Below are 112,643 nucleotides of genomic sequence, written 5' to 3'. Positions count from 1 at the left end.
CCGCCGGCAAGGTGCCGTTCTACGAGCCCGGGCTCCCCGAGCTGCTCACCGAGCAGCTGGCCACCGGTCGCCTGCGGTTCACCACCGACGTGGCCGAGGCCGTGGGCTGGGCCGACGTGCACTTCGTGTGCGTCGGCACCCCGCAGTCCAAGACGAGCCACGCCGCCGACCTGCGCTTCGTCGAGGCGGCGACCACCTCGATCGCGAAGAACCTCACCCACGACGCGCTGATCGTCGGCAAGTCGACCGTGCCCGTCGGGACGGGAGCCCGCCTGCGCAAGCTCATCGCGAAGGCGGCTCCGTCCGGCGTCCGCGCCGAGCTGGTGTGGAACCCGGAGTTCCTGCGCGAGGGCAAGGCGGTGCAGGACACGCTGCACCCCGACCGCATCGTCCTGGGCGGCACCACCGCCGAGTCCGAGGCGCTGCTGCGTCGCGTGTACGCCGGCCCGATCGCCGAGGGCTCGCCGGTCGTCGTGTGCGACCTGCCGACCGCCGAGCTGGTCAAGGTCAGTGCCAACGCGTTCCTCGCCACCAAGATCTCGTTCATCAACGCGATCTCCGGCGTGTGCGAGGCGGCGGGAGCCGACGTCAAGGTCCTGGCCGACGCGCTCGGGCACGACGTCCGGATCGGCCGGCAGTTCCTCGACGCCGGTCTCGGGTTCGGTGGCGGGTGCCTGCCCAAGGACATCCGCGCCCTCATGCACCGGGCCAACGAGCTCGGTGCGTACCCGGCGTCGGCCCTGCTCCAGCAGGTCGACGAGATCAACATGGGCCAGCGGTCGCGCGTGATCGACCTTGCGATCGAGGCCTGCGGCGGGTCCGTGCTCAACCGGCGGATCGGGGTGCTCGGGGCAGCGTTCAAGCCGCACACCGACGACGTCCGGGACTCCCCGGCGCTCAACGTCGCAGCGGCGTTGCACCTGCGGGGGGCACAGGTCACCGTGTACGACCCGCAGGCCGGCGACACCGCGCGGTCGAGCTTCCCGACCCTCGGCTACGCCACCGGCGTGGAGGAGGCCGTCGAGGGCAGCGACGTGGTGCTCGTCCTGACCGAGTGGGACGAGTTCACCGACGCGGAGCCGGCCCGACTGGCCGAGCTCACGCACCAGCCGGCCGTGATCGACGCCCGCGGGAAGCTCGACGCCGCCCGGTGGCGCGAGGCCGGTTGGACGTTCCGGGGGCTCGGCCGCGCTGCCGCCTGATCCCTCTCCCACCTGCACGAACGGACGGTCCCGACGCCTGGCGTCGGGGCCGTCCGGCCGTTCGGGGGCCGCAGCAGGTCCGCCATGCAAGAAAGTCGACCAAACCCTCTGGTCAAGTCGGGATTGTTGTTATACCCGGTCCCAGCGAACCCGCACGGACCGTGCGGCGGGTTCACCGGAGCCGAGATCGAGGGACCAGCCATGACCCATCTGACGTCGTCACAGCACACCGGAGCCCGTGTGGTGGTGCTGTCCGGCAACCCCCGGAGCGGGTCGCGCACCACCGCGGCAGCCGTCCACGTCGGCGAGGAGGTCGCGCGCCTGCTCGGCTCGGTCGAGCCCGTGGAGACCGTCGAGCTGGCCACGTTCGCCGCGGAGATCCTGGCCGAGTCCCACCCGACCGCGGACGCGGCCCTGCGCACCGTCGCGGACGCCACCGTCCTCGTCGTCGCGACGCCGGTCTACAAGGCGTCGTACACCGGCCTCCTCAAGGCGTTCCTCGACCTGTACGGCCCCGGTGCCCTCAGCGGCGTGATCGCGGTGCCGGTCGTCGTCTCGGGCAACCCGGCGCACGCGCTCGTCGGGGAGGTGCACCTGCGGCCGCTGCTGGTCGAGCTCGGCGCCGTGGTGCCCACCCGTGCGCTCACCCTCGTGGAGCACCAGCTCGCCGACCCGCAGCCCGTCGTCGACCGGTGGTGGCAGGACGGCGGCGCGGCCCTGACCGCGCTCGTCGTCGGTGCCTCCGCGACGCTCGAGGCAGCCCGCGCATGACCGCCGAGACGCTGCACGCCCTGGACCGACTGCTGCGCGACCAGGACGAGCCCCAGCTGTCCCCGCAGCAGTACAAGGAGGTGTTCCGGCAGCACCCCGCGGGCGTCGCCGTGGTGGCGCTCCGGGACGGCGACCGGCGCGTGGGCTTCACCGCCACCTCGGTCATCTCGGTGTCCGCCGCTCCCCCGCTGCTCGCGTTCTCGCTCGCGTCGACGTCGTCGTCGTGGGAGGCCCTGTCCCGCGCGCGCACGCTCACGGTGAGCTTCCTGTCGGCTGACCAGGACGACGTGTCCGCGCGGTTCGCGACCAGCGGCATCGACCGGTTCGAGGCGGGCGGTTGGTACGACCTCGGCACCGGCGAGCCGGTCATCGAGGGTGCCGTGTCCTGGGTCCGCGGTCGGGTGCTCCAGCGCACCCCGGTGGGCGACAGCTACCTGGTCTCGCTGCGCGCGCTCGAGCACGGCACCTCCGACGACACCACGCCGCTGGTCTACCACGACCGCAGCTACCACCGGATCGGACCGCACACGGCCCCCCCCGCCGGTCGCGACCGGCGGGGGCTCCTGCGTGCTCAGGCGGCGGCGCGCTCGGCGTCCCGGGCCGCGACCTCCGCGCGGACGAGCGGGATCACGTACCGGCCGAAGTCGATCGCGTCGTCGAGCAGGTCGTACCCCCGGGCGGAGATGACGCTCACTCCCAGGTCGTAGTACGCGAGCAGCGCCTCGGCCACCTGCTCGGGCGTGCCGACCAGCGCGTTCGAGTTGCCCGCCCCGCCGGTCGCCCTGGCGGTGGCCGTCCACAGGACCGAGTCGAACCGGTCGCCCTCGGCGGCGATCTCGAGCAGCCGCTGCGAGCCGGCGTTCTCGGGCTTGCCGGTCGAGTACCGGCCCAGCAGACCTCCGGCCGCGGCCTTGCGGGCCTCGATGGCCCCGAGGATGCGATGGGCCTTCTCCCAGGCCAGCGCCTCGGTGGGCGCGATGATCGGCCGGAACGCGGCGTGGATGCGCGGCGGGGTGGTCCGTCCGGCCGCTGCGGCCTCGCGGCGGATCCGTGCGATCTGCTCGGCGGTGCGGTCCAGCGGCTCGCCCCAGACCGCGTAGATGTCCGCCTCGGCCGCACCCACGCGGTAGGCGGCGTCGGACGAGCCGCCGAAGGAGATCGTCGGCGACCGCCCCTCGAACGCCGTGGCGTCGAGCACGAAGTCGCGGAACTGGTAGAACTCGCCGTCGTGGTCGAACGGCTCCGCGCTGGTCCACGCCTTCTTGACGATCTGGATGTACTCCTGCGTGCGCGCGTACCGCTGGTCCTTGGTGAGCGTGTCGCCCTCGCGCTGCTGCTCGTGGTCGTTGCCGCCGGTGATGAAGTGCACCGAGAGTCGTCCGCCGGAGAGCTGGTCGAGGGTCGCGAACGACTTCGCCGCGAACGTCGGGTACGACACGTTGGGCCGGTGCGCGAGCAGCAGCTCGATCGAGTCGAGGCGCGCTGCGGCGTGGGCGGCGTGCACCGACGGCTCCGGGCCGCTGGAGCCGTACGCGAACAGCACGCGGGTCCAGCCGTTGTCCTCGTGCGCGCGCACGATCCGCTCGAGGTAGCGCAGGTCGAACGGCGCGGTGGTCGGGGCCTGGGTCTCCGAGGCGTTGCTGGTGGTGGCGATGCCGAGGAAGTCGACGGGCACGGTGGGCTCCTTCTCGTGGGGTGGGTGGGTCAGGCGCCTGCGGGCACCAGGTCGGCCGCGTCGCGCGGCGCGGCGGCGGGCAGACCCCACACGTCGGCGAGCAGCTCGAACGAGCGGACGCGGTCGCGGGGGTCGTGGGTCTCGGTGGTCACCAGCAGCTCGTCGGCGCCGGTGACGCGCTGCAGGGTGGCCAACCCGGCCTCGACCTGGTCCGGTGTGCCGACGATCCGGGTGTCGATCCGGTCGCGGAGCACGTCCTGCTCCGCCGCGCTGCGCCGGTCCCACGGCGTCGTCGTGCCCGGCTCCGGGTACGCGATCGCGCCCTGCGCGCCGCGCCGGATGGAGAGCACCCACTCCGCGAACGGGTCGGCCAGGTGGTGCGCGCGCTCGGCGGTCTCGGCCGCGAGCACGTCGGCGGACACCACCACGTACGGCTCGGCCAGGACACCCGGCCGGAACGCCTCGCGGTACGCCTCGACGGTGCCGAGGACGCTGGACGGGCTGACGTGGTAGTTCGCAGCGAGCGGGAGTCCGAGGGCACCGGCGACCCGGGCGCTCTCGCCGCCGCTGGACGCCAGCACCCACAGGTCGAACGCCGCACCGGCCACCGGCGGGCTCACGTACGAGTGCCCGGCGCCGTCGACGTAGGTGTCCGCCAGCAGACCGAGGACGAGCTCGAGCTCGGCGCGGAAGTCCTGGCCGGAGCGGCTGGCGCCGACCACCTCCTTCTGCGCGAGCAGCCGCGCCCGCAGCGCCGAGTCGGTGAAGTCGATCGGCGGGGTGCCGGGCACGTGCAGCCCGTCCACGTCGCGGGCCTCGGTGCGCGGCGGGGCCACGAACCCCTCGGGCGGCGGCGAGAACGCGCGGCCGAGTCCCAGGTCGACGCGTCCGGGGTGCAGCGCCGCGATGGTCCCGAACTGCTCGGCGGCGACGAGCGGGCTCGTCGTCCCCAGCAGGACGGCGCCCGAGCCCACCCGCAGGCGGCGCGTGCGCTCCGCCGCGAGGGCGGCGAGCACCGCCGGGGCCGCCGAGGCGACGCCCGGCGAGAGGTGGTGCTCGGCGAACCACAGGCGGCGGTACCCGAGACGGTCGGCGGCGACGGCCAGGTCCAGCGTCGCGCGCAGGGCGTCGGCGCCGGTCTGGCCGACGCCGACGGTCGCCAGCTCCAGGATGGACAGCGGGACGTGCGTGGTCATGCGAGCTCCTCGGGGGATCAGGGGGTCGGGGCGGCGAGCCGCGCGACGGCGAAGGCCGGGTGGGCGGCGCGCGCGGGCGCGTCCGCGGGTTCGAGCGCGAGGTCGGCGAGCACGCGGCCGATCGCCGGCGCGAACTTGAAGCCATGGCCGGAGAAGCCCGCGGCGACGACCACCCGCCCCCGCCGGTCCAGCACGAAGTCGTGGTCGGGGGTGGTGGTGTAGGTGCACGAGATGGGGACCAGGTGGTCGGGGTCGGCGCCGGGCACCCACCGGGCCACGTACTCGCGCAGGAGTCGCAGCTGCTCCGGCTCCGGGGTGAAGGTCCGGTGGTCGGGATCCGTGCGCGGGCCGACCCCGTGGAAGCCGACCTTGATCCCCTCGCCCGGGGTGGCCAGGCCGTAGACCCCGCTCGGCCAGGGGTGCGGGGTCACCGGGTCGTGCGTGAACGACGGCCACTGGTTCTCGTCGGGGGCGCCCGGTCGCAGGGCGAAGTGCGCCGGCTGCTCCTGGGTGACGACGAGCTTCTCGGCGAGGTCGATCTCGCCCCCGAGCAGCCCGGACGTCCAGGCGCCGACTGCCACCACGACGTTCTCGGCGTGCCAGGTCCCGGTGTCGGTCACCACGCGCACCCCGTCGGTGCGCTGCTCGATCGCGCGCACCGGGGTCTCGTGCAGCACCCGCGCTCCGGCCGCGACCGCCGCCTGCAGGAACGCCTCGACCGCGCGGTCCGCGTGCAGCCGACCCGCGGTGCTCGTCTCGTGCAGGACCTCACCCTCGAACGCCAGCCCGGGCCAGCGCTCGTGCGCCTCGTCGGCGGACAGCCACTCGTGCGGGATCCCGCGCGCCGCGAAGGCCTGCGCGATCTCCCGCGAGGCGAGCGAGCCCTGGCTCACGCCGCCCGCGAGCTGCAGCAGCCCACCGACCGCGGGTGCCTCGTCCTCGAGCGCGCGCCACAAGCCGAACGCCTCCTGCGCCAGGTCCAGGTACTCCGCCCGGGCGTAGGTGTTCCGGTAGATCCGGGACGCTCCGTGCGAGGCGCCCTGGACGTGTCCCCGGCCGAACCGTTCGAGCAGGACGACCTGGGCGCCACGCCTGGCCAGCTGCCACGCGGTCGCCGCGCCCATGACCCCGCCACCGACGACGACGTGGTCCACCTGCTCGCTCATCTGCTCTCCCGTTCGTGTGGGTCGGCCGGCTGGGCGACCCCCGTCCACCCAGCCGGCCGTGTGAGGCGACTCCCCCAGCCGCCTCGTCTGTGGGCTCAGTCTGTCTTCGGCAGACCGGGCGGGTTCGTCTCCGACGTGTCGATCGCCTCGTCCTGGAGACCCCAGCGCTCGAGCACCTCGGCGTAGGTGCCGTCCTCGAAGGCGTGGTTGAGGGCCGCGGTGATGGCCGGCGCGAGGCCGTTGCCCTTGAGGGTGCCGACCGCGATCTGCGCGGTCGCGGGCCACCCGCCGTTCAGGGTGCCGACGACCTTGAAGTCCTCCGGGGAGACGGCGGCCTTGTACGCGGCGGTCGCGTTCGGGCCGAACGACGTGTCGATCCGGCCGGACTGGAGCGCCAGGATCGTGTCCCCGTCGTTCTCGAAGTACTCGACGGTCGCGGGCTCGAGCCCGGCCGCGGTGTTCTCCTCGTCCCAGGCCAGCAGGATCTTCTCCTGGTTGGTGCCCGAGCCCACGGCGACCGTGAGGCCGGCGATGTCCGCAGGCTCGGTGATCTCCGTGATGTCGTCGTTGTCCGCACGCACCAGCCAGCCGAGCTCGTCGTTGCGGTACGACGAGAAGTCGTAGAGCTCCTTGCGCTCCTCGGTGACCGTGACGTTCGAGATCACGGCGTCGACGGCGCCGGACTGCACGGCGAGCGGCCAGTCGGCCCACGCCTTGACCTCGTGCTCGAGCTCCAGCCCGAGCGCGTCGGCGACCAGCTGCGCGATGTCGGTCTCGTTGCCGATCGGGGTCTTCTCGTCGTCGGCCAGGAAGGCGAGCGGGGCGACGTACGCGCTCACGGCGACCGTCAGCGTGCCCTTCTCCTTGATCGCCTCCGGCAGCAGCGCGATCGCCTCGGCCGACTCGGTGGTGCGGATCCGGTCCTGGTCCGCGGTCGTGTTGACGGTCAGGCCCGCCGCCTTGGCAGCCTCCTGCAGGTCACCGCCACCGGGCTCCTCCGCGGCGCTCGAGGAGCAGGCCGCGAGACCCGCGAGCACGGGGGTCAGGACGAGCGCAGCGAGCAGCCGGGTGCGGGACGGGCGGGTGGAACGGCGCGATACAGCGGACATCATCTTCTCTCTTCGGGGTGGGATGGTCAGAGGACCTTGTCGAGGAACGCCTTGGTGCGGGCGTGCCGGGGATGATCGAGCACCTGCGCCGGCGGGCCCTGCTCGACGATCCGGCCGCCGTCCATGAACACGACCGTGTCGGCGAGCTCGCGGGCGAAGCCGATCTCGTGCGTGACGACGACGAGCGTCGTGCCGCTGTGGGCGAGGGTCTTGATGACGTCGAGCACCTCACCGACCAGCTCGGGGTCGAGCGCGGACGTCGGCTCGTCGAACAGGAGGACCTCGGGCTTGGTGGCCAGCGCGCGGGCGATCGCGACGCGCTGCTGCTGCCCGCCGGACAGCTGCCGGGGACGCGCGTCGGCCTTGTCGGACAGACCGACGCGCTCCAGCAGCACGCGCGCCTCGGCCTCGACCTCCCGGCGCGGTCGGCCCTGGGCGTGCACCGGCGCCTCGACCAGGTTCTCCAGCACCGTGAGGTGCGGGAACAGGTTGAAGCTCTGGAACACGAAGCCGATGCGGGTGCGCTGGCGCAGGACGTCCCTCTCGCGCAGCTCGCGCAGGGTGTCGCCGCGACGCTCGTAGCCGACGACCTCCCCGCCGACGGCCACGAACCCGCTGTCGACGCGCTCGAGGTGGTTGATGACGCGCAGCAGGGTCGACTTGCCCGACCCGGAGGGCCCGATGACGACGGTGACCTCGCCCGGCTGCACCACCAGGTCGATCCCGGCGAGCACCTCGAGGGTGCCGTAGCTCTTGTGCACGCCGTGCACCTCGACGAGTCCGGCGGTCATCGGTCGCCCCCCGTTCGGACCAGGTGGCCGGCGCGCGGCGCGTAGGCGGGCGGCACGCTCGCGGGCAGCTCGCGCCCGGTCAGCCGGCTGGTCGTGGCCAGCACCGTCCACCGCAGCCGCTGCACGGGCGTCGGGGGCAGCGTGCGCAGGGCGCCCTTCGCGTAGTTCCGCTCCAGGTAGTACTGCGCCACCGTGAGCACCGTCGTCACGACGAGGTACCAGATCGCCGCGACCATGAGCAGCGGGACGACCTTGAGGTTGCGGCCGTAGATGACGCCGACCGTGTAGAACAGCTCCCCGTAGGCCAGCACGTAGACCACCGACGTGCCCTTGACCAGGCCGATGATCTCGTTGATCGACGTCGGCACGATGGTCCGCATGGCCTGCGGGAGCACGATCCGCAGCTGCTGACGGGCCCGCGGGATGCCGAGCGCGGCGGCCGCCTCGTGCTGGCCCTGGTCCACGCCGAGGATGCCGGCGCGGACGATCTCGGCCGAGTACGCCGCCTGCGAGAGCCCGAGACCGAGCACCGCGGCACCGAACTTGCCGACGATCGACAGGGTGTCCACCTCGGCGAACGCGGGCCCGAACGGGATGCCGAACGAGAGCACCGGGTAGAGGTAGGCGAGGTTGTACCAGAGCAGCAGCTGCAGGATCAGCGGCACGGACCGGAACACCCACGTGTAGCCCCAGGCCACGGAGCGCAGGAGCGGCGACCGCGAGAGGCGCATGAGCGCGAGCACGGTGCCCAGACCGAAGCCGATGACGGCCGCGACGAACGTCAGCCGCAGCGTCCCCCACAGACCGGTGAGCACCGACGGCCAGGTCAGGTACTCCGCGACGACGGACCACTGCCACCGGTCGTTGGTGATCAGCGAGCTGACCACCATGGCCAGCAGCACGGCGACGACCGCGGTGGCCACCCAGCGACCCGGGTGGCGGGCGGGCACGACGCGCAGCCCGGCGAGCGTCGACACCTCGCGCGCGGGCAGGACCGGCGGCGGTGCGAGGAGCCGGGACTCGTCCTGGAACACGCTCACGGGGTCACCTCCAGCCACTTCTCGAACGGGAGCGGTCCGGTCGCCTCGGCGTCAGGGTCGAACAGGGGCGTGTAGCCGGTGCGCAGGTAGAGACCCACGGCCTCCGGCTGGCGCGGTCCCGTGGTCAGGTAGAGCCGCGGGTAGCCGAGGGCGGCCGCGCGCTGCTCGAGCTCCACGACGACCCGGGACGCGAGACCACGCCGGCGGTGTGCGTGGTGGGTCCAGATCCGCTTGAGCTCGGCGGTCGGAACGGTCGGCACACCGGCCTCGTCGCGCCCCTCGGCGCGCGGCCGACGGTCGGGGTCACCGAGCTCGGGCTCGACGCGGCGCCGGAACGCCCCGCCCGCCACGGGGACACCGTCCTCGAGCAGCAGGACCAGCCCCCCGTCGGGCGAGGCGAACTCGTGCGCCGGGTAGTGCTCCAGCTCGGCCCGGATGTCGTCGACGGCCAGGATGCCCTGGTACCGGGTGGCGTACTCGAACGCCAGCTCGTCCAGCAGCGGGCGCACCAGCGGATCCGACAGCTCCGTCCAGCGCACCGTCAGCGTGGGGTTCGGCGCGGTCACGAGACGCCACCGCGGGGGTCGCGCTCGCCGGCCCGGACCGCGAACGGCAGGTGGTTGCCCTGCACGGGCGCGGGGCACGTGCCGAAGTCGCTGAACGCGTACGGGAGGTTGATCGTGCGGTTCAGGTCCAGCCGCAGCGTGTCCGTCCCCGCGTCCGCCTCCACGCTCAGCACGCGCCACGGCGCCAGGTCCTCGGCCTCGTCGCTGAACAGCACGCCGGCCGAGCCCGGTGCATGACCGGCGGTGAGCCGCAGGGTGTGCACGACGCCGTCGCGCTCGACGTCGATCTCCCCCACCAGCCGCACGTGGTGCACGAGCCCGTGCTGCGCGGCACCGACCGTCGCCGCGACCGGCTCGTCGTACCAGCGGACGGGGACGTCGAGCACCCACGACTCGTCGTACGGGAACGCCGGGACGCCGACGAAGCTCGCCCGGGCGGCTGCGCGAGGGTCGCGGACCCGCAGGTGGAGGCGGCCGGTGCGGCGGACGAGCTCGACCACGACGCGGTCCTCGTCGGGCCGGCCCGCGGGCACGAAGGTCGCCACGAGGGTCGACAGGCCCTCGCCCACCGTGCCACGCCAGGTGGCGTCGAGGGGGGCTCGCGTCTCCGGGTCCTGCAGACCGGCGCCCGACCGGACGAACGCGTCGGCGCCGTCGGTCCACCACTCGCCGGGCAGTCCCGGGACGCTCCGGGGCGCTGCCGTCAGCGCGTGCAGGCCGACGAGGCTGAGCCAGCCGTGGGGCTGCTGCAGGGTCGTCTCCCGTGCCGTGCGCCACCGCCGGAGATCGGTGAGCGGGTCCGTGGTCAGGGCGGTCATCGCGTGCTCCTCTCGAGGAGTTCAGGGGTGAGCTCGGCGCGACCACCAGGGATCGCGCCGACCAGCTCGACGGTGTACGGGTCTTGCGGGTGGTCGAAGACGTCGGCGGTGGGACCCACCTCGACCAGGCGGCCGTCGTGCAGCACGCCCACCCGGTCCACCACCTGGCGCACGACGGCCAGGTCGTGCGAGATGAACAGGTAGGTCAGGCCGCGCTCGCGGCGGAGGCGGTCCAGGAGCGCCAGGATCTGCGCCTGCACCGAGACGTCGAGCGCGCTGGTCGGCTCGTCGAGCACGAGCAGGTCCGGCTCGAGCGCGAGGGCCCGGGCGATCGCGACACGCTGCCGCTGCCCGCCGGAGAGCTCGCCCGGGCGCCGGTCTGCGTACGCGGCGCCCAGCGCCACCTGCTCGAGGAGCTCGACCACGCGGTCGCGCCGCTGCGCGCGACTGCCCACGCGGTGTGACCGCAGGGGCTCGTCGACGATCTTCGCCACGGTGAACCGCGGGTCCAGCGACGCGAACGGGTTCTGGTGCACCAGCTGCGACCGGCGCCGCAGGACCGACCGGCCGGCCGGGTCGGACACCGGGGCCCCGTCGAGCAGCACGGTCCCGGAGTCCGGGGCCGTCAGCTGCAGGACCAGCCGCGCGACGGTCGACTTGCCCGACCCGGACTCCCCCACCAGCCCGAACGCTCCCCCGCGCGGGATGGACAGGCTCACGTCGTCGACCGCCTGCACCGTGCGGCCCGCGTGCCCGGGCAGCCGGAACGCCTTGCTCACCGAGAGCACCTCCAGCAGCGGTGCCGGACCGATGTCGGGCACGGGCGCTCGCGGGGTGGTCACCGTGAGCTGCGGCGCCGCGGCGAGCAGCGACCGCGTGTACGCGTGGGTCGGAGAACCGAGCACCTGCGCGGTCGGTCCCTGCTCGACGATCTCGCCGTCCTTCATCACCACCACCCGGTCGGCGCGGTCGGCGGCCACCGCCAGGTCGTGGGTGATGAACAGGACCGCGGAGCCGGCGCGCGTGGTGACGTCGTCGAGGAGGTCGAGCACGCGGCGCTGGACCGTCACGTCGAGGGCGCTCGTGGGCTCGTCGGCGATCACCAGCGCGGGCTCGAGGGCGAGCGCGATGCCGATGAGCACGCGCTGGCGCATGCCCCCGGACAGCTCGTGCGGGTACTGCCGGGCGCGGGCCTCGGGGTCGCTCAGCCCGACCGACCGGAGGATCTCGACCGCCTGCCGAGCCGCGTCCGCGCGCCGCACGCGACCGTGGATCCGGAGCACCTCGGCCACCTGGTCGCCCACGCGGGTCACCGGGTTGAGCGCGATGCCCGGGTCCTGCGGCACCAGCCCGATGCGCGCTCCGCGGACCTGCCGCCACGCCTTCGACGGCAGCCCGACCAGCTCGCCCTCGTGCAGCCGGACGCTCCCGCCGACCACGCGCCCTCCGGCGGGCAGCAGCCCGACCACGGCGTGCGCGGTCGTGGACTTGCCCGAGCCGGACTCGCCCACGAGTGCCACGACCTCGCCCGCGTGGACGTCGAAGCTCACCCCGCGGACCGCAGGGACGCGCACGCTGGTACTGCGATGGACCTCGTACTCGACCACCAGGTCGCGGACCCGCAGGACGGGGGTCGCGTTCATCGGTGCGTCCTTCCCTCGAGCACGCGTCCGAGGCGGTTGGCGGCCAGGACGAGCGCCGCGATCACCAGCCCCGGCAGCGTGGTGAACCACCAGGCGACCGCGAGGTAGTTGCGACCCTCCGCCACGAGCGAGCCCCACTCGGGGGTCGGCGGCACCGCCCCGAACCCAAGAAAGCTCAGCGAGGAGACCGCCAGCACGATCACGCCCAGCTGCACCGTGGCGAGGACGAGGATCGGTCCGGCGGCGTTCGGCAGCACGTGCCGCAGGAGCACCGCCGGGCGGCGCGCCCCAGCCAGCACGGCCGCCTCGACGTAGGTGGTGGTCCGCACGCGGAGCACCTCGGCGCGCATGACCCGGGCGAACGTGGCCACCTCGGCGACGCCGACGGCGATCGCGACCTTGAGCGTGCCGAACCCGAGCGCGGTCACCACTGCGAGCGAGAGCAGCAGGCCGGGGATGGCCAGCAGCACGTCCGTGGTGCGCATGAGCACGGCGTCCACCGCCCCGCCGAGGTAGCCGGCGACCAGCCCGACGAGTGCACCCACGACGAGGCCGAGCCCAAGAGCGAGCAGTGCCGCCTGCAGCGAGAGTCCGGTGCCGTGCACGGTGCGGGCGTACAGGTCGCGGCCCAGGTTGTCGGTGCCGAACCAGTGCGCGGCGCTCGGCGGGCTCAGCTTCTCGGCCGGCACGCCGACCAGCGGGTCCGCGGCCGTGAACAGCCCCGGCACGAGCGCCCAGCCGAGCACCACGAGGACGACCGCGAGCGAGGCGATCGCTCCGGGCCGGAGGAGAGGGTGCAGCGCACCGCGACCGGGAGCCGGCACGGCGGCAGGGGCGAGGACGGGGGCCGTCACGGTGAGCGGCGCGTGCGAGACGAGGGTCATGACGTGTCCTTCCGTGCGTCAGGCCGTGGCGGGGGTGCGGGAGATCCGCGGGTCGAGCGCGGGATAGGCGAGGTCGACCACGAGGTTGACGACCACGAAGACGAGCGCGCCGACCACGACGACCCCCTGCACCACGGGGATGTCCTGGGCGCGGACGGCCTTCTCGACGAGCCCGCCGAACCCCGCGCGGGAGAACACCGTCTCCACGACCACGGCACCGGCCAGCAGGTTGCCGACCGCGATCCCGAGCAGGGTCAGCGCGGGCAGCGCGGCGTTGCGCGTGACGTGCCGCCACTGCACCCGGCCGCGGGACGCACCCTTGGCCAGCGCCGTCTCCACGTAGGGCGCGTCCCAGGCGGTCCGCATCGAGCGGGCGAGCACCTGGGCGACCACCGCGGAGAGCGGGATGGCGAGGGTGACCGCCGGCAGCACGATGCTCGCGACCCCCTGGTTGCCGACCGCCGGGAAGATCGGCAGCCGGAACGAGAAGAGCTGGAGCAGGAGGAGCCCGATCCAGAACGTCGGCATGGACACCCCGAGCGGCGGCAGCGCGAGCAGGGCGCCGCGCAACCGGGTCGAGCGGGTCCACGACGAGGTCGCCGCGATCGTGCCGCCGAGCAGCAGCGCGATCCCCAGGGCCACGCTGGTGAGCGCGAGCGTCTGCGGGAACGCGTCCGCGAGCAGCTGCGAGACCGGGGCCCCGGAGGTCACCGAGACCCCCAGGTCGCCCGTCACGGCCCGCCCGAGCAGCACGACGTACTGCTCGAGCGGCGGCCGGTCGAACCCGTAGCGGGCGCTCAGCTCGGCGACCTGCGCCGGGTCGACGGTGCCGCCCGGGTTGGCCGCGTCCAGCATGATGCTCACCGGGTCGCTCGGCAGCAGGTAGAGCACCGCGAACGAGACCGTGAACGCCGCCCAGAGCACGAGGACCGCGGCACCGAGCCGCCGCAGGACGTAGCCCGTCACTGGTCGGCGCCGATCCAGGTGTCGTGGAAGAGCAGCCGAGACGAGGCGTCGAACGTGAGGTCGTGCACGTCGGACGCGACACCGATGGACTGCGCGAGCTCGAACAGCGGGATCGCGAGGCCCTCGTCGAGGATCGTCTCCTGCGCCGTGCCGAGGTCCGCGGCGCGCGCGGCCGGGTCGGCCTGCGCCAGCTGGGCGTCGAGCAGCGGGTCGAGCACCGTGTCCGCCGGCCGCTTGTTGATGTTGCGGAACTTGGACGAGAACTGCGTGCGCAGGATGTCGCCGTCGGCGCGCGTGACGTTGTAGTAGTACGTGTCGTAGTCACCTGCCGTGAGCGCTGCCTGCTGCTCCGCCGGGGTCTGCTGGCGCACCTGGAGGTCGACGCCGACGGCCTTGAGCTGCTGCTGCGTGAGCTCGAGCACCGCCTGGCTGCCCGTGAACAGCGGCGCGAAGACCACGTCGAACGAGAGCTTCTCGCCGCCCTTCTCGCGGATGCCGTCCGCACCGAGCGTCCAGGCGGCGTCCTCGAGCGCGTCGGCGGCGCCGTCCTGGTCGAACGCGAGCTCGTCGGACAGGTCCACGTAGCCGGGCGTGGTGCTGGCGAGCACGCTGGTCGCGGGCTTGAACGCCTCGCTCAGCACCGTGTCCACCAGCTCCTGGCGGTTGATCGCCACCTGGACCGCGGCGCGCACGGCGGGGTCGGCGAGCGGGCCGGTGCTCACGTTCGGCTGGAGCACGAACGCCACCCCGGGGTTGGTGCGCGTCAGCACCGACCCGCCGGAGCCCTCCACCTGCGGCACGTCCTGCGGCAGCACGTCGCCGACGGCGTCGAACTGGTCGGAGGCCAGCCCGCCCGACCGCACGCCCGACTCGGGGACGATCGTGAAGTCGATCTGGTCGAGGTACGCCTCGCCGGGGTTCTCGGAGTCGTCCGACGGCCACGCGTACCCGTCCCGCCGGACGATCGTCGCGCCCTGGTCCTGGGTGTACGTCTCCAGCGTGAACGGGCCGGAGCCGATGACGTCGCCCTGGAGCCGGGCCGCCGGGTCCACGGCCGCGGTCGCGTCGGACAGGATCGCCAGCGAGACGGTGGACGTGGCCTGCAGGAACTGCGCGTTGGGGCCACCGAAGACGACAGTGACCGTGTGCTCGTCGTCGACCGTCGTCTCCTGGTAGCCCGCGAGGTAGGAGCCGGCGAGCGGTGCGGTTGCGGCGAGCGGGCCGACGAGGGCGTCGAAGTTGGCCTTCACCGTCGTGGCGGTCAGGGGCGTGCCGTCCGAGAACGTGACGTCGTCGCGCAGGTGGAACGTGAAGTGCGTGAGGTCGTCGCTGACGTCCCAGCTCTCGGCCAGCCACGGCACGATCTCGCCGGTCTCCGGGTCCTGGTCGGTCAGCGAGTCGGCGAGCTGACGGGCGATGTAGATGCTCACGTTGGAGCCGACCTGCTGCGGGTCGACGCCGCTGGGTGAGGCGCCGAGGGCGAACCGCAGCGTGCCACCCGGGGTGGCGGCGGCCTCCGCGCCGGCGGCGGTGGACGGGTCCGACGCGGCGGGCGTGCCCGAGCCGCAGGCGGTGAGGAACAGCGCGGGGACGACGAGGGCGGCCAGGGCGGCCGAGCGGGCACGGGTCGAGCGGAGCATGGCGGGGTCCTTCGTTCTGGGTGGAGAGGTGGGGGTCAGCCGACGAGTGCGCGGTCGGCGGTGGAGCGGGTGGCGCGGGGCGCCGGGCGGGTGAGTCCGAGGTGGTCGCGCAGCGTGGTGCCCGCGTAGTCGGTGCGGAACGAGCCGCGCTCCTGGAGCAGCGGCACCACCTGGTCGAGCACGTCGTCCAGGCCGCCGGGGGTCAGGTGCGGGACGAGGATGAAACCGTCCGACGCGTCCTCCTGCACGTGCCGGTCGATCGCGTCGGCCACCTGCGTGGCCGTGCCGACGAACCCGCCGCGCGACGTCACCTCGATGACGAGCTGCCGGATCGACCAGCCGTTCGCGTCGGCCAGCTCCCGCCACGCGGCCGCGATGCTCCGCGGGTCCTTGACGTGCCGGACGCGCCCGCGGGTGATGTCGAGGTTCTCCACATCCGGCTCGATCCGCGGCAGAGCTCCCTCGGGGTCGTGGTCGGTGAGGTCGCGTCCCCACACCTGCTCGAGGAACGCGATGGCCGTCGGCCCCGGCACCTGTTGCAGCCGGATCTCGCGGGACCGCTCGGCGGCGTCCTGCGCGCTGTCGCCCAGCACCACGGTCGTCGCCGGCAGGATCAGCAGCTCCTCCGGGCGCCGACCGTGCGCGGCCAGGCGGCCCTTGACGTCGGTGAAGAACGCCTGGCCCGCCTCGAACGTGGAGTGCGCGGAGAACACGACGTCCGCGGTGGCCGCCGCGAAGTCACGGCCGTCCGAGGAGTCGCCCGCCTGGAACAGCACGGGGTGCCCCTGCGGGCCGCGCGGGGTCGTGAACTCGCCGCGCACCTGGAAGTGCTTGCCCTCGTGGCGCACCTCGTGGACCGAGCCGGGCCGGACGAACTGCCCGGAGCCGGCGTGGGCGATCACCGCGTCGTCGTCCCACGAGTCCCACAGCTTCCGCGCGACCGCGACCAGCTCGGCCGCACGCTCGTACCGCTCGTCGTGCGGGAGGAACCCGCCGCGCCGGAAGTTCTCGCCCGTGAAGGCGTCGCTGCTGGTCACGAGGTTCCACGCGGCACGCCCGCCGCTGAGGATATCCAGCGTCGCGAACTGGCGGGCCAGCTCCCACGGCTCGTTGAAGGTCGTGTTGATCGTCCCGGCGAGCCCGAGGCGGTCGGTCACCGCGGCGAGCGCCGCCAGCACGGGCAGCGTGTCGGGCCGGCCCATCACGTCCAGGTCGTGGATCTGGCCCTTGTGCTCGCGCAGCCGCAGCCCCTCGGCGAGGAAGAAGAAGTCGAGCTTCGCCTCCTCGGCGCGCCGGGCCAGGTGCTCGAACGACGTGAAGTCGATCTGGCTGCCGGACCGCGGGTCGCTCCACACGGTGGTGTTGTTGACGCCCGGGAAGTGGACGCCGAGGTGGATCTGCTTGCGGGCGCCCATCAGGCGATCGCCGCGTAGCGGTTGACCGGTCGGGCAAGGCCCAGCTGGTCGCGCAACGTCGGACCGGTGTAGCGATCCCGGAACGCCCGTGCGTCCCGCAGGAGCGGGACGACACTGTCGACGAGGACGTCGAGGTCCGTGTGCAGCGAGGCCGGCCGCACGACGAACCCGTCGGCCGCCCCGACCGCGGACCAGTCGAGGAAGGTCTCGGCGAGGTCCCGTGCCGTCCCGACGTGCGTGAGGGAGCCGGTGTCCCACTCGACGCCCTCGAGCTCGGTGAGCAGGTCGAGCCGGGCGCGAGCGCTCGCACGGTCCGGGCCGATGACCACGAACGCGTCGACGAGCACCCGCAGGTCGCCCGGCTCGCGACCGGCCGCCGCCGCAGCGGCCCGCAGCCGGAGCCGCAGGTCGAGTGCCTCGTCGCGGTCGGTCGCGCTGATCCGGACCACGTCGGCGTGCCGCGCGGCCAGGCCGAACGACGCCTCCGAGCCGACGCGCACCACGATCGGCGGCTGCCCCTGCGGCGGACGGGGGGTGATCGACGGACCCTTGACCGCGAAGTGCACACCGTCGTGCTCGACGTAGTGCAGCCTGGCCCGGTCGACGAACCGGTGCGTGGCCTGGTCGCGGATCTCCGCGTCGTCCTCCCAGCTGTCCCAGAGCGCGGTGACCACCTCCACGGCCTCCTCGGCCTCCGCGACGGCCCCCGCCTCGGTGAGAGCCGGGCCTCGGCCCACGTGCGTCGCGTCCTGCTCGTCGTCGGTCCAGCTCACCTGCCACGCCGCCCGACCGCCGCTGACGTGGTCGATCGTCGCGATCGCCTTCGACACGTGGAACGGCTCGGTGTGCGTCGTCGCGACCGTCGGCACCAGGCCGATGCCCCGCGACCGCGGCGCCAGGCGCGCGGCGACGAGCGCGGCGTCGAGCCGGCCGCGCAGCGTGGTGGACCGGGACGGCTGCAACGAGAACGAGTCGTCGAGCACGACGAGGTCGAGCGTGCCCCGCTGGGCGACCTCGACGAGGTGCTGGAGCCGCTCGGCGTCGAACAGTCGCTGCGCCTGCGAGCCGTGGGTCCGCCAGGCGGCGGGGTGCGCGCCGGCGTCGCTGAGGTCGACACCGAGGTGCAGCTGGCGGGGGGTCACCGGAAGTGCCATGGGGAAGGTTCCGTTCTGGGTCGTCAGGGCGCGCCCCGGCGCAGGAGGCTGCGGCGCACGGGGGTGCAGGCGTAGGTGTGTCGAGCGGCGCGGGTACCGCGGCTCAGTCGCTCAGGTGCCGGTCGGGGCCGGCCAGGCGGGAGGTGTCGTCAGCGACAACAGGCGCCGGGACAGCACGGGCGCAGGATCCAGAGAGCCGTCGTCGGCCGTCGGTCCGAGCTCATCGTGCGTCCCTTCGTACCCGCCTGGCGGGCGCTGCGTCGTTGTCGGGCACGAGCAGGACGCTCGCGCAGGACCAGGTCGTCACCCGGGGCACCCCACACGCAGGAGGGTTGCCACCCAGCAAGCCGGGGCTTGTCGCTGGAATTCATGACCTAACAGGTCGGGAAAGTAGGCATAGGTCGTCGGCGTGTCAATGGTCCGCGCCGAAAGTCCAGATGGTGGGACGGATCCGTCCGGTGCGAGGATGGGCGTCTCCACCACCGGCAAGGGAGCACGCGCACGCATGGGCACGACCACCGACGTGACGATCGGCACCGACGACCCGACTCGCCCCGACGTACTCGGCCTGCTCGGGGAGCACCTCGCGGACATGTACGCGACCTCGCCGGCCGAGTCGGTGCACGCGCTCGACCCCTCGGCGCTCGCGGCCCCCGGCATCACGTTCTGGACCGCCCGCGCCGCCGACGGCAGCCTGCTCGGCTGCGCCGCCCTCAAGCAGCTCGGCCCGACGGACGGCGAGCTCAAGTCCATGCGGACCAGCGCCGCCGCACGGGGCCGAGGGATCGGGGCGGCGATGCTCGCGCACGTCCTGGGCGCGGCGGCGGAGCGAGGCCTCCGCACCGTGCACCTGGAGACGGGGACGCAGGACTACTTCGCACCCGCCCGCCGCCTCTACGAACGGGCCGGGTTCGTCGCGTGCCCGCCGTTCGCGGACTACGTACCGGACCCGCACAGCGCGTTCTACGCGCTCACGCTCCCGACGCGGCCGTGACTGCCTCACCGCGATGGCAGGTGGCGGTCTCCTGGGCGGTCGTCGGTGAGGGCGGGCACGTGGCCGTCCGGACGAGCCACTGGTGGGAGGTGGCCGCTGCCGCTCGGGAGCATCGGCCTGCGCGGACGCTCTACCACGGCGCCCTGGAGCTCGTGGTGGACGGCCGCCCGCTCGTGGTCGAGATGACACCCACGTGGGGCCGGGCCACTCGCGAGGTCGTCGCCACCGGCCCGGTCGGCTCGCGCTGGCTCGGCTGGTTGCCGTTCTTCCGCTACGAGATCCGGTACACCCGACCGCCCGGCCCCACGGGGCACGGTGCCACCGTGGTGAGTGACCGCCGCGAGGCCGTCGAGGCCGTGCTCGCCGCCGTCCCGCACGTGCCGCGACTGACGTGGGGCCGCGCGGTGGGACCGGCCCGGGACATGTGGAGCTCGAACTCCGTGGTCTCCTGGGTGCTCGCCGAGGCGGGTCTCCTCGACGCCTGCGCCCCGCCCCCCGGCGGACGTGCACCGGGGTGGGACGCGGGGCTCGACGTGCGCGGCTGAAGAGTCTCGTATTCCGACCAGCTGTGTCCACAATAAGAGACGGTCCTGTTGCCCAGGCTCCGGGACGGTCATCCTCGTCCCATGCAGACCCGCCGCGCCGCCTCGACGTGCTGTCACGTCGTCATGGCTTCCGCGCGCCCCTGCTGTCCGCGGAACGTCTGAACGCGGCCCCCGTCCTCGGCCGAGCGTTCGACGCCCGGCCCCCGTCCATCTGCGACGGCCCACGGCGTGACGCGCGTGCCACCACCCCCGTCCCCCGCGGAGGAAACGCCCTCATGGCGTCCACCCAGCTCTCTGTCGCCCGGCCCTCGCGGACCGAGCCGGCGCCGCGATGTCGTCGATGACGACCGCCCGCCCGCCCTTCGCGACCCTCAAGGACCTGACATGACCGCCCGTCCCGCACGCCGCACCGCCTCCGCCCTCCGCGTCCTGCTTGCCGCCGGACTCGCCGCGTCCCTCGCGGCCTGCTCCTCGTCCGCGGCCGACGACACGACCGCCGACGCCGGCACCGACCCGTCTGCCGCCTCGACCGCCGGCGCCGAGGCACCCGAGCTGCGCCTCGGCTACTTCGCCAACCTGACGCACGCCGTGGCCCTCGTGGGGGTCGACGACGGCACCTACCAGGAGGCGCTCGGCGACACGAAGCTCACCACCTCGATCTTCAACGCCGGCCCGGCCGCCGTCGAGGCGCTCTTCGGTGGGGCCATCGACGCCACGTTCATCGGCCCGAACCCCGCCATCAACGCGTTCGCCAAGTCGAACGGCGAGGCGATCCGCATCGTCTCGGGCGCGACGTCGGGAGGTGCGCAGCTGGTCGTCCGCGACGGCATCGACTCCCCCGACGACCTCGTCGGCACCACGCTCGCCACGCCGCAGCTGGGCAACACCCAGGACGTCGCGCTGCGCGCCTGGCTCGCCGAGGAGGGCCTCGAGACCTCACTGACCGGCGGCGCGAGCGACGTGACGATCGCCCCGCAGGAGAACTCGCAGACGCTCGACCTGTTCAAGGCCGGGCAGCTCGACGGCGCGTGGCTGCCCGAGCCGTGGGCGTCCCGGCTCGTCGTCGACGCCGGCGCGCACGTCCTGCTGGACGAGAAGGACCTCTGGCCCGAGGGCGACTTCGTCACCACCCACCTGATCGTCGCCACCGAGTACCTCTCGAAGTACCCCGGCACCGTGAAGAAGCTGCTCGAGGCCGAGTACGCGACGTCCGAGTGGATCGCGGCGAACCCCGACGAGGCCAAGACCCTGTCGAACACGGTGATCGAGAAGCTCAGTGGCAAGCCGCTCTCCGCGGAGGTGCTGGACCGCGCCTGGGCGAACCTGCGGATCACGCTCGACCCGATCGCCTCGAGCCTGCAGACCTCCGCCGACCACGCGGTGGCGGCTGGCACGTCCGACGAGACGGACCTGCAGGGGATCTACGACCTGACCCTGCTCAACGAGGTGCTCGCCGAGAACGACCAGGAGCCTGTCTCCGACGGCGACCTCGGGGCGTCGGGCAAGTGACGAGCACCGTGACGGCGGTCGGCGGCCAGGGCACCACTGCCCCGGCCGCCGTCGCGGCGCGCCTGACGGGGGTCACCCAGCACTTCGGCGAGGCGTCGCGGCCGCCGGTGCTCGACCGCATCGACCTCACCGTCGCGCCCGGCGAGTTCGTCTGCCTGCTCGGGGCGTCCGGCTGCGGCAAGTCGACCCTGCTCTCGCTGGTGGCCGGGCTCGACAAGCCGGTCTCCGGCACCGTCGAGGTGCCCGGTGGCCGGCCCGCGCTGATGTTCCAGGAGCCGGCCCTCTACCCGTGGCTGACCGCGGCCGGGAACGTCGAGCTGGCCCTGCGCCTGCGCGGCATCCCCCGCGCGGAGCGCCGCGACGAGGCGCAGCGCCTGCTCTCGCTCGTCCGGCTCGACGGCGCCGGCCCCAAGCGGGTGCACGAGCTGTCCGGCGGGATGCGGCAGCGCGTCGCCCTGGCCCGCGCGCTCGCCCAGGAGGGCGACCTGCTGCTCATGGACGAGCCGTTCGCCGCGCTCGACGCCATCACGCGGGACGTCCTGCACGAGGAGCTCACGCGCATCTGGACCGAGACCGGGATCGCAGTCATCTTCGTCACGCACAACGTCCGCGAGGCGGTCCGGCTCGGACAGCGGGTCGTCCTGCTCTCGTCGCGTCCCGGACGCGTCGCCCGCGAGTGGTCGGTGGATATCCCCCAGCCGCGACGCATCGAAGACCCCGACGTGTCCCGGCTCAGCGCCGAGATCACCGAGGACCTGCGACAGGAGATCGCCCGCCATGGCCACTGACACATCCGTCCCGGCGGCGACACAGCCGCGGCGCACGACGGACGACGACCTCGCCGCGGGGCTCGACGCCCTCGAGACCCCGATCGAGACGGCCCACACCTCGGCATGGGCTGCCGCGTGGCGCGCGATCTGGCCGGTGCTCGCCGCGCTCGGCGCGATCCTCGTCGTGTGGCAGGTGGCCTACCAGCTCGAGCTCAAGCCTCCGTACGCGCTGCCCAGCCCTGCGGACACGTGGCAGACGCTCCTGGGCACGATCCAGGACGGGTCGGCCTGGCGTGCGGTCACCCTCAGCGTGCAGCGGGCTGCGGTCGGCTTCGCGATGTCGGTCGTCGTCGGCGTGGCGATCGGGGTGTCGCTGGCCGCCTCCCCGCTGCTGCGGCGCGCGTTCGGCCCGATCATCACCGGCCTGCAGTCGCTGCCGTCGGTGGCCTGGGTGCCGGCGGCGATCATCTGGTTCCAGCTCACCGACGCGACCATGTACGCGGTCATCCTGCTCGGCGCCGTCCCGTCCATCGTCAACGGACTGCTCGCCGGGACCGACCAGGTGCCGCCGCTGTACCTGCGCGTGGGCCAGGTGCTCGGCGCCACCGGCTGGACGCGGATCCGCTTCGTGCTCCTGCCCGCCGCGCTGCCCGGCTTCCTCGGCGGGCTGAAGCAGGGCTGGGCGTTCGCGTGGCGCTCGCTCATGGCCGCCGAGCTGATCGTGCAGACCGGCCTCGGCACCGGGCTGGGTCAGATCCTCGACCTCGGCCGCGTGACCAGCGACATGTCCCTGGTCATCGCGTCGATCGGGCTCATCTTCCTGGTGGGCATCGTCATCGAGCTCGTGGTCTTCGCCCCCCTTGAGCGGCACGTGCTGCACTCCCGCGGACTGACCGGGCAGGCCTCCTCGCGCTAGCCGTCCGCGCGGCTCGGGAAGCACATGTCGCACCAGTGGTAGCCGGCAGGTCGGGCACCCACCGGCCACCGGTTGCGCGCAGCGATCTTCGACACCCACGCGCACGGGTGGTCCAGCGAGTGCGTCTCGCGCGTGCGCCGGTTGGCCAGCAGCCGCTCGCTGTCCGACGAGACCGTCACGCCGCACTCCGGCCGGCTGCCCAGCCGGTGGAAGCCGCCGAGGAACCCGCCCGCGAAGAACTCCTGCTCCGGCGTGAGGTCCAGGTCGGGGGGCACCAGGGACGACGGCACCTCGACGGCGAGGTTCGTCGCGAGCTCCGGCGGGAGGTACCGGGCGAAGAACATGGTCAGCAGGTCCGCGGTCGCCGCGGCGATCTCCGAGCACGAGCCGCTCCCCGGACGGCACGGGACGTCGATCTGGCTGCTCAGGTAGTCCCAGTGCTCACCCTCGTCGAACACGACCCGGTGCCGCGGCCGGTGCATCGCCTGCCACTGGGCCTCGGTGAGCTGGCTGAACAGGTCGAAGCCGAGGCCCCACATCAGCAGGGTCGGCATGTCGAGCAACGGCAGTGGGAACGGCTTAGCCCCGAACCAGTCCTGCCACCCGCCGCTCAGTCCGGCATAGGCACTGACCGGACGGCCGACGGCGAAGCGGGCACCGAGCATCGCCCCGAAGCTGTGCCCGACGACGCCGGTGGCCGGCGGCGGCAGGAGGACGTCGGCGTGCTCCCACCCGGAACGCGCCCACGTGAGCACCGCGTCGAGGGTGGCCTCGTCCGGATGACCCGGCACGGACGGGTTGTTGCCGCCCTCGTTGCCGGCCAGCCGGGGCACCACGACCACGTAGCCGCTGCGCGCCAGGAACGCCGGGATGAGGAACCACCGCAGGTAGTGGTCGGCATCCTGCTGGCAGTGCCCGTGCGCGAAGAGGATCAAGGGGTACCGGCCGCACCCCTCGAGGAGCGGTGCCGACTCCACGGCGCCGTCGAGGCTCGGGAAGAAGATGCGCAGGTCCACCGGCGCACCGTCCGCCGGCCCGAGCGAGCGGACCCCCCAGAACACGGGTGCGAGGGCCTGCGGCTGCCACCCGATGGGGCAGCTGGCCGGTGGTGGAACGGGGCTGTCGACCACGACACTCAGTCTGCACCGACGGTCAAGGCCGCCCCGACGCCCTCGTCGCCAGCACCAGCAGGTACTCGAACACGTACCGCCCCCGACCGGCGACCCCGCTGGTGTTCTCCCCCTCCGCGAACCCGAGCAGGTCACGCACCAGCCCCTCGGTCGCCTCGGCATCACCCTCAAGGGCGGCGAAGGTGGCGACGACCGGCGGGAAGTGCTGCCGGTAGAACGCGACAAGCTCCGCGGGCTCTCCGGTGAACCGTGCGGTGATCGAGCGGACCTCGGTCCACAGCCTGATGACCCCCGCGCCGAGGAGCCCCTCGACGACGACCGGATCACCCCAGTCGGTCGGCGACGGTCCGGGCGTCGGCGGGAGGTACCGGCCCAGGATCCGGAAGAACCGGCCCGGTCCCCCGTCGGGAGTCCAGCCGGCCAGCGCCAGCGTCCCGCCCGGTCGGCACACCCGCAGAAGCTCGCGCGCGGTCGCCTCGTGGTCCGGCGCGAACATGGCGCCGATGCAGGAGAGCACCTGGTCAAACTCACCGTCTTCGAACGGCAGGTGCTGCCCGTCTGCCTCCACCCAGGTCACCGCCAGGCCGGCGTCCTCGGCCCGGGTCCGCCCCACCGCGAGGAGCTCGGGCGTCGGGTCGGCGGCCACCACGTCGGCTCCCGTCCGCGCGGCCGGGAGCGTGGCGTTCCCCGTGCCGGCGCCCACATCGAGCACCCGCATCCCCGGACCGGTGCGTGCCGCCGCGACCAGGTCGACACCCAGGTCGGCGACGACCTCGGCGATCTTGTCGTAGTCCCCCAGTGCCCAGAGGGTCCGCGCCGGAACACTCATCTCCGCCTCCCGCTCGTCGTCCGTCCAGCGTGCGGCGCGCGTGCGGCACGAGGAAGTTCGACTTCAGGACTTCCCTGCGGCCCGCTCCGGGCGGACGCTCGAGGGGTGGAGGGGTACGGGCAGTACTGTCCCGTCGCACTGGGTGCGGAGGTGTTCGCCCAGCGGTGGACGCCCATCATCGTGCGCAACCTGATGGTCGGCTGCGTCCACTTCGGCCAGATCCTCGACGGCGCACCCGGCCTGGGGCGCAGTGTTCTTTCCCAGCGGCTGCGGCAGCTGGAACGTGACGGGGTGGTCGAGCGACGACGTTCGGGACGGCGGACCAGCTATCACCTGACCGCGGCGGGTACCGAGCTAGCGGACGTCTGCCTGGCCCTCGGCGCCTGGGCCGCCCGGTGGAGGGACGTCCAGCCCGAGCACCACGACCCGTACCTCGTGCTCTGGATGCTGGCCCGGCTCGTCGACCGGACGCAGCTCGGCCGGGCCCGCGTCGTCGTCCGCTTCGAGCTCACCGACGGCTCCGTGCCCGGCACGTACTGGGTGGTGGCCGGAGCCCACGAGACCGAGGTGTGCGCCACGGACCCGGGGTACGTCGAGGACGGGGTGGTCGTGACCGACGCGCAATGGCTCGTGCTGTGGCACACCGGCCAGGTCGGCCTCGGGCACGCGCAGCGCGCGGGCGGGATGGCGGTGACGGGACCTCCGTGGCTCGTGCGCACGCTCGCCGGCTGGGGTCGGCTGAGCCCGTTCGTCGACGTCAGCCGTGCCGGCTGACCCCGCGGCGGCGCGAGCTCACCGAAGCACGGACCGCGCGCGGTAGGCCGTCCCCTCGATGAGGTGCAGGCCGCGAGAGACCCGCGTGGGACCGTCCTTCTCCAGCCGCTCCGCCAGCCGGCGCGCCAAGGACGCGACCACCGGCAGCAGGATCGCGGCGATGAGGAACAGGCGGACGCGCCTGAACAGGAATGCCCACATGGTGACCTCCGGTCATCGGGGTGAGGTGCGGACCGTGCCTCAGAAGACGGGCTTGCCGCCGGTGACACCGAGGACGGTCCCGGACACGTACGACGCGGTCGAGTCGGCTGCGAGGAACACGAAGGCGGGGGCGACCTCCGCGGGCTGGCCGGCACGCCCGAGCGGGGTGTCGGCGCCGAACTTCTCGACCTTCTCGGGGAACTGGGTGGCGGGCTGCAGCGGGGTCCAGATCGGGCCCGGCGCCACGGCGTTCACCCGGATGCCGCGCGAGCCCACCTCGGCGGCCAGGTTGACCGTGAAGTTGTTGATGGCGGCTTTCGTCGACGCGTAGTCCAGCAGCGTCTCCGAGGGCTGGTACGCCTGGATGGACGAGTTGTTGAGGATCACAGCGCCCTCCCCCAGGTGCTCCAGCGCTGTCTGGGTGACCCAGAACAGCGCGTAGAGGTTCGTCTTGAACGTCCGGTCGAGATCGTCCGACGTGATGTCCGCGATCGACTCGCGACGAGCCATCTGGAACCCGGCGTTGTTCACCAGGATGTCGAGGCCACCGAGCTCGGTGACCGCCGTGGTCACGGCTCCGCGCGCGGACGACTCGTCGGTCAGGTCGGTCGGGATGAGCACGCACGTCCGTCCGGCCTGCTCCACCCACCGCCGGGTCTCGTCGGCGTCCGCCTGCTCCTCCGGCAGGTAGACCACGGCGACGTCGGCTCCCTCGCGGGCGAAGGCGAGCGCGACAGCCCGGCCGATGCCGGAGTCGCCGCCGGTGATGAGGGCCCGGCGATCGGTGAGCAGACCGTGCCCCTCGTAGCTCGACTCCCCGTGGTCGGGAGCGGGGCTCATCGGTGCGGTGAGGCCGGGCGGCTGCTGCTGCTGGGCGGGGAACTGCTGGTCCTGCTCGGTCACGTCTGCTCCTGCGGGGTAAGGCACCGTGCGCCGGCTGCTTCGGCACGGCCCATCGTCATCCCCCGCCCGCATGCGTGCATCCGGGGGATGCAGAGAGCGGCCCGCCGCACCGGCGGGCCGCTCTCCTGCACTGCGTCAGCGACGACGGCCCGAGCCCGCGACGATCGCCACTCCGATCGCGGCGAGGACGACCTGGAAGACCAGCTCGATCCAGTCGATGCCGTCGGTGGTCTGCACACCGACCAGGCCGGCGAGCCAGGTGCCCAGGAGGGCGGCGACGATGCCGACGATGATGGTGACGAGGATCGAGATGTTCTGCTTGCCTCGCACGAGCAGTCGGCCGAGGACGCCGATGATGGCGCCGATGATGATGGCGGAGATGATTCCTGCGGGGGTCATGGGGTGATCTCCTCGGTGTGTGAAAGGCGTCGGATCCGGCGCCGAGTGAATCTAGGGGCATTTCGACGGGTTCGCGCGCTGAAACGAAAGGCACCCACTCCGAGCGGCCGTCCGCGGGGCACCTGACCAGGCACTGCGTCTCCCGCCGCGCGCCGGCGCCGGACCCGTCCTACGCTCGCCTCTCGCAGAAGCCGCGACGAGGAGGTCGAGATGCACAGCGACGACAGGATCGTCCACGACACCGGTGACGACCGCCCGGTGATCCACGAGGTGGAGGTGGAGGTCGAGGAGACCGACGCCGAGAAGATCAAGGCCGACGGCATCGACGAGGAGAACGCCGAGCGCCGCTAGGCCTTCACGAGCGAGGCACCGCGCCCACGAGGGCTCGGTGCCTCGTTCTGTGCCCGGTGGTCGTCCTGCCCTTGCCGCTGGCACGCTGGCTCCATGGGCTCACCGGACGGCATCGTCGGCGTCTTCGACCGCGCTGCGGACACCTACGAGGCGGTCGGCGTCCCCTGGGCCGGGCCGATCGCGGCGCGGCTCGTCGCGGAGCTCGACGCCCGGCCCGGCGAGCGCGTGCTCGACGTCGGCTGCGGCCGCGGAGCAGCCCTCGGTCCGCTGGCCGAGGCGGTGGGAGCAGGCGGGTACGCCCTGGGCATCGACCTGGCGCCGCGGATGGTCGAGCTCGCCGCCCGCGACCTGGCCGGTCTTCCGCAGGCGGAGGTGCGGATCGGGGACGCCGGCGCGCCGGACCTGCCCCCGTCGTCCTTCGACGTCGTCGCGGCGAGCCTGGTCATCTTCTTCCTGCCCGACCCCGCCGCCGCGCTCAGGTCGTGGGCGGAGCTCCTGGTCAGCGGCGGGCGCCTCGGCGTGACGACCCTCGGCGAGAAGGACCCCGGGTGGACGGCCGTCGACCGGCTCTTCGAGCCGCACCTCCCCGCCGAGCTGGTCGCGGCACGCGCCCGCGGCCTGCGCGGTCCGTACTCGTCCGACGCGGGCATGGAGCGGCTGTTCTCCGAGGCGGGCCTGACGACGGTCAGAACCGTTCCGGACCAGGTCACCGCGGTGTTCCACGACCCCGAGCAGTTCCTGGCGTTCTCCTGGTCGCACGGCCAGCGGTCGATGTGGGAAGCGGTGCCGCAGGGCGACCACGCCCGCCTGCGCGAGGACGTGCTCGCCGAGATCGACCGGCAGCGCGACGCGACGGGTTCGGTGACGTTCGTGCAGGAGGTGCGGCACACGCTCGGCGTGCGGCCGTGACGCGTACGCCCGCAGTGAACCGCGGGACTATCGCGGACTTCTCGGTCGCTGTGCAGGACATGGACGAGGAGCCCCTGGACGCGTACTCCCGCACGGTCGTCGCCGTCGCCGAGTCGGTGCTGCCGAGCGTCGCCAGCCTGACCGTGCGGACCCCGCGCGGCACCGGCGCCGGGAGCGCGAGCGTGATCACCACCGACGGCTACCTGCTCACGAGCGCCCACGTCGTGGCAGGCGCCACGGGTGCCGAGGCGGCGTTCACCGACGGGACCACGGTGCGTGCGGATGTCGTCGGACGCGATCCCCTGTCGGACCTCGCCGTGCTGCTGACCCGCGGCGACGTGCCGGCGCCCGTGGTCCTGGGCGACGCGGCCGGGCTGCGGGTCGGGCAGCTGGTGATCGCGCTCGGCAACCCGCTCGGACTGGCTGGGAGCGTCACGGCCGGCATCGTCTCCGCGCTGGGCAGGTCGTTGCCGACGGCGGCCGGACGGGTGGTCGACGAGGTCGTGCAGACCGACGCCGCCCTCAACCCCGGCAACAGCGGCGGTGTCCTCGCCGACAGCGCCGGGCGCATGGTGGGCGTGAACACGGCGCTGGCGGGCATCGGGGTCGGCCTCGCGGTGCCGATCAACGCCACGACGCGGGAGATCATCACGACCCTGATGACGCACGGCCGGGTGCGCCGCGCGTGGCTGGGCATCGCCGGCACGCAGGTGCCCCTGCCGCCGCACCTCGCCGAGCGCCTCGGTTCACCGACCGGGCTGCAGATCTCCGGCGTCTCCCCCGGCAGCCCCGCGTCGCAGGCCGACCTGCACCGCGGGGACATCGTGGTCGAGCTCGACCGCAACCGCGTGGTGACGGCCACGGCCGTGCAGAAGCTCATGGTCGAGGACGCGATCGACCGGCGCATCGAGGTCACGGTCTGGCGCAACGGCGCACTCGTCGACGTGCTGGTCTTCCCCCGCGAGCTCGCGCTGCCCTGACGGAGCTGTTCGGTACCGCACAATCGTCGCGTGAGCGAGAACCGGCGTCCCCGTGACCGACCCCGTGCCACCCGCGCTCTCGCCCTGATCCTCGGACCGCTGCTCCTGGCCGCGGTCGTCGCCATGGTGCTCACGTGGCCACAGGGCTCCGACCCCGTCGGCCAGCGAGCCGGGCTGGTCGACGTGGACGTGGAGCACGTGACCGCGCAGGTCACCGGCACGCGGACCGAGCAGTGCGAGTCCACCATCGAGGACCGGCTGCCCGACGGAACGCAGCCGGACCGGGTGGAGTGCCTGCGCGTGCTCGCCACGGTCACCTCCGGGGCGCAGGCCGGGACGGACATCGAGGTGTGGGCCACCTCGACCATCACCGCCGGCGACGTGCCGGACGGGACACGGATCGTGGTCCAGCACTACCCCGCCGCCGACGGCGCCCCGGAGGCGTGGGCGTGGTCCGACTTCGCGCGCGGCGTGCCCCTGGCCACGCTCGCCCTCGCGTTCGTCCTGATCACCGCGCTGGTGGCGGGGTGGCGCGGGCTGCGCGCGATCGCGGGGCTGGTCATCGCCTTCGTCGTGCTCTGGCAGTACGTCCTGCCCGGGCTCATCGCCGGCGAGGACGCCGTGGTCCTCGCCCTCAGTGCGTCCGCCGTGATCATGGCGATCGTGCTCTACCTCGCCCACGGGTTCTCGCTGCGCACCAGCACCGCGCTGCTGGGCACCCTCACCGGGCTGGTCCTCGTCGGTGCGCTCGGGGCGCTCGGTGCGCACGCGGCGCACCTGTCGGGCGCGACCTCCGAGGAGGACTTCCGGCTGGCGGCCCTGCTCGGTGACAACGGCGCCTCCGCCCTGCGCGGGGTGTTCCTCTGCGGCGTCGTCCTGGCGGGCCTCGGCGTGCTCAACGACGTCACGATCACCCAGGCGTCGGCGGTCTGGGAGCTGCGCACCGCCGACCCCGGGGCGAGCTGGAGAGGTCTGTTCACCGGGGGGATGCGGATCGGGAGGGACCACATCGCCTCGACGATCTACACCATCGCGTTCGCCTACGCGGGGGCGTCGCTGCCCGTGCTGCTCCTGCTGCAGATCTACGGCCTGCCGCTGGCCCAGACGCTCACCGGCGGGGAGTTCGCGCAGGAGATCGTGCGGACCCTGGCCGGCGCCATGGGGCTCATCCTCGCCATCCCGTTCACCACCGCGATCGCCGCGCGTGTGGCGCTCGCCCAGCCCGCCGACAGCCTGCGCCCGGCGGCCGGGCACAGCCACGCGCACTAGCGGCCCCGGACGCAGGTGTCACGTCTCGGCGGGCTGTCCGGTCGAACGTGTGCCCGGCGCGCCGCCGGTCATCGACACCGGGAGGTCACGTCATGAAGATCGTCGTCGTCGGGGGGACCGGGCTGATCGGCTCGAAGCTCGTCGCGCTGCTCACCGCCCAGGGCCATGCGGCCGTCGCCGCCTCCCCCGGAACAGGCGTGAACACGCTCACCGGCGAGGGCCTGGCCGAGGCGCTGGTCGGCGCCGAGGTCGTGGTCGACGTGTCGAACTCGCCGTCGTTCGAGGCGGCGGCCGTCCTGGAGTTCTTCGAGACCTCCACGCGGAACCTGCTCGCGGCCGAGGCCGTCGCCGGGGTGCGGCATCACGTCGCTCTGTCGGTGGTGGGCACCGAGCGGCTGCCCGACAGCGGGTACTTCCGCGCCAAGATCGCGCAGGAGAAGCTCATCGAGAGCTCCTCGGTGCCGTACTCGCTGGTGCACGCCACCCAGTTCTTCGAGTTCGTCGCCGGGATCCTCGACGCCGCGACCGACGGCGCGACCGTCCGTCTGGCGCACGTGCTCATCCAGCCGATGGCCGCCGACGACGTGGCCGCCGCCCTGCTCGACGTCACCCTGGGCGAGCCGAGGAACGGGCGGGTCGAGGTCGCGGGACCCGAACGCTTCCGTCTCGACGAGCTCGGCCGCCGGTTCCTCGTCGAGCGGAGCGACCCGCGCGACGTGGTGACCGACCCCGGCGCGACGTACTTCGGCGCGGTGCTGGAGGAGGACACGCTCGTCCCGCTCGGCGACGCCCTGCTGGGCACCACGCGGCTCGGGGACTGGACGGCCCGGTGACCCCTAGCCTGTGACGGTGGCCAGCGACACTGCCGACAACACCGCCGCACCCGCCGCAGGGTGGAACGCGAACGTCCCGGACACCGACGTGAGCGCGTTCGAGGACGTGCGCCCGCGGCTGTTCGGCATCGCCTACCGGATGCTGGGCAGCGTCGCGGAGGCCGAGGACGTGGTGCAGGACGCCTGGCTGCGCTGGCAGGGCACGGACCGCCGCGGGGTGCGCAACCCCGCGGCGTTCCTCACCACCACGACCACGCGTCTCGCCATCAACGCGACGACCTCGGCGCACGCCCGTCGGGAGACCTACATCGGACCGTGGCTGCCCGAGCCGGTGGACACCAGCGCGGACCCCGCCCTCGGGGCCGAGCGGGCCGAGGCGCTCGAGACGGCCGTCCTGCTCCTCCTCGAGAAGCTCGGCCCGACGGAGCGAGCGGCGTACGTGCTGCGCGAGGCCTTCGGGTACTCCTACCGGGAGATCGCCGACGTCCTCGACGTCTCGGAGGGGAACGCGCGGCAGATCGCCCGCCGGGCGCGCGAGCACCTCGAGTCCGAGCGGTCTGCGCCGGCGTCACCGGCTCAGCAGCGCCGGCTCCTCGAGTCGTTCGTCGCGGCCGCGCGGGTCGGGGACCTGGACGGGCTGGAGCGCCTGCTCGTCGACGACGTCGTGGTCCGTCCCGACGGCGGCGGGGAGGTGCACGCCTCGCGCGTCGAGCTGGTCGGCGCCGCACGCACCGTGACCTTCCTCGACAACATCCTGCGCAAGTACTGGCAGGACTCCACCCTGCGGATCGTCGAGGCCAACGGCGGCACCGCGCTGCTGGTGACGGCGGCCGACGGGAGCCCGCAGGCGATCCTCACGCTCGACGGCTCCGCGCGCGGGATCGAGCGGGTGTTCATCCAGGTCAGCCCGAGCAAGATGCAGCGGTTCGCGCCGGCGGCCTGACATCTGTCACGTTCCGGCACGCTGCGCGGTCGAGAAGGTGTGACACACATGCAGAGGATCGTGATCGTCGGTGGCGGCTACGCGGGCTTCTACGCCGCCTGGAACCTGGAGAAGAAGCTGCGCCCGGACGAGGCGGAGATCACCGTCATCGACCCGCGCCCGTACATGACGTACCAGCCGTTCCTGCCCGAGGTGATGGCGGGGTCGGTCGAGGCCCGGCACGCCGCCGTCTCGCTGCGCAGGCACCTGCGCCGCTCCAAGGTGATCGCCGGCCAGGTGACCCGGGTGGAGCACGCACGTCGCACGCTGCGGTTCCGTCCCGCCGACGGGGACGACGTCGAGCTGGGCTACGACGTCATCGTGATCACCGCCGGCGCGGTCACCCGGAAGTTCCCCGTGCCGGGGATCGCCGAGCAGGCCATCGGCATGAAGCACGTCGAGGAGGCCGTCGCCATCCGCGACAAGCTGCTCACCGCCTTCGACCGCGCCTCGGTCCTGCCCCCCGGCCCGGAGCGGCAGCGCCTGCTGACCGTGACGTTCGTCGGCGGTGGCTTCTCCGGTGTCGAGGGGTTCGGCGAGCTGTTGTCGCTGGCCACCGCCCTGCTGGACTCGTACCCGGAGCTGACGCTCGCGGACCTGAGCTTCCACCTGGTCGAGGCCGCGGGCCGGATCCTGCCCGAGGTCACCGACGGCCCCGGACGCTGGGTGGTGCGCTCGCTCGAGGAGCGCGGCGCCCACGTGCACCTGAACACGCAGCTGGTCTCGGCCGTCGACGGGCACGTGGTGCTCTCCACCGGCCAGGAGTTCGACTCCGAGCTGATCGTGTGGAGCGCGGGCAACGCCGCCAACCCCGTGGTCGCCCAGCACACCGACCTCCCCGTCGACGAGCGCGGCTTCCTGCGGGTGCGGGCGGACCTCCGGATCGGCACCGAGGCCGCGACCGTCCCGGACGCCTGGGCCGCCGGGGACGACGCCGCAGTGCCGGACGTCGCCGCGGGGACGTCCGGCGCGCGCACCGTCCCGAACGCGCAGCACGCGGTGCGCCAGGGCAAGCACCTCGCCGCGAACATCACCGCGGTCCTGCGCGGGCGGGCACCGAAGGACTACGTGCACCAGAGCCTCGGGGTGGTCGCGACGCTCGGGCTCGGTCGCGGGGTGTTCCAGTACCGCCGGATCGTGATCACGGGCTTCCCGGCCTGGCTCCTGCACCGGGGCTATCACGTGCTCGCCGTCCCGACGTGGGAGCGCAAGGTCCGGGTGCTGGCGGTCTGGGTGGCGTCGTTCGTCTTCGGGCGGGACATCGTCTCGCTGGCGAGCGTCCAGCGGCCGCGCGAGGCCTTCGTCACCGGCGGGGTGCCGCGCCCGCGCTAGCCCGACGTCACGCCAGCGTGGCGACGACGACGGCCAGCGCCGGGACGCCCTCGCCGAGCGCGCTGAGCCAGAGCCGGCGCTCGGAGACGTACAGGACCAGGGCGAGGAGCACGTGGCTGGCGCACACGACGAGCACCAACGCCCGGCCCACCGCCGGGTCGCCGACGTGCAGGAGCAGGAGCCCGAGCAGCCCGGCCAGGCCGAAGCACAGGTTGTAGAAGCCGACGTTGACCGCCCACATGCGCACCGCCGGGACGTCCTGCGGCTCGATGAGGAAGATCGGGTACAGGGACGGGCGGTCGTGGAAGAAGGTCTCCAGGACCCACATGACGATGAGCACCAGCGAGACCAGCAGGGCGACGACCTGAGCGAACGCGTTCATGAGCGGACTCCTCAGCGGAGGGCGAGCTGCGGGACCGGGGTCCCGGGGAGCCGCCGGACAGCGGCGGTGCGACCGGTGAGGAGCAGGAGGAGCGCCTGGATGGGCCCCTCCACCGGCTGCCCCTCGCCTGCCGACCAGTCGATGTCGGTGGCGACGAGCCGGTGCCCCGCGAGGCGCCGGCGGGCGTGGAACGGGAACGACCGGCGCCACACGAGGGTCGCGGCCGCCGCAGCCGCCTCCGGTGGCATGGGGTGCACACGACCCAGCGGGACGACGATGTCCTGGGTGTGGACGAGGACGTCGAGCAGCGGGTCGACGTAGGTGGTGCCCACGGGGTGCCTGCGGGACCCGGTGAACCGGCGGTAGTCCTCGACGATCTGCGCCGTCGGGCGGTGGGACCAGCGCCTGGCCTCGGCGTCGATGGCACGGTCGAAGTCGCCCCGCGCTCGGACGAGCGACCGCAGGACGTCCGCCGGGGTCGCCTGCGGCGACGAGATCACGTGCGCGGCGACGTCGCGGACCGTCCACCCCGCGCAGAGTGACGGCGTCGCCCACGCGGCGTCGTCGAGCGTGGCCAGCAGAGACCCCAGCGCGGCGCGCTCGGAACCGACAGTGCGCCACACCTCGTCCCGGTCCATCCCGCGCCTCCGTTAGTACGGTACTCTGACGACATTAGACAGAGAGTCTGACCATCGTCAAGGAGTCTGTGTGACGTCCCCGCCCACCGTCGGTCTGCTGCTCTTCCTCCCCTACCGGGCCATGGAGGCGCGGGTGCTCGCTGCCCTCACCGAGGCCGGCTTCGACGACGTCACGCTCGCGCAGGCCCGGGTGTTCCAGCGGATCGGGCCGAACGGCACGCGCCTGACCGACCTGGCGGAGCAGGCCCAGGTGACCAAGCAGACCGCCGGTTTCCTGGTCGACCAGCTCGAGCGTGCCGGGTACGTCCGACGCGGCCCTGACCCCGCGGACGGGCGGGCGCGCCTGGTCCGGATCACGTCGCGCGGATCGGCCGCGCAGGCGGCCGCGGCGGAGGTCGTCGCCGAGGTCGAGGCCGAGTGGGAGAAGCACCTCGGGTCGCGGCGCATGGGCGCCCTGCGCGAGACCCTCGTCCGGCTCCGGGAGATCACGGACACCTACGCCTGACGTCCGACTTTCGCTCGGACGCCGAGCGCGGTAGGAACAAGGTGTCCCGCCACGACGGCGTGCGGGCATCGACGAGGACGGTCCGATGCGCAACGAGGTGCTGCTGATCGCGTACGCCGACCGCCTGGGCGGTGACCTGGCCGGGCTCACGCGGCTGCTGCGCGGCCCGCTGGCCGGCGCGTTCGGTGGCGTGCACGTGCTGCCGTTCTTCACCCCGTACGACGGTGCCGACGCAGGCTTCGATCCCGTGGACCACACGGCGGTCGACCCGCGTCTGGGCAGCTGGGACGACGTCCGCGAGCTCGGCCGGACGCACGACACCGTGGTCGACCTGATCGTCAACCACGTGTCCGCCGAGTCGGCCGCGTTCGCCGACGTCCGGGCACGCGGGGACTCCTCGCCGCACGCGGGCATGTTCCTCACCATGTCCTCGGTGTTCCCCGCCGGCGCCACCGAGGAGGACCTCACGCGGATCTACCGGCCGCGCCCCGGCCTGCCGTTCGCGCCGATCCGGCTCGGCGACCGGCTGCGCTTCGTGTGGACGACCTTCACGCCGCAGCAGATCGACATCGACGTGCGCTCGACCGCGGGGGCGGCCTACCTCACGTCGATCCTCGACGCCGTCGCCGCCGCCGGGGTCTCGCTCGTGCGCCTCGACGCCGTCGGCTACGCGGTGAAGACGCCCGGCACGACGTGCTTCATGACGCCGGAGACCTTCGCGTTCATCGAGGAGTTCACCGGGCAGGCACGGGCCCGCGGTGTCGACGTGCTGGTCGAGGTCCACTCGTACTTCCGCCGACAGATCGAGATCGGGCGCTCCGTCGACCTCGTCTACGACTTCGCCCTGCCCCCGCTGGTACTGCATGCCCTCTACACGGGAGACGGTTCCGTGCTCGCCCGCTGGATGGCCGAGCGCCCGGCCAACGCCGTGACGGTCCTGGACACCCACGACGGCATCGGCGTCATCGACGTAGGCCCGGACCAGACGGTCCAGCCGGGCGAGGCGCCGCGACCAGGCCTCCTGGACCCTGCGCAGATCGACGCGCTGGTGCACGGCATCCACGACCGCACCGGTGGTGCGTCGGAACGCGCCACCGGAGCAGCAGCCTCGAACCTCGACCTCTACCAGGTGAACTCGACGTTCTACGACGCGCTGGGGGGCGACGACCGCGCCTACCTGGCCGCCCGCGCGCTCCAGCTGTTCACCCCCGGGATCCCGCAGGTGTACTACGTGGGCGCTCTCGCGGGCGGCAACGACGTGGACCTGCTCGCACGCACGGGCGTCGGCCGGGACATCAACCGCCACCAGTACACGTCGGAGGAGGTCGACGCCGCCCTCACGCGGCCCGTCGTCGCCGCGCTGCTGGACCTGTGCCGGTTCCGGAACGCCCTGCCCGCGTTCGACGGCGGCGTCGAGGTCGATCTCGACGGCTCTGTGCTGCGGCTGACCCGCCGCGGGGTCGCCCGACCCGCCGCCACCGCGAGCCTCACTGTGGACCTCGCCGACAGCTCGACGACGATCGAGTGGACGACCGCGACGGGCGCGACCGGCCGCACGTCCGACCTGCTGGGGGCTCCCCCACGTGCCTAGCCGACCGCGGACGTCGCCGTGACCACGCCCGAGCCGATACTCACCGCGCGACGATGGCGCAGCCGACGGTCCGCAGCGGTCGCGGGCATCGTCTTCGGGGTCCTCCTCATCACCGCCCTCGTCATGATGCAGGTCGCGCTCGCGGGCGAGAGCCTCCAGTCCGTGGAGTCCGACCCCGGCCGCCAGGCGCTGATCCGGATCGGCCTGAACCTCGTGCCGTTCGCGGGCATCGCCTTCCTCTGGTTCATCGGTGTCGTCCGTGACCAGCTCGGAGACGTGGAGGACCGGCTCTTCTCCACCGTCTTCCTCGGCAGCGGCCTGCTGTTCCTGGCCATGCTCTTCCAGGGTGCGGTGACTGTGACGAGCCTGGTGCAGATGATCCCGAGCGAGAGCATCGACGAAGCGATCTGGACCTTCGGACGGGGTTCCACCCAGGCGCTCGTGTCGGTGTACGCGATGCGGATGGCCGCGGTGTTCACCCTCTCCGTGAGCACCGTGGCCCTCCGGACCGCTGCCGTCCCGCGGTGGGTCCCGTTCAGCGGGTACGCCGTCGCCCTGGTGCTCCTGCTGGTCGCCGGCACGTTCACGTGGGCACGTCTTCTGTTCCCGGCCTGGGTGCTGGTGCTGAGCGTCGCCATCCTGCTGACCCCGGCACGCGCCCGCGCCCCCGAGCCGGGCTGAGGTATCTCCGCACGCGTCGCGTGCCCCTGCTCTGCATGAGCGCCGCCGTGGAGTACGTCGGGTTGCTGGCATCGGCCGGCTCCCTGACGTTGTGGTGGCCGCAGGCGGTCCGCCTCTGGCGCCAACGGCACTCCCCGGCCGCGCTCGGGGGCATCTCGATCACCACCCAGGTGGTCCTCCTGGCGACGGAGAGCCTGTGGGCGGCGTATGCCGTGCTCACGGCCTCCTACTGGGTCGGGGTCCCGGCGATGGTCAACATCCCGCTGTCGCTCCTCGCGATCCGGCTGCTCCGCCGCGCCCGACGCGTCGTGCCCGCGGCCGAGCCGCTCCGGGCGCCAGCCGCGGGGGTTCCCGGGTGACCGCAGGCCTCGGGCCTCAGGCGATCGACCCGGCCTGCCGTGCCGCGGACTCCAGGCGCTCCCGGTAGGCCGGCCAGTCGATCGACGGGATGTTGGGGTCGTCAGGTCGGCCGCCCACGGCGCCGTCGATGAGCTCACGCACGATGTCGGCGTGCCCAGCGTGCCGGGCGGTCTCCACGCACATGTGCACGAGCATCTGGTGCAGCGTCACGCGGCTCTTGTCGCCCCACCACGGCACGTCACCGACGGCGTCGAGGGGCAGGGCCTCGATCGTCGCGTCGCTGTGCGCGGCCGAGTAGGTGTGCAGCGCGACGATCTCCTCGCGCGTCTCGTCCGGGGTCGCCCACATGTCGGCGTTCACCTCGGCGTCGTCGGCGAACCAGGGCAGCTCGCGGTCCGGCGGGCGGGCGAAGACCTCCCCGAAGTAGCCGAGCTCGACGCTGGCCACGTGCTTGACGAGGCCGAGCAGGTTGGTGCCGGTCGACGTCATGGGCCGTCGGACCTGGTACTCGTCCAGGCCGTCGAGCTTGCTCAGCAGGCTGGCGCGCTGCGTCCGCAGGTAGCGGTGCAGGGTCTCCTTGTCGTCCATCCCGCCACTATGCCGTGCGGCGCGAGGGGGCTGCGAGCGATCTGCGAGCGGCCGTCTGCACCCTGGGGTCATCGCAGACCGCACCCGACCGGGAGGAACCATGAGCACGACCACGCAGACCAGCACCGCCGGCATGACCGACCTGTTCGAGACGCCCGCCTCCGACGCCGACGTGGAGGTGTTCTCGACGCGCGTCGTCGCGGCCACCCTCGGCGCCATGGAGGTCCTCGCGCTCCATCTGGGCCGCACGCTCGGCTGGTACCAGGCGCTGATCGACGAGGGACCGCTCACGTCCGTCGAGCTCGCGCACCGCACCGGCACCCAGGAGCGCTACGCCCGGGAGTGGCTCGAGCAGCAGGCGGTCACCGGCTACCTGCTGGTCGACGACGACACCGCCGCGCCCACGGAGCGCCGGTTCCACGTCGCCCCCGGAGCCGTCGAGGTGCTCACCGACGCGGACAGCCCAGCGCACACCGCCCCGCTGGCCGGGTTCGCGGTGGCGGCCGGCCGGCGGTTCGACGACTTCGTCGAGGCGTACCGGCACGGCGGCGGCGTCAGCTGGGCCCAGCTGGGACCCGACGCCCGGTCCGCGCAGGCCGCGTTCAACCGGCCCCTGTTCCTGCACCAGCTCGCGCAGGAGATCGTGCCCGCGCTGCCCGAGCTCCACTCGCGCCTGCTCGGCTCCGCTCGGGTGGCGGACATCGGCAGCGGGGAGGGCTGGTCGACCATCGGGCTCGCCCGCGGGTTCGTGTCCGCGACGTTCGAGGGGTTCGACGTCGACGAGCCGTCCGTGACGGCTGCGCGTCGGCACGCGAGCGCGCACGGCGTCGACGACCGGGTCACGTTCTCGACCGTCGACGCCGCCGACCTGCGCGAGTCCCGGTCCGGGGAGTTCGACGTGGTGATGGCGTACGAGTGCGTGCACGACATGCCCGACCCCGTCGGCGTCCTCTCGGCGATGCGGGAGATGGTCCGCGACGACGGGTACGTCCTCGTCATGGACGAGCGCGCCGCCGAGACGTTCGCCGCGCCGGGCGACCTGACCGAGCGCCTGCTGTACGGGTTCTCGATCCTGTGCTGCCTGCCCGACGGGCTGTCGACGCCGGGCGGCGTGGGCACGGGGACGGTCATGCGTCCGAGCGTGCTCGCGGACTACGCCAGGGCGGCGGGGTTCTCGGCCGTCGAGATCCTCCCGGTGGAGCACGACTTCTTCCGCTTCTACCGCCTCCGGCTCTAGCGGCCTCAGGTGCGACGGGCCGGTGGTGGTGACGCAGCCTCCACCGGCTCGGAGCCCACCGGGAGCGTGGGGATCAGGCGGGAGAAGTAGAGCGCGAGCGCGGCCACGATCGCCAGCACCGCGAGGCTCGCCCGCAGCGCGTCGATCCGGGCCGCAGCGTTCTCCTCGGTGATCGCCGTGACCTCGTCCGGCGGGAGCCCGGCCTCGTCGAGCGCGGTCTGCAGCTGGGCGTCGGACACGAACGGCACGCCCCCGGCCAGCTGCACCTGCGCCGTGGCCGTGACCTCCGCGCTGACCTGCGGGTTGTCGCCGAGCCCGGTCAGGAGCGTCGACGTCAGCGTGACGATGAGGATGGAGCCCGCCACCGCGGTGCCGAGCGACGCGCCCAGGTTGGTCATCGTGTTCTGCACGCCGCCCACGTCACCGCTGAGTTCGTCCGGCACCGCCGAGACGGTGACCGCGCCCAGCTGCGACGCGAGCGCGCCGACCCCGAACCCGGCGAGCAGGAGCGGGACCGTGACGATCTCCGCACCGGCGCCCACCTCGAGCGCGCCCATGAGCACGACGATGCCGACCAGCAACGACGCGAGGCCCCAGCGCACCACCTCGCGCGGCGAGGCCCGGGGGAAGAACCGCGGGATCCCGACCGCCGCGATCAGGAGCGACACGGACAGCGGCAGGAGTCGCGCACCGGTCTGGAGCGCCGTCAGGCCGAGGGAGATGGACAGGAACAGCGGCACGACGAAGAAGAGACCCGCCTGGATCATGAACTGGAAGAAGAACATCGTCAGCCCGCCGACGAGCCGGGCGTTGCGGAGCAGGTCCAGACGGAGCAGCGGCTCCCGGCCTGCCGCGGCGACGTGCTGCTCCCACGCGACGAACAGGCGGAGCACGACGAGGCCGGCCAGGACCAGCCACACCGTCGGTGACAGCCCCACCCAGGACGGCCCGCCGGGGCGCGTGAGCACCCATCCCCACTCCCCCGAGCGGAGCACGCCGAACACGCCGAGCCCGAGACCGAGGGCCGACAGGGCGGAGCCGACGAGGTCGAGGCGGAACCTCTCCTCCGGCTCGGCGTCGGCGATCCTGCGGGTGAGCGCCAGGATGCCGACGACCAGGACGACCTCCCCGGCGAACACGTAGCGCCAGGTCCAGTACGTGGTGACGAACCCGCCGATCAGCGGCCCCGCGGCCACGGCGATCGCGCCGGCCGAGGCGACCAGTCCGTACGCCCTCGGGCGGTCGGCGGTGCCGAAGTTGGAGGCGACCAGCGCGACGATCGCCGGCATGATCAGCGCCGCGCCCAGCCCCTCGAGCACCGACCAGCCGAGGATCAGCACCGGCAGGCTCTGGGCGATCGAGGTGACGAACGAGCCGCAGGCGTAGATGACGCAGCCGATGGCGAACGCCCTCCGCCGGCCGATCAGGCTCCCGATCTTCCCGCCCGTGATCATCATCGTCGCCATGACGAGCGTGTAGAGCGTGATCGCGGTCTGGATCCCGGTCACGGTCGTCCCGACGTCCGCGGCGACCTGCGCGATGGACACGTTCATCACCGAGCTGTCCAGCGTCATGAGGAACTGCGCGGTGGCGAGCGTGAACAGGACCAGTCCCGCTGCCCCGCGGGTGCGAGAGGCCATCGGCCACCGTGTCCCCTCTCCGGCGTGCTGCCGGGTGTCCAGGAGTACCACCGCGCAGGCTCTGGCCGCTACGGCTCCGCGGGACCGACCGCCATGGCGGCCAGGGCGCGCCGGGCCGCCGTCTCCGGGTCGAGCGTCGCCCCGACGTCGGCGAGGTCGGCGAACCGCTGCGCGCCGAGCCGGATCTCGAGCCGCTCGCGGGCCTGGTCGAGCCGCGCACGCTCGGCACCGAAGCTCACCGAACCGCCGCCGAGGACCACCGCTCCCCACAGCTCGGCAGCGGCGGTGTCGGCGCCCACCCGCTCGAGCAGGTCGACGAGGTTGCGCAGCGTGGTGACCAGGTGCGTGCGGTTCGCGCGGACCAGCCACCAGCGGACCACCTCGTCGAACGCGGCCATCGCCGCGGCCGGGTCCTGGTGCCGGGCCCGGACCGACGAGGCCGAGACACGCGCGATCCCGCCGAGGAAGGTGCACCCGGACTGCTCGGCCAGCGCTGCCGCCCGTTCCAGGTGCGCGAGGGCGACCGCCGGACGGTGCTCGATCTCGATCTCGCCCGCGGCGTACGCGAGGTTGCCCAGAACCGTCGGGCCGAGGTCGTCGAACCTCCCGAGCTCCTCCCGGGTCCGGGCGAGCCACTCCTGCGCCTCGTCGTGCCGCCCCGCGTAGGACGCGCACAGGAGCGGGTAGCTGAGCCCGGTCATCACATAGTGCGGGTCGTCCAGCGACCGGGCGAGCTCGACGATGCGCAGACCCAGCGCCGCCGAGTCCTCCAGCCGGCCGTCGTAGAGCGCCACGTCGCCCAGCACCTCGAGCGCGGTGATCCGCACGCGGTCGTCGGGCGCCACCTCCAGCGCCCGCCGCGCCCGGTGCTCCCCCGCCTGCAGCTCGCCGCCGACCACGAGCCGCGCCGCGACCGAGACCTGCGCGGCGGCGCCCGACGGGTCGTGGTCGTCGAGCACCGGACCGAGCCGGGCGGCCCACCCCAGGATCTCGTCGTTCATGGTGCCCGTGGCGTGCACGTGCAGCGCCCCCGACAGCCGCGCCGCCAGGGCGGGGTCGGCCCCCCGCGCCCACGCGTGCGCCGCGCGCAGGTCCGCCACCTGCACCGAGAGCAGGGCGCAGGCCTCGGGCTCGGCCGACGTGCGCAGCGCAGCGTCGGCCTCGGTGGCCACCCGCAGGAACCAGTCGGCGTGCCGACGCCGCAGCGCCGGCCGCACGGGCGCCGCGTCGAGCACGGCGGAGCGCACGGTGTGCAGCATCCGGTACCGCGTGCGGCCGTCGCGCACGTCCAGGGCCAGCAGCGACCGCCGCACGAGGCGGTCCGGGACGTCCGCGCCGGCCTCGAGCACCGCCGTCGCGTCGGCCGGTCGCACCGGGCCGGCGAAGACGGGCCAGTCGGCCAGGACCGAGCGCTCGGCGTCGTCGAGGAGCGCGGAGGACCAGGCGATCACCGACGCGAGCGTGCGGTGCCGTGCGGCGGTGCCGCGGCCCGGGTGCTCGAGGCGCGCCGCGTCGACCTCCAGCTGGTCCGCGAGGTCGGCGAGCCCGACCGTCGCCGCCCGGGCCGCGGCCATCTCGAGGGCGAGCGGGAGCCCGTCCAGCTCGCGGACCACCCGGTCCAGCTCGGCCGGGTCCGGCTCGGCGCTCCAGGCGCCCGCCGCCCGTGCGCGCTCGACGAAGAGCCGGCGCGCCGACGGGTCGTCGCCGTCGACCGCCAGCGGCGCCACGGCGTACACCCGCTCGCCGGCCACCTCGAGCCGCTCCCGACTCGTCGCGAGCACCCGCAGCGGTCCCCCGGCCGCCAGCAGGTCCTCGACGACCGCCGCCACCGCCTCGATGACGTGCTCGCAGTTGTCCAGCACGACGAGCAGGTCCAGCGTCCCCGCGCGTCGCAGCATGGTCGAGGTGGTGCCGCCCTCCCCCGACAGCTCCAGCGCCGCCACCGTCGCCGCCGGCACCGCCGCGCCGTCGGTCAGCGTGGCGAGCTCCACCAGCCGCACGCCCGCCCGGTGCCGGCCCGCGCGGCGGCGGGCCACCTCGAGGGCCGCCCGCGTCTTGCCGACCCCTCCGGGGCCCAGGAGCGTGGTGAGCGGCTGGGTGCCGACCAGGTCGTCCACCGCAGCGACGTCCGCCTCGCGGCCCACCAGCGTCGACGCGGGCACCGGGAGGGACGGGCGCGCGGTCGCCCGTGCCGGGCCGCCTCGCAACGCCTCCTGCTGCGCGGCCCGCAGGTCGGCCGACGGCCGCAGCCCGAGCTCGTCCAGGCTCGCGCTCGCCCTGGCCACCGCCGCGACCCCGTCGGCCGGCCGGCCTGCCGCCGTGAGCACGCGGACGAGCTGCGTCCACGCGGTCTCCCGGTAGGGCTCGTCCGCGACGAGCTCCTCCAGGACCGCCACCGCCTCGGCCGACCGACCGGCCGCGTGCAGCGCGGCGGCGAGCTGCTCCCGGGCGGCGGACCGGGCCTCGTCGAGCCGCAGCGCCTCGCCCCGCACCGCCACGAGGTCCGCGGCCCGGCCGAACGCCGCCCCACGCCAGAGCGCCAGCGCCTCCTCGAGCAGCCTCGCCGCGTCCGACGCGGGACTCACGGCCGCGTCCGCGACGAGCGCCTCGAACCGCGCGCCGTCGACCCGGTCCGCCTCGAGCTCGAGCAGGTAGCCCCCGTCGACAGCCCGCAGCGGGATCCCCTGGGTGCGCCGGAGCCGGGAGGCGTGGGTGTGCAGCGTGTGCGTGGCGGTCCTGGGCGGGTCCTCGCCCCACAGCGCCTCGATCAGCACCTCGGCCGGCACGACGCGCCCCCGCCGAGCCACGAGCACCGCGAGCAGGGCACGCTGCTGGGCCCCGAGCACCGCGACGGTCCTGCCGTCCTCACGCAGCTCGAGCGGGCCGAGCACCCCGACCTCCATGCGCCGATGCTACGAGGGCGGTTCGTCCGGTGTCCGTCCCTTACTCGGCGCCGAGCGTCACCCACTGCGACCGCCACCCGGGCGGGTCGAACGGCTCCGCCCAGTACGCGGTCTCCCGCGCGATCCTCCCGTCCCGGAGCTCGAAGATGAACGTGCTGTGGAACACCGGCCCGTCGTAGTCGAGCGTCGCCTCCGCCACGACCAGGTCACCCGCCGCGAGCATCCGCCGCGGGGTGATCGTCGGCAGCACGGGGAACGCGCCGTAGACCCCGCGCCGGGCGTCACCGCCGACGATCCTCTCGCCCGACTGCGGCCAGTCCATCACGGCGTCCTCGTGGAACAGGTCGTCCATCACCTCGATCTTGCGGTCGTTCAGGCACTGGATGAGCCGCTCGACCACCGCCCGGTTCTCGTCCTCGCTCATCGGGCTCACCTCTGCCGGGCGTAGTCGCTCGCGCCGTACCAGTCGACGACGACCACGGGCTCGTCACCGAGCACCCAGGCGTCGTGGCCCTTCGGCAGCGAGGTGACGTCGCCGGCGGAGGCGATCATCTCGGTGCCGTCGTCCATGCGGATCCCCATCCGACCGCTCACGTGGTACTGGAAGTGCGGCGCCTCGCAGCTGGGGGTGCCTGCGATCGGCTGCACGTCGACGGACCACCGCCAGCCCGGCTCGAACACGAGGCGCCCGACCTCGCTGTCTCCCACCGTGACGATCTCGGCTCTGCCGTGCGGGAACTCCCGCGTCTCGTCGGGTGCCTGGAACGTCTTGTGCGCGGTCTCCTGCATCGTCCGACCTCCTCGTCGGCGGGGCGCTCTGCCCCGGTATGAACCCTTCCTGCTATCCTGACCTTCTAGTAGGTAGGTGTCAATGACTCTCACCCGACGGAGGATGCAGGCATGACCCCGACCGACACCCGCACGCGGATCCTCGACGTGGCCGAGCGCCTGGTCCAGACGCGCGGCTTCAACGGGTTCAGCTACGCCGACGTCGCCTCCGAGCTGGGCATCGCCAAGCCGAGCCTGCACTACCACTTCGCGACGAAGGCCGACCTCGGCGAGGCACTGATCCGCCGCTACGCCGAGCGGTTCGCCGTGGCGCTCACCTCGATCGCCGAGCGGCCCGACGACGCGCGCCGCAAGCTCGACGCCTACGTGGCCCTCTACACCGACGTCCTGCGCGACCAGCGGATGTGCCTGTGCGGCATGCTTGCCGCCGAGTACCCCACGCTCCCCGCGCCCATGCGCGCCGCGGTCACCACGTTCTTCGACGACAACGAGGCGTGGCTCGAGCGGGTGCTCGACGACGGCCGCGAGCAGGGCGCCCTGCGGCTCACCGGCCCGTCGGACGAGGCGGCCCGGATCATCGTCGGCGGCCTCGAGGGCGCCATGCTCGTCGCCCGCTCCCACGGCGACCCGGCGCGGTTCGAGACGGCCGCGGGCCGCCTGCTCGCCGACCTCACGGGGGCACCGGCCTGAGACGCCGATCGGCCCCGGCGCAGTGCGCGCGGGGCCGACCGGGTAGGGCGAGAGCGGTGCGTCAGGCGATGCGACCGCTCGAGTTCTCCTCGTCGCCGATCTTGTGCACGACGATCGAGTTGGTCGAGCCGACGACGCCCACCGGCGCACCGGCGACGACGACGACGTAGTCGCCGATCTCCGCGAGACCGTTGGCGCGCAGGGTCGAGTCGACCTGGTTGACCATCGCGTCCGTGTCCTCGACGGCGGGCACGCGGTAGGTCTGCAGGCCCCAGCTGAGCGACAGGACGTTGCGCACGTCCTCCGCCGGCGTGAAGGCGAGCAGGGGGATGTTCGAGCGCAGGCGGGACATGCGGCGGGCCGAGTCACCCGACTGCGTGAACGTGACCAGGTACTTGACGTCGAGCACCTCGCCGATCTCCGCCGCGGCCCGGGTGATCACGCCACCGCGGGTGTGCGGGGTGGAGCCGAGGGGCGCCATGCGCTCCCGGCCCATCTCCTCGGTCGCCTCGATGATCCGCGCCATCGTGCGCACGGTCTCGATCGGGTAGTCCCCGACGCTGGTCTCGCCCGAGAGCATGACCGCGTCCGCGCCGTCGAGCACCGCGTTGGCGCAGTCCGACGTCTCGGCGCGGGTCGGGCGCGGGTTGGTGGTCATGGACTCGAGCACCTGCGTGGCCACGATGACGGGCTTCGCGTTGCGGCGGGCCAGCTCGACCGCGCGCTTCTGGACGAGCGGAACCTGCTCGAGCGGCAGCTCGACGCCCAGGTCACCGCGGGCGACCATGATGCCGTCGAACGCGGCGACGATCTCGGCCAGGTTCTCGACGGCCTGCGGCTTCTCGATCTTGGCGATCACCGGGATGACCCGGTTCTCCTCCTCCATGATCCGGCGCACGTCGTCGTAGTCGGCGGCGGAGCGCACGAACGACAGGGCGATGATGTCGGCGCCGACGTTGAGGGCCCAGCGCAGGTCCTCCTCGTCCTTGTCGCTCATCGCGGGGACGGACACGGCCACGCCCGGCAGGTTGAGGCCCTTGTTGTTGGACACCGGGCCGGCGACCTCGACGCGGGTCACCACGCGGGGGCCCTCGACGGCGGTCACGCGGACCAGGACCTTGCCGTCGTCGATGAGGATCGGGTCACCGACGCGGGCGTCGTTGGGCAGACCCTTGTGGGTGGTGGAGACGAGCTCCTTGGTGCCCTGGACGTCCTCGGTGGTGATGGTGAACGTGTCGCCCACCGCGAGGTCGTGCTTCTCCGCGATGAACCGACCGAGGCGGATCTTCGGACCCTGCAGGTCGACGAGGACCGCGACGGACCGACCGGACGCCTGCGCGGCGGCGCGGACGTTGTCGTACACCGCCTTGTGGACCTCCGTGGAGCCGTGGCTGCGGTTCAACCGCGCCACGTCCATGCCGGCGTCGACGAGGGCCTGGATCTGCTCCGCGGACTCTGTGGCGGGGCCGATGGTGCAGACGATCTTTGCTCTACGCATGAAGCGAGCCTATGCCTTTCATTGTTTCTCGGCCGGACCGAAAGTCCCGTCCGACCACCGTGGCCGGCCGGTAGAGGACCGCGGTCAGGTGGGGTTCAGGGGCGCAGCGCCACGGTGCTGGCGGTGACCGGGGAGGGCAGCTCGGTGCTGCCGGAGAGGTAGGTGTCGACGGCCGCGGCAGCCGCACGGCCCTCCGCGATCGCCCACACGATGAGCGACTGGCCGCGGCCGGCGTCCCCCGCCACGAAGACGCCCGGCACGGTCGTCGCGTAGTCGTCGGAGCGCGTGACCAGGCCGCGCGGGGTGAGCTCGATGCCGATCTGCGCGGTGAGCGGGTCGACCTCCGGGCCGGTGAAGCCCATCGCGACGAGCACCAGGTCGGCCGGGATCTCGCGCTCCGTGCCCGGCGTCGGCACGCGGCGTCCGTCGGACAGGTACTGCGTCGTGGCCAGCTGCAGGGCGCGCACGTTGCCGGCCTCGTCGCCGAGGAACTCGACCGTCGAGGCGAGGTAGTCCCGCTCGCCGCCCTCGGCGTGCGACGACGACACCTCGAACAGGATCGGGTCCGTCGGCCACGGCTGGTGTGCGGGGCGGTCCTCCGGCGGACGCTTGCCGATCGCGAGGGTGGTCACCGACGCAGCCCCCTGGCGCAGCGCGGTGCCGAGGCAGTCCGAGCCGGTGTCGCCGCCGCCGATGATGATGACGTGCTTGCCCTCGGCGGTGATCTGGTCCGCGACCGGCTTGCCCGCGGCGACCGCGTTGGCCTGGTGCAGGAACTCCATGGCCACGTGCACGCCGCCGAGCTCCTTGCCGGGCACCTTCAGCTCGCGCGGCACGGTGGCCCCGGTGGCGATGACGATCGCGTCGTAGCGCGCCTGCAGCTGCGGCCAGGTGACGTCGCGACCGACCTCGACGCCCGGGCGGAACCGCGTGCCCTCGGCCTCCATCTGCGCCAGCCGGCGGTCGATGTGGATCTTCTCGAGCTTGAAGTCGGGCACGCCGTAGCGCATCAGACCCCCGATGGCGTCGTCGCGCTCGTACACCGCGACGGTGTGCCCCGCCCGCGTCAGCTGCTGCGCGGCGGCCATCCCGGCCGGGCCGGAGCCGACGACCGCGACCGTGTGCCCGGTGAGGCGCTGCGGCACCTGCGGGGTCACGTACCCGCGCTCGAAGGCCTCGTCGATGATCGAGACCTCGATGTTCTTGATCGTCACCGGCGGCTGGTTGATGCCCAGCACACAGCTCGACTCGCACGGTGCCGGGCAGATGCGGCCCGTGAACTCCGGGAAGTTGTTGGTCGCGTGCAGGCGGTCGATCGCGTCCGACCACTGACCGCGCCAGACCAGGTCGTTCCACTCCGGGATGAGGTTCCCGAGCGGGCAGCCGTTGTGGCAGAACGGGATGCCGCAGTCCATGCAGCGGCCCGCCTGCTCCTTGAGGTACGGCTGACCGTCCTGGAGGTGCTCGTGCACGTCCTTCCAGTCGCGCAGACGCACCTCGACGGGGCGGTTGGGCGGGAGCTCACGGTCCCGCACCTTCAGGAAGCCGCGGGGGTCAGCCACGTGCCACCTCCAGGATCTGGTCCCACACGCCGGGCGCGGCCGGGTCGAGACCGTCGGCCTCGGCCTGGGCGAGCGCACGGCGGACGCGGGCGTACTCGGTGGGCAGCAGGCGCGTGAACCGCGCCCGCGTGGACGGGAGGTCCTCGAGCAGCTGGGCAGCCACGGGCGACCCGGTCTCATCGAGGTGGGCGCGCAGGAGGCGCTCGACGAGGCGGGCGTCCTCGTCGTCCAGCGGGTCGAGCGCGAGCTCCTTGGTGCGCCGGGCGTCGGTGTTCACCAGGTCCGGCTCGAGGTCCAGCACGTAGGCCGTGCCGCCCGACATCCCGGCGCCGAAGTTCCGGCCGGTCCGGCCGAGGACGAGCACCGTGCCGCCGGTCATGTACTCGCAGCCGTGGTCGCCCACCCCCTCGACCACCAGGGTCGCGCCGGAGTTGCGGACGCCGAAGCGCTCGCCGACCAGCCCGCGCAGGAAGATCTGCCCGGTCGTCGCGCCGTAGCCGATGACGTTGCCGGCCACCACGTTGTGCTCGCTGGACAGGGCGGCGTTGCGGTCGGGGCGCACGACGATCCGGCCGCCGGACAGCCCCTTGCCGACGTAGTCGTTGGCGTCGCCGAACAGCCGCAGCGTGATGCCCCGAGGCAGGAACGCGCCGAACGACTGGCCGGCCGAGCCCGTCAGCGTGACGTCGATGGTGTCGTCGGGCAAGCCGGCGCCGCCGAACCGCTTGGTCACCTCGTGGCCGAGCATGGTGCCGACCGTCCGGTTGACGTTGCGCACCGGCAGGTCGATGCGGACCGGCTCGCTGCGCTCGAGGGCGTCCTGCGCCAGCGCGATCAGCCGGTTGTCCAGCGCGCGGTCGAGACCGTGGTCCTGGTCCTTCGTGCGGTGCAGCTCCGAGCCCGCGACGGGCGTCGGGACGGCGAGCACCGGGGCCAGGTCGAGGCCGGAGGCCTTCCAGTGGTCGATCGCGGCGCGCGTGTCGAGCAGCTCGACGTGGCCGACCGCCTCGAGCAGCGTGCGGAAGCCGAGCTGGGCGAGCAGCGCCCGGACCTCCTGCGCGATGAACTCCATGAACGTGACGACGAACTCCGGCTTGCCGGTGAACCGCGCGCGCAGCTCCGGGTTCTGCGTGGCGACGCCCACGGGGCAGGTGTCGAGGTGGCAGACGCGCATCATGATGCAGCCCGACACGACGAGAGGGGCCGTGGCGAAGCCGAACTCCTCGGCACCGAGCAGCGCGCCGATGACCACGTCGCGACCCGTCTTCAGCTGACCGTCCACCTGGACGACCACGCGGTCGCGCAGGTTGTTCAGCACCAGCGTCTGCTGGGTCTCCGCCAGGCCGATCTCCCACGGGGTGCCGGCATGCTTGAGCGACGTGAGCGGGCTGGCCCCGGTGCCGCCGTCGTGACCCGAGATGAGCACCACGTCGGAGTGCGCCTTGGCGACGCCCGCGGCGATGGTCCCGACACCGAACTCGCTGACGAGCTTGGTGTGGATCCGGGCGCGCGGGTTCGCGTTCTTGGCGTCGTGGATCAGCTGCGCCAGGTCCTCGATCGAGTAGATGTCGTGGTGCGGCGGCGGCGAGATGAGGCCGACACCGGGCGTCGAGTGCCGGGTCCGCCCGATCCACGGGTACACCTTGTTGCCGGGCAGCTGACCGCCCTCGCCGGGCTTGGCGCCCTGGGCGAGCTTGATCTGGATGTCGTCGGCGTTGGTCAGGTACTCGCTGGTCACGCCGAACCGACCGGAGGCGATCTGCTTGATCGCGGACCGGCGCGCGGGGTCGTGCAGGCGCTCCGGGTCCTCGCCGCCCTCGCCGGTGTTCGACTTGCCGCCGATGCTGTTCATGGCGATCGCGAGGGTCTCGTGCGCCTCCATCGAGATCGACCCGTACGACATGGCGCCGGTGTTGAACCGCTTGACGATCTCGCTGACCGGCTCGACCTCGTCCAGCGGCACGGGCTCGCGCTCGCCGTCCTTGAAGGCCAGCAGCCCGCGCAGGGTCATCAGGCGCGACGACTGCTCGTCCACCCGGTTGGTGTACTGCTGGAACACGTCGAACTGCCGCGTCCGCGTCGAGTGCTGCAGGCGGAACACCGTCTCGGGGTCGAACAGGTGGTCCTCGCCGTCGCGACGCCACTGGTACTCGCCGCCGACCGCGAGACGCAGGTGCGCCTGCCGGTTGCCGCTCGCCGGGTAGGCGTCGGCGTGCCGCGCGGCGACCTCGGCCGCGATGACGTCCAGGCCGATGCCGCCGAGCCGGCTGGTGGTGCCGGTGAAGTACTTGTCGACCAGGGGCTGCGACAGCCCGATCGCCTCGAACACCTGCGCACCGCGGTAGGACGCGATCGTCGAGATGCCCATCTTGGACATGACCTTGAGCACGCCCTTGCCGAGCGCCTTGATCAGGTTGGCGACCGCCTTCTCCGGCGCGACGCCGGGCAGGTAGCCGTGGCGCGCAAGGTCCTCCACGGTCTCCATCGCCAGGTACGGGTTGACCGCCGCCGCGCCGTAGCCGATGAGCAGGGCCACGTGGTGCACCTCGCGCACGTCACCGGCCTCGACGACGAGCGAGATCTGCGTGCGGGTGTGCCGGCGCAGCGTGTGGTGGTGCACGGCGGAGAGCAGGAGCAGCGACGGGATCGGCGCCAGGTCGGCGTCGGAGTTCCGGTCCGAGAGCACGAGGAAGCTCACCCCGTCGGCGACGGCCGCGTCGACCTCGGCGAAGATCTCCTCGAGACGCTGCTCGAGGGCCTCTCCCCCGCCGCTGACCTTGTACAGGCCGCGGATCAGGGTCGCCCGGAAGCCGAGCGCCGGCTCCTTGGCCACGTGCACGATCTTGGCCAGCTGGTCGTTGTCGATCACGGGGAACGGCAGGATCAGCTTGCGGGCGTGACCCGGGCCGTCCTCGAGCAGGTTCGGCTCGGGGCCGATCGCGCCACCGATGGCGGTCACCAGCTCCTCGCGGATGGCGTCCAGCGGCGGGTTGGTCACCTGCGCGAACATCTGCGTGAAGTAGTCGAAGAGCATCCGCGGCCGCGTCGACAGCACCGCGACGGGCGTGTCGGAGCCCATGGCGCCCAGCGGCTCGGCACCGGCCGCGGCCATGGGGCTGAGCAGGATCTTCAGCTCCTCCTCGGTGTACCCGAACGCGCGCTGGCGGCGGCGGACCGAGGCGGCCGAGTGCGCCACGTGCTCGCGCTCGGGCAGCTGCTGGAGGAACACCGAGTTGTCACGGACCCACTCGGCGTACGGACGCTGCGCGGCCAGGGACGACTTGATCTCCTGGTCGTCGATGATCCGGCCCTTGCCGGTGTCCACCAGGAACATGCGACCGGGCTCGAGCCGACCCTTGGCGACGATCGTCGCGGGGTCGATGTCGAGCACGCCGGCCTCCGACGCGCACACGACGAGCCCGTCCTCGGTCACCCAGTACCGACCGGGCCGCAGGCCGTTGCGGTCCTGCACCGAGCCGATCAGGGTGCCGTCGGTGAACGTGATCGCCGCCGGGCCGTCCCACGGCTCCATCAGCGTCGAGTGGTACTCGTAGAACGCGCGCCGTGAGGGGTCCATCTGGGCGTGGTTCTCCCACGCCTCCGGGATCATCATCATCACCGCGTGCGGCAGCGTCCGGCCCGACAGGTGCAGGAGCTCGAGCACCTCGTCGAAGCTGCCGGAGTCCGAGCCGCCGGGCGTACAGACCGGCAGCAGCGGCGCCAGGTCGCCCAGCTCCTCGCTGGCGAGCGTGCCCTCGCGCGCCGCCATCCAGTTCCGGTTGCCGCGGACGGTGTTGATCTCGCCGTTGTGGGCGATCATCCGGAACGGCTGCGCCAGGGGCCACGACGGGAACGTGTTGGTGGAGAAGCGCGAGTGCACCAGGGCGATCTCGGAGGCGTACCGCGGGTCGGACAGGTCCGCGAAGAACGGCTCCAGCTGACCGGTGGTGAGCATGCCCTTGTAGGCGATGGTGCGGGCGGACAGCGACGCGAAGTACAGGCCGTGCTCACGTTCGGCGCGCTTGCGCAGCCGGTAGGCGCGGCGGTCCAGGGCGATCCCCGACAGCTCGCGCGACGGGTCCGCGACGACCAGCTGGCGGAACACGGGCATGGAGGCGCGCGCGGTCGGACCGACGAGGTCCGCCGTCACGACGACCTCACGCCACGCGAGCACGTCGAGCTTCTCCTCGGCGGCGATCGACTCCAGCGCCGCGACGGCCAGCCGCTGCTCCGTCTCGTCGACGGGGAGGAACGCCATGCCGATCGCGTAGAAGCCCGCCGGGGGGAGCTCCGCGTCCACGACGTCGCGCAGGAACGCGTCCGGGATCTGGGTGAGGATGCCCGCGCCGTCGCCGCTGTCCTCCTCGGCACCCACGGCGCCGCGGTGGTCGAGGTTGAGCAGGGCGGTCAGGCCCGCGTCGACGATGTCTCGTCCGGGCGTCCCGCGCAGGGTGGCGACGAACGCGAATCCGCACGCGTCGTGCTCGGCTGCAGGGTCGTAGAGACCCTGCGGCAGCGGCGCGCGCTGTGCGCCAGGGCTCGCGGGCGACGTCGACATCTGCACCGTCCTCACGGTCCCCGACGGGGTCGGGGAATTGCACGAACAAGGGGAACGCGGGACGTCGTCGGCCCAGGTCTGGTGACCATACAGCGCAGTCCGCGGACCGCCTGCATCGTCGTGCGGAGCGGGGCGACCGGGACCCGCGGGTCAGCGGGCGGGATCGGTCGCGATCTCCTCGTCGTCCTGCACGGTCGGGGGTGCCAGCAGGAGGGTCGTGTCACGTCCTGGGTGCCGGCGCCCGACCACCACGAACGCTACCAGCGCTCCGAGACCGACGATGATCGACGTCCAGACATTGATCCGTAGGCCCAGGACGTGCTCGGCCGGATCGATGCGGAGGAGCTCGATCCAGAGCCGTCCGGTGGTGTAGATGACGACGTAGAGCCAGAACACGCGGCCGTAGCCGAGCCGGAGCTTGCGGTCGAGCCAGATCAGCAGGGCCGCGCCCGCCAGGTTCCAGACCATCTCGTACAGGAACGTCGGGTGGTACAGCGTGCCCGCGGGGTCACCCACCGGCATGTTCGCCGGGTCGATGCGCAGGCCCCACGGCAGGGTGGTCGGACCGCCGAAGAGCTCCTGGTTGAACCAGTTGCCCAGCCGGCCGATCGCCTGCGCCACGAGCAGGCCCGGAGCGAGCGCGTCGGCCCACGGGGCCAGCCGGACACCCTGGCGACGCGCGCCGATCCAGGCGCCGACGCCACCGAAGGCCACGGCACCCCAGATCCCGAGGCCGCCCTCCCAGATGTACAGGGCGCGGATCGGCTCCCCGCCGACGCCGAAGTACGCGTCCGGCGAGGTGATGACGTGGTAGATCCGTCCGCCGACGATGCCGAACGGCACGGCCCAGAACGCGATCTCCAGGGTGGTGTCCGGGTCGCCGCCCCGCTCGATCCAGCGGCGTCGGGTCATCCAGAGCGCGACGACGATGCCGAGCAGGATCGCGAACGCGTAGGCGCGCAGCGGGAAGGGGCCGAGGTGCCACGTGCCCTGCGACGGGCTCGGGATGGCGAGCGGCAACAGCGCGGTCATCGGGCGGACCTCACGCCGTCGGCGAGGGCGGAGGTGACCCGGGCGAGCTCGTCGAGACCCGCGGCCTCGTCGGGCGCGTCCAGCAGAGCGCGCACCAGCGCCGAGCCGACGATGACGCCGTCGGCGTACCCGGCGACCTCCGCCGCCTGCTCCGGACGGGACACGCCGAGGCCGACGCACACGTGCTCGGCGCCGGCGGCACGGGTGTCCGCGACCAGCTGCTCGGCGCGGTTGCCCAGCGTGGTGCGCTCCCCCGTCACGCCCATGGTCGAGGCGGCGTAGACGAACCCGCGGGACGCGGCGGCGGTCGAGGCCAGGCGCTCGGGCGTCGAGCTGGGCGCCACGAGGAACACCCGGTCGAGCCCGTGCGTGTCCGAGGCGGCGATCCAGTCGCTCGCCTCGTCGGGGATGAGGTCGGGAGTGATCAGGCCGGCCCCGCCGGCTGCGGCGAGGTCCCGCGCGAACGCGTCCACCCCGTACCGCAGCACCAGGTTCCAGTACGTCATGACCAGCACGGGGGCGCCGCGGCCGGCCACCTGCTCGACGGCGCGGATGGTGTCGCCGACGCGCGTACCGCCGGCCAGCGCCGCGTCGACCGCGCGCTGGATGACCGGGCCGTCCATCACCGGGTCGCTGTAGGGCACGCCGAGCTCGACGATGTCCACGCCCGCGTCGACCATGGTCCGGACCGCCGCGACGGAGCCGTCGACCGACGGGTAGCCGACGGGCAGGTAGCCGATCAGCGCTGCGCGTCCGAGGGCGTCGAGATGCTCCGCCACCTGCGACCGGACCGCGACCACACCGCTCACAGCTGCTCTCCCTGGTCGGCCAGCACCACGGGCTCGTCCTCGATGAGGTCGAACCACGCCGCGGCGGTGGCCACGTCCTTGTCCCCGCGCCCGGACAGGTTGATCAGCAGCACGGGGTCGTGGCCGTCGTCACCGGTCCAGCCGGACAGCTCCTCGCCCAGCTGGATCGCTCCCGCCAGGGCGTGCGCCGACTCGATGGCCGGGATGATGCCCTCGGTCCGGCACAGGAGCCGGAACGCCTCCATGGCCTCGTCGTCCGTCACCGGCCGGTAGTCCGCGCGACCGATGTCGTGCAGCCACGCGTGCTCGGGCCCGACGCTCGGGTAGTCGAGGCCGGCCGAGACGGAGTGGCTGGGCAGGGTCTGGCCGTCCTCGTCCTGCAGCAGGTACGACTTGGCACCGTGCAGCACCCCGGGCTGTCCGCCCGAGAACCGCGCGGCGTGCCGGCCCGACGAGATGCCCGCACCGCCGGCCTCGAAGCCGAACAGCCGCACCTGCGGGTCGTCGAGGAACGCGTTGAAGATGCCCATCGCGTTCGAGCCACCGCCGACGCACGCGGCGACGGCGTCGGGCAGCCGGCCGATCTCCTCGAGGAGCTGGGCCCTGGCCTCCTCGCCGATGATCTTGTGGAAGTCGCGCACCATCTCGGGGAACGGGTGCGGCCCCGTCACGGTGCCCAGCAGGTAGTGCGTCGTCTCGACGTTGGCCACCCAGTCGCGCAGCGCCTCGTTGATCGCGTCCTTGAGGGTCCGCGTGCCGATGGACACCGGGACGACCTCGGCGCCGAGCAGCTTCATGCGCGCCACGTTCAGCGCCTGCCGGCGGGTGTCCTCCTCGCCCATGTACACGACGCACTCGAGGTCGAGGAGCGCGGCCGCGGTCGCCGTCGCGACGCCGTGCTGGCCGGCGCCGGTCTCCGCGATCACGCGCGTCTTGCCCATGCGCTTGACCAGCAGGGCCTGCCCGAGCACGTTGTTGATCTTGTGCGAGCCGGTGTGGTTGAGGTCCTCGCGCTTGAGGAACACCCGCACCCCGGGCGCCACGTGCTGGGCGAACCGCGGCACCTCGGTGAGCGGGCTCGGCCGACCGGTGTACGTGCGGTGCAGGCGGGCGAGCTCGCGGCCGAACGCCGGGTCCGTCAACGCCTTGTGGTACTCGGTGTCCAGCTCGTCGAGCGCGGCGATGAGCGCCTCCGGCACGAACCGCCCGCCGAACTCCCCGAAGTACGGTCCGGCGTGCGTGGACAGGGGGCCACCGGCCGTGGCCTCGAGCAGCTTGTCCGAGAGCGGGCCGACGGTGGGCCGACCGGTCACTGCCGCACCGCCCGCAGGGACGGGTGCGCACCCGCGGCCACGAGGTCGGCGACCGACTCGCGCGGGGCGTCGTCCGTGACCAGCGCCTCGCCGACCAGCACCGCGTCGGCACCGGCACGGGCGTAGTCCATGACGTCGTGCGGGCCGCGGACACCGGACTCGGCGATCTTCACGATGTGCGACGGGATGGCGGGGGCCACCCGGGCGAACGTGGTGCGGTCCACCTCGAGCGAGCGCAGGTCGCGGGCGTTCACGCCGATCACGCGCGCACCGGCGTCGGCGGCGCGAGAGACCTCCTCGGCGTCGTGCACCTCGACGAGCGCGGTCATGCCCAGCGAGTGGACGCGCTCGACGAGCGACTCCAGCACGGTCTGCTCGAGCGCGGCGACGATGAGCAGCACGAGGTCGGCGCCGTGCGCGCGCGCCTCCCACACCTGGTAGGGCGTGACGATGAAGTCCTTGCGCAGGACAGGGATGTCCACCCGCGCACGGACCGCGTCCAGGTCGGCCAGCGAGCCGTGGAACCGGCGCTCCTCGGTGAGCACCGAGATGACGGCCGCGCCGCCCTTCTCGTACTCGGCGGCGAGGGCCGCGGGGTCCTTGATGGTCGCCAGTGCGCCCTTGCTGGGGCTGGACCGCTTGACCTCGGCGATCACCCGCACCGCGTCCTCCGCGCGCAGGCGACCCACGCACTCGATCGCCGACTCGCGGCGGCGCGCCCGCTCCTTGACCGTCGCGAGCGGCGTGGCCTGCTCCCGGACGGCGAGGTCCTGCCTGACTCCCGCGACGATGTCGTCCAGCACGGTCATCGACAACTCACCTTCTCCCCCGGTCGATTCCGGACCACTCTGCTCGATACCGAACGCGGTTGTGGCCCTGCGCCACATCGTAGGGCGGTCCGGGAGTGACCCCGACCACAGGCCGCGTACTGGACATCCCCGTCCGTCAGGGCGCCAGCCACGGCGCGAGCGCCGGCACGTTGCGCAGCACCCCGAACACGACGATCACCACCAGGAACGACCACGCGGCCCGGGCCGGCGCCGGCCGCACCGGGCGTCCCTGGGCGCGGAGCACCACCAGCCGACCCCAGAGCGCGACCACCACGGGGACGGCGAGCACCCAGAGCGGGTTCATCGACCACGCCCCCGCGAGGTCGCCGTGCGCGAGGTCGTGCGTCGCGCGGAGGCCACCGCACGCCGGGCACCACAGACCGGTGAGCGTGTACAGGGGGCACACGCCGTAGCTGCCGGTGGCGTGCGGGTCCCGCACCGCGAGGACGACGGTCGCCGCGACGGCGACGGCCCCGGCGACGAGCGGACCGCGCACCGACGCACGACGGCCCGCCGCCGCCGGCGCGAGTGCGTCGGTCGGGGGCGGGCCGGTCGGCTGAGGCGGCGGACCGTCGTCGACGGTCGTCACGTCAGTTCGAGTAGGTGTCGTTGTACGTCTCAAACCAGTCCGGGTTGGACGAGATGAGCACGGCGAAAAGGATGATCCCGAGGATCGACAGCACGATCGCGATCCACCCCAGGATGATGCCCGCGGTGGCCATGCCACCGTTGTTGGCCTCGCCGCGGGCGACGGCCTTCTTGGCGTTGTTGCCGACGATCACCGCGGGGATGCCGGTGAACAGACCGCACGACAGCACGAACGACACGATGCCGAGGACCAGCGACCAGACCGCGAGGCTGTTCTTCGGGTAGACGTACCCGCCGCCGTATCCCGGGGCGGGCTGCTGGTAGCCGGGAGCCGAGCCGTACGGCGTGGCAGCGGGGTACTGCGGCGTGCCTCCGGCCGCCGGGTACGGCGCGGACGGGTACTGCGGCTGCGGAGGGGGCGGGGGCGCTGCCGGGTACTGCGGCACCCCGGTCGGGTCCTGCGGCGGCTGCGGCTCTCCGCTGCCGTACGGGTTCTGCGGCTCGTTGGGGGTCGACATCGGTCCTCCTGGGTCGCGGGCGCCATCCGCTTCCCGGGTGGCGGTGGAACGAGGCGGGTCAGTGCCCGCCGGTGCGTGCCTGCCGGGCCTGCGTCTTGGCGCCGCCCTGGCCGTGGCCGGAGGCCTGCAGCACCTTGCCGCCGATCAGCACGAGGGCGACCAGGGCGATGCCGACCCAGAACAGCCACACCAGCGCGAACAGCACGCCGAGGGCGGCGACGACGAACGCGATCACCACGCCGTACGTGGTGAACCACGCGGCGAGCGTCTTGCCGTGGTTGGTCGGTGCGGCCGTCGGCGGCAGGTGCATCGCCTCGGTCGTCGTGGCGTTCTGTGCGCGGTGCGCCAGGGTGTCGTCAGCCATCAGTGGGTGCCCTCCGTGCTCGGTTCTGCGCTCAACCCTATCCGACCAGCGGGACGTCGCCCGGCACGGGACGGACGAGTCGGACCGCACGTCAGGACGGGTCGTCGCCCCTGGTGAGAGCGTCCCAGTCGGACCGCTCGTCGGGTGTGGTCGGCGTCGGCGCGTCGGCGACGTTCTCGTGCCTCCGCGACGGTCCGGACCACGCACGGGACGCGACGACGAGCCACACCCCGGCGAGGACGTCGAGCACCCCCACCGCGACGGCGAGCCAGGGCCAGACGCTCGTCGTCACCGGCCCGGCGAGCTTGCCCACGCCGGTCTCCGCCGCGACGACGGGGATCACCGCCGCCTCCGGGTCCCCGAGCACGCCGAGGGTGGTCCCGACGACGAGCACGCCGCACGCGACGACGACGGCCGCCACCACCCAGCGCCCGGCGCGACCGACCAGCCCCACGGCGGCCACCGCGGCGAGGATCGCGACCGCGGCCGCGAGGATCGCGGGTGCCACCTGGGAGCCCGCGGCCTGCACGGTCACGGTGCCCTGCAGCGCGGTCGTGCCGGTCGTCGTGAACCACGTGGGCACGGCGACCAGGGCGGTCAGGCCGGCGAGCAGGAGCAGCAGCCCGGCGGCGCGGCCACGCCCCGACCGACGCGGCGGGGCGGCGTGCGCCGGAACCGTCACGCGCCCGCCCGCCGCAGCCGGGAGGCGATCTGCACCGCCCGGACGGCCGCGGCGGCCTTGTTGCGCGACTCCTCGTACTCGAGCGCCGGCACCGAGTCCGCGACGATCCCGCCGCCAGCCTGGACGCTCGCGCGCCCCTCCCGGATCAGCGCGGTCCGGATGGCGATCGCCATGTCCATGTCCCCGGCGAAGTCGAAGTACCCCACGGTGCCGCCGTAGATGCCGCGGCGGGCCGGTTCGATCTCGTCGATGAGCGCGATCGCGCGCGGCTTCGGAGCGCCCGAGAGGGTGCCCGCCGGGAACGTGGCGACGAGCGTCTGCAGGGCCGTCGCGCCCTCGCGCAGCCGACCGACGACGGTCGAGCAGATGTGCATGATGTGCGAGTAGCGCTTGACCGCCATGAACTCGACGACCTCGACGCTCGCCGGCTCGCACACCTTGACCAGGTCGTTGCGGGACAGGTCGACCAGCATGATGTGCTCGGCCCGCTCCTTGGGGTCGGCGAGGACCTCGTCCTGCAGGCGGCGGTCCTCGTCGGGGGTGGCGCCGCGGGGGCGCGACCCGGCGATGGGGAACGTGACGACCCGCCCCGACGTGACCTTCACCAGCGTCTCCGGGCTGGAGCCCACGACGGCGAAGTCCCGCCCGTCGGCGTCCTGGAGCTGCAGGTAGTACATGTACGGGCTCGGGTTGATGGTGCGCAGGACCCGGTAGACGTCGAGCGGCTCCGCCGGGCAGTCCAGGTCCAGCCGCTGCGAGATGACCACCTGGAACACGTCGCCCTCGTGGATGGCCTCCTGGCCGGTACGCACCGCGGCCTCGAACTCCGGGCGCGTGGTCCGGAACGAGAGCTCGGGCTCGGCGACGTCCGCCAGCACCGCGACGGCCGACTCGGCGGGCTGCAGCAGCGCCGCCTCCATCGCGTCGATCCGGGCGACCGCGTCCGCGTGCGCGTCGTCCACGCGCTCGTCGGTGTCGTCGAAGTTGATGGCGTTGGCGATCAGCCAGACCGAGCCGTCGTGGTGGTCGACGACCGCGAGGTCGGTGGCCAGCAGGAGCGTGAGCTCCGGGACGCCCAGCTCGTCCGGGGCGTTCGCGGGCAGGGTCGGCTCCCAGTGCCGCACGATGTCCCACCCGAGCGCGCCGACCAGCCCGCTGGTCAGGGGCGGCAGGCCCGCGATCGACGGGGTGCGCAGCGCGTCGAGCGTGCGCTCCAGCACGTCCAGGGCGTCGCCCTCGGTCGGGACCCCGACCGGGACGTCCCCGACCCAGACCGCCGAGCCGTCCCGGACGGTCAGCGTGGCGCGCGACCGCACGCCCACGAACGAGTAGCGGTCCCAGCTCCCGTCGGCCTCGGCCGACTCGAGGATGAACGTCCCCGGCCGCCCGGCGGCGAGCGTGCGGTACAGCCCGACGGGTGTCACGTCGTCCGCGAGCAGGCGCCGCACCACAGGGACGACCCGACGGTCGCGCGCGAGCCCGCGGAAGGCCTCGAGCGACGGCCACGTGGTCCCCCAGGGAACCACGGCGACGGCGACGTCGGTCGGGACGGCGGGGGCGGTCACAGCGGTCCTCCAGTCTCGGTGGGGCGGGTTCCGACGACGACGGGCAGCGGGCCGCCCGCCTCGAAGCACGTGCGGGCGCCGGTGTGGCAGGCGGCGCCCACCTGGTCCACCTCGACCAGCAGCGCGTCCCCGTCGCAGTCGACGCTCACGGACTTCACGAACTGCGCGTGCCCGGACGTGTCGCCCTTGCGCCAGTACTCCTGGCGCGACCGGCTCCAGAACACGACCCGGCCGGTGGTGAGCGTGCGGCGCAGCGCCTCGTCGTCCATCCAGCCCAGCATGAGGACCTCGCGCGAGTCGTGCTGCTGCACGATCGCCGCCACCAGGCCGTGGTCGTCGCGCTTCAGGCGCTCGGCGACGGCGGGATCGAGGAGGGGTTCGGTGGGGCTGGAAGGCACGTCCCGATCCTGCCACGCAGCAGCGACGGGCACGGACCCGTCCACCGCCCGGTCACCGGGTCTGCGACACCCAGGCGGCGTGCATCGCCGCGTAGTGGCCGTCGCGCGCGACGAGGTCGTCGTGGTGCCCGACCTCCACCACACGGCCCGCGTCGACCACGACGACCGTGTCCGCCGCCTCGGCCGTGGACAGCCGGTGCGCGATGGTCAGCGTGCTGCGCCCCCGCGTGAGCGAGTCGAGGGCGCGCGCGATCCGGACCTCGGTCGCAGGGTCGACCGCGGAGGTCGCCTCGTCGAGCAGCAGGAGGTCCGCCTCGGCCAGGTAGGCGCGCGCGAGGGCCACGAGCTGTCGCTCCCCCGCCGACAGCGACTCGCCGCGCTGGCCGACCGGGGTGTCGAGGCCGTCGGCGAGCTCGTCCACCCAGCCGTCCAGACCGAGCGCCTCGACCGCCGCACGGATCCGCACGTCGTCGTCCTGTGCGGCCGTCGTCCCGTCCTCGTGCCGGAGCCCGTACGCCACGTTCTGCGCGAGCGTGCCGTCGAACAGGAACCCCTCCTGCGGCACGAGGACGACCCGGCGTCGCAGGTCCGCGACGGGGATGTCGCGCAGGTCCACCCCGTCGAGCAGCACGGAGCCGCTGGTCGGGTCCATGAACCGCGCCACCAGCTTGGCGATGGTCGTCTTGCCCGAGCCGGTCGCCCCGACGACCGCCACCGACGCCCCCGCGGGGATCGCGACGTCCACGCCCCGCAGCACCGGCGGGCCGTCCGGGTAGGCGAACCCGACGTCGCGCAGCTCGACGTGCGCGGGACCACGAGGGCTGGGCACGCCCGAGGTGCCGGGGTCGACCACCTCGATCGGTGTCTCCAGCACGCCGAGCACCCGGCGCCACCCCGCGACGGCGTTCTGCAGCTCGTTGAGGATCTCGGTCGCCATCTGCACGGGTCCGGTGAACAGCTGGACGAGGAACAGGAACGCGAGCAGCCGTCCGACGGACATCTCGCCGGCGATGCCCAGGTACGTGCCGGCGACGACCACCAGCGCGAGGACCAGGTTCGCCACGAGCACGCCGCTCGAGAACACCGCGGCGACCAGGTTCTGCGCGCGGACCATCGACGCGCGGGTGGCGCCGATCGCCGCGTCGATCCGGCGCTGCGTACGCCCGGCCACGCCGTACGAGCGGATCGTCTCGGCGCCGACGACGGCCTCCGAGATGGAGCCCAGCATCGCGCCGACGCGTTCCCGCACCGCGGTGTAGCGCGCGTTGACCCGCTTCTGCAGCGGCTGCAGCACCAGGAACAGGGGGACGAAGCCCGCCCACACGATCAGGGTCAGCTGCCAGGAGTAGACCGCCATGAGCACGGTCGCCACGGCGATCTGCAGGACCGAGACGAGCAGCATGATGCCGCCCCACTGGACGAACAGCGAGATCGTGTCGACGTCCGACGTCACGCGCGAGACCAGCGACCCGCGTCGCTCGGTGTTCTGCGTGAGCACCGACAGGTCGTGGACGTGCCGGAACGCGCGGGTGCGCAGCGCGAGGAGACCGCTCTCGCTCGAGCGGAAGAGCCGCACGTTGACGTAGGCCGAGCACACCGCGCCGAGCAGCAGTCCCAGCGCAGCCAAGCCGGCGAGCGCCACGACGCGCGGCACGTCCGGTCCACCGTCGGCGAGGATCCCGGTGTCCACCGTCTGCTGCACGGCGATGGGCACGAGCACGCGGCCGATCGACGCGATGACGGCGAGCAGCACCGTGAGCTGCCAGCCCACCAGCAGCTGCGGGGAGACCTGGATCCCGCGACGCAGCGTCGCCAGCACCCCGAGGGTGCTGGCCGGGGCGAGGCGGTGGTCCGTGCTCTGCTGCTCGCTCATGCCCGGTCCTCCACGACCTCGAGGGCCTCCTCGTCCGCGACCTCCGCCGCGCGGCGCGCCGTCTCCTGCTCGTAGGCCGTCGCCAGCTCGCGGTAGCCCGGGTCGCGCTCCAGGAGCTCGTCGTGCGTCCCGCGGTCGATCACGCGGCCACCGTCGACGTGCACCACCTCGTCGGCCAGCAGCACGGACGACATGCGGTAGGCGACCAGGAGCACCGTGGGGCTCGCCGCGTCGCCGTCGCCGCGCAGGCCGCGCAGGATCGCCTGCTCGATGCGCGGGTCGACGGCGGAGGTCGCGTCGTCCAGGACGAGGACGGCCGGGTTCCTGACCAGCGCACGGGCGAGCGCGAGGCGCTGCCGCTGGCCGCCGGAGAGGTTGGCACCGCGCTCCCCGAGCGGGGCGTCCAGCCCACCGGGCAGTGCGCGGACGACGTCGTCGACCCGGGCCAGGTGCAGCGCGGCCCAGACGGCGTCGTCGTCCGGGGACCCGGGCTCGCCGTCGTCGGCCAGCGTCACGTTGGAGCGCACGGTGTCCTCGAACACGAAGGTGGACTGCGAGACGAGGGCCACGTGCCGCGCGAGGTCGGCGGGGCGGACGTCGCGCAGGTCGAGGCCGTCGACGTGCACCGACCCGTGCGACGGGTCGTAGAGCCGGTTCACCAGCGACACGAGCGTCGTCTTGCCGGCGCCGGTCGGTCCGACCACCGCGATGGTGCGGCCCGCGGGCACGTCGAGATCGATCTCGTGCAGCAGCTCCAGGTCCCCGCCGCCGGGCAGCGGGACCGAACGGCCCACGTCCCGCAGCTCGACGCGCGCTCCCCCGGACGGCGCCCACGGTGTGGTCCCCACGCTCAGGGCCCCGTGCGAGTCGATGACGCGGGCGATCCGGTCGTAGCCGACGAGCGCGCGCGGCAGCTCACCGAGCACCCAGCCGAAGGCGCGGACCGGCACCGCGAGCAGGGTGAGCAGGTACGCGGCCGCGACCACGTCCCCGGTGTCCACCCGCCCGGCGCGGATCTGCACCGTGCCCACGACCAGCACGAGCAGGGTGCCGAGGCTGGGGAGCAGGTCGATCACGGGGTCGAACAGCGCGCGCACGACGCCCACGCGCACGTTGGCGTCCCGCAGCTGCGCGGCCCGCTCCGCGAACCGGGCCTCCTCCCGTGCCTCCGTGCCGAGCGACGTGACCAGCACTGCCGCCTCGAAGCTCTCGTGCGCGATGTCCGCCACGTCGGCGCGCAGCTGCTGCGCGCGGATCGCCGCCGGCGACATCCGGTTCTGGAACACCACGTTGGCGATGACCGCCAGCGGCAGCACCACCAGCGCCGCCAGCGCGAGCCAGACGTCGGTGCGCAGCAGCTCGACGGTGGCCACGACGAGCATCACCACGACGCCGATCGCGAAGGGCAGCGGGTTGAAGATCGATGTCGCGGCCTCGACGTCGGCGCTGGCGTTCGACAGGAGCTGGCCGGTCGGGTGCTGCCGGTGCCACGACATGGGCAGGCGCAGGTACTGCCGCGTCACCGCCGCGCGGTGGTCCTCCTGGATCAGGGCGTATCCCTTGCCGGCGAACATACGCCGTCCGGCGACCGTCACCGCGAGCGTCACGGCGACGAGGGCGATCGCGAGGCCCGCCAGCCAGATCCGGTCGCGCGCCTGCGCCGATCCCGCCAGCGCGGGGACGACCACCTGGTCCGTCACCGCGCCGAGCACACGACTCACCACCACCGTGAGCACCCCGAAGATCGCGGACGTGCCGACGGCCAGGGCGTACGTGCCGGGGTGGGCGCGCATCCCCCGGCCGATCAGCTGGAACGCCCGACGAGGGACGGAGCCGGTGAGTGCCACCGACCTCGGTGACGCGTCTCGCGAGGGCACGACAGGACCTTCCGTGGAGCTGTGGGGGTGCCGTCATCCTCTCACGAGGGTGCGAGCGCTTACCCGTCACGCGGCGCCCCCGCTCGCGTGCGATCCTGCGGGGATGACCTGGCACGAGATCGAACGCGAGCAGCTCGCGCAGGCCCTCCGCGACGTCACCCCCGACGCACCGACGCTCTGTGAGGGCTGGCAGGCGCGCCACCTCGCCGCGCACGTGGTGCTGCGGGAGCGCAACCCCGTCGTCGGTGCGGGGATCGCCGTGCCCGCCCTCGCGGCGCTCGCCGAGAGCAGGATCGCGGCGCTCGCCGACCAGGCGACGACCGAGGGTTCGTACCGCGACCTGGTGGCCCGCGTGGCCGACCGCCCGGCGGCGTGGCACCCGGCCGCCTGGGTCGCCGACACCAGGAACGTCATCGAGTTCTTCGTGCACACCGAGGACGTGCGCCGGGGCGCCGGACCGGTGGCGGCGCGTGAGGTCGACCCCGACCTCGTCGAGGCCCTGTGGAACCAGCTCAAGCGCACAGGAGGGCTGCGCCTGCGCAAGGTCCCGGTGGGCGTCGTCCTCGTCCGCGGCGACGGCGTCCGCCACCACCTGCGCTCCCCGAAGGGAGATCACGGCACCGTCGTGGTCCACGGCGAGGTCGGCGAGGTCGCGCTCTACCTGTTCGGGCGCGGGGCCGCCGCCGACATCGCGATCGACGGTGAGCGCACCGACGTCGCGACGATCGAGAAGGTCCTGCCCTCGCGCTAGCCGGCAGCCTGCTCCGGGTGCCCGGTGGCCAGGATGTCGACCACGAAGGCCACCGTCTGACCGGCCAGCTCCTCGCTGTCGGTGACCCCGAGCGCGTAGGTGGGCGGGACGACCAGCATCACCTGGCTGCCCACCGGTTGGTCCACCAGGCCCTCGGCCCAGGCCTGGACGTCCTGGAGCGAGAACGAGACCGGGAGCCCGTGCGACCACGTGGAGTCGAACGCCTCGCCGGTCGTCCACGCGAAGCCGGTGTACTGCACGGTCACGACGTCGCTGGCGCCCACCTGCTCGCCGGAGCCGCGGACCAGCGGCTGAGCGACGAGGGTCGTCGGCGGCTCGGTCCCGGTCGGGGTGATCGACGGGGCCCCCGTGGCGTCGAGCGTCACCACCGGGAGGTTCGGGACCGGTGGGACGGGCTCACCCTCCGCCCGGGTGGGCAGCACGTCGACGACCGTCACGGTCGGGTAGTCCGACGCGCCCGAGCCGCTGCCCGGGCTCACCTGGAGCAGCCGTGCCCCGACCTGCTGCCCGCGGAGCGTCTCGTACAGGTCCGTGCCGAGGTCCTCCTCCGTCAGGAGCATCGCCGTCGGGTTGGACGAGTAGCTCTCCTTGACCAGGGACGCATCGGTGGCGTCCTCGAGCCAGAAGTCGATGAGCACCGGCGCTCCCTCGACGAGCTCGGCGCCCGTGCCCGGCCAGATCTGCTCCGTGCGCGTCTCGTCGACCTGCAACGGCGTCACGTAGGTGATCGTCGGCGCCTCGCCGGGCTCCCCCGACACCGTCACCGCGGCGGGTTCGGTCTCCGGGGTGGTGCACCCCGCGAGGGTCACCAGCGCGATCGCCAGACCGGCGACCAGGGCTCGGCCCTGCAGTCGTCGCACGTCGTTCCTTCCCGCAGCGGGGACCCGGCGCGGGCGCGTCGGGCTGTATCCAGGCCGCCACACTGTACGGCGCCGTGCTGTAGGGCCGGTGCTACATGGACTCGATGAGCCGGTCCACCCGCTCGTCGACGCTCCGGAACGGGTCCTTGCACAGGACGGTGCGCTGGGCCTGGTCGTTGAGCTTGAGGTGCACCCAGTCGACGGTGTAGTCGCGGCGGGCGTCCTGCGCGGCGCGGACGAAGTCACCCCGGAGCTTGGCCCGGGTGGTCTGCGGCGGCACGGCGGTGGCCTCGAAGATCTCCAGGTCGGTGGTCACCCTCTCGACCATGCCCTTGGCGGCCAGCAGGTTGTAGAGGCCCTCCGTGCGGGAGATGTCGTGGTACGCCAGGTCCAGGCGCTGCACCCGGACGTCCGACAGCTCCAGGTCGTGCTTGGCGCGGTACCGCTCGATGAGCTTGTACTTGATCACCCAGTCCAGCTCGCGGTCCACGAGCGTCAGGTCGCCGGTGCGCATCGCGCGCAGCCCGCGCTCCCACAGGTCGAGCACCTGCTTGTTCTCCGGGCTCGGACCGCCCTCGGAGGCCAGGAAGTCCGTCACCCGCGTGAGGTACTCCTCCTGCAGGTCGATCGCGGTGACCGTCCGCCCGTTCGCCATGGTCACCGGGTGCATGCCGGTGAGGTCGTGGCTGATCTCCCGGATCGCGCGGATCGGGTTCTCGAGGGCCATCTCCCGCATCGGCACGCCGGCCTCGATCATCCGCAGCAGCAGGTCGGTGGTGCCGACCTTGAGCATCGTGGTGGTCTCGGACATCGACGAGTCGCCCACGATCACGTGCAGGCGGCGGTAGTGCTCGGCGTCCGCGTGCGGCTCGTCGCGCGTGTTGATGATCGGCCGGGACCGGGTGGTGGCGCTGGAGACCGCCTCCCAGATGTGGTCCGCGCGCTGCGACAGGCAGTAGACGGCCCCGCGCGGCGTGGTGAGCACCTTGCCCGCACCCGTGAGGATCTGGCGCGTGATGAGGAACGGCACGAGCACGTCCGACAGCCGCGAGAAGTCCCCCTGCCTGCGCACGAGGTAGTTCTCGTGGCAGCCGTAGGAGTTGCCCGCGGAGTCGGTGTTGTTCTTGAACAGGTGGATCGTGCCGGGCAGGCCCTCGTGTTCGAGCCGCTGCTGCGCGTCCGCGACGAGCCCCTCGAGGATGCGCTCGCCGGCACGGTCGTGCGTGACCAGCTGCCGGACGTCGTCGCACTCGGCGGTGGCGTACTCGGGGTGGGAGCCGACGTCGAGGTACAGGCGCGACCCGTTGCGCAGGAAGACGTTGGACGAGCGACCCCAGGCGACGACCTTGCGGAAGAGATAGCGCGCGACCTCGTCGGCCGACAGCCCGCGACCGTCCTGGGCGGCGCACGTCACGCCGTACTCCGTCTCCAGGCCGAAGATCCGCCTGTCCATCGCCGTGCTCCCTCCGTCGCCCGGTGCGGTGTACTCAGTCTGCGTCCAGCAGGTCCTCCAGCAACGCCCCCGCGAGCCGCCGGAACGTGCGCCGGGGTCGCGTCCGGTCCAGCACCGCGACCTCCAGCTGCGCGGCCGGGATCGTGCGCGCCTCGCCGCCCTCCTCGGCCGGGGAGCCGAGCGTGCGCACGGCGAGCGCCAGGACCTCCGGAAGGGTGAGCCCGGCGCGCCACTCCTGCGCGAGCAGGCCGCCGAGGCGCTCGGCCTGGCCGCCCATCACGACGTAGCCGTGCTCGTCGGTCACCGAGCCGTCGTACGCCAGCCGGTAGATCTGGTCACCGGCCGGAGCCCGCCCCACCTCGGCCACGACGATCTCCACCTCGAGCGGCTTGGACTCCGTGGTGAACGAGGTGCCCAGCGTCTGCGCGTAGGCGTTGGCCAGCCCGCGCGCGGTGACGTCCTCCCGGTCGTACGAGTAGCCGCGCAGGTCGGCGTAGCGCACGCCGGCCACCCGCAGGTTCTCGAACTCGTTGTACTTGCCGACGGCCGCGAAGCCGATCCGGTCGTAGATCTCGGAGATCTTGTGCAGCGCGCGCGACGCGTTCTCGGTGGCGAACGCGATCCCGTCGTCGTACTGCAGGACCACGACGGACCGGCCGCGGGCGATGCCCTTGCGCGCGTAGTCCGCCCGGTCCTTCATCAGCTGCTCGGGCGAGACGTAGAACGGCATGCTCATCGCGCACCCCCACGGCCCTCGTGCGTGCGTCGCCGCTCCTGCTCGACCGTCTCCGCGACCGCGGCCAGGTCGGCGTCGCTCACCCGCAGGTACCCGGACTCGGTGACGGTGGCGACGACCGGCCAGATGCCCCGCGTGTGGTCCGGTCCCCCGGTGGCCGAGTCGTCGTCGGCCGCGTCCACGAGCGCCTCGACGGCCACGCGGATCGCACCGGGGGCGTCGAGCCCGGGGCGCCACAGCTTCTTGAGCGAGCCGCGCGCGAACACCGAGCCCGATCCGACGGCGTGGTGGTCGTGCTCCTCGTACCGGCCGCCCGTGACGTCGTAGGAGAAGATCCGGCCGAGGCGACGGTCCAGGTCGAACCCGCCGAACAGCGGCACGACCGCCAGACCCTGCATGGCCATGCCCAGGTTCCCGCGGATCATCGTCGCAAGCCGGTTCGCCTTGCCGTCGAGCGACAGCAGGCTGCCCTCGATCTTCTCGTAGTGCTCGAGCTCCAGCTGGAACAGCCGGACCAGCTCCACGGCGAGCCCTGCGGTGCCGGCGATGCCGACGGCCGAGTACTCGTCGGCCGGGAAGACCTTCTCGATCTCCCGGCTCGCGATCATCGACCCCATGGTCGCGCGGCGGTCACCCGCCATGACGATCCCGCCCTCGAAGGCGAGCGCCAGGATGGTCGTACCGTGCGGCGCGTGCACCTCGCCGGCAGGCCGGTTACCCGGCAGCAGCTGCGGGGCGTGGCCGGACAAGAACTCCACGAACGACGACGAGCCGGGGGTCGTGAACGCGTGCGGCAGCCGCCCGGAAGCGGACGTGTCGTGTGAGCTCATCGGCGGTCACTGACCACCCTTCTGCACGAACCCGCGCACGAACTGCTCGGCGTTGGACTCCAGGACGTCGTCGATCTCGTCGAGCAGGGCGTCGACCTCCGCGTCCCGGGACTGCGCGCTCGGCGCGGCCGGGGCGGGCGTGTCCGGGCCGTCGTCCGGCTCCGCGTCCTCGCGGCGCGGGCGTACGTGTTCCTGACCAGCCATGGTGACCTCCCGGGGTGCCAGACGACGTGCTGACGCCCACCCTAGGCCCATCTTCCGACGCTCCCGGTCCCGACGCCCACGGTGCGGACGAGGAGGCGGGCGAACTTGGGTGGCGCCTGCACGCCGAGCGCTCGGGTGCCCATCGGCTAGTGCTGGATGACCTGGATCACGAGCTGACCGCCGTACATCGTCGCGAGAACCGTGGTCGCCTCGAAGGTCACCTCCACACCGGTCAGATCCGCGACCTGGTCGAAGATCGGCTCGACGTGACCGATCGACTGTCCGACCACCGCCCGCAGAGGGTCGGCAAGGGACGGAGTGGAGGGGTTCCACAGCCCGACCTCGACCGCGAGCTCCGCACGCCGCACTTCGTCCGCGTCTGCGTACGGGTCGAACCACGGCGTGGCCACGACCTCGAGTGTCCAGTCACTTCGCACATCGAACGTCGTGACGTCTCCGTCCGCCCACCCGAACTCGATCGGGCCGAACGTCGACGGGACATCGCCGGCGAACTGATGGTGTGCCCGCCGGACCGACACACACCGACGACCGGGCAACGACGCGATCAGTGCCAGCGCTCCGCTCACCCGGCGATCTCCCCGTCCACGCCGACGTCCGCTACGCGCCGAGCGCGTCGAGCAGGGCCGTCGCGTCGGGGCTCCGGTCCAGCAGCTCGCCCACGTGGGCGTGCGTCCCGCGCAACGGGTCGCGCATCGGGACGCGCTGGAGCGTCGCCGCACCGGGCACGTCGAAGACGACGGAGTCCCAGCTCGCCGCGGAGATCTCGCCGCCGTACCGCGCGACCGCCTCGCCGCGGAAGTACGCCCTGGTGTCCCGCGGCGGGTGCAGCACGGCGTCGGCCACCTGCTCGGGGGTCACCAGCAGCTCGACGGCACCGGCCTGGACGAGCCGGTGGTAGAGGCCGCGCTCGGGCCGGACGTCCGACCACTGCAGGTCCATCGCCGCCAGCCGCGGGTGGTCCCACGCCAGCCGGTCGCGCCGACGCATCCCCTCCAGCAGCCGGAGCTTGGCCAGCCACTCGACCTCCCGGGCGCACGACGCGGGGTCGGTGTCCAGCCGGTCGAGCAGGGACTCCCACCGGGTCAGCACGTCCGCCGTCTGGGCGTCGGGCTCGTCGCCGACGTGCGCCAGCGCCGTGCGGACCGCCGCGAGGTACTCGTGCTGCACCTCCAGGGCGGTCAGCCGGCGCCCGTCGGCGAGCTCGAGGCGCGTGGTGAGGCTCAGGTCGTGGCTGACCACGTGGACGGACTGCACGGGGTCCCGCAGGGTCAGCCGGTCGATCGCCGCCAGCGCGCCCCCGGCTCCGCCCTCGGCGACCGCGCGCTCGATGAGCCACAGGACCAGCGACGTGGTGCCCAGTCGCAGGTAGGTCGCCACCTCGAGCATCGTCGCGTCGCCGATGATCACGTGCAGACGGCGCCACCGGTCCGGGTCCGCGTGGGGCTCGTCGCGCGTGTTGATGATCGGGCGGCGCAGCGTCGTCTCCAGGCCGATCTCGGCCTCCATGTAGTCGGCGCGCTGCGACAGCTGGAACCCCTGCTCCTCACCGCGCTGCCCGAGCCCGACGCGGCCGGCCCCTGTGAACACCTGGCGGGTGACGAAGAATGGGATCAGCCGCGCGGCCAGGTCGTTGAACGGGACCGCCCGGTCGACGAGGTAGTTCTCGTGCATGCCGTAGGTGGCGCCCTTGCCGTCCACGTTGTTCTTGTACAGGGCGACGTCCGGCAGCGCGGCGGTGGACGCCAGGGCCCGCACCGACGCCAGCATGACCCGTTCGCCGGCACGGTCCCAGCGCACGGCGTCGAGCGGGTTGGTGACCTCGGGCGAGGAGTACTCCGGGTGCGCGTGGTCGACGTACAGGCGTGCGCCGTTGGTGAGGATCACGTTCGCCGCGCCGGGGTCCTCGTACTCCTCGGTCGTCGCACGGGGCAGGGCCTGCGGCCCGTCGCCGGACGGAGCCGGCTTCTCGGGGTCGTCCGTCAGCAGGGACGGGTGGGCCGAGGCACGCTGCAGGTGGAACCCGCGGGCGTCGTGCAGCGGGTCCTCGTCGTCGTAGTCCCAGCGGGCCTTGGTGCGGGCACCCTCGCGGGCTGCCGCGTGCACCGCGACGACGTGGCTGGACAGCAGCATGGGGTTGGCCAGCGGGCGTCCGGGCTGGAGGATCCCGTACTCGGTCTCGATCCCCATCACGCGGCGCACGGTCACCCGTCCACCCTAGGACGGTGCGACCGTGCGCCAGGACATCCGTCCGTCAGAGGTACTGCCCCGTGCTCGTGACGTTCTCGATGGTGCGCGAGCCCTCGGCGCCCTTCTTGCCCTGCACGATCGTCCGGATGAAGACGATGCGCTCGCCCTTCTTGCCGGAGATGCGCGCCCAGTCGTCCGGGTTCGTCGTGTTGGGCAGGTCCTCGTTCTCGCGGAACTCGTCGACGCACGCCGTCAGGAGGTGCTCGACGCGGATCCCGCGCTGACCGTTCTGCAGGAAGTCCTTGATCGCCGACTTCTTCGCCCGGTCGACGACGTTCTGGATCATCGCCCCGGAGTTGAAGTCCTTGAAGTACAGGACCTCCTTGTCGCCGCTGGCGTAGGTGACCTCGAGGAACCGGTTCTCGTCGCTCTCGGTGTACATCCGCTCGACGACGCGCGTGATCATCGCCTCGACGGCCGCGGAGGCGGACCCGCCGTGCTCGGCGATGTCGTCGGGGTGGATGGGCAGCGTCGGCACCAGGTACTTGCCGAAGATCTCCCGCGCGCCCTCCGCGTCCGGGCGCTCGATCTTGATCTTCACGTCGAGACGGCCGGGCCGCAGGATGGCCGGGTCGATCATGTCCTCGCGGTTCGAGGCGCCGATGACGATGACGTTCTCGAGCCGCTCCACGCCGTCGATCTCGCTGAGCAGCTGCGGCACGATCGTCGTCTCGACGTCGCTGGACACGCCGGTGCCGCGGGTGCGGAACAGCGACTCCATCTCGTCGAAGAACACCACGACCGGGTGCCCCTGCGACGCCTTCTCGCGAGCCCGGGCGAAGATCAGCCGGATGTGCCGCTCGGTCTCGCCGACGTACTTGTTGAGCAGCTCCGGACCCTTGACGTTGAGGAAGAAGCTCTTGGTGTCCGCGGTGGACTCCCCGCGCGCCGCCGCCGCCGTGGCCGCCAGCGAGTGCGCGACCGCCTTGGCGATGAGCGTCTTGCCGCACCCGGGCGGGCCGTAGAGCAGCACGCCCTTGGGCGGCTTGAGACCGTGCTCCAGGAAGAGCTCGGGGTGCAGGAACGGAAGCTCGACGGCGTCGCGGATGGCCTCGATCTGCGGTCCGAGCCCGCCGATGTCCTCGTAGTCGATGTCCGGCACCTCTTCGAGCACCAGCTCCTCGACCTCGGCGCGCGGGATGACCTCGAACACGAAGCCGCTGCGCGAGTCGATGGTCAGCGCGTCGCCGATGCGCACGTGCGCGTCCCTGACCTGCCCGGCGAAGCGCACGACGCGCTCCTCGTCGCCGCGGCCGACCACCAGGGCGCGGTCGGTGCCCAGCAGCTCCTTGACGGTGACGAGCTCGCCGACCTCCTCGTAGCCACCGGCCTCGACCACGGTCAGCGCCTCGTTCAGCATGACCTCCTGGCCCGGCTGGAGGCGCGAGACGTCGAGGGACGGGCTGGCGCCGACGTGCATCTTGCGGCCGGAGGACACGATGTCCACGGTGCCGTCGGCCCGCGAGCCCAGGAACGTCGCATACGTCCCCGGAGGCTTGGCCAGGTCGTCCACCTGGCGCTTGAGGTCGATGATCTGCTCACGGGCGGCCACGAGCGCGTCGCTGAGCCGCTCGTTCTTGGCCGCGAGCAGCGAGAGCTCGCGGTGCAGGTCCCGCCCAGGGGCTGCCGGATCAGTCATCTCGTCGGCCTCCGTTCCGCATGGTGCGTGGTCGTCACTCCGTCCACCGTGCACTGCGCTGTGCCTGCTGGTCCGACGACCCTAACCACCAGTGTCAACCGCCGGGGCACGACGCGCGCGAACGGTTCAGCTCGTGGCCGAGCACATGGTGGGCCCGAGCCTGCGCCCTGCTGCGGATCAGGCCTCGGGCGCCTGGCCGACGTCGCGGCGCGCGCGGCGCAGCTTCTTGTCGGACACGAGCCGCTCCCCCATCGCCTCCGGCGACCACAGCTCGGAGTCGTCGACGGCGGGCGCGCCGTCGGGCGCCACGGGATAGGCGCCCTTGGCGGGGCGGCGGCGACGCTGCGGCGCCTCGACGCCGTCGGCGAGCCGGCGGGTGGTGAGCAGGAAGCCGGTGTGCCCGATCATCCGGTGCTGCGGACGCACGGCGAGCCCCTCGAGGTGCCAGCCGCGCACCATCGACTCCCATGCCTCCGGCTCGGTGTACCGGCCGTCGCTGCGGACGTCCTCCGCCAGCCGCGAGAGCTGCGTGGTCGTGGCGACGTAGGAGATGAACACGCCGCCGGGTGCGAGCGCCTCGGCGACCGCGTCGAGGTTCTCCCACGGCGCGAGCATGTCGAGCACCACGCGGTCGATGCTGCCGGGCTCGGCCACGGTGGGCAGCACGTCGGACAGGTCGCCGACCGACAGCTGCCACGCCGGGTGGGGGCCGCCGAAGAAGCCCTCGACGTTGCCGCGGGCGATCGCCGCGAAGTCCTCGCGCCGCTCGATGGAGTGCAGCGAGCCGCCGTCGCCCACCGCGCGCAGGAGCGACATGGTCAGCGCGCCGGAGCCGACGCCGGCCTCGATCACGCGGGCGCCCGGGTAGATGTCCGCCATCGCCACGATCTGGCCGGAGTCCTTCGGGTACACCACGGCGGCGCCGCGCGGCATGGACAGCACGTAGTCGGCGAGCAGCGGGCGGACGGCGAGGTACTCGATGCCGGCGGTGTTGCGGACCACCGAGCCCTCGGGCGCACCGAGCAGCAGGTCGTGGCTCAGGTAGCCGCGGTGCGTGTGGAACGAGGCGCCCTCGGCGAGCGTGATCGTGTGCAGCCGCCCGCGCGGGTCGGTCAGCTGGACGCGGTCGCCCGCACGGAGGAGGCCGCGGCGCTGCGCGGCCCCGGTGGACGTCTGGTCGGGGTTCACGGTGCCCGAGTCTAGGAGCGGATGGCGGCGACGACGTCCATCGCGCGGATCAGCCCGACCACCCGGCCGTCCACCAGGGCGACGACCACGGGCGAGTGCTCGGTGGCGCGACCCACGGCGGCCACGAGCTGCTGACCGGTGAGGAGCCCGTCGACGACGGCTCCGCCGGGCAGCGGGACGGCGACCGCGGTCACCGGGGTGGTGCCGGCCGCGTCCGGCGGCACGGACGCGGCCGCAGCACGGTCGACGTACGCCGCGGGCCGTCCGTCGGGCGACAGGATCACGACCTCCTCGGCACCGGCCGACGCGGCGAGCGCCCCGGCGTGCGCGAGGGACTCGGTGTGCCCGACCCCGATCGCCCGGCGGCCCACCGAGCCGACGGTGATCATGCCCACCGCCTTCTGCGTCCGCCCGCCCCGGACCGCGGCCGAGGCCCCCGACCAGAGGAAGGCGCCGATGAGTGCGCCCCAGACGACGTCGTAGATCTCCGGCTGCCGGTTCAGCGCCAGCGGCAGCAGGAGGGCCCAGGCGAACACGAGGACCGCGACGATCCGTCCGACCCAGCCCGCGGCGACCGTCCCGGTGTGCCGGTTCTTGGTCGCTCCCCACACGGCCGCCTCGAGCAGGTACCCGCCGTCGAGCGGCAGCCCGGGGACCAGGTTGAACAGCCCGACGAAGGCGTTGGTCAGGCACCCGGACCAGACGAGCAGACCCACGAGGCTCCGCGCGTCCACGCCCTGCGCGACCGCCAGGAACCCGCCGGCCAGCACCAGGTTGGCGATCGGCCCGACGACCGCGATCAGCGCGCTGCTGCCCGGGGTCGGGGTCGCGCCGCCGAACGCGGTGTGCCCACCCCAGAGGGTGAGCACGAACTCGCGCGGCTGCTGCCCGCGGGCGCGCGCCATGAGCCCGTGCGCCAGCTCGTGCACCAGGACGGAAGCGAACAGCAGGACGACGAAGCCGAGCGCGACGACGTACACGAGCCCGCCGAGGTTCTCGGAACGGGCGCGGACGGTCGGGGCGAAGATGAGCGTCAGGACCACCGCGGCGATGAGCCAGCTCGGGGCCAGGATGATCGGGGCGCCGACGGCACGTCCGATCACCCAGCCGGAGGATCGTCGTGCGGGGGGTCGAGGGGCGCTCACCGCTCAAGAGTAGGTGGGTCGCTGGCCGGTCGTGTCGGCGGTCGCGCCTACGCTCGAGGGGTGACGGTGCAGCATCTCGACCAGGACTCGCCCGACGTCTCCCCCGACCTCGGCGTGACCGTCGACGACGCGGTGGAGACGGTGATCGAGGTCGCCGTCGAGGAAGCCGTCGCGGAGCGCCCGCCGTCGCGTCCGGGCCTGTCCCCCTCGCGCGCCAACGACTTCCTGCAGTGCCCGCAGCTGTTCCGCTTCCGGGTGATCGACCGCCTCCCCGAGCCACCGAGCTCGGCCGCGGCCCGCGGGACACTGGTGCACGCGGTCCTCGAGCACCTCTTCGACCTGCCGGCCACCGAGCGCACACTCGCGGCCGCGCACGGGCTGCTCCCCGACCAGTGGGCGACGCTCCTGGAGCGGTCCCCGCAGATCGGTGAGCTCTTCGCGGAGCCCGCCGACCTGGCCGAGTGGCTGACCAGCGCCGAGGCGCTGCTGGCGACGTACTTCACGCTCGAGGACCCCACGCGCATCGAGCCACGCGAGCGCGAGCTGCTGGTGTCCACCGAGCTGGACGAGGGCGGCCCCCTGCTGCGCGGCATCGTCGACCGGGTGGACGTCGCACCCAACGGGTGGGTCCGCGTGGTCGACTACAAGACCGGCCGGTCCCCGCGCGCGGGGTTCGAGAGCTCGGCGCTGTTCCAGATGCGCTTCTACGCCTACGTCATCTGGCGCACCCGCGGGGTGCTCCCCAAGCGCCTGCAGCTCGAGTACCTGGGCGACGGCGTCATCCTCACGCACGAGCCGACCGAGCCGGAGATGGCCACCATCGAGGCGCGCGTCCGCTCCATCTGGGCGGGCATCGAGGACGCAGCCCGGTCCGGGGACTGGCGGCCGCGCACGTCGAAGCTGTGCGACTGGTGCTCGTTCAAGGCGCTCTGCCCCGCGTTCGGCGGCACCCCGCCAGAGATTCCGGCCGGCGCCGTCGAGCGGTCGATCGGCGTGGTCCCGGCCGCTTGAGCCGCGACCGTCAGCCTGCTCGGCGCAGGTCCAGCACCTCGCCGCGCACCACGCGCCCGATCGCGGAGAGCGTCAGCTCGCCGAGCGAGGCGATGCGGCTCAGCCCCGGCTGCGGGGCGACCGGCTGCAGCACCTCGATCGCCACCGTGCGCGCCCCCGACGCGAGCGCGGAGGTGATGCCGGCGTGCGAGTCCTCGACGGCGATGCACTCGGCGATGTCCACGCCGAGCAGCCGCGCCGCGGTCAGGTACGGCTCGGGGTCCGGCTTCGGCTGGGAGACCTCGTCGCCGCTCACCACGACGTCGAACATCCCGGCCGCGGTCGCGAACGGTTCGGCGAGCATCCGGAAGGACGAGGTGACCAGCGCCATGGGCACGCCGGCGTCGCGCAGGTCGGCCAGCACCTGCTGAGCCCCGGGCTGCCACGGGATCCCGGCGGCCACGGCGGCGGCCACGCGGTCGTTGAGGAAGTCGACGATCGCGTCGGCGGACAGGTCGACGCCACGCTCCTGCAGCCGCGCGGCGGACGCGAGCATCGGGTTGCCGACCAGCGACAGCCCGTCCTGGTGCGTCCAGACACCGCCGTGCGCCTCGACGAGCTCGGTCTCGGCGCCGATCCAGTGGGGCTCGGTGTCGATGAGCGTCCCGTCCATGTCCCACAGGACGGCGGCGGGCAGCGTGAGGTCGGCGAAGGCGCGGGGCATCGCTCCATGGTACGAGCCCTCGCGGTGGTCCCGACGCGCGCGCGGACGCGCCCGTCCGGGGTCGGCGCTCCCGTCGCTCTAGTCTGGACGGATGAGCGAGACCCCCCCGGCCGACCTCCCCGCCCGCGAGACCGTCCTCCTCGCCGCGTTCGAGGGCTGGAACGACGCTGGCTCCGCGGCGACGCAGGCGCTGGAGCACCTGCACGAGGTGTGGGACGCCGAGCAGGTCGACGAGCTGGACCCCGAGGAGTACCACGACTTCCAGGTCAACCGCCCGGTGGTGGGCCCTGGACTGGACGGCCGCCGTGAGATCACCTGGCCGACCACCGCGGTGGCCGTGGCGACCACCCCCGTCAGCGGGCGGCGGGTGGTCCTGGTGCACGGCATCGAGCCCTCCATGCGCTGGCGCCGGTACTGCACGGAGCTGCTCGACATCGCCGCCGGGCTCGGTGTCGACACCGTGGTCACGGTCGGCGCCCTCCTGGCCGACGTCCCGCACACGCGGCCCATCCCGGTGAACGCCACCAGCGAGGACGCCGGCGTCCGCGACGTCTTCGGGCTCGAGCCCAACACGTACGAGGGACCGACGGGCATCGTCGGCGTCCTCCAGCACGAGGCCGCCGCGCGCGGCCTGCGGTCCATGTCCCTGTGGGCTGCCGTCCCCCACTACGTCGCGCACCCGCCGTCCCCGAAGGCCACGCTCGCGATCCTGCACCGCCTCGAGCAGCTGCTCGGCGAGCCGGTCCCCCTGGGCGAGCTGCCGGACGACTCCGCCGCGTGGCAGCACGGTGTGGACGAGCTGGCCGCGGAGGACGCCGAGATCGGCGAGTACGTGCACCAGCTCGAGGAGGCCAAGGACACGGCCGACCTGCCGGAGGCGAGCGGCGAGGCGATCGCGCAGGAGTTCGAGCGCTACCTGCGCCGCCGCGACAAGGGCACCGGCGGCTAGAGCCGGATGCCCAGCAGGGCGTCGAGGGTGCGGCTGATCACGCCGGGAGCTCCCTCGACCGGGTCGGCCGTGCCCGCCAGCGACAGGTGCGACCAGTCGTCGATGAGGGCCAGCGCGGTCGGGGTGTCGAGGTCGTCGGCGAGTGCCGCCCGGACGCCGGCGAGCGTGCTCTCCGCGTCCGGTCCCCCGTTGCCGGACACCGCACGGCGCCAGAACTCGATCCGCTCCTGCGCCGAGCGCAGGGACTCGTCCGTCCAGTCCCAGTCGTCGCGATAGCGGTGCGCCAGGATGGCCGCGCGGACCGCCATGGGGTCCACCCCCTCCTCGCGCAGGCGGGAGACCAGCACGAGGTTGCCGCGCGACTTGCTCATCTTGTGGCCGTCGAGCCCGACCATCCCGGTGTGCAGGTGCACGCGGGCGCCGCGGCCCTCGTCGAGCAGGCGGGCGTGCGAGGTGCTCATCTCGTGGTGCGGGAACTGCAGGTCCGAGCCGCCGCCCTCGACGTCGAACGGCAGCCCGAGGGCGTCCCGCGCGATGACCGCGCACTCGATGTGCCAGCCGGGCCGGCCGCGGCCGAGCGAGCCCCCGTCCCAGGCAGGCTCCCCCGCACGCTCCCGCCGCCACAGCAGCGGGTCGAGGGGTGCGCGCTTGCCGGGCCGGTCGGGGTCGCCGCCGCGCTCGTGCGAGAGGGTGCGCATGGTGTCGTCGTCGAGCCCGGCGACCGCGCCGAAGTCGATGTCGGCCGTGAGGTCCGCGTACACGTCCCCGAGGCCGTCGTCGACCAGCGCGTCCGGGGTGGGGACCCGGTAGGCCGCCCCCGCGGCGAGCAGCACCTCGACGGCCGCGACGACCGCGGGGATGACCTCGACCACGCCGGAGTACACGTCGGGCGGGATCACGGCCAGCGCGGTCATGTCCTCGGCGTACAGGGCGGTCTGCTCGGCCGCCAGGTCCCGCCAGTCGACGCCGGTGGCCGTCGCGCGCTCCAGCAGCGGGTCGTCGACGTCGGTGACGTTGGACGCGTAGCGCACGCGATGGCCGGCGTCACGCCAGGCGCGGCCCAGCACGTCGAACGCCACGTAGGTCGCGGCGTGGCCCAGGTGCGTGGCGTCGTACGGGGTGATGCCGCAGACGTAGAGCGTCGCGTCCTGGCCGGCCGCCGCGACCACCAGCCGGTCGGTCGAGGAGTCGCGCACCTGCACGGGGAGACCTCGTCCGGGGAGCTGCGGGATGTACGGGGTGGGCCAGGTGAGCACGGCGGAAGCCTAACCGCGTCCCAAGGTCCACAATGCCCAGGTGACGCACGAGACCTCGATCGACGACCCCCGTGAGCGCGTCTGCGTGAAGACGTCGGACGGCTGGACCCTGCGCGCGCCGGGCGAGCCGTCGAGGGGACCCCGCTGGGTGATCGTCGAGTCGATGGCCGACCTGCCCGAGGCGGCCCGTCGGCACGGCATCGGTGAGCACGCCATCGCCCTGCTGCTGCACAAGGGACCGGGCGCGCACCCGTCGGCCGCGGACCACCCGTTGCGCGCGCGGCTCGACCGGTCCCCCGACGGCGAGTTCGTCCTCACCGCGCCGACCCTCTCCTTCGTGGAGGCGACGAACGACGTCAACACCGGAGCGCTGACCTGCGTCGTCGGCAAGGACGTCGTGGTCATGTGCGAGCTGGGCGACGCCGACGTGATCGGGCACGCGATCGACAAGCTCACCGGCGGCTACCCGGTGCCGGACGAGGGCGTCCACCAGGTGCTCGCCGCGGTCGTGCTCTCGCTGGTCGCGGAGGCGTCCGACGTCGAGATCGCGCTCGGCGACGCGGTGGCGGACGTCGAGCGGCTGGTGTTCTCGTCGACCCGGCACCACAACCCGCTCGAGAAGATCTACGACCTCAAGCGCGAGATCGCCGAGGCCCGTCGCGCGCTCGGCCCGGTGACGTCCGTGCTCCCCGAGCTCATCGCCGAGGCCGAGGAGTCGCGCGAGCGGCGGCACTCGCAGCCGTGGCTCGGCCGGGCCGTGGCGTGGGTCGACCGCCTGGACAAGCACCTCGACGGCTACGACGACCTGCTGGGCGACATGCTCTCGGTGCACCTGTCGCAGGTGTCGGTGCGCCAGAACGAGGACGTCCGGAAGATCTCGTCCTGGGCGGCCATCGCCGCGGCGCCGACCCTCGTGGCCAGCATCTACGGCATGAACTTCCACCACATGCCGGAGCTGTCCTGGACCTTCGGGTACCCGTTGGCCATCGCTCTGATGGGCGGAGTCTGCTTCACGCTGTACCGGCTGTTCCGCCGGTCCGGCTGGCTCTGAGGCGCTACGTCGTCACGGGTGCGCTATTGGCGTCGAGCACGCCGGTGAGCAGCAGGATCACGACCAGCGCGGCGAGCCCGAGCCGGTAGTACACGAACGGCTTGTAGCTGAACGTGGAGACGATCTTCAGGAACACGATGATGACCAGGTACCCGACGACGAACGCGACGAGCGTCGCGACGAGGGTCGCTCCGAAGCCGGGCGTGCCGCCCTTGCCGAAGTCGTCGACGCTCTTGGCCAGCTGGAACAGCCCGGAGCCGAACACCGCGGGGATGGCCAGCAGGAACGAGTACCGCGCGGCGGCCTCCCGGGTGTAGCCCATGAGCAGCCCGCCGGTGATCGTGCCGCCGGAACGGGACACCCCGGGGATGAGCGCGAGCGCCTGCCAGAAGCCGAACTGGAGCGCGTGCCGCCCCGTCAGCTGGCTGAGCTCACGCTGCTTGGCCCCGCGCCCGTCGGCCCAGCCGAGCACGAGGGCGAAGCCCGCGAGGGTCAGGGCGATGAGCCACAGGTTGCGGAACGTCTGCTCGATCGCGTCCTGGAACAGCAGCCCCAGGATGACGATCGGCAGGGACCCGAGGGCGATGAACCAGGCCATCAGGGCGTCGTGGTCGCTGGCCTGACCCGCCGGCATCCCCGCGCGCGACCGCCAGTCGGTGCCGTACGCACCGCGCAGCGCCCGCCACCATGCCGTCGCGATGCGCACGATGTCGTGCCGGAAGTACAGGAGCACGGCGGTCTCGGTGCCGAGCTGGGTGATCGCCGTGAACGCCGCGCCGGGGTCCGACCCCAGGAGGTCACCGATGATGCGCAGGTGCGCGCTCGACGAGATCGGGAGGAACTCGGTCAACCCCTGCACGAGCCCCAGAAGGATCGCTTCACCCAGTCCCATGGCCTCTGTCACGACCGGAACGATAGCCGGGGTGCGTTGCCGCAGATGACACACGCGCGCCGATTAGTGTTGCGCCTCATGGAACAGCGCCACCTGGGCCGCACCGGTCTGCGGGTCTCCCGGCTCGGGCTCGGCACGATGACCTGGAGCCGCGACACCGACGCGCACGACGCCACCGAGCAGCTGCGGGACTTCACCGACGCCGGCGGCACGCTGATCGACACGTCGGCCTCCTACGCCGACGGTGGCGCCGAGGAGCTGCTCGGTGAGCTCCTCGACGACGTCGTGCCTCGCGACGAGGTCGTGCTCTGCACGAAGGCCGGCATCCGGCGGACCAGCAACGGCGGGGTCGTGGACGCGTCGCGCGGGGGGCTGCTCGCCTCGCTCGACGGATCCCTGCGGCGCCTGCGGACCGACCACGTGGACCTGTGGCTGGTGCAGACCCCGGACCCGCGCACGCCGCTCGACGAGACGGTGTCCGCGCTGCGGCTGGCCGTCACGAGCGGGCGCGCCCGCTACGTCGGGCTCTCCAACCACGCCGGCTGGCAGGTGGCCCGGGCGGCCAGCCTGCTGGAGGGCGAGGTCGGTCTCACCGCGGTCGAGGCCGAGTACTCGCTGCTCCAGCGCGGGATCGAGCGCGAGGTGGTCCCCGCCGCGGTCGCGCTCGGCGTGGGCGTGCTCGCGTGGTCCCCCCTCGGGCGCGGCGTGCTGACGGGCAAGTACCGGCGCACCATCCCCGCGGACTCGCGCGCGGCGTCCCCGCACCTGGCCGGCTTCGTCGAGCCCTACCTCGCGCGGGCGTCGGCGACGATCGTCGAGGCCGTGGCCACGGCCGCCGAGGGACTCGAGCGCACGCCGCTGGAGGTCGCGCTCGCCTGGGTGCAGGCGCGCGGGGTGGCCTCGGCGATCGTGGGCGCCAGGACGGCGACCCAGCTGCGGGGATCGCTCGCGGCGCAGGACCTCGTGCTTCCCGACGAGCTCCGGCGGGCGCTCGACGAGATCAGCGCACCGACGCTCGGGTACCCCGAGCGGTTCTAGCGGGAGGTCTCGTCGGCCAGGTCGTCGACGTCCGCGTCGTCGTAGTCCTCGTCGTCCTCGTCCTCGTCGTCGTCGTCCTCGTCGTCGCCGTCGTCCTCCTCGGCGAGGTAGAACGGCGTGGCCTCGCCGTGGACGGTGCCGAGGGCGTCGTCGTACACCTCGAACGCGTCGGCCAGGATGTCGTAGGCGTCGTCGACCGCGGGGTCGTCCTCGCCGTGCGGTGCGGCGACGGCGGTGTAGTGGGCCTCGAGGGCTGCGATCAGGCGGTCCAGCGCGGCACGCGGGTCGACGGTCATGCGATGACCGTAGCCTTACGCGAGGCACAATGGCAGCGCGTAAGGTTCTTCGGCACCAGCATCGGGACGTAGGCGCAGAGCGCGCGGGACGGGGTGGTCGATGGCTTCGAGTCAGACAGGGACGAAGCGGCCCGACTGGGTCGCGCAAGGCGGTCAGTACGAGTACCGCGTGCTCCGGATCCCGGCGACGACCTCCCGGAACGACGCGCGTCGGATGCTGACCGAGCACGCGGAGCTCGGGCGCTGGGAGCTGTCACGGACCCTGCTGTTCGCCGGCGGCGAGCGGAAGGTGTGGCTGCGGCGCAAGGTCATCCGCGTGCGCAGCACCCTGGCGGAGACCTCGGACTAGAGCGCGTCGAGGGGCACGTCCTGCCGGGCCAGCCGGTCCGGCGCGATCTCGCGCCCCACGAGCGCCCGGAGCTGCTCGTTGACGTCCCAGACATTGACGTTCATCGCGGCACGGACGCGCCCGTCCCGCAGCCAGAACGCGATGAGCTCCCGCGTCTCCCGGTCCCCGCGGACCACGACGGTGTCGTCCGCGTCGGCGTGCCCGACGTACTCCATGCCGAGGTCGTACTGGTCGGTGTAGAAGTACGGCTGCCAGTCGTAGGCGGCGTCTGCGCCCAGGATCGACCGCGCCGCGAGGGCGCCCTGGCGGATCGCGTTGTCCCAGTGCTCGACCCGCAGGCGGTGCCCGAGCGCCGTGCAGTACGCGTTCGCCACGTCGCCCGCCGCGAGGACGGCGGGGTCGGCGGTCCGCAGGTGCTGGTCGACCACGATCCCCCCGGCGGCGTGGGCCTCCAGCCCTGACCGCACGGCCAGCTCCACGTTCGGCGCGGCACCCACACCGACCAGGACGACGTCCGCGGGGATCAGCTCGCCGCCCGCCCGGACGCCGGTGACCCGACCCGCGGAGCCCTCGAACCCCTCCACCCCGACACCCGTGCGCACGTCCACCCCGTGGTCCCGGTGCAGGGTGGCGAAGAACGCACCGAGCTCGGGGCCGAGCACCCGCAGCAACGGCTGCGCGGCGTACTCGAGGACGGTCACGTCGAGGCCGGCAATCCGAGCAGCTGCCGCGACCTCCAGCCCGATCCACCCACCGCCGACGACCACCAGGCGCGACCGCGCGGCCAGCTCGTCGCGCAGGAGGTCGCTGTCGCCCAGCCGGCGCAGCGTGTGCACCCCGTCGAGCTCGGATCCCGGGACGTCCAGCGTGCGGGGGCTCGAGCCCGTGGCCAGCACGAGGTGCTCGTACTCGAGCGCGGAGCCGTCCGACAGACCCACCGTGCGCGCTGCCCGGTCGATCCCGGTCGCGGCCGTGCCGAACCGGGTGGTCACGTCGTGGTCGGCGTACCAGCCCGGCTCGTGCACGAACACGTCGTCGCGCGGGCTCGCCCCCTGGAGGTAGCCCTTGGACAGCGGTGGGCGCTCGTACGGTCGGTCGAGCTCCTCACCGACGAGGGCCACCGGGGCGTCGTACCCGTCCGCGCGCAGCGTCGCGACGACGTGCGCTGCGGCGAGCCCGGCTCCGACGACGACGGTTCCTGCCATGGCGACCTCCTAGGGACGGACCGCGGCCAGGAACTCCGCGCGGGTGGCCGGCGAGTCCCGCAGGACGCCGGAGAGCGCCGACGTCGTCGTCACCGCCCCGCCCGCGCGGACTCCCCGCATGGTCATGCACAGGTGCTCGGCCTCGATGACGACGCCCACCCCCTGGGGCGCCAGCTGCGCGTCGATCCAGTCCGCCACCTGGCGGGTGAGGCGCTCCTGCACCTGGGGGCGACGCGCGAACATCTCGACCACGCGAGCGAACTTGGAGAGCCCGAGGATCCGACCCGCCGGCAGGTAGCCGACGTGGGCGACGCCGACGAAGGGCAGCAGGTGGTGCTCGCACAACGACTGGACCGGGATCGAGCGGACGACCACGAGCTCGTCGTACTGCTCGTCGTTGGGAAACGTCGTCATCTGGACCGGCCGGGCCGTGAGCATTGCGGCGTACGCCTCGGCCATGCGGCGAGGACTCTGCTCCGTCCCGGGGCTGTCGCAGGGCACTCCGAGCGCCTCGAGGAACACCCGCGCTGCCTCGGTCGCGACATCGGTGCGGGTCGGGGCGAGGGTCACCGCGGGCCTCATCTCTATCGGACGCTTCTCTGTACGTTAGAAACGTCCGCCAGTAGTGTCAAGGTCATGGGAGGCACGGAGAGCGGGACCTTCGCCGCCGACGCCGAGACCGTCGGCGCGCTCGCCGACCCCGTGCGGCTCGCCCTCTACCGGTTCGTCTGCGCCCAGTCGGAGCCGGTCAGCCGTGACCACGCGGCGGAGGGGGTCGGGATCCCGCGGCACCAGGCCCGGTTCCACCTCGACCGGCTCGCCGCCGACGGCCTGCTGCAGACCAGCCACGCCCGGCTCACCGGTCGGTCAGGTCCCGGCGCGGGTCGGCCGGCCACGCTCTACCGGCGTGCCGTCCGCGACATCGCGATCTCGCTGCCGGGGCGCGAGTACGAGCTCGCGGCGCGGCTCCTGGGCGACGCGGTCGCGGAGTCAGCGCGCTCGGGGACGCCGGTGGTCGACGCGGTGAACGGGGCCTTCGCGGCGTACGGCGAGGCGGCCGGCCGCGCGGCCACCCCCACGGAGTCGGACGGCGACGCGCTCGGCACCACGGTCCGGGTGCTGGCCGAGCACGGCTACGAGCCGCACCGGAGCGAAGGGCACGTCGACCTGCACAACTGCCCGTTCCACGCGCTCGCGCAGGTGCACACCGAGCTCGTCTGCGGGGCGAACCGCTGCCTCGTCGCGGCGCTCGCCGACGGGATCGCACCCGACCGGCTCGACGTCCGGCTGGAGCCGCGGCCCGACCGCTGCTGCGTCGTCCTCGACGCGCGCGACTAGCAGGTCCGCAGGAGCCGGTCGAGCACGCGGGTGCCGAAGTGGAGAGCGTCGGTGGGCACGCGCTCGTCGACGCCGTGGAACATCCCGGCGAAGTCGAGGTCGGCGGGCAGGCGCAGGGGCGCGAACCCGTAGCCCCTGATGCCCAGCCGCGAGAGCGACTTGTTGTCGGTTCCGCCCGACAGCGTGTACGGGAGCACGGTCGCGTCGGGGTCCTCGGCCAGCAGCGACTCGACCATGCGGTCCACCAGGTCGCCGCTGAACGGCACCTCGAGGGCGGTGTCGTGGTGGATGCGCTCGATCCGCACGTGCTCGCCGGCCAGCTCCGCGACGGTGCGGGCGAACTCGTCCTCAAGCCCCGGCAGGTAGCGGCCGTCCACGGTCGCCTCCGCGGAGCCCGGGATCACGTTCGCCTTGTAGCCCGCGGTCAGCTGGGTGGGGTTGGTGGTGTGGCGCAGGGTGGCACCGACGAACTTCGAGGCGGGACCGAGTGCGGCGACGAGCCGGTCGACGGCCGCAGGGTCCTCCGGGTCGAACGGCAGACCGGTGAGCCGGGCGACGCCGTCGAGGAGTGCCCGGACCGTCGGCGTGAGCTGCAGGGGCCACGGGTGGCGACCGAGCCGCGCGACGGCCTCGGCCAGGTGCGTGACCGCGTTGTCGGTGTTGACCTGGCTGCCGTGGCCCGCCCGGCCGTCGGCCACGAGCCGCAGCCAGGACAGCCCCTTCTCGGCCGTCTGGAGCAGGTACGCGCGATGGCCGTCGACGTCGACGGAGAAGCCGCCGACCTCGCTGATCGCCTCCGTGGCGCCCTCGAACAGCTCCGGCCTGTGGTCGACCGCCCAGCGCGCGCCGAGGCTGCCCCCGGCCTCCTCGTCCGCGAACATCGCGACGACGACGTCCCGCGCCGGCCTGCGACCCTCCCGGGCCATCTGCCGCACGACGGACAGGATCATCGCGTCCATGTCCTTCATGTCCACGGCGCCGCGGCCCCAGACCAGGCCGTCGGTCTCCTCGGCGCCGAACGGGTCCACCGTCCAGTCCTCGGCCCGCGCCGGCACCACGTCGAGGTGACCGTGCAGGACGAGCGCCGGCCGGGTCCGGTCCGAGCCCTCCAGGCGGACCACCACGTTGGCACGACCCGGGGTGCTCTCGAACAGCTCCGGGTCGAGGCCGACCTCGGTGAGCAGGCCCATGACGTGCTCGGCGGCGGCGCGCTCCCCCGGACCCGAGTCGTCGCCGTAGTTCGACGTGTCGATGCGGATGAGGTCGCGGCAGATCTGCACGACCTCGTCCTGCGCGGTCACGGTGGCGGGCGTGCCGGAGGCCGGGTGGGTGACGGGCATGCCGTCCACCGTACCGGCCTCCGGACGGGGTCTCCGCTCGCGTGCAGATCAGTGCGCGGAGGCCCCGAGCAGCCCGCGGCGAGCAAGCAACGGGTCGATCAGCGGGTCGCGGCCGCGCAGGTCGCGGAACAGCTGCATGGGATCGAGCGAGCCGCCGCGCGAGAGCAGCCGTGCCCGGAACGTGTCACCGTTGGCCCGGTCGAGGCCGCCGTTCTCCCGGAACCACTCGACCGTGTCCGCGTCGAGCACCTCGGACCAGATGTACGAGTAGTAGCCGGCCGAGTAGCCGCCGCCGAACACGTGGTTGAAGTACGTGGTGCGGTACCGCGGCGGCACGGGGGCGTAGTCCACGCCGGCGCGGTGCAGGGCGGCCGCCTCGAACGCCTCCACGGCGTCGACGTCCGCCGGCACCTCGTCGGGGGTCAGCCGGTACCAGGCCTGGTCCAGCAGGGCGGCGGCGAGGTACTCCGTCGTCGCGAACCCCTCACCGTCCTGCCGTGCCGCCAGCAGCGTGTCCACCCACTCCGCCGGCATCGGCTCACCGGTCTCGTGGTGCAGCGCGAACGCCCGCACGATCGACGGCTCCCACGCCCACATCTCGTTGACCTGGGACGGGTACTCGACGAAGTCGCGCGGCACCTCGGTGCCCGACTGCGACGGCCAGCGCACCGCGGAGAACAGGCCGTGCAGCGCGTGCCCGAACTCATGGAACATCGTGATCAGCTCGTCCCACGTGAGCAGCGTGGGCTCGCCCGGAGGCGGCTTCGGGATGTTCAGGTTGTTCACCACCACCGGCTGCTCGTCCAGCAGCGTCGACTGGTCCACGAGGTTGTTCATCCAGGCGCCGCCGCGCTTCGACTCGCGCGTCCAGTAGTCGCCGAGGAACAGGCCGAGCCCGCTGCCGTCCGCGTCGAACACCTCGAAGACGCGGACGTCCGGGTGGTAGCCGACCAGGTCGTGGCGCTCGGCGAACGTCAGGCCGTACAGCTCGGTGGCCGCGCGGAACACCCCGTCGGCCAGCACGCGCTCGAGCTCCAGGTACGGGCGCAGGATCGAGTCGTCGAGCGAGCGCCGCTCCTTCTTGACCTGCTCGGCGTAGAACTGCCAGTCCCACGGCTGGAGCTCCGCGCCGGGGTGGTCGCGGTCGAGCGCCTCGGCGAGGTCGGCCCCCTCGGCGCGCGCGTTGGCGACGGCCACCGGCGCCAGCCGCTCGAGGATGTCGGCGACGGCCTCGGCGGTCTTCGCGGTCGCGTCCGCGGCGATGTACTCCGCGTGGTGCGCGTACCCCAGCAGCTGCGCGCGCTCGGCCCGCTTGCGCGCCAGGCCGAGCAGCGACGGACGCGTGTCGTGCGGGCCGGAGGCGCCGCGACCGGCCGAGGCGCGGAACACCCGCTCCCGCAGGGAGCGGTCGCGCAGCACCGCGAGGGGCGCCTGCTGCGTGGGCAGGGCCAGCTCGAGGAACCAGCCGTCCTCGTGGCCCCGGTCGCGTGCCGCCTTCGCGGCGGCGGCGCGGGCGTCGTCCGCCATCCCGTCCAGCTCGTCCTCGTCCGTGACCAGCACCCCGGCCGCGTTCGTCGCCGCCAGGACGTCGCGCCCGAACGCGGTCTCCAGGCTCATGATCTCGGCGTTGAGCGTGCGCAGGCGGTCCTGGGACGCCTCGTCGAGACCCACCCCCGCGCGCACGAACTGCGTGTGGGTCCGGTGCAGGAGCCAGGCGGTGTCAGGCTCGAGCTCGAGGGCGCCGGAGTCGACGCCGGCCTGGAGCGCCGAGATCCTCGCGAACAGCCTGGCGTCCAGGTAGATCGCGTCGTGGTGGGCCGCGAACAAAGGCGCGATCTCCTCCTCGACCGCCTCGATCCCGGGGGTCGAGTCCGCGCTCGACTGGTTGTAGAAGCTGTTGACCGCGCGGTGCAGCAGGCGGCCCGACCTCTCCAGTGCCTCGAGCGTGTTCTCGACGGTGGGCGGGGCGGGGTCGGTGGCGATCGCGTCGATCTCTGCGCGGTGCTGCGCCATGCCGGCGAGCAGGGCCGGGCGGTAGTGCTCCTCGCGGATCTGCGCGTGGTCGGGAAGGCCGTACGGAAGGGTGGACGGTGCACCGAAGGGGTTGTCGGCGGCGAGGTCGGTCGGCTGCATGGCGGCAATCATCGCCGAGCTTCGCGGCCTCCGCTCGTCACGACGACCGTTCCAGGTAGACGTCCTCGGCGGCGTACGCGAAGAAGTCGCCCATCGCCTCCATCCGCACGAATCCGGGGAACGCCTCGCGCCAGTCGCGCGCCGACGCGGTCTCGACGAGCCACTCCACGCACGCGCCGACGGTGTCCTCGTAGCCGCCGGGAGCCACGTACCCGAGCTCGTCGGCTGCGCGCTGCAGGTCGAGAACGACCGGTCGCGGCACCGCCCACGGCGTGAGCCCGACACCGTCCACGGGGTCGCCCGGCACGGTGACCAGGCGGGACGTGACGCCCATCGCCGCGTCGACGGCGGCGGCGATCTCGACCACCGTCAGCGCGCGCGGGTCGGCGGCGTTGAGCACGCGGTGGCCCGGCCGCTGCGCCGCGAGCCGGACGAGCTCGCCCAGGACCGCGGTCGCGGTGGTGTGGAACCGGCTCGCCCCGTCGTACGCGAGCACCCGCACGTCACGCCCGTCGAGGACCCGCTTCACGAACGTCCACTCGCGCGGCTGGAGGCATCCGGGCCCGTGGATGGCGCCCGGGCGCAGGATCGTCGTCGGGACGTCCGAGGACGCCCACGCCCGCTCGAGCGCGACCTTGCCGGTGGCGTAGGAGTCGCGTCCGGGAGTGACGGTCGGCTGGTCCTCGGCGATCGGGCCGGGGAACGCGGCGAACTCGTCCGTCTCGAACCCGTTCCCCGCGGCGTCGACGTACACCGCGGCGCTCGAGATCACGACGGCCGACCCGATCCGGTCCGCCCGCGCCAGCAGCGGCGCCGCCTGCCGGTCGTCGTACGCCACGACGTCCACGAGCACGTCCACCCCGCCGGCCAGGGCCTCGTCGAGCGCGTCGGGGTCCTGGCGGTCACCGAGGACGACCTCCGCTCCCCCGACGTCCGCGGCGTGGCGGGCGAGCACCCGCACCTCCCACCCGTCCGCGAGCAGCGCGGGCACCACAGCCCGGCCGATCTGCCCGCTGCCACCGATCACCAGGGCCGTCGTCATGGGGCGAGGCTAGGCGAGGGCGGTGGTCCGCGCGGTGTGCGTCGGGTAGCCGTGCGCCTGACCGACCGCGTCGTTGTAGAGCTCCCCGGCGTGCGTCGTGAGTCCGGCGCCGAGTGCGGGGTCCGCCGCGACGGCCGCGGTCCAGCCGAGGTCCGCGAGCGCGCTGAGGTACGGCAGCGTCACGTTGGTGAGCGCGCGCGTCGAGGTGACGGGGACGGCACCCGGCATGTTCGCGACGCAGTAGAACACCGAGCCGTGCACGCGGTAGGTGGGCTCGTCGTGCGTGGTGGGGCGGGTGTCCTCGAAGCAGCCGCCCTGGTCGACCGCGACGTCGACCAGCACGGAGCCGGGCCGCATGCGGGACACCAGCTCGTTGCTGACCAGGTGGGGTGCGCGCGCGCCGGGGACCAGCACCGCGCCGATCACCAGGTCGGCGTCGAGCAGCTCGCGCTCGACGGCGTAGGCACTGGACGCCACGGTGCGCACGCGCCCGCCGAACGCGGAGTCCGTGTCCCGCAACCGCGGCATGGACACGTCGAGCACGGCGACGTCGGCGCGCATGCCCACGGCGATCTCGGCGGCGTGGCGTCCGACGACTCCCCCGCCGAGCACCACCACCTTCGCGGCGTCGACGCCCGGGACCCCGCCGAGCAGCACCCCCGAGCCGCCCTCGTTCTTCATCAGGTGGTACGCCCCGACCTGCGTGGACAACCGGCCCGCGACCTCGCTCATCGGGGCGAGCAGCGGGAGAGTCCCGTCGCGCAGCTGCACGGTCTCGTACGCGATCGACGTCGTGCCCGCGGCGAGGAGAGCGTCGGTGGCCGGACGGTCCGCGGCGAGGTGCAGGTAGGTGAACAGCAGCAGGTCCTCGCGCAGGTACCCGTACTCGGACGCCACGGGCTCCTTGACCTTGCAGACGAGGTCGGCGCTCCCCCACACCTCGGCGGCGTCGGCGACGACCTGCGCCCCGGCGGCGGCGAACTGCTCGTCGGTGATCGCCGACCCGGCACCGGCACCGGCCTGGACCAGCACCTGGTGACCGGAGCCGACCAGCTGGTGCACGCCCGCGGGCGTCACCGCCACGCGGTACTCGTGGTTCTTGACCTCGCTGGGGATGCCGACCTTCATGGTGGTCTCCGTCCGGGCTGATCTTCGGCAGTTGCCCTGATTCTGAACTTCCTGTGTTGCAATCACATGACGAAGATCGAGGATTCGCTAGATTCACCACATGTCCGTTGCCGATTCGTTCCAGCGCCTCTCACCCGGTCCGCACCGAAGCGCGTTCGGCGCCGTCGTTCTCGACGAGGTCGACCGCCGGCTCCTGAGCGAGCTCGAGCGGGACGGCCGGATCTCCAACAAGGAGCTCGCCGCCCTCGCCGGCATCGCCCCCTCCACCTGCCACGCGCGGGTGCGGGCGCTGCGTGAGTCCGGGGTCCTGCGCGGCTTCCACGCCCAGGTGGACCCCGAGGCGGTCGGCCGCGGCCTGCAGGCGATGATCGCCGTCCGCCTGCAGCCGTCGGCGCGCGCACGGCTCGCCGAGGTGGCGCACCGGTTGGCCCAGCGGCCCGAGGTGCGCGACGTGTACCTGCTGGCGGGTGTCGACGACGTGCTCGTGCACGTGGCGGTGCGCGACTCCCCCGAGCTGCGGGCGTTCGTGCTCGAGCACCTGAGCACCCGCCCGGAGGTGGCCCACACGCAGACGAGCCTGGTGTTCGAGCACGTGCACGCCCCGGGCACCGCCTCGCTCTGATCAGGCGAGCAGCCCGCCCCAGACGGCCGCCTGCCCCAGGATGCGTCGGGCGCCGGGCTCGTCGCGGAGCTCGTCCCAGACCCACAGGGCCGACTCGGTGCACCGCGCGTGCCCCCACGCGGCCACCCGCTCGGCGTCGAGGTCGAGCAACCCGGCCAGGTGCTCGATCCGCTTGCGCAGCAGCACGGCCGGGTCGGGGTGCGCGAACGGGTCGTCGACCTGCTCGAGCAGCGGCCACAGGTCGTACGCGGGGTCCCCGCGCAGGGGCTTCGGGTCGATCGCGAGCCAGCGCCCGTGCCCGGCGGCCAGGATGTTGCCGGGGTTGAGGTCTCCGTGCACGAGCACGTCCGACGAGCCGGGCAGGGTGCGCAGCAGGTCCGCCGCGACCCGGACGTCGACCCCGTGCCGGGACCCGCGCTCCTCCAGCAGGTCCGCCCACCCGGCGCAGACGTCCCGCAGGTCCGGCACCACGACGTCGGACCGCGCGGACCACAGTGCCCGGGCCACCGAGGCCGCGGTCCCCAGGCGCTCCTCGGCCGCGCCGGGCGCCACGCTCAGCGCGGTACCCGGGATGACCCGGTCCACGAGCAGGGCCCAGTCGTCCCGGTCGGACCCGAGCAGCTCGGGGACGCCGTGCCCGTGCCAGGCACGCAGCGCCGCCGCCTCGTGCCGCGCCTCGTCGTGCGGGAAGGAGATCTTCAGGACGACAGGCCGCCCGTCGGGGAGGGTGCCCGGCGCGCACCACGACGCCGCTCCGCTCGTGAAGGGATCGTCCAGCGCGAGCGCCCACCGCCCGGTGGCGCGCTCGACGAGGTCGGGCAGCCGGTCGATCCAGGCGCGACCGGCGGCGGTGCGACCCGGCCCGTCCCACAGGATCGCGGGGACGACGAGACCGGCCACGCGCTGCTCCTCCCCCGGTCCCGCTCCTGGCACCGACGCGACGCCAGTATCGCCGCAGCAGCCCCGTTGCTCCTGCCGGGTGAACGCCGAGCCCCGGGCCGTACCGTGTGCGATCCTGCGCGCACCGACGGGCGGAACCACAGGGAGGGCACGGCGTGAGCACTGGCGAGCCGCAGGGGCTCAACCCCTGGGTCGGCGCGCGTGGTGCAGATCCGTTCCCGGTCCTGCTGCCCCGGCCCCACGGCCCCGCCGAGGATCGCGTCGTCCGGTTCCTCGGTCCGGCAGTGCGCGTCCGGCGCGGGCCGCGGCTCGGCTTCCTGCTGGTGATGGCCCTGCTGGTCGGCGGACTGGTGCTGGGTGGCCGGTGGTGGATGTCGACCTCCTCCGCGTTCGGACCTCCGGCCGGGCTGGAGGAGGCAGCGAACCCGCTCGGCGCGCCGCCGCCGGCGCCGGCCACGGCGGGAGCCTTCGCCTTCACCGGCCTGCAGCCGGACGGCGGCGGACCCGTCGCGTACAGCCCGTGCCGACCCATCCACTACGTGGTCCGCCCGGACGGCGCGCCCCCCGGCGGCGCGGAGCTCCTCCGAGGGGCGATAGCGAGCGTGTCGGCGGCGACCGGCCTCCGGTTCGTCGACGACGGCGCGACGCGGGAGGCCCCGAGCGCCGACCGCGCGGCCTACCAGCCCGACGCGTACGGTCGCCGCTGGGCACCGGTCCTCATCACCTGGTCCACCGCCGCGGAGTCCCCCGAGCTGGCCGGTGACGTCGCGGGTGTCGCCGGCTCCGCCTCGGTGACCCGCGCGGGACGCTCGGTCTACGTCACCGGGTCCGTCACGCTCGACGGCGAGGACATCGGGGCGCTCGCCGCGGTGCCCGCCACCCAGCCCACCGCCCGCGGGATCGTGACCCACGAGCTGGCACACCTCGTCGGGCTCGACCACGTCGACGACCCCACGCAGCTGATGTACCCGAGCACTCAGCTCCACGTCACGGACCTCGCCACGGGCGATCTCACCGGACTGGCCGCGCTCGGCACCGGCGGGTGCGCACCGCACGTCTGACCGAACCCTTCACACCGGGCGCGCACCTCCACCCGGGCACCTCCCAGGTCGCGCGCGTACGCTCGCCGGAGGCCACCCCCCGCCTCTGCCCCCGAGGAGTCCCTCATCCACCGTCGACCCATCGTCCTGGTGCACGGCACGCGGACGTCGTCCGTCATCTGGCGGCGACAGGTGGAGGCGCTGGAGCGCTCGGGTCACCCGACCGTCGCGCTGGACCTGCCCGGGCACGGGCTGCGGGCGCACGAGCGCTTCAGCCTCGTGGGCGCACTGGCCGCCATCGACGACGCCGTGGACTCCTGCCCCGAGCCGCCCCTGCTGGTGGGGCTGTCCCTCGGCGGCTACACGAGCCTGGCGTACGCGCGCCAGCACGGGGAGAAGGTCGCGGGCGTCGTCCTGGCGGGCTGCTCGACGGAGATCAAGGGCAAGCCCCTGCGCGCGTACCGGCGCGCCTCCGGCATGGTCACGCGTGCGCTGCGGATGGGCGGTCCCGACTGGCACGTGGTGACGGACATGCTCACGGAGCTCGCCGGGTACTCCCCGCTGGCCGACCTTCGTCGCACCGCCGTGCCGGTCTGGCTGGTCAACGGGCGCCGCGACCCGCTGCGGCTCGACGAGCGCCGGTACCTCGACGCGCGTCCGGGTACCCGGCTCACCGTCGTCCCGAACGCCGGCCACGACGTCAACTCGCACGCGCCCGTGGCGTTCAACCGCATCCTGCTCGACGCGCTGCACGAGCTGCGCAACCGCGGCGGGCTCGCGATCGCCTGAGCGCGCGCGGCGCAGCGAGGCGCCCACTGCCAGGCACAGTAGGGGTGTGGACCCCGCGCAGCTCGCCGACGCCTCGCGGCTGCGGACCCGCGCCACCGTGCTGCACGCCGACGCGGACTCGTTCTTCGCGGCGGTCGAGCAGCGCGACAAGCCGTCGCTGCGCGGCCGCCCGGTGCTCGTCGGCGGCACCGGACCGCGCGGTGTGGTCTCCACGGCGTCCTACGAAGCGCGCCGGTCGGGGGCCCGCTCCGCGATGTCGATGAGCCGGGCGCGCCGGCTCAGCCCGGCCGCCGCGGTCCTCTTCCCCCGGTTCGAGGCGTACTCGGCGTACTCGCGGATCATCATGACCACGCTGGGCACGCTGTCCGAGCTGGTCGAGCCGCTGAGCATCGACGAGGCGTTCGTGGACCTGGAGGCGGGACCGTTCGCCGACGACCCCGCCGGCGCGGCCGCCGACGTCCGCGCCCGGATCCGTGAGCGCACCGGCCTCGCGGTCTCGATCGGCATCGGCCGGACCAAGCTGATCGCCAAGCTCGCGTCCGACGCCGGCAAGCCGGACGGGCTGCTGGTGGTCGAGCCGGCCGACGAGGACGACTTCCTCCTGCCCCTGCCCGTGCGCGCGATACCCGGCATCGGACCGGCGACGGCGGCGGCGCTCGAGCGGCTGGACGTCCGCACGGTGGCCGACCTGCGCCGACAGGAGCTCGACGTGCTCACGATGACCGTCGGCGAGTCGTCCGGGGTCAACCTCTTCCGGCTGGCCCGCGGCATCGACCTGCGTCCCGTCGCACCGGGTGGCGAGCGCAAGTCGGTCGGTGCGGAGCGCACGTTCGCGGAGGACATCTTCGGTGCCGACCTGATCGCCGCGGCGATCGACCGGGTGGCCGACGAGGCGCTGCGGCGCCTGACCGCGCACGGCGGCGGCGCGCGGACCGTCGTCGCGAAGGTCAGGTTCGCCGACTTCACCACCCTGACCCGCTCGGTCACGCTCCCCCAGCCCTCCGCCGAGCCCGCCGAGCTCCGGGCGGCCGCCCACCAGGCCGCGCGCGCGGCAGGCATCAGCGACTCCGTGCGGCTGCTCGGGGTGTCGTTCCACAACCTGTCCGCGCACGCGCAGCTCACCCTGCCGTGGGGCGACGACGAGCCGGCGCCGCCCGTCGACGACGACCTCGACGACACACCCGCGACCCTCGGCCTGCTCACGGAGGAGAACGCGCGGCCCGGCCTGGACGTGGAGCACCCGAGCCTCGGCCGCGGCTGGGTGGTGCACGTCCGCGGCCGGCAGGCCACCGTCCGGTTCGAGAGCGTGGACACGCCCCCGGCGCGATCCCAGGTGGTCGACCTCGACACCGACCCGCTGCAGCTCGTGCCGCCGCTCACCCCGGGGGAGATCGCCTGATCCGCCGCGCCCACGCGGCCGTGGGCCGTTGGTCACTGGTTCAGGGCGCGGCGCCCTCGGACGATGGCTGTGTCCCTGTCAGCCGGTCGCCGGACGTCCGCGCCCTCGGGACCTCGGGCGACGGCGCCCGAGTCGTCGCGACGAGCGGGAGAGCAGACGTGTCAGGCAGCAAGGCGCAAACCAGGCCCGGGCACGTCGAGATCGAGAGCGCGCACGGCAGGGTGGCCGCGTACGCACGGCACCCGAACGGCGGCGGGCTGGTCGAGGTCACGGCACGCGTGCACGTCGGCGCCACCGTGCACGAGTCCGCGTACGTCGAGGCCGGTGCGGTGGTCGGCGACGGCACCCACATCGGCGCCAGCAGCTGGATCGACTCGGACGTGATGATCGGCGCGCGGGTGCACATCGGCCGGAACGTCCACCTCGGCGCCGGGTCGCGCGTCGCCGACGGGGCGCAGATCAACGCCGGGGCCCGCATCGGGGAGGCCGCCGTCGTCGCCACCCGCGCGCGGGTCAGCACCGACACGGTGGTCCCGCACGGTGCGGTCGTGCTCGGGCCCGCCCGCCGGTCGCCGCGCTCGGACTTCGGGACCGCCGCCTAGTCCCACGCCGGACGGGCCGGTCTACGCTGGGCGGGCATGAGCTTCCTCTACGAGGAGCGCACCTCGCCGTCCCGCTTCGTCGACGTCGTCTGGCACACGCTCGACACCACCGACGGCACCTACCTGGCGTCCGCCGACGCGCGCTGGGACCTGATCTTCACCGTCACGGGCCACGGCAACCGCGTCCTGCTCAGCGGCCCGTCGTCGCAGCCGACCGTCGTCCACTACACCGCGGGAAACCGGAACCTCGGCATCCGCTTCGCCGCAGGCGCCTATTTCACGCACGTCCCCGTCGAGGCGATGCGCGACCGCACCGTCACGCTCCCGATGCCCTCCCCCGCGAGCTTCGACCTCGGCGGGTCGCACTGGCCGTTCCCGGGGACCGACGACGACCGCGTCGACGCCCTCCTCGAGTCGCTGGCCGACCGGGGCCTCCTGGCGCTCGACGACGTCGTGGGCTCCGCTCTGGCCGGCCGTCCGGTCCCGCTGTCCACCCGCAGCGTCGAGAGACACTTCACGCACGCCACCGGGATGAGCCCGCGGCGCGTCCGGCAGATCGCCCGGGCACGCGAGGCGGTCGGACGGCTCCAGCACGGCACCGGCATCGCGGACGTGGCGCACGCCCTCGGCTACGCCGACCAGTCGCATCTCACGCGCGACCTCAAGCGGCTCACCGGGTACACCCCCGCGCAGTCCCAGGACCGCGACGAGCCCGTCTGAGTGTCGCCCTGGTTCAAGACACGGCGCGCGGCGCGTGGCTGACTCTCCAGGTCGGACACCAGCCCGAGGGAGAGGACGCACGCCGTGGACATCCGACCGTACGAGATCGCCATCCCCGCCGCCGAGGTCGACGACCTGACCGAGCGGCTGGCCCGCACCCGGTGGCCCGCCGCCCTCACCTCCGGGTGGGAGCGTGGCACCCCCGTGCCCTACGCGCAGCGCCTCACCGAGCGCTGGCGGACCTTCGACTGGCGTGCCCAGGAGGAGCGGCTCAACCGCCTGCCGCAGTTCCTCGCCGACGTCGACGGACAGCCCGTCCACGGGCTGCACGTGCGGTCGAGCCGGGACGGCGCCACCCCGCTGCTCCTCTGCCACGGCTACCCGGCGTCGTTCGTCGAGTTCGCCACGCTGGCACCCGCCCTCGCCGAACCCGAGGACGGTGGACCCGCGTTCCACGTCGTCGCGCCCTCGATCCCCGGGTTCGGCTTCTCGACCCCGCTCACCGGCCACGGGTGGGACCTCACCCGGACCGCCTCGGCGTTCGACCGGGTGATGGTCGGGCTCGGCTACGAGCGGTACACCGTCTTCGGCGGCGACGTCGGCGCCGGCATCAGCGAGCAGCTCTGCCTCGACGCGGGTGACCGCGTCATCGCCACGCTCGTCGCCACCGATCCCGGCGCGATCGCGACCGCCTACACCCCGCCGACCGACCACCTGACCCCCGAGGAGAGGGAGCGGCACGAGGCACTCAAGGCCGCGCGCGCCGAGGACTTCGGCTACCTCCAGGTCCAGACGACCCGGCCGCTGAGCGTCGCCTACGGGCTCACGGACTCGCCGGTCATGCAGCTGACGTGGATCGCGGAGAAGTTCCAGGAGTGGACCGACCCGTCGCGCGAGCTGCCCGAGGACGCCGTGGACCTGGACGACCTGCTCACGCTGGTCAGCGTGGCGTGGTTCGGCCGGGGCGGGGACGGCGGCGCGAACCTGCTGTACGAGGCGGCGCACTCCCCGATGGCCTGGGGCCGCACGCACGACCGCCCGCAGGGCATGGTGGCGTTCGGTGAGGAGCCGCTGATGCGCCGCATCCTCGACCCGCACGGGCACCTCGCCTTCTGGGCCGAGCATCCGCGGGGCGGTCACTTCCCCGCGATGGAGCGCCCGCAGGAGCTCGCCGGGGACATCCGGGCGTTCCTCGCGTCGGTCCCGGTGGGCTGAGGGTCTGTCCGGATGTGGGTGGTGTGCGGTCTGATCGTGTCGGGCGGTCGCGTGGGCGGCCGCTGACTACCCAGGAGGACGCACCATGGCGACGATCGTCTCGACCCTGTTCATCTCGCTCGACGGCGTCGCCGAGATCGACCCGGCGTGGCACTTCCCCTACTTCGACGAGAACATGGGCGCCGCGGTCGGCGAGGACTACGAGGACGTGGACGTGCTGCTGCTCGGGCGCGTCACGTACGACAGCTTCGCGGGCGCCTGGCCGGAACGGGAGACCGCCGGCGGCCAGGACGCCACGTTCGCCGCGCAGCTCGGTGACGTCCGCAAGGTGGTGGCGACGCGCGGTGCGCAGGAGCTCGGCTGGCGCAACGCCGAGGCGGCACCCGACCTCGTCGAGACCGTGACCGCGCTGAAGGCCGACGCCGGCATCGGGAAGATCCTGGTCGCCGGGTCGATCTCCGTGGTCCGCCAGCTGCTCGCCGCCGGACTCCTCGACGAGCTGCGCCTGCTGGTGCACCCGGTCGCCGCCCGCACCGGCGAGCGGCTGTTCGACGACGGCGAGCCCATCTACCCGCTGCGGCTGCTGCGCTCCGACGTCTTCCCCACGGGCGTCGTCCGGCTCGTCTACGCGCCGAGCCAGCTGCCGGGGACCCAGGGGTACGACGACGTCACGGACAAGGTGCCCGGTGCCGCCTGACCGGGTGACGTGGCCCCAGGCGCTCGCCTGGCGGATGCGGCGACAGCTGCTGGACCCGGTCGGCGACGCGTCGGCCGCCGACGTGGTCCGGACGCTGGGAGCCGTCCCCGCGCAGAACGACGCCACGACGGAGCTGGCGATCTGCGCCCGGCAGCGCAGTCCGCGGCCGGGCGAGCTGGTCCACGCGATCGCCGAGGGGGAGCTCGTCCGCACCTTCGCGTTCCGCGGCGCGGTCCATGTGGCGACGCCCGAGGACGCCGGCGTGTACCTCGCGCTGCGCGCCGCCAGCCGGATGTGGGAGCTGCCCAGCTGGCGGACCTACTACGGGCTCGCCCCGTCGGACTGGCCCGCGTTCCGGCAGGCGGCGCGCGACGCCCTCGCCGACGGCCCGCTGACACCGACGGCCCTCGGCGCCGCCCTCACCGCCGAACCCGCGTTCCACCACCTGGAGACGGTCTTCGCCGACAACCCGTGGTCGCTGCTCAAGGCGCTCGCCTGGCAGGGCGACCTCTGCTTCGGCCCGTCACGCGACGGCCAGGCGACGCTCCAGCGGCTGGACGCGAACCCCCGCTGGGCCGGTCTCGTGGACGTCGACGACGCCGGCCCGCGGGCGGTCGAGTCCTACGTCAGGGCGTACGGTCCGACGACCCCCGCGCACCTGCAGTACTGGCTCGGTGAAGGGCTGGGCGTCCGGCGCGGGCACCTCCGGACCTGGATCGCCGGTCTCGGGGACCGCCTCGCCGCCGTCGAGGTGGAGGGCGAACCGGCCCTCGTCCTGCGGGAGGACCTCGAGGAGGTGGCGGCGGCCCGGCCGACGACGGCCGTCCGGCTGCTCCCGCGGTACGACCAGTGGGTGCTCGGACCCGGCACCGCCGATCCGCACGTCGTGCCGCCCACCGAGCGCGCGGCGATCAGCCGGGGCGCGAACATCGCGGTGGTCGGCGGCGTCGTGCGCGGGACGTGGTCCCAGACGGGCGACGAGGTGCAGGTGACCTGGTTCGACGCCGAGCCCGCGCGTGCGCAGGTCGAGGACGAGGTCGAGCGGCTGGCGACGACCCTCGCCACACCGCTGCGTCTGGCCGCCACGCCGCGTTGAGCCACCCGGGACCGCGTCGCTGGCGCAACCGCTGGCCGCGTTGCTAGCGTCCGCGTGCCGCACAGGTGCGCGGGGGCGACCGCTGCCCATCGACTTCGACGAGTAGGGACTGCCCCATGAGCATCGGATGGCGTCTGCACGGTGACGGACGGACGGTCCCGGTCGGCGAGGTCGTCGCCCCCGACGAGCGCCTGAGCTGGCCGCGGACGATCGGCATCGGCATGCAGCACGTCGTGGCGATGTTCGGGGCCACGTTCCTGGTCCCGCTGCTGACCGGGTTCTCCCCGGCGACGACCCTGTTCTTCTCCGCCGTCGGCACGGTCGTGTTCCTGCTCATCACGCGCAACAAGCTGCCGAGCTACCTGGGTTCCTCGTTCGCGTTCATCGCACCCATCGCCGCAGCGACCGCCACCGGCGGGCAGTCCGTGGCGCTGGGCGGCATCGTCGTGGTCGGTGTGCTGCTCGCCGCCATCGGCGCCGTGGTGCACGTCGCCGGGTCGGGGTGGATCGACACGCTCATGCCGCCCGTCGTCACGGGCACGATCGTCGCGCTCATCGGCCTGAACCTCGCCCCGGTCGCGTGGGGGACGTGCTCGCAGAGCGTCGTCGACGGGGCCATCGTCGAGACGTGCAGCAACGGCTTCCGGGCGGCGCCGATCACCGCGCTGGCCACGCTGCTCGCGATCATCCTGTGCACCGTGCTGTTCCGCGGCATCCTCGGGCGGCTCTCGATCCTGGTCGGCGTCCTGGTCGGCTACGCGGTGGCCAACCTCCGCGGCGAGGTCGACTTCTCGGGCGTGCGGGCCGCCGACTGGGTCGGGTTCCCCCAGTTCCTCGCCCCGTCGTTCGACATCGCCGTCCTCGGGCTCTTCGTCCCCGTCGTGCTGGTCCTCGTCGCCGAGAACATCGGCCACGTCAAGTCCGTCGCCGCGATGACCGGGCACGACATGGACCCGCTGGCCGGACGCGCCCTGTTCTCCGACGGCATCGCCACCACCCTGGCCGGGCTCGGCGGCGGCTCGGGGACCACCACCTACGCCGAGAACATCGGCGTCATGGCCGCCACCAAGGTGTACTCCACGGCCGCGTACTGGGTCGCCGCGGCGACGGCGCTGGTGCTCTCCCTGTCGCCGAAGTTCGGTGCGGTGGTGGCCTCGATCCCCGCCGGCGTCCTCGGCGGGGCGACCACCGTCCTCTACGGGATGATCGGCATCCTCGGCGCCCGGATCTGGGTGCAGAACCGGGTCGACTTCTCCGACCCGAAGAACCTCACGACGGCCGCCGTCGCCCTGGTCATCGGCATCGCCAACTTCACCTGGGCGCCCGGCGACCTCGTCTTCGGCGGCATCGCACTCGGCACCGCAGCCGCGCTGATCATCTACCACCTGATGCGCGTGCTGGCCGACTGGCGCGGCACCAGCCAGGAGCCCGCCTCCCCGGCCTCCGTCCCCGCGGGCGACCCGGTGGACCGGTAGCCGCCTGCGGGTCCCCCTGCGCCGAGCCGGCAGGTCCGGATCCCAAGACGGTGGGTGACGTCGGCGGAGTCTGGTCGCATCATGGCTGCACGTCGGCAACGAGGCCGGCGTCGCACCGGTGACGACACCGGACCCGAGCTGGGCGGTCGACGATGACGAACCCGCGAACGACGGCCCTCTGGGCAGCCGCTGCCCTCGCTCTCGTGCTCCTGGTCGTGCTGGTCTCGTCCAGCGACACTCTCTGGACGTCGTGGCCCGGCGCCGCGGTGCGCTTCGGGGGCGTCGCCGCCGTCGCGGTGGGGCTCTACACGCTGGCCGGTCGCTGGGACCGCCGAGCCCGGTCCGAACGGGCCTGAGACGAACAACCCCCCGATCCGCGTCTCCGCAGATCAGGGGTAGCTCGTCGCTGTCTCAATGAGCGCCCGGAGCGTGACGAGAGGTCTGGTGTCCCAGTCTCGGCCTAGAAGCCCATGGCCTCGCGCTTCTTCATCTCGAACTGATCCTGCGACAGGATCCCGGCGTCCAGCAGGTCCTTCAGCTTCCTGACGGTCGCGATCTGCTCGTCCAGCGAGGGGCCCCCGCCGGGTGCGACGGGAGACGCGGTCTGCGGGGCGAGCGTCTGAGCGAGGTTCATCCCGAACACCATGCCGGCCCCGTCGCCGAGCCCGTGGTCCTGGACGCCCTGGGCGATCTTCTGCTGCGCCGCCGCATTCGACGCCTGCTGCGACAGGCCCTCGTACGCCTTCACGTTCATCATGTTCGCCGAGTACTGCTTGACGAGCTCCCGCGACTCGGGTGAGAACTCGAGGCTCTCGATGCCGACGTGGACGACGTCGAGCCCGAACCGGGTGATCCATGCGCCGAGAGCCGCGTCGTCGTCCGCGATCGCGTCCGAGATCGCTCCGGCGCGGGAGGGCAGCTCGGAGATCCGATACGTCGAGGACAGCGAGTTGACCGCGGCGACGAACGCCTGGATGAACTCGGAGGAGATCTGCTGCTTGGCTTCCGCGCCGTCGAACGCGTAGCTGCGGGCGTTCGGCGGCATGAAGTTCCGGACGAAGGCGACCGCGTCGACGATCCGCAAGGAGAACGTTCCGTACGCCAGGATCTCCAGGTCGGCGCCGTAGAACCGGTCGTGGTAGACGGTCGGTCCGCGGGTACCGAACTTGATGCCGCGAATCTCGCGCAGGTTGACGAAGGCGATCTCCTTCTGGTCGGAGGCCTGCCCCCCGTAGCCGAACCGGTTGACCGCCTGCTTCAGGATCGAGCTCGTGACTCCCTCGCCGTTGAAGACGCTGCCCTGGCCCGCCTGGTACTCGTAACCTCCCGGCGCCGTGATGACGTCCTCGATCCCGGCCTGGCTGAAGATGAACGCCGCGGTGTTCTCGGGGACGAAGATCTTCGAGCCGTTGGAGATGACCCCGACGGAGCCTCGATAGTTCGAACCCCTACCGTTGTTCGTCTGCTGGTAGACCCCGGGCGCCACGACCGTGAACTCCCCGAAGTGCCCGGCGGTGATGATGTCCTTCCACTGGTCCGCGACCGTTCCCCCGAGCGCGCCGGCGAAAGCCTGGATGATGCCCACAGTCGACTCTTCCTCTCTGACGTCACGCGTGCTGTGCGGTGCCGCAGTATCCGCAGGTCGCCACGACTCCGCTGACGCCCGAGATCGGCGCTCCGCACGCCGTGCACTTGCCCGCGACGACCACAGGTGCTCCCACCGGTGGCTTCGAGCCGAATGTCCCCTTGAGCACGTTGAATGTGCCCTGGAGCGCACCGAGAACGTGCTCAGCTCCCGGCAGCGCCGGCCCCGTGTCGCCCGCACCCGGCGACGACTCCTGACCCGTCACCGCCTGGTTCACCTTGGCCACCCAGGCGAGGACCTTCTTCCTGCCGGACGAGAACCTGAACTCCTCCTGACCGCTGAGGAAGTAGACCTCGAGCACGGACGATCCGTTGCTCGACTGGCCGGCCAGCGCCTGCGCCTGCCGGTCGTGCACCTTGATCTGGTTGAGCGGGAAGGTCAGCACGCGCTTGGTGTTGCCGAGCATGCCCTTCTTGACCAGCACCAGGTTCACGCTCGTGAGGATCAGCTCGTCGGTGAAGCTCGAGAACGTGCCGCCGTGGGCGACGCGCTCCTCCTTCAGGAGCAGGACCTCGTTGGGCTGCAACGTGTAGCTCGCCACGTGAACTCATCTCTCGACTCGCATGTCGGACGACGCCGCGCTCACGGGCCGGAATCGCACACCATCGAGCGGGACCCCACTGTCGGGTGGCCCCCTGCCCGCCATCTTCCGATCGGCAGATGACGGTGCGCGCTTGAGCGGCGCCTGGCACCGGGTCGATCCCGGGTTCGCGTGTGGGTTGGCATCGCGGACACCCGTTGGCGCTCGCGCAGCAGGAGTGTCGGACCATGAGTCGACCGCGACGCCACCTGCGGATCGCCACCGGCCTGTGACCGGATCCGTCGTCGCGGTGTCACCGAGACGGAGGCTCCCGACCTCGCCGACTCGGCGGCGCAATGGCATCCGCGCCGACGACAAAGGCCCCGACCCGCATCTCTGCTGGTCAGGGCCTTGTCGTCGCTGTCTCAACGAGTGTCCGGAGGGGGACTTGAACCCCCACGCCCGTTAGGGCACTAGCACCTCAAGCTAGCGCGTCTGCCATTCCGCCACCCGGACAGGTGGACCGCAGGGCACCCGGAGGCGCCCTCAGGTGCGGCAGAAAAGATAGCACGGCGCGGCGGGCGAGCACGCATCGGCCCCCCGAGGCAGACTGGCGGCAGACGCCGAGACAGCAAGCCCTCGGCCGCGAAGCAAGGAGCCCGATGACCGACACGAGCACCTCGACGGGACGGGCTCAGGCCAGCCCCACGGCACGCAAGGTTGCCGGTGCGCGCCGCAACCCCAGCGCGTACGGCACGGAGCACACCGCCCCGCGCTGGTTGCGCGGTGCGGCGGGTGTGTCGTGGCGGCTGCTCGTGGTCATCGCGATGGTGGCGCTCATCTTCTTCGCCACCTCCAAGGTGCAGCTGCTGTTCATCGCCGTGTTCCTCGCCTTCGTGTTCACCGCCGTCCTGCGGCCCGTGGTCGACTTCCTCGCCCGGTGGATCCCCCGCGGGCTCGCCACGGCGCTCGGCATCCTCGGCGGGATCGTGTTCTTCCTCGGGCTGCTGACGTACGTCGGCTACTCGATCGCCAACCAGTGGACCGACCTGACCAAGCAGTTCAGCGACGGTATCGACCAGATCACCGAGTTCCTGGAGAACGGGCCGCTGCCGTTCACCATCACCAACGACCAGATCGCCGAGTGGATCAGCAACGGTCAGCAGTGGGTGCAGGAGCACGCCGGCGACCTCGCGGGTCAGGCAGCCGCGGGCGCGGGGTCGGTGGTCGAGGTGTTCACCGCCCTCGCGCTCGCGATCTTCTGCACGGTGTTCTTCCTGGCGCGCGGCCGCGAGATGTGGACCTGGTTCCTCAACCAGCTGCCGTCGCGCGTGCGGGAGAGCTGGAAGACGGCCGGTGGCGCCGGCTGGTACACGTTCTCCGGGTACACCCGCGGCACCGTGATCATCGCGGTCACCGACGGCATCCTCGCGTTCATCCTGCTGAGCATCCTGCGCGTGCCCCTGTCGGCGCCGCTCGCCGTGCTGGTGTTCATCGGGGCGTTCATCCCGCTGATCGGCGCACCGCTGGCGATGGTCATCGCGATGATCGTGGCGCTCGCCGCGAACGGCCTGCTCTCGGCCGCGATCGTCGGCATCGGCATCGCCCTGATCGGGCAGTTCGAGGGGCACATCCTGCAGCCGATCGTGATGGGCAAGCAGGTGTCGATCCACCCGGTCGTCATCGCGCTCGCCGTCACCGCGGGAACCCTGACCGCCGGCATCCTCGGCGCGGTCATCTCGGTGCCGCTGGTGGCGGTGTGCTGGGCGATCTTCTCCCGGCTGCGGACGCTGGACCCGCCGATGGAGGAGGACGAGTCGGACGACGAGGTCGAACCCGTGGAGAGCGTCGAGGAGATCGACGACGACGAGGCCGTCAAGCAGCCCTGAGCCTCAGCGGAAGTCGCGCGACGCCGACCTGACCTTCAACGACATCGGGGCCAGGTGCTCCGCCACGAGGTTGGTGGCACCGTCCGCCCGTTCCAGCCGACCGCGCACCACCAGGGCGCGCGACGTCCGGGCGACCTTGCGGAACTTCTGCCACAGGCCGGCCGAGCAGATGACGTTGAGCAGCCCGGTCTCGTCCTCCAGGGACAGGAACGTGGTCCCACCGGCGGTGCCGGGGCGCTGGCGGTGCGTGACGACGCCGGCGACGGCCACCCGTCGGCCGATCTCGTGCGTGTACGCCTGCTCGACCCGCAGGACGCCGGCCGCGTCGAGCCCGTCGCGCACGAACTGCGTCGGGTAGGAGTCGACGGACACGCCCGTGGCCCATACGTCCGCGGTCGCGATCTCGACGTCGCTCAGCCCGGGCAGCATGGGCGCGCTCACGCCCACCGAGACGCCCGGCAGCGTGTCCGGCCCCTCCTGCGCGAGCGCGCCGGCAGCCCACAGCGCCTCTCGCCGCGTGACGCCCAGGCTGTCGAGCGCTCCCGCGGTGGCGAGCGCCTCGAGCTGTGCGGTCGACAGCTGCACCCGCCGCACCAGCTGCCGCAGGTCGGCGAACGGGCCGTGCGCGCGGCGCTCGTCGACCACCCGCTGCGCGACGTCCTCCCCCACCGACCGCACCGACGCGAGCCCCAGCCGGACAGCGAGGGACCGGTCGCCGTCCCCGGTCCGCACCCCCGGCGCGGTGACCGGCCCGGTCCCGCTCGGCGTCGGGACCAGCCGCGGCTCCCCGCCCGTGGGCGTCGGACCCAGCCGCTCGACGCACGCCTGCACGTCGGACGCCTGCACGTCCGGGCGCAGCACCTCCAAGCCGTGCCGGCGGGCGTCGGCGGCCAGGCTCTGCGGGGAGTAGAAGCCCATCGGCTGCGCCGCGAGCAGCCCGGCGTAGAACGCGGCCGGGTGGTACACCTTCAGCCACGCGCTGGCGTAGACCAGGAACGCGAACGAGTACGCGTGCGACTCCGGGAACCCGAAGTCGGCGAACGCCTTGAGCTTGTCGAAGATCTCCGTGCCGGTCTGCTCGTCGATCCCGTGCCCGGCCATGCCTGACATCAGGCGCCCCCGCATCGCCTCCATCCGCTCGGTCGACCGCTTCGAGCCCATCGCCCGGCGCAGCTGGTCGGCCTCGGCCGGGGTGAAGTCGGCGACGTCGATGGCCATCTGCATGAGCTGCTCCTGGAACAGCGGCACGCCCTTGGTCTTGGCCAGCGACTTCTCCAGGAGCGGGTGCAGGTAGGTGACCGGTTGGCGGCCGTGCGCGCGCTCGATGTACGGGTGCACCGAGCCGCCCTGGATGGGACCGGGGCGGATGAGGGCGACCTCGATGACGATGTCGTAGAACGTCCGCGGCTGCAGGCGCGGCAGGGTGCCCATCTGCGCGCGCGACTCCACCTGGAACACCCCGACCGTGTCCGCGGCGCTGAGCAGGTCGTACACCCGGGGGTCCTCCGCGGGCAGCCCGTGCAGGTCCAGCTCCTCGCCCTCGTGCTCGCGCACGGACGTGAACCCGATCCGCAGGGCGGTGAGCATGCCGAGGCCCAGCAGGTCGAACTTCACCAGCCCCGCGTCCGCACAGTCCTCCTTGTCCCACTGCAGCACCGTGCGCCCGGGCATCCGCGCCCACTCCACCGGGCACACCTCGATCACCGGCCGGTCGCACATGACCATGCCGCCCGAGTGGATGCCGAGGTGCCGGGGCAGACGCAGGAACCGGTCGGCCAGGTCGATGACGTGCTCGGGGATCTCGTCGAGGTCGCTGGCCGACGGCGGCAGCACGGCCGGGACGACGTCATGGCCGTCGGCGGTGGCCAGGCCGGGTGTGTCCACGCCCTTGGCGGAACGCAGCACCGACGGCGGCTCCCACGTGTTGCCCCACATCGACGCCTGCGTGCGTCGGCGCTCGTCGCGCGCGGTGGTCACGGAGGCAGGTGTCTCGGGCGCCGGGCCGGTGTGCCCGACGTGCGGACGTTCCTGCCGACGGCTCGGCCCGGCGGACGGCTTCTCGGGCGACGGCGTCGGCGCGGGCGACCGCAGGCTCCCCCACCGTTCGATCGACGACGCCCACGCGTCCTGCTGCCCCGCGTCGTACCCGAGCGCCCGCGCCGCGTCCCGGACCGCCGACCGCGGCCGGTAGGAGATCACGTTGGCCACCTGGGCGGCGTGCGACCGGCCGTGCTTCTCGTAGACGTACTGGATGACCTCCTCGCGGCGCGCGGACTCGATGTCCACGTCGATGTCCGGCGGCCCGTCCCGCTCGGGCGCGAGGAACCGCTCGAACAGCAGGCCGTGCCGCACCGCGTCCACGGCGGTGACCCGCAGCGCGTAGCAGACCGCCGAGTTGGCGGCCGAGCCGCGGCCCTGCGCGAGGATCCCGTTGCGGCGGCAGAAGTCGACCAGGTCGTAGACCACCAGGAAGTACCCGGGGAAGCCGAGGTCCTCGATGACGGTCAGCTCGTGCGCCAGCTGCGCGTACGCGCCGGGCACCCGCTCCGACTCCGGCGGTCCGTACAGCTCCAGCGCACCCCGGCGGACCAGCTCACGCAGCCACGTGGCCTCGGTGTGGCCGGGCGGCACCGGGTAGGGCGGGAGCTGGGGCGCGACGAGGGACAGGTCGAAGGCGCACTCGTCGGCCAGGTCCGCCGCGGTCACCACGGCCGACGGGTGCCGGCGGTGCAGCGCGAGCATCTCGGTGGCCGACCGCAGGTGCGCCATCGGGCCGCCGGGCAGCCAGCCGTCCAGGTCCTCCAGCGACGACCGGGCGCGCACCGCGGCCAGCGCGGCGGCCAGGTCGGCGTCCCGCGGGGTGGCGTAGTGCACGTTCCCCGTGGCGACGAGCGGGAGTCCGGCGTCGGCCGCGAGGTGCGCGAGGGCGTCGGCACGGTCGGCGTCGTAGGGGTCGCCCATCGCGGTGACCTCGACGGCCACGTTGTCCCGGCCGAACAGGGCCACGAGCCGGTCCAGCTCGGTCCGGGCCGCCTCGATCCCGGCCGCGGTCACGCCGGTGACCCCCGACGGGTCGCCGCCGGCGAGCGCGCGCCGGACCGACCCCTTGCGGCAGCCGGTGAGCACCAGCCACTGCCCCGCCGCGGTCGCCGCGAGCTCCTCAAGCCGGTAGTCCGCGGCACCCTTGCGGCCGGTGCGCAGGTGCGCCTCCGCGATCGCCCGGGACAGCGCGCGGTAGCCGTCCGGGCCGCGGGCGAGGACGAGCAGGTGGGACGCCCGCGGGTCGGGGATGCCCGTCGGCAGGTCGAGCACGGGCGGCCCGGGAGTGACTCGTGCGGCCTCTCGGGGGTGCCGCCGACCGTCCGGCGCCGGCAGGTGCAGCTCCGCCCCGAACACCGTGGGCAGCCCGACCGCCTTGGCCGCCTGCGCGAACCGCACCACGCCGTACAGCCCGTCGTGGTCGGTGAGCCCGAGTGCGCGCAGGCCGAGCCGCGACGCCTCCGCGGCGAGCTCCTCGGGCTGGCTGGCGCCGTCGAGGAAGCTGAAGGCGGAGTGCGCGTGCAGCTCGGCGTACCGCGGCGGGAAGGCCGCACCCCGGTCAGCCACGTCAGTCATACGTCGCCTCGCACGTCCAGCCGGTCGCCGTGCAGGCCAGGAGCACCGCGCGGCCGTCGTCGAACGTCACCTGCAGGTGCGCCCGCAGGCCGGGGCGGTCGTCGGCCGCCACCCACCAGCGCTCGCTCAGCAGCCACGGCCCGGCCCACCCGGCCACGGCGCGCGGCCCGTCGGCGGCGGACCGGACCCGCTCGACGGCGACGTCCCACGCACCACCGCGGCGGGTCGGGCGAGTCACCGCGACCTCCGGCTCCCTCGGCAGCCACCGCACCCACGCCGGCTCGCTGCTCATCCCGCTGCGCACGTCGAGCACCACGGGCGCCCCCGTCGCGTCGCGCACGTCCACCCGGTCGGGCGGGTCCAGCACGGTGGCCGGCGCCGGATCGGGCAGCCGCCCGGGCCAGGGCCGGTCCACCGGCCGCGCCGGCTCTGTCTGCTCGCCCCACGGCTGCAGGTGCACCTGGTCGCGCACGTCCCGGCCGCCCTGCAGCGTCGCGACGAGGATCCCCGCCCCCCCGACGATCCCCTGCACCCGGTCCAGCGCCCGGTGCGCGCGCAGGTCACCGCCCGACGGTCCGCCCCACAGCCGCCCCTGCTCGGCGCCCGCCGGGGCCACGTCGAGGGCGGTGATGGCGAGGTGGACCAGGGTCACCGCGTGGGACTCGTCGTCGGGCCACGGGTTCGTCGGCAGGTCGTCGTGGGCCCAGGGGTCCTTACCCGAGGCGACGGCGTCGCGCGCCGTCCGCGACCGGGCACGGGCGGCGGGGTCGTCGGCCACCCGGCTGCGCGCGGTCTCGATCGCGCTCGACGCCAGCCAGCCCTCCAGCTGCCACCGGATCCGGTCGGTGATCCGGGCGGGGGTCAGCCCGCCCCAGCCGCCCAGGTCGGTCCGCCAGGTGCGCACCAGGTCGACGCCCTCGTCGGTGCGTGCCGCGATCTGCAGGCGACCGCACGTCACGGAGTGCTGCATGAGCAGCGCGTGCAGCTCCTCGGCCAGGCGGCGACCGGCGAACGTCGCCGAGTCGACCCGGTCGAGCGGCGGGTCGAGGTCGGTGGCCACCTCGAGGTCGGCCTCCGGTCGACGCCGGGCGGGCGGGCGTTCGTCGTCGCCGCGCGCGAGCATCTGCGCCCACGCGCCCAGCCGCCCGAAGCGGGCGTGCACGTCGGTGGGCGGCAGGGCGGCGAGCTGACCGAGCTGCCGCAGCCCCAGGCGGTGCAGCAGGTCCACCAGTGCGGCGACCGCGGTGGCCGCCTCGTCGGTGACCGCCGCGTGCACCAGCTCGCTCATCGCGCGCGGGGCCAGGTACGCCGCCGACGCCCCCGCGGGCACCACCGCCCCGGTCCGGGTAGCCAGCACCGCCGCGAGCAGCCCGTCGGCCGTGCCCACCGCGCACTCGTGCCCCGACCCCGCCGCGACCGCGTCGATGAGCAGCTCCGCGAGCGCCTCCTCCGACCCGTGGTACCGGCTGGCCCCGCCCGCGGGCAGCAGCAGCATCCCGGCGCGGACCACCTCGATGCCCGCCACCACGGTCTCCGCCGCCGCCGCGACCGGCTCGAACAGCCGCACGTCGCGGGCGTCGTCCGCCGGCAGCAGCACCAGCTCGGGGCAGACCCCCTGCGCCTGCCGTCGACGCATCCCCCGGCGCACCCCCTCCGCCCGGGCGAGCGCCGACACCGCGGTGAGCTGCCGCCCGTCGTGCACCGCGGTGGGCACGTGCGGCGGGACCTGCTCGGACGTCGCCGCCGCCACCACCGGCCAGTCCGGGACCCACAGGACGGTCGTGCGCGTGCTCATCCGACGAGCCTCAGGCCCGGCATCGGCGCCTCGACCTGCGGCGCCGCGGTGGAACCGATCGGCAGGGTCAGGTCGAGCGCGCGCGGCACCGCGGCGCTCCCTCGTCCCGTGCGGACCAGCCGGATCTCGTGGGTGCGCAGCCGTCCCTCGCCGGCGTCGACCCCCGTCCACCGGCCCGACTCGACCGTGAGCACCACGCCGGCACCGGGCCAGTCGGCGGTGGACAGGAGCACGGACCCGCGGTCCCGGGCGCGCGCGGACAGCTTCCGGCGGTCCGCGTCGGTCAGGGCTGCCTCGGGGCCGACCACCACCACGTCGACCCCGTCGAGCAGCGCGGCCACCACCGTCGGCGCCTCGAGACCGGGGCGCGGCACCACGGCCAGCCGGTCGAGCGACACCCCCGCCTGGGACGCGGCGAGCAGGCCGATGGTCGGCTGCCCGACGACGGCTGCCCACGCCCCGCCGGCGCACGCGTGGGCGAGCATGGCCAGCACCAGCGAGGTCGACCCCGTGACCACCGTGGTGCCGCCGCGACGCAGCCCCTCGGGCAGGATCGGGGCCAGCGGGGGCGGGACCGCCATCGGGGGGCGCTCGCTGGTGATGATGCCGGTGGTGTGGTGCTCGACCGGCACCTCCGGCAGGTCCGGCACCAGGGCGACCAGCGC

107 protein-coding genes, 1 tRNA gene, 1 pseudogene and 1 riboswitch (2 of these 110 only partly in view) are annotated in these 112,643 nt (G+C 73.2%); of the genes and pseudogenes, 41 read left to right on the top strand and 68 right to left on the bottom strand.

The annotated features are described in order from the left end of the window. The 3 genes and pseudogenes from ASD18_RS15845 to ASD18_RS21590 form a co-directional block, all read left to right on the top strand. Positions 1 to 1,202, top strand: the 3' portion of a protein-coding gene (locus ASD18_RS15845) for a UDP-glucose/GDP-mannose dehydrogenase family protein (protein WP_082574141.1). Its footprint begins 187 nt before the window's first position; 1,202 of the gene's 1,389 nt are visible here — the last part of the coding sequence; its start codon lies beyond the left edge, outside the window; its stop codon occupies positions 1,200 to 1,202. Positions 1,203 to 1,403: 201 nt separating this feature from the next. Beyond that, positions 1,404 to 1,973, top strand: a complete 570-nt coding sequence (locus ASD18_RS15840) for an NADPH-dependent FMN reductase (RefSeq protein WP_056094233.1) — start codon at positions 1,404 to 1,406, stop codon at positions 1,971 to 1,973. Next, positions 1,970 to 2,479 (top strand): annotated as a pseudogene (locus ASD18_RS21590) (flavin reductase family protein); the annotation flags it as partial. The gene ASD18_RS15840 and the pseudogene ASD18_RS21590, both read left to right, overlap by 4 nt. Before the next feature lie 65 nt (positions 2,480 to 2,544). Here the strand turns inward: ASD18_RS21590 and ASD18_RS15830 are convergent. From ASD18_RS15830 to ASD18_RS15765, 14 genes are all read right to left on the bottom strand, one after another. Further along, the gene (locus ASD18_RS15830; RefSeq protein ID WP_056094230.1) at positions 2,545 to 3,648 is read right to left on the bottom strand and encodes an LLM class flavin-dependent oxidoreductase; all 1,104 of its coding nucleotides are present in this window, start codon (positions 3,646 to 3,648) and stop codon (positions 2,545 to 2,547) included. 29 nt (positions 3,649 to 3,677) lie between these two features. Next, complete coding sequence (locus ASD18_RS15825) at positions 3,678 to 4,844, bottom strand: LLM class flavin-dependent oxidoreductase (protein WP_056094227.1); 1,167 nt, start codon at positions 4,842 to 4,844, stop codon at positions 3,678 to 3,680. A gap of 17 nt (positions 4,845 to 4,861) precedes the next feature. After that, on the bottom strand, positions 4,862 to 6,010 hold the full coding sequence (locus tag ASD18_RS15820; protein ID WP_056094224.1) for an FAD-dependent oxidoreductase: 1,149 nt from the start codon (positions 6,008 to 6,010) through the stop codon (positions 4,862 to 4,864). Between the two features lie 95 nt (positions 6,011 to 6,105). Continuing rightward, the gene (locus ASD18_RS15815) at positions 6,106 to 7,119 is read right to left on the bottom strand and encodes an ABC transporter substrate-binding protein (protein WP_369817304.1); all 1,014 of its coding nucleotides are present in this window, start codon (positions 7,117 to 7,119) and stop codon (positions 6,106 to 6,108) included. Between the two features lie 26 nt (positions 7,120 to 7,145). Further along, positions 7,146 to 7,910, bottom strand: coding sequence for an amino acid ABC transporter ATP-binding protein (locus ASD18_RS15810; protein ID WP_056094219.1), 765 nt, complete (start codon positions 7,908 to 7,910; stop codon positions 7,146 to 7,148). After that, positions 7,907 to 8,950 (bottom strand): amino acid ABC transporter permease, encoded by a 1,044-nt coding sequence (locus ASD18_RS15805; protein ID WP_082574139.1) that lies wholly within the window; start codon positions 8,948 to 8,950, stop codon positions 7,907 to 7,909. The genes ASD18_RS15810 and ASD18_RS15805 overlap by 4 nt, the downstream gene beginning before the upstream one ends. After that, positions 8,947 to 9,516, bottom strand: a complete 570-nt coding sequence (locus tag ASD18_RS15800; RefSeq protein WP_056094217.1) for a GNAT family N-acetyltransferase — start codon at positions 9,514 to 9,516, stop codon at positions 8,947 to 8,949. The genes ASD18_RS15805 and ASD18_RS15800 overlap by 4 nt, the downstream gene beginning before the upstream one ends. Further along, on the bottom strand, positions 9,513 to 10,334 hold the full coding sequence (locus ASD18_RS15795; protein WP_056094213.1) for a DUF1684 domain-containing protein: 822 nt from the start codon (positions 10,332 to 10,334) through the stop codon (positions 9,513 to 9,515). The genes ASD18_RS15800 and ASD18_RS15795 overlap by 4 nt, the downstream gene beginning before the upstream one ends. Beyond that, positions 10,331 to 11,977 (bottom strand): ABC transporter ATP-binding protein, encoded by a 1,647-nt coding sequence (locus ASD18_RS15790; RefSeq protein ID WP_056094210.1) that lies wholly within the window; start codon positions 11,975 to 11,977, stop codon positions 10,331 to 10,333. Before ASD18_RS15790 ends, ASD18_RS15795 begins: the two co-directional genes overlap by 4 nt. Then, complete coding sequence (locus ASD18_RS15785) at positions 11,974 to 12,861, bottom strand: ABC transporter permease (protein ID WP_082574129.1); 888 nt, start codon at positions 12,859 to 12,861, stop codon at positions 11,974 to 11,976. Before ASD18_RS15785 ends, ASD18_RS15790 begins: the two co-directional genes overlap by 4 nt. A gap of 18 nt (positions 12,862 to 12,879) precedes the next feature. Next, a complete protein-coding gene (locus tag ASD18_RS15780; RefSeq protein ID WP_056094207.1) occupies positions 12,880 to 13,827 on the bottom strand; it encodes an ABC transporter permease in 948 nt (315 codons plus the stop codon). Continuing rightward, the gene (locus tag ASD18_RS15775) at positions 13,824 to 15,467 is read right to left on the bottom strand and encodes an ABC transporter substrate-binding protein (protein ID WP_056094204.1); all 1,644 of its coding nucleotides are present in this window, start codon (positions 15,465 to 15,467) and stop codon (positions 13,824 to 13,826) included. Before ASD18_RS15775 ends, ASD18_RS15780 begins: the two co-directional genes overlap by 4 nt. A 35-nt stretch (positions 15,468 to 15,502) precedes the next feature. Next, positions 15,503 to 16,882 (bottom strand): NtaA/DmoA family FMN-dependent monooxygenase, encoded by a 1,380-nt coding sequence (locus ASD18_RS15770; RefSeq protein WP_056094201.1) that lies wholly within the window; start codon positions 16,880 to 16,882, stop codon positions 15,503 to 15,505. Continuing rightward, positions 16,882 to 18,036: an LLM class flavin-dependent oxidoreductase gene (locus ASD18_RS15765; protein ID WP_056094198.1), complete on the bottom strand. Its 1,155-nt coding sequence runs from the start codon at positions 18,034 to 18,036 to the stop codon at positions 16,882 to 16,884. The genes ASD18_RS15770 and ASD18_RS15765 overlap by 1 nt, the downstream gene beginning before the upstream one ends. A 254-nt stretch (positions 18,037 to 18,290) precedes the next feature. Then, positions 18,291 to 18,411: riboswitch (SAM riboswitch) on the bottom strand. Positions 18,412 to 18,541: 130 nt separating this feature from the next. On the opposite strand from ASD18_RS15765, the gene ASD18_RS15760 reads away from it, so the two are divergent. From ASD18_RS15760 to ASD18_RS15740, 5 genes are all read left to right on the top strand, one after another. Further along, positions 18,542 to 19,030, top strand: a complete 489-nt coding sequence (locus tag ASD18_RS15760; RefSeq protein WP_056095204.1) for a GNAT family N-acetyltransferase — start codon at positions 18,542 to 18,544, stop codon at positions 19,028 to 19,030. Beyond that, positions 19,027 to 19,575 carry a hypothetical protein gene (locus tag ASD18_RS15755; RefSeq protein ID WP_156388040.1) on the top strand — a complete coding sequence of 183 codons (549 nt, stop codon included), beginning with the start codon at positions 19,027 to 19,029 and terminating at the stop codon, positions 19,573 to 19,575. Before ASD18_RS15760 ends, ASD18_RS15755 begins: the two co-directional genes overlap by 4 nt. 384 nt (positions 19,576 to 19,959) lie before the next feature. Then, a complete protein-coding gene (locus ASD18_RS15750; RefSeq protein WP_056094191.1) occupies positions 19,960 to 21,084 on the top strand; it encodes an ABC transporter substrate-binding protein in 1,125 nt (374 codons plus the stop codon). Positions 21,085 to 21,146: 62 nt separating this feature from the next. Next, entirely contained in the window at positions 21,147 to 21,872 is a 726-nt protein-coding gene (locus ASD18_RS15745) for an ABC transporter ATP-binding protein (protein WP_235522449.1), read from the top strand. Further along, complete coding sequence (locus tag ASD18_RS15740) at positions 21,862 to 22,770, top strand: ABC transporter permease (protein WP_056094185.1); 909 nt, start codon at positions 21,862 to 21,864, stop codon at positions 22,768 to 22,770. Before ASD18_RS15745 ends, ASD18_RS15740 begins: the two co-directional genes overlap by 11 nt. Here ASD18_RS15740 and ASD18_RS15735 read toward each other — a convergent pair. Next, complete coding sequence (locus ASD18_RS15735) at positions 22,767 to 23,900, bottom strand: alpha/beta hydrolase (RefSeq protein ID WP_056094182.1); 1,134 nt, start codon at positions 23,898 to 23,900, stop codon at positions 22,767 to 22,769. The two genes, ASD18_RS15740 and ASD18_RS15735, sit on opposite strands and share 4 nt — an antisense overlap. A 22-nt stretch (positions 23,901 to 23,922) precedes the next feature. Next, positions 23,923 to 24,729, bottom strand: a complete 807-nt coding sequence (locus tag ASD18_RS15730) for a class I SAM-dependent methyltransferase (protein WP_056094180.1) — start codon at positions 24,727 to 24,729, stop codon at positions 23,923 to 23,925. 105 nt (positions 24,730 to 24,834) lie between these two features. Between ASD18_RS15730 and ASD18_RS15725 the strand changes: the two genes are divergently transcribed. Continuing rightward, complete coding sequence (locus ASD18_RS15725) at positions 24,835 to 25,503, top strand: helix-turn-helix domain-containing protein (RefSeq protein ID WP_056094176.1); 669 nt, start codon at positions 24,835 to 24,837, stop codon at positions 25,501 to 25,503. A gap of 18 nt (positions 25,504 to 25,521) precedes the next feature. On the opposite strand, the gene ASD18_RS15720 is transcribed toward ASD18_RS15725, so the two are convergent. From ASD18_RS15720 to ASD18_RS15710, 3 genes are all read right to left on the bottom strand, one after another. Then, on the bottom strand, positions 25,522 to 25,704 hold the full coding sequence (locus tag ASD18_RS15720) for a hypothetical protein (protein ID WP_056094174.1): 183 nt from the start codon (positions 25,702 to 25,704) through the stop codon (positions 25,522 to 25,524). Positions 25,705 to 25,743: 39 nt separating this feature from the next. Beyond that, positions 25,744 to 26,544, bottom strand: coding sequence for an SDR family oxidoreductase (locus tag ASD18_RS15715; protein ID WP_235522448.1), 801 nt, complete (start codon positions 26,542 to 26,544; stop codon positions 25,744 to 25,746). Between the two features lie 198 nt (positions 26,545 to 26,742). Further along, positions 26,743 to 27,006, bottom strand: a complete 264-nt coding sequence (locus ASD18_RS15710) for a GlsB/YeaQ/YmgE family stress response membrane protein (RefSeq protein WP_056094167.1) — start codon at positions 27,004 to 27,006, stop codon at positions 26,743 to 26,745. Positions 27,007 to 27,216: 210 nt separating this feature from the next. Here ASD18_RS15710 and ASD18_RS21090 point away from each other — a divergent pair, with 210 nt between their 5' ends. From ASD18_RS21090 to ASD18_RS15680, 7 genes are all read left to right on the top strand, one after another. Further along, positions 27,217 to 27,357, top strand: a complete 141-nt coding sequence (locus ASD18_RS21090) for a hypothetical protein (RefSeq protein WP_156388039.1) — start codon at positions 27,217 to 27,219, stop codon at positions 27,355 to 27,357. 93 nt (positions 27,358 to 27,450) lie between these two features. Continuing rightward, the gene (locus ASD18_RS15705) at positions 27,451 to 28,266 is read left to right on the top strand and encodes a class I SAM-dependent methyltransferase (protein WP_056094163.1); all 816 of its coding nucleotides are present in this window, start codon (positions 27,451 to 27,453) and stop codon (positions 28,264 to 28,266) included. A 59-nt stretch (positions 28,267 to 28,325) separates the two neighbouring features. Then, on the top strand, positions 28,326 to 29,246 hold the full coding sequence (locus ASD18_RS15700) for a S1C family serine protease (protein WP_056094160.1): 921 nt from the start codon (positions 28,326 to 28,328) through the stop codon (positions 29,244 to 29,246). Between the two features lie 30 nt (positions 29,247 to 29,276). Continuing rightward, positions 29,277 to 30,515, top strand: a complete 1,239-nt coding sequence (locus tag ASD18_RS15695; protein WP_056094157.1) for a YibE/F family protein — start codon at positions 29,277 to 29,279, stop codon at positions 30,513 to 30,515. A gap of 92 nt (positions 30,516 to 30,607) precedes the next feature. Beyond that, a complete protein-coding gene (locus ASD18_RS15690; protein WP_056094155.1) occupies positions 30,608 to 31,348 on the top strand; it encodes an SDR family oxidoreductase in 741 nt (246 codons plus the stop codon). A gap of 16 nt (positions 31,349 to 31,364) precedes the next feature. Continuing rightward, positions 31,365 to 32,291 carry an RNA polymerase sigma-70 factor gene (locus tag ASD18_RS15685; RefSeq protein ID WP_235522428.1) on the top strand — a complete coding sequence of 309 codons (927 nt, stop codon included), beginning with the start codon at positions 31,365 to 31,367 and terminating at the stop codon, positions 32,289 to 32,291. A gap of 48 nt (positions 32,292 to 32,339) precedes the next feature. Beyond that, positions 32,340 to 33,662, top strand: coding sequence for an NAD(P)/FAD-dependent oxidoreductase (locus tag ASD18_RS15680; protein WP_056094151.1), 1,323 nt, complete (start codon positions 32,340 to 32,342; stop codon positions 33,660 to 33,662). A 7-nt stretch (positions 33,663 to 33,669) separates the two neighbouring features. Here ASD18_RS15680 and ASD18_RS15675 read toward each other — a convergent pair whose 3' ends face one another. Beyond that, positions 33,670 to 34,044, bottom strand: coding sequence for a DUF1304 family protein (locus ASD18_RS15675; protein WP_056094148.1), 375 nt, complete (start codon positions 34,042 to 34,044; stop codon positions 33,670 to 33,672). Between the two features lie 11 nt (positions 34,045 to 34,055). After that, the gene (locus ASD18_RS15670; RefSeq protein ID WP_056094144.1) at positions 34,056 to 34,682 is read right to left on the bottom strand and encodes a maleylpyruvate isomerase family mycothiol-dependent enzyme; all 627 of its coding nucleotides are present in this window, start codon (positions 34,680 to 34,682) and stop codon (positions 34,056 to 34,058) included. 70 nt (positions 34,683 to 34,752) lie between these two features. On the opposite strand from ASD18_RS15670, the gene ASD18_RS15665 reads away from it, so the two are divergent. From ASD18_RS15665 to ASD18_RS15650, 4 genes are all read left to right on the top strand, one after another. Further along, on the top strand, positions 34,753 to 35,187 hold the full coding sequence (locus tag ASD18_RS15665) for a MarR family winged helix-turn-helix transcriptional regulator (RefSeq protein WP_235522427.1): 435 nt from the start codon (positions 34,753 to 34,755) through the stop codon (positions 35,185 to 35,187). An 85-nt stretch (positions 35,188 to 35,272) separates the two neighbouring features. Continuing rightward, positions 35,273 to 36,778, top strand: a complete 1,506-nt coding sequence (gene gtfA, locus ASD18_RS15660; protein WP_056094141.1) for a sucrose phosphorylase — start codon at positions 35,273 to 35,275, stop codon at positions 36,776 to 36,778. Positions 36,779 to 36,796: 18 nt separating this feature from the next. Next, the gene (locus ASD18_RS15655) at positions 36,797 to 37,459 is read left to right on the top strand and encodes a hypothetical protein (RefSeq protein WP_056094139.1); all 663 of its coding nucleotides are present in this window, start codon (positions 36,797 to 36,799) and stop codon (positions 37,457 to 37,459) included. Positions 37,460 to 37,494: 35 nt separating this feature from the next. Beyond that, positions 37,495 to 37,818, top strand: a complete 324-nt coding sequence (locus tag ASD18_RS15650) for a hypothetical protein (protein WP_156388038.1) — start codon at positions 37,495 to 37,497, stop codon at positions 37,816 to 37,818. 16 nt (positions 37,819 to 37,834) lie between these two features. On the opposite strand, the gene ASD18_RS15645 is transcribed toward ASD18_RS15650, so the two are convergent. After that, positions 37,835 to 38,407, bottom strand: a complete 573-nt coding sequence (locus ASD18_RS15645; RefSeq protein WP_056094129.1) for a DinB family protein — start codon at positions 38,405 to 38,407, stop codon at positions 37,835 to 37,837. A gap of 100 nt (positions 38,408 to 38,507) precedes the next feature. On the opposite strand from ASD18_RS15645, the gene ASD18_RS15640 reads away from it, so the two are divergent. Further along, the gene (locus tag ASD18_RS15640) at positions 38,508 to 39,644 is read left to right on the top strand and encodes a bifunctional 2-polyprenyl-6-hydroxyphenol methylase/3-demethylubiquinol 3-O-methyltransferase UbiG (RefSeq protein WP_235522426.1); all 1,137 of its coding nucleotides are present in this window, start codon (positions 38,508 to 38,510) and stop codon (positions 39,642 to 39,644) included. Between the two features lie 5 nt (positions 39,645 to 39,649). On the opposite strand, the gene ASD18_RS15635 is transcribed toward ASD18_RS15640, so the two are convergent. From ASD18_RS15635 to ASD18_RS15620, 4 genes are all read right to left on the bottom strand, one after another. Continuing rightward, complete coding sequence (locus ASD18_RS15635; protein WP_056094126.1) at positions 39,650 to 41,284, bottom strand: MFS transporter; 1,635 nt, start codon at positions 41,282 to 41,284, stop codon at positions 39,650 to 39,652. Positions 41,285 to 41,352: 68 nt separating this feature from the next. Then, entirely contained in the window at positions 41,353 to 44,187 is a 2,835-nt protein-coding gene (locus ASD18_RS21780; RefSeq protein ID WP_056094123.1) for a BTAD domain-containing putative transcriptional regulator, read from the bottom strand. A gap of 40 nt (positions 44,188 to 44,227) precedes the next feature. Further along, on the bottom strand, positions 44,228 to 44,611 hold the full coding sequence (locus ASD18_RS15625) for a nuclear transport factor 2 family protein (RefSeq protein ID WP_056094120.1): 384 nt from the start codon (positions 44,609 to 44,611) through the stop codon (positions 44,228 to 44,230). Between the two features lie 5 nt (positions 44,612 to 44,616). After that, positions 44,617 to 44,976: a cupin domain-containing protein gene (locus ASD18_RS15620; RefSeq protein ID WP_056094117.1), complete on the bottom strand. Its 360-nt coding sequence runs from the start codon at positions 44,974 to 44,976 to the stop codon at positions 44,617 to 44,619. Positions 44,977 to 45,087: 111 nt separating this feature from the next. Here ASD18_RS15620 and ASD18_RS15615 point away from each other — a divergent pair, with 111 nt between their 5' ends. After that, positions 45,088 to 45,666: a TetR/AcrR family transcriptional regulator gene (locus ASD18_RS15615; protein WP_056094115.1), complete on the top strand. Its 579-nt coding sequence runs from the start codon at positions 45,088 to 45,090 to the stop codon at positions 45,664 to 45,666. Between the two features lie 61 nt (positions 45,667 to 45,727). On the opposite strand, the gene pyk is transcribed toward ASD18_RS15615, so the two are convergent. From pyk to ASD18_RS15540, 15 genes are all read right to left on the bottom strand, one after another. Beyond that, positions 45,728 to 47,164 carry a pyruvate kinase gene (gene pyk / locus ASD18_RS15610; protein ID WP_056094112.1) on the bottom strand — a complete coding sequence of 479 codons (1,437 nt, stop codon included), beginning with the start codon at positions 47,162 to 47,164 and terminating at the stop codon, positions 45,728 to 45,730. A 95-nt stretch (positions 47,165 to 47,259) separates the two neighbouring features. Then, positions 47,260 to 48,726 carry a glutamate synthase subunit beta gene (locus ASD18_RS15605; protein WP_056094110.1) on the bottom strand — a complete coding sequence of 489 codons (1,467 nt, stop codon included), beginning with the start codon at positions 48,724 to 48,726 and terminating at the stop codon, positions 47,260 to 47,262. Then, complete coding sequence (gene gltB, locus ASD18_RS15600; RefSeq protein WP_056094107.1) at positions 48,719 to 53,284, bottom strand: glutamate synthase large subunit; 4,566 nt, start codon at positions 53,282 to 53,284, stop codon at positions 48,719 to 48,721. The genes ASD18_RS15605 and gltB overlap by 8 nt, the downstream gene beginning before the upstream one ends. Before the next feature lie 150 nt (positions 53,285 to 53,434). Further along, a complete protein-coding gene (gene lgt / locus ASD18_RS15595; RefSeq protein WP_056094104.1) occupies positions 53,435 to 54,316 on the bottom strand; it encodes a prolipoprotein diacylglyceryl transferase in 882 nt (293 codons plus the stop codon). Further along, positions 54,313 to 55,125: a tryptophan synthase subunit alpha gene (trpA, locus tag ASD18_RS15590; RefSeq protein WP_056094099.1), complete on the bottom strand. Its 813-nt coding sequence runs from the start codon at positions 55,123 to 55,125 to the stop codon at positions 54,313 to 54,315. Before trpA ends, lgt begins: the two co-directional genes overlap by 4 nt. Continuing rightward, complete coding sequence (gene trpB / locus ASD18_RS15585) at positions 55,122 to 56,438, bottom strand: tryptophan synthase subunit beta (protein ID WP_082574125.1); 1,317 nt, start codon at positions 56,436 to 56,438, stop codon at positions 55,122 to 55,124. Before trpB ends, trpA begins: the two co-directional genes overlap by 4 nt. Next, positions 56,435 to 57,247: an indole-3-glycerol phosphate synthase TrpC gene (trpC, locus tag ASD18_RS15580; RefSeq protein WP_056094097.1), complete on the bottom strand. Its 813-nt coding sequence runs from the start codon at positions 57,245 to 57,247 to the stop codon at positions 56,435 to 56,437. The genes trpB and trpC overlap by 4 nt, the downstream gene beginning before the upstream one ends. A gap of 136 nt (positions 57,248 to 57,383) precedes the next feature. Beyond that, positions 57,384 to 57,857, bottom strand: coding sequence for a DUF2752 domain-containing protein (locus ASD18_RS15575; RefSeq protein ID WP_056094093.1), 474 nt, complete (start codon positions 57,855 to 57,857; stop codon positions 57,384 to 57,386). 1 nt (position 57,858) lies between these two features. Continuing rightward, the gene (locus ASD18_RS15570) at positions 57,859 to 58,374 is read right to left on the bottom strand and encodes a DUF4190 domain-containing protein (protein ID WP_056094090.1); all 516 of its coding nucleotides are present in this window, start codon (positions 58,372 to 58,374) and stop codon (positions 57,859 to 57,861) included. 58 nt (positions 58,375 to 58,432) lie between these two features. Continuing rightward, positions 58,433 to 58,738 carry an HGxxPAAW family protein gene (locus tag ASD18_RS15565; protein ID WP_056094087.1) on the bottom strand — a complete coding sequence of 102 codons (306 nt, stop codon included), beginning with the start codon at positions 58,736 to 58,738 and terminating at the stop codon, positions 58,433 to 58,435. Between the two features lie 91 nt (positions 58,739 to 58,829). Beyond that, entirely contained in the window at positions 58,830 to 59,420 is a 591-nt protein-coding gene (locus ASD18_RS15560; protein WP_056094084.1) for a Trp biosynthesis-associated membrane protein, read from the bottom strand. Continuing rightward, a complete protein-coding gene (locus ASD18_RS15555; RefSeq protein ID WP_056094081.1) occupies positions 59,417 to 60,985 on the bottom strand; it encodes an anthranilate synthase component I in 1,569 nt (522 codons plus the stop codon). The genes ASD18_RS15560 and ASD18_RS15555 overlap by 4 nt, the downstream gene beginning before the upstream one ends. Next, positions 60,982 to 61,383: a phosphoribosyl-AMP cyclohydrolase gene (gene hisI / locus ASD18_RS15550; RefSeq protein ID WP_056094079.1), complete on the bottom strand. Its 402-nt coding sequence runs from the start codon at positions 61,381 to 61,383 to the stop codon at positions 60,982 to 60,984. Before hisI ends, ASD18_RS15555 begins: the two co-directional genes overlap by 4 nt. 52 nt (positions 61,384 to 61,435) lie before the next feature. Further along, a complete protein-coding gene (locus ASD18_RS15545; RefSeq protein WP_056094076.1) occupies positions 61,436 to 63,256 on the bottom strand; it encodes an ABC transporter ATP-binding protein in 1,821 nt (606 codons plus the stop codon). Next, positions 63,253 to 65,049: an ABC transporter ATP-binding protein gene (locus tag ASD18_RS15540; protein WP_082574184.1), complete on the bottom strand. Its 1,797-nt coding sequence runs from the start codon at positions 65,047 to 65,049 to the stop codon at positions 63,253 to 63,255. Before ASD18_RS15540 ends, ASD18_RS15545 begins: the two co-directional genes overlap by 4 nt. Before the next feature lie 187 nt (positions 65,050 to 65,236). On the opposite strand from ASD18_RS15540, the gene ASD18_RS15535 reads away from it, so the two are divergent. Beyond that, entirely contained in the window at positions 65,237 to 65,884 is a 648-nt protein-coding gene (locus ASD18_RS15535) for a TIGR03085 family metal-binding protein (RefSeq protein WP_056094068.1), read from the top strand. Here ASD18_RS15535 and ASD18_RS15530 read toward each other — a convergent pair. The 10 genes from ASD18_RS15530 to ASD18_RS21085 all read right to left on the bottom strand — a co-directional run bounded on the left by ASD18_RS15530 (position 65,881) and on the right by ASD18_RS21085 (position 76,186). Continuing rightward, complete coding sequence (locus tag ASD18_RS15530) at positions 65,881 to 66,765, bottom strand: FKBP-type peptidyl-prolyl cis-trans isomerase (protein WP_056094066.1); 885 nt, start codon at positions 66,763 to 66,765, stop codon at positions 65,881 to 65,883. The genes ASD18_RS15535 and ASD18_RS15530 overlap by 4 nt on opposite strands. Positions 66,766 to 66,856: 91 nt before the next feature. After that, on the bottom strand, positions 66,857 to 68,218 hold the full coding sequence (gene pafA / locus ASD18_RS15525) for a Pup--protein ligase (protein WP_056094063.1): 1,362 nt from the start codon (positions 68,216 to 68,218) through the stop codon (positions 66,857 to 66,859). A 34-nt stretch (positions 68,219 to 68,252) separates the two neighbouring features. Beyond that, positions 68,253 to 68,954: a proteasome subunit alpha gene (gene prcA, locus ASD18_RS15520; protein WP_056094060.1), complete on the bottom strand. Its 702-nt coding sequence runs from the start codon at positions 68,952 to 68,954 to the stop codon at positions 68,253 to 68,255. Further along, positions 68,951 to 69,784 carry a proteasome subunit beta gene (gene prcB / locus ASD18_RS15515; protein ID WP_056094056.1) on the bottom strand — a complete coding sequence of 278 codons (834 nt, stop codon included), beginning with the start codon at positions 69,782 to 69,784 and terminating at the stop codon, positions 68,951 to 68,953. Before prcB ends, prcA begins: the two co-directional genes overlap by 4 nt. Before the next feature lie 6 nt (positions 69,785 to 69,790). Continuing rightward, on the bottom strand, positions 69,791 to 69,988 hold the full coding sequence (locus ASD18_RS15510; RefSeq protein ID WP_056094052.1) for a ubiquitin-like protein Pup: 198 nt from the start codon (positions 69,986 to 69,988) through the stop codon (positions 69,791 to 69,793). A 146-nt stretch (positions 69,989 to 70,134) separates the two neighbouring features. Continuing rightward, positions 70,135 to 70,398, bottom strand: a complete 264-nt coding sequence (locus ASD18_RS15505) for a hypothetical protein (RefSeq protein WP_156388036.1) — start codon at positions 70,396 to 70,398, stop codon at positions 70,135 to 70,137. A gap of 208 nt (positions 70,399 to 70,606) precedes the next feature. Next, positions 70,607 to 72,214: a depupylase/deamidase Dop gene (gene dop, locus ASD18_RS15500; RefSeq protein WP_056094045.1), complete on the bottom strand. Its 1,608-nt coding sequence runs from the start codon at positions 72,212 to 72,214 to the stop codon at positions 70,607 to 70,609. Between the two features lie 46 nt (positions 72,215 to 72,260). After that, positions 72,261 to 73,895: a proteasome ATPase gene (gene arc, locus ASD18_RS15495; RefSeq protein ID WP_056094042.1), complete on the bottom strand. Its 1,635-nt coding sequence runs from the start codon at positions 73,893 to 73,895 to the stop codon at positions 72,261 to 72,263. A 177-nt stretch (positions 73,896 to 74,072) separates the two neighbouring features. Next, positions 74,073 to 75,083 carry a tRNA (adenine-N1)-methyltransferase gene (locus ASD18_RS15490; RefSeq protein WP_056094039.1) on the bottom strand — a complete coding sequence of 337 codons (1,011 nt, stop codon included), beginning with the start codon at positions 75,081 to 75,083 and terminating at the stop codon, positions 74,073 to 74,075. A gap of 11 nt (positions 75,084 to 75,094) precedes the next feature. After that, positions 75,095 to 76,186, bottom strand: coding sequence for a site-2 protease family protein (locus ASD18_RS21085; RefSeq protein ID WP_235522425.1), 1,092 nt, complete (start codon positions 76,184 to 76,186; stop codon positions 75,095 to 75,097). A 183-nt stretch (positions 76,187 to 76,369) separates the two neighbouring features. Here ASD18_RS21085 and ASD18_RS15480 point away from each other — a divergent pair, with 183 nt between their 5' ends. Continuing rightward, entirely contained in the window at positions 76,370 to 77,239 is an 870-nt protein-coding gene (locus tag ASD18_RS15480; RefSeq protein ID WP_235522447.1) for a PD-(D/E)XK nuclease family protein, read from the top strand. A gap of 10 nt (positions 77,240 to 77,249) precedes the next feature. On the opposite strand, the gene ASD18_RS15475 is transcribed toward ASD18_RS15480, so the two are convergent. Further along, on the bottom strand, positions 77,250 to 77,942 hold the full coding sequence (locus tag ASD18_RS15475; protein WP_056094034.1) for an HAD family phosphatase: 693 nt from the start codon (positions 77,940 to 77,942) through the stop codon (positions 77,250 to 77,252). 91 nt (positions 77,943 to 78,033) lie between these two features. Between ASD18_RS15475 and ASD18_RS15470 the strand changes: the two genes are divergently transcribed. After that, positions 78,034 to 78,891: a PAC2 family protein gene (locus tag ASD18_RS15470; RefSeq protein ID WP_056094031.1), complete on the top strand. Its 858-nt coding sequence runs from the start codon at positions 78,034 to 78,036 to the stop codon at positions 78,889 to 78,891. Here the strand turns inward: ASD18_RS15470 and mshC are convergent. Next, complete coding sequence (gene mshC, locus ASD18_RS15465) at positions 78,888 to 80,147, bottom strand: cysteine--1-D-myo-inosityl 2-amino-2-deoxy-alpha-D-glucopyranoside ligase (protein WP_056094028.1); 1,260 nt, start codon at positions 80,145 to 80,147, stop codon at positions 78,888 to 78,890. The genes ASD18_RS15470 and mshC overlap by 4 nt on opposite strands. Positions 80,148 to 80,187: 40 nt before the next feature. On the opposite strand from mshC, the gene ASD18_RS15460 reads away from it, so the two are divergent. Next, on the top strand, positions 80,188 to 81,198 hold the full coding sequence (locus ASD18_RS15460) for a CorA family divalent cation transporter (RefSeq protein ID WP_056094025.1): 1,011 nt from the start codon (positions 80,188 to 80,190) through the stop codon (positions 81,196 to 81,198). Between the two features lie 4 nt (positions 81,199 to 81,202). On the opposite strand, the gene ASD18_RS15455 is transcribed toward ASD18_RS15460, so the two are convergent. Next, positions 81,203 to 82,090: an undecaprenyl-diphosphate phosphatase gene (locus tag ASD18_RS15455; protein ID WP_056094022.1), complete on the bottom strand. Its 888-nt coding sequence runs from the start codon at positions 82,088 to 82,090 to the stop codon at positions 81,203 to 81,205. Positions 82,091 to 82,168: 78 nt separating this feature from the next. On the opposite strand from ASD18_RS15455, the gene ASD18_RS15450 reads away from it, so the two are divergent. Continuing rightward, a complete protein-coding gene (locus tag ASD18_RS15450; RefSeq protein WP_056094019.1) occupies positions 82,169 to 83,128 on the top strand; it encodes an aldo/keto reductase in 960 nt (319 codons plus the stop codon). On the opposite strand, the gene ASD18_RS15445 is transcribed toward ASD18_RS15450, so the two are convergent. Next, positions 83,125 to 83,424 (bottom strand): hypothetical protein, encoded by a 300-nt coding sequence (locus tag ASD18_RS15445; RefSeq protein ID WP_056094015.1) that lies wholly within the window; start codon positions 83,422 to 83,424, stop codon positions 83,125 to 83,127. The genes ASD18_RS15450 and ASD18_RS15445 overlap by 4 nt on opposite strands. A gap of 100 nt (positions 83,425 to 83,524) precedes the next feature. Between ASD18_RS15445 and ASD18_RS15440 the strand changes: the two genes are divergently transcribed. Beyond that, positions 83,525 to 83,773: a DUF5703 family protein gene (locus tag ASD18_RS15440; protein WP_056094012.1), complete on the top strand. Its 249-nt coding sequence runs from the start codon at positions 83,525 to 83,527 to the stop codon at positions 83,771 to 83,773. On the opposite strand, the gene ASD18_RS15435 is transcribed toward ASD18_RS15440, so the two are convergent. Together ASD18_RS15435 and folE are read right to left on the bottom strand one after the other, a co-directional pair. Then, complete coding sequence (locus tag ASD18_RS15435; RefSeq protein WP_056094009.1) at positions 83,770 to 84,978, bottom strand: NAD(P)/FAD-dependent oxidoreductase; 1,209 nt, start codon at positions 84,976 to 84,978, stop codon at positions 83,770 to 83,772. The genes ASD18_RS15440 and ASD18_RS15435 overlap by 4 nt on opposite strands. 9 nt (positions 84,979 to 84,987) lie before the next feature. Further along, positions 84,988 to 85,560: a GTP cyclohydrolase I FolE gene (gene folE / locus ASD18_RS15430; RefSeq protein ID WP_056094005.1), complete on the bottom strand. Its 573-nt coding sequence runs from the start codon at positions 85,558 to 85,560 to the stop codon at positions 84,988 to 84,990. Positions 85,561 to 85,614: 54 nt separating this feature from the next. Here folE and ASD18_RS15425 point away from each other — a divergent pair, with 54 nt between their 5' ends. After that, on the top strand, positions 85,615 to 86,316 hold the full coding sequence (locus ASD18_RS15425; RefSeq protein ID WP_056094002.1) for a metalloregulator ArsR/SmtB family transcription factor: 702 nt from the start codon (positions 85,615 to 85,617) through the stop codon (positions 86,314 to 86,316). Here ASD18_RS15425 and ASD18_RS15420 read toward each other — a convergent pair. The 4 genes from ASD18_RS15420 to ald are packed head-to-tail and all read right to left on the bottom strand — an operon-like array spanning position 86,313 to position 91,959. Then, the gene (locus ASD18_RS15420; RefSeq protein WP_056093998.1) at positions 86,313 to 87,656 is read right to left on the bottom strand and encodes a M20/M25/M40 family metallo-hydrolase; all 1,344 of its coding nucleotides are present in this window, start codon (positions 87,654 to 87,656) and stop codon (positions 86,313 to 86,315) included. The genes ASD18_RS15425 and ASD18_RS15420 overlap by 4 nt on opposite strands. A gap of 48 nt (positions 87,657 to 87,704) precedes the next feature. Beyond that, complete coding sequence (locus ASD18_RS15415) at positions 87,705 to 89,789, bottom strand: M3 family metallopeptidase (protein ID WP_056093996.1); 2,085 nt, start codon at positions 89,787 to 89,789, stop codon at positions 87,705 to 87,707. A 37-nt stretch (positions 89,790 to 89,826) separates the two neighbouring features. Then, positions 89,827 to 90,831, bottom strand: coding sequence for an NAD(P)-dependent oxidoreductase (locus tag ASD18_RS15410; RefSeq protein ID WP_156388035.1), 1,005 nt, complete (start codon positions 90,829 to 90,831; stop codon positions 89,827 to 89,829). 9 nt (positions 90,832 to 90,840) lie between these two features. Beyond that, a complete protein-coding gene (ald, locus tag ASD18_RS15405) occupies positions 90,841 to 91,959 on the bottom strand; it encodes an alanine dehydrogenase (RefSeq protein WP_056093993.1) in 1,119 nt (372 codons plus the stop codon). Positions 91,960 to 92,059: 100 nt separating this feature from the next. Here ald and ASD18_RS15400 point away from each other — a divergent pair, with 100 nt between their 5' ends. Then, a complete protein-coding gene (locus ASD18_RS15400) occupies positions 92,060 to 92,581 on the top strand; it encodes an Lrp/AsnC family transcriptional regulator (protein ID WP_056093990.1) in 522 nt (173 codons plus the stop codon). Here the strand turns inward: ASD18_RS15400 and ASD18_RS15395 are convergent, their stop codons facing one another. After that, positions 92,582 to 93,481, bottom strand: a complete 900-nt coding sequence (locus ASD18_RS15395; RefSeq protein WP_056093987.1) for an aminoglycoside phosphotransferase family protein — start codon at positions 93,479 to 93,481, stop codon at positions 92,582 to 92,584. 155 nt (positions 93,482 to 93,636) lie between these two features. On the opposite strand from ASD18_RS15395, the gene ASD18_RS15390 reads away from it, so the two are divergent. From ASD18_RS15390 to ASD18_RS15345, 10 genes are all read left to right on the top strand, one after another. Then, entirely contained in the window at positions 93,637 to 94,542 is a 906-nt protein-coding gene (locus ASD18_RS15390; protein WP_056093984.1) for a matrixin family metalloprotease, read from the top strand. 105 nt (positions 94,543 to 94,647) lie between these two features. Beyond that, a complete protein-coding gene (locus tag ASD18_RS15385) occupies positions 94,648 to 95,310 on the top strand; it encodes an alpha/beta fold hydrolase (RefSeq protein WP_082574123.1) in 663 nt (220 codons plus the stop codon). Positions 95,311 to 95,356: 46 nt separating this feature from the next. Further along, a complete protein-coding gene (locus ASD18_RS15380; RefSeq protein ID WP_082574121.1) occupies positions 95,357 to 96,709 on the top strand; it encodes a DNA polymerase IV in 1,353 nt (450 codons plus the stop codon). Positions 96,710 to 96,867: 158 nt separating this feature from the next. Then, on the top strand, positions 96,868 to 97,311 hold the full coding sequence (locus tag ASD18_RS21200; protein ID WP_162251758.1) for a transferase: 444 nt from the start codon (positions 96,868 to 96,870) through the stop codon (positions 97,309 to 97,311). Positions 97,312 to 97,347: 36 nt separating this feature from the next. Beyond that, on the top strand, positions 97,348 to 98,031 hold the full coding sequence (locus ASD18_RS15370) for a helix-turn-helix domain-containing protein (protein ID WP_056093974.1): 684 nt from the start codon (positions 97,348 to 97,350) through the stop codon (positions 98,029 to 98,031). Positions 98,032 to 98,115: 84 nt separating this feature from the next. Beyond that, on the top strand, positions 98,116 to 99,246 hold the full coding sequence (locus ASD18_RS15365) for an epoxide hydrolase family protein (protein ID WP_056093971.1): 1,131 nt from the start codon (positions 98,116 to 98,118) through the stop codon (positions 99,244 to 99,246). 85 nt (positions 99,247 to 99,331) lie between these two features. Beyond that, positions 99,332 to 99,943: a dihydrofolate reductase family protein gene (locus ASD18_RS15360; RefSeq protein WP_056093969.1), complete on the top strand. Its 612-nt coding sequence runs from the start codon at positions 99,332 to 99,334 to the stop codon at positions 99,941 to 99,943. A 4-nt stretch (positions 99,944 to 99,947) separates the two neighbouring features. Then, entirely contained in the window at positions 99,948 to 101,039 is a 1,092-nt protein-coding gene (locus tag ASD18_RS15355; protein ID WP_156388032.1) for a DNA glycosylase AlkZ-like family protein, read from the top strand. Positions 101,040 to 101,155: 116 nt separating this feature from the next. Continuing rightward, positions 101,156 to 102,514 (top strand): uracil-xanthine permease family protein, encoded by a 1,359-nt coding sequence (locus ASD18_RS15350; protein WP_056093966.1) that lies wholly within the window; start codon positions 101,156 to 101,158, stop codon positions 102,512 to 102,514. Between the two features lie 152 nt (positions 102,515 to 102,666). Then, complete coding sequence (locus ASD18_RS15345; RefSeq protein ID WP_056093963.1) at positions 102,667 to 102,870, top strand: hypothetical protein; 204 nt, start codon at positions 102,667 to 102,669, stop codon at positions 102,868 to 102,870. A 104-nt stretch (positions 102,871 to 102,974) separates the two neighbouring features. On the opposite strand, the gene ASD18_RS15340 is transcribed toward ASD18_RS15345, so the two are convergent. The 3 genes from ASD18_RS15340 to ASD18_RS15330 form a co-directional block, all read right to left on the bottom strand. Further along, positions 102,975 to 104,099, bottom strand: coding sequence for an SPFH domain-containing protein (locus ASD18_RS15340; RefSeq protein ID WP_056093962.1), 1,125 nt, complete (start codon positions 104,097 to 104,099; stop codon positions 102,975 to 102,977). Between the two features lie 22 nt (positions 104,100 to 104,121). Then, the gene (locus tag ASD18_RS15335; protein ID WP_056093959.1) at positions 104,122 to 104,700 is read right to left on the bottom strand and encodes a hypothetical protein; all 579 of its coding nucleotides are present in this window, start codon (positions 104,698 to 104,700) and stop codon (positions 104,122 to 104,124) included. A gap of 412 nt (positions 104,701 to 105,112) precedes the next feature. Then, positions 105,113 to 105,195 (bottom strand) — tRNA-Leu (locus tag ASD18_RS15330). Between the two features lie 146 nt (positions 105,196 to 105,341). Between ASD18_RS15330 and ASD18_RS15325 the strand changes: the two genes are divergently transcribed. Then, positions 105,342 to 106,568 (top strand): AI-2E family transporter, encoded by a 1,227-nt coding sequence (locus tag ASD18_RS15325; RefSeq protein ID WP_056093956.1) that lies wholly within the window; start codon positions 105,342 to 105,344, stop codon positions 106,566 to 106,568. Between the two features lie 3 nt (positions 106,569 to 106,571). Here ASD18_RS15325 and ASD18_RS15320 read toward each other — a convergent pair whose 3' ends face one another. The 3 genes in view from ASD18_RS15320 to ASD18_RS15310 are tightly spaced (each overlapping or abutting the next) and all read right to left on the bottom strand, a layout consistent with a single transcriptional unit that may run on beyond the window. Next, the gene (locus ASD18_RS15320; RefSeq protein WP_056093953.1) at positions 106,572 to 110,183 is read right to left on the bottom strand and encodes an error-prone DNA polymerase; all 3,612 of its coding nucleotides are present in this window, start codon (positions 110,181 to 110,183) and stop codon (positions 106,572 to 106,574) included. Continuing rightward, positions 110,176 to 111,978, bottom strand: coding sequence for a DNA polymerase Y family protein (locus tag ASD18_RS15315; RefSeq protein ID WP_056093950.1), 1,803 nt, complete (start codon positions 111,976 to 111,978; stop codon positions 110,176 to 110,178). The genes ASD18_RS15320 and ASD18_RS15315 overlap by 8 nt, the downstream gene beginning before the upstream one ends. Then, a protein-coding gene (locus ASD18_RS15310; RefSeq protein WP_056093947.1) for a hypothetical protein crosses the window boundary here: on the bottom strand, positions 111,975 to 112,643 show its 3' portion. The gene runs 129 nt beyond the window's last position; 669 of the gene's 798 nt are visible here — the last part of the coding sequence; the start codon falls outside the window, past its right edge; its stop codon occupies positions 111,975 to 111,977. Before ASD18_RS15310 ends, ASD18_RS15315 begins: the two co-directional genes overlap by 4 nt.

The organism is Cellulomonas sp. Root137 (assembly GCF_001426725.1).
Taxonomy (GTDB): Bacteria; Actinomycetota; Actinomycetes; order Actinomycetales; family Cellulomonadaceae; genus Cellulomonas.
This window is presented reverse-complemented; position numbering and strand designations above follow the sequence as displayed.

What these genes read in the sequence shown, in the direction of transcription:
- ASD18_RS15425 (WP_056094002.1), top strand. Translation starts at nt 85,615, where the DNA reads ATGGGAGGCACGGAGAGCGGGACCTTCGCCGCCGACGCCGAGACCGTC.
- ASD18_RS15815 (WP_369817304.1), bottom strand. Translation starts at nt 7,119, where the DNA reads ATGTCCGCTGTATCGCGCCGTTCCACCCGCCCGTCCCGCACCCGGCTG.
- prcB (WP_056094056.1), bottom strand. Translation starts at nt 69,784, where the DNA reads ATGAGCTCACACGACACGTCCGCTTCCGGGCGGCTGCCGCACGCGTTC.
- ASD18_RS15825 (WP_056094227.1), bottom strand. Translation starts at nt 4,844, where the DNA reads ATGACCACGCACGTCCCGCTGTCCATCCTGGAGCTGGCGACCGTCGGC.
- ASD18_RS15510 (WP_056094052.1), bottom strand. Translation starts at nt 69,988, where the DNA reads ATGGCTGGTCAGGAACACGTACGCCCGCGCCGCGAGGACGCGGAGCCG.
- ASD18_RS15650 (WP_156388038.1), top strand. Translation starts at nt 37,495, where the DNA reads ATGAGCGCCGCCGTGGAGTACGTCGGGTTGCTGGCATCGGCCGGCTCC.
- ASD18_RS15730 (WP_056094180.1), bottom strand. Translation starts at nt 24,729, where the DNA reads ATGAGTGTTCCGGCGCGGACCCTCTGGGCACTGGGGGACTACGACAAG.
- ASD18_RS15770 (WP_056094201.1), bottom strand. Translation starts at nt 16,882, where the DNA reads ATGGGCGCCCGCAAGCAGATCCACCTCGGCGTCCACTTCCCGGGCGTC.
- ASD18_RS15370 (WP_056093974.1), top strand. Translation starts at nt 97,348, where the DNA reads ATGAGCTTCCTCTACGAGGAGCGCACCTCGCCGTCCCGCTTCGTCGAC.
- ASD18_RS15545 (WP_056094076.1), bottom strand. Translation starts at nt 63,256, where the DNA reads ATGAGCGAGCAGCAGAGCACGGACCACCGCCTCGCCCCGGCCAGCACC.
- ASD18_RS15325 (WP_056093956.1), top strand. Translation starts at nt 105,342, where the DNA reads ATGACCGACACGAGCACCTCGACGGGACGGGCTCAGGCCAGCCCCACG.
- ASD18_RS15795 (WP_056094213.1), bottom strand. Translation starts at nt 10,334, where the DNA reads ATGACCGCCCTGACCACGGACCCGCTCACCGATCTCCGGCGGTGGCGC.
- ASD18_RS15565 (WP_056094087.1), bottom strand. Translation starts at nt 58,738, where the DNA reads ATGGCTGACGACACCCTGGCGCACCGCGCACAGAACGCCACGACGACC.
- ASD18_RS15635 (WP_056094126.1), bottom strand. Translation starts at nt 41,284, where the DNA reads ATGGCCTCTCGCACCCGCGGGGCAGCGGGACTGGTCCTGTTCACGCTC.
- ASD18_RS15420 (WP_056093998.1), bottom strand. Translation starts at nt 87,656, where the DNA reads ATGCCCGTCACCCACCCGGCCTCCGGCACGCCCGCCACCGTGACCGCG.
- gltB (WP_056094107.1), bottom strand. Translation starts at nt 53,284, where the DNA reads ATGTCGACGTCGCCCGCGAGCCCTGGCGCACAGCGCGCGCCGCTGCCG.
- ASD18_RS21090 (WP_156388039.1), top strand. Translation starts at nt 27,217, where the DNA reads ATGCACAGCGACGACAGGATCGTCCACGACACCGGTGACGACCGCCCG.
- pafA (WP_056094063.1), bottom strand. Translation starts at nt 68,218, where the DNA reads ATGGACAGGCGGATCTTCGGCCTGGAGACGGAGTACGGCGTGACGTGC.
- ASD18_RS15675 (WP_056094148.1), bottom strand. Translation starts at nt 34,044, where the DNA reads ATGAACGCGTTCGCTCAGGTCGTCGCCCTGCTGGTCTCGCTGGTGCTC.
- ASD18_RS15475 (WP_056094034.1), bottom strand. Translation starts at nt 77,942, where the DNA reads ATGCCCCGCGCCTTCGCCGACCTCACGCTGCCCGCCGCCGTCCTGTGG.
- ASD18_RS15360 (WP_056093969.1), top strand. Translation starts at nt 99,332, where the DNA reads ATGGCGACGATCGTCTCGACCCTGTTCATCTCGCTCGACGGCGTCGCC.
- ASD18_RS15690 (WP_056094155.1), top strand. Translation starts at nt 30,608, where the DNA reads ATGAAGATCGTCGTCGTCGGGGGGACCGGGCTGATCGGCTCGAAGCTC.
- ASD18_RS15740 (WP_056094185.1), top strand. Translation starts at nt 21,862, where the DNA reads ATGGCCACTGACACATCCGTCCCGGCGGCGACACAGCCGCGGCGCACG.
- ASD18_RS15715 (WP_235522448.1), bottom strand. Translation starts at nt 26,544, where the DNA reads ATGAGCCCCGCTCCCGACCACGGGGAGTCGAGCTACGAGGGGCACGGT.
- folE (WP_056094005.1), bottom strand. Translation starts at nt 85,560, where the DNA reads ATGAGGCCCGCGGTGACCCTCGCCCCGACCCGCACCGATGTCGCGACC.
- ASD18_RS15435 (WP_056094009.1), bottom strand. Translation starts at nt 84,978, where the DNA reads ATGGCAGGAACCGTCGTCGTCGGAGCCGGGCTCGCCGCAGCGCACGTC.
- ASD18_RS15345 (WP_056093963.1), top strand. Translation starts at nt 102,667, where the DNA reads ATGACGAACCCGCGAACGACGGCCCTCTGGGCAGCCGCTGCCCTCGCT.
- ASD18_RS15760 (WP_056095204.1), top strand. Translation starts at nt 18,542, where the DNA reads ATGGGCACGACCACCGACGTGACGATCGGCACCGACGACCCGACTCGC.
- prcA (WP_056094060.1), bottom strand. Translation starts at nt 68,954, where the DNA reads ATGAGCATGCCGTTCTACGTCTCGCCCGAGCAGCTGATGAAGGACCGG.
- ASD18_RS15320 (WP_056093953.1), bottom strand. Translation starts at nt 110,183, where the DNA reads ATGACTGACGTGGCTGACCGGGGTGCGGCCTTCCCGCCGCGGTACGCC.
- ASD18_RS15790 (WP_056094210.1), bottom strand. Translation starts at nt 11,977, where the DNA reads ATGAACGCGACCCCCGTCCTGCGGGTCCGCGACCTGGTGGTCGAGTAC.
- ASD18_RS15410 (WP_156388035.1), bottom strand. Translation starts at nt 90,831, where the DNA reads ATGACGACGGCCCTGGTGATCGGTGGCAGCGGGCAGATCGGCCGGGCT.
- ASD18_RS15750 (WP_056094191.1), top strand. Translation starts at nt 19,960, where the DNA reads ATGACCGCCCGTCCCGCACGCCGCACCGCCTCCGCCCTCCGCGTCCTG.
- trpC (WP_056094097.1), bottom strand. Translation starts at nt 57,247, where the DNA reads ATGACCGTGCTGGACGACATCGTCGCGGGAGTCAGGCAGGACCTCGCC.
- arc (WP_056094042.1), bottom strand. Translation starts at nt 73,895, where the DNA reads ATGACTGATCCGGCAGCCCCTGGGCGGGACCTGCACCGCGAGCTCTCG.
- ASD18_RS15775 (WP_056094204.1), bottom strand. Translation starts at nt 15,467, where the DNA reads ATGCTCCGCTCGACCCGTGCCCGCTCGGCCGCCCTGGCCGCCCTCGTC.
- pyk (WP_056094112.1), bottom strand. Translation starts at nt 47,164, where the DNA reads ATGCGTAGAGCAAAGATCGTCTGCACCATCGGCCCCGCCACAGAGTCC.
- ASD18_RS15645 (WP_056094129.1), bottom strand. Translation starts at nt 38,407, where the DNA reads ATGGACGACAAGGAGACCCTGCACCGCTACCTGCGGACGCAGCGCGCC.
- gtfA (WP_056094141.1), top strand. Translation starts at nt 35,273, where the DNA reads ATGCGCAACGAGGTGCTGCTGATCGCGTACGCCGACCGCCTGGGCGGT.
- ASD18_RS15840 (WP_056094233.1), top strand. Translation starts at nt 1,404, where the DNA reads ATGACCCATCTGACGTCGTCACAGCACACCGGAGCCCGTGTGGTGGTG.
- ASD18_RS15445 (WP_056094015.1), bottom strand. Translation starts at nt 83,424, where the DNA reads ATGACCGTCGACCCGCGTGCCGCGCTGGACCGCCTGATCGCAGCCCTC.
- ASD18_RS15810 (WP_056094219.1), bottom strand. Translation starts at nt 7,910, where the DNA reads ATGACCGCCGGACTCGTCGAGGTGCACGGCGTGCACAAGAGCTACGGC.
- ASD18_RS15765 (WP_056094198.1), bottom strand. Translation starts at nt 18,036, where the DNA reads ATGGCACTTCCGGTGACCCCCCGCCAGCTGCACCTCGGTGTCGACCTC.
- ASD18_RS15640 (WP_235522426.1), top strand. Translation starts at nt 38,508, where the DNA reads ATGAGCACGACCACGCAGACCAGCACCGCCGGCATGACCGACCTGTTC.
- lgt (WP_056094104.1), bottom strand. Translation starts at nt 54,316, where the DNA reads ATGACCGCGCTGTTGCCGCTCGCCATCCCGAGCCCGTCGCAGGGCACG.
- ASD18_RS15570 (WP_056094090.1), bottom strand. Translation starts at nt 58,374, where the DNA reads ATGTCGACCCCCAACGAGCCGCAGAACCCGTACGGCAGCGGAGAGCCG.
- ASD18_RS15620 (WP_056094117.1), bottom strand. Translation starts at nt 44,976, where the DNA reads ATGCAGGAGACCGCGCACAAGACGTTCCAGGCACCCGACGAGACGCGG.
- ASD18_RS21780 (WP_056094123.1), bottom strand. Translation starts at nt 44,187, where the DNA reads ATGGAGGTCGGGGTGCTCGGCCCGCTCGAGCTGCGTGAGGACGGCAGG.
- ASD18_RS15700 (WP_056094160.1), top strand. Translation starts at nt 28,326, where the DNA reads ATGGACGAGGAGCCCCTGGACGCGTACTCCCGCACGGTCGTCGCCGTC.
- ald (WP_056093993.1), bottom strand. Translation starts at nt 91,959, where the DNA reads ATGAAGGTCGGCATCCCCAGCGAGGTCAAGAACCACGAGTACCGCGTG.
- ASD18_RS15535 (WP_056094068.1), top strand. Translation starts at nt 65,237, where the DNA reads ATGACCTGGCACGAGATCGAACGCGAGCAGCTCGCGCAGGCCCTCCGC.
- ASD18_RS15785 (WP_082574129.1), bottom strand. Translation starts at nt 12,861, where the DNA reads ATGACCCTCGTCTCGCACGCGCCGCTCACCGTGACGGCCCCCGTCCTC.
- ASD18_RS15705 (WP_056094163.1), top strand. Translation starts at nt 27,451, where the DNA reads ATGGGCTCACCGGACGGCATCGTCGGCGTCTTCGACCGCGCTGCGGAC.
- ASD18_RS15710 (WP_056094167.1), bottom strand. Translation starts at nt 27,006, where the DNA reads ATGACCCCCGCAGGAATCATCTCCGCCATCATCATCGGCGCCATCATC.
- ASD18_RS15415 (WP_056093996.1), bottom strand. Translation starts at nt 89,789, where the DNA reads ATGCAGCCGACCGACCTCGCCGCCGACAACCCCTTCGGTGCACCGTCC.
- ASD18_RS15720 (WP_056094174.1), bottom strand. Translation starts at nt 25,704, where the DNA reads ATGTGGGCATTCCTGTTCAGGCGCGTCCGCCTGTTCCTCATCGCCGCG.
- ASD18_RS15670 (WP_056094144.1), bottom strand. Translation starts at nt 34,682, where the DNA reads ATGGACCGGGACGAGGTGTGGCGCACTGTCGGTTCCGAGCGCGCCGCG.
- ASD18_RS15680 (WP_056094151.1), top strand. Translation starts at nt 32,340, where the DNA reads ATGCAGAGGATCGTGATCGTCGGTGGCGGCTACGCGGGCTTCTACGCC.
- ASD18_RS15625 (WP_056094120.1), bottom strand. Translation starts at nt 44,611, where the DNA reads ATGAGCGAGGACGAGAACCGGGCGGTGGTCGAGCGGCTCATCCAGTGC.
- ASD18_RS15820 (WP_056094224.1), bottom strand. Translation starts at nt 6,010, where the DNA reads ATGAGCGAGCAGGTGGACCACGTCGTCGTCGGTGGCGGGGTCATGGGC.
- ASD18_RS15615 (WP_056094115.1), top strand. Translation starts at nt 45,088, where the DNA reads ATGACCCCGACCGACACCCGCACGCGGATCCTCGACGTGGCCGAGCGC.
- ASD18_RS15440 (WP_056094012.1), top strand. Translation starts at nt 83,525, where the DNA reads ATGGCTTCGAGTCAGACAGGGACGAAGCGGCCCGACTGGGTCGCGCAA.
- ASD18_RS15315 (WP_056093950.1), bottom strand. Translation starts at nt 111,978, where the DNA reads ATGAGCACGCGCACGACCGTCCTGTGGGTCCCGGACTGGCCGGTGGTG.
- ASD18_RS15350 (WP_056093966.1), top strand. Translation starts at nt 101,156, where the DNA reads ATGAGCATCGGATGGCGTCTGCACGGTGACGGACGGACGGTCCCGGTC.
- ASD18_RS15470 (WP_056094031.1), top strand. Translation starts at nt 78,034, where the DNA reads ATGAGCGAGACCCCCCCGGCCGACCTCCCCGCCCGCGAGACCGTCCTC.
- ASD18_RS15540 (WP_082574184.1), bottom strand. Translation starts at nt 65,049, where the DNA reads ATGCGCGCCCACCCCGGCACGTACGCCCTGGCCGTCGGCACGTCCGCG.
- ASD18_RS15400 (WP_056093990.1), top strand. Translation starts at nt 92,060, where the DNA reads ATGTCCGTTGCCGATTCGTTCCAGCGCCTCTCACCCGGTCCGCACCGA.
- ASD18_RS15455 (WP_056094022.1), bottom strand. Translation starts at nt 82,090, where the DNA reads ATGGGACTGGGTGAAGCGATCCTTCTGGGGCTCGTGCAGGGGTTGACC.
- ASD18_RS15450 (WP_056094019.1), top strand. Translation starts at nt 82,169, where the DNA reads ATGGAACAGCGCCACCTGGGCCGCACCGGTCTGCGGGTCTCCCGGCTC.